This window comes from Paraburkholderia sp. CNPSo 3272, from assembly GCF_024206495.1.
Classification (GTDB): domain Bacteria; phylum Pseudomonadota; class Gammaproteobacteria; order Burkholderiales; family Burkholderiaceae; genus Paraburkholderia.
The window spans coordinates 56,436-170,763 of sequence record NZ_JAMBPQ010000015.1 but is presented as its reverse complement, the minus strand read 5'-3'; the positions used below and the strand labels follow the sequence as shown (position 1 = coordinate 170,763).

Sequence of the window (114,328 nt, the reverse complement as noted above, 5' to 3'; positions counted from 1 at the left end):
ACGAACAAGGGGGAAACGGAAGAAGATTGGATTTGGTTCACCACAGCACCCATACTTGCAGAAATACGAGCTCGAGGCTCAGTCAACTGTCCGGGTTCGGAGCGGTAAGTGGAAGCGGCGCCACCAGCTTTCTTTCGGGCTGCGAGCCCTTGAAGGACAAACGGGCTACCGCTTCCTGCGAAAGGAAAGGATCAGTTTCCAGACGCAGTAAGCAATATACAAGTAGGCAAAGAAAGCCGCTCAAACCGCCAGCGCCTGCCACAGTTCACATCTCGCCGTACATGGTGAATGGCTCCGGAGCGTCTGGCATCTCGCACCTTCAAGGGTTGTGACAAGGCGCTCATCCTTCCGGCGGCGCTCCGCGCGCCGTGGGGCATAACCGAAAACCCTTTGGTGCGCGCGCATTCTCGCGAAGCCTGATAATGCCCCCGCGGTTTCCCATGCAGACCCGACCGCAGCGCGCGTAGCGAGCAGCGGGATGAATGACTGCCTTGTCACTCAGTTGGGTGGTGCGAGGCGACAGACGCTCCGGAGCCATTCACCATTAACGGCGAGATATGAACTGTGGCAGGCGCTGGCGGTTTGAGCCGCTTTCTTTTGCCTACTTTTCTTTGCGGCTGCAAAGAAAAGTAGGTGCCGCCCCGCACAGGGGCAACGCATGCATACCGACGCGAAAACAGGAAAAGGCCAAAGCAGCCAAAAGCCAAGCTCAAGCGACAACCCGCTTCCTAAGCCGACCAGCAGCATGAAGCGCAGGCTTCTCGAATAGCTGATAGAACACCCAGGCAACGGGAATCACGGCCAGCGTAAACCCAAACGAAGGCCATATCGAAGTCTGCAGCGCGGAGCGGAACAGCAGCGATCCGAGCAACACAAAAAGCGGCAAGTGAATGAGATAGAGCGAGTAGCTGAAGTCACCAATCCTGGAGAACAGCGACTGCAGAAAGCCAGGGGAAGCAGGCGCAGGCCGCGCAAGCGCCTTGACGAGATAGCAGGCGAAAGCGCAGGCCCAAAGCTGAAACGCCCCAAACTGCCCGAAGTGAAACGCCACGCAACCGGCGACGGCAAAGAGCGCCGCAGCAGGATAGGCGAACCGAAAGCCAGAAGACCCGCGCAAACGCACTTCGGCGATCCAGGCGCCAAGCATCCACGAGAACCAGTACGAAGTGAAAACGATGACGTCATGCTGCTCCAACGTCAACGCGGAAACGACATTGATGAGGGCCACGGCAGCGAGCACGACGTTCAACCCAAACCGGCGGCGCGCAGCAAAGAGCAGTGGGTACAGCAGATAGAACTGCACTTCGAGCGAAAGGGTCCAGAGCGCGCCGTTCGAGCCATACGTTTTACCGGCCACGCCTTGCAGCGAGAACAGGTTCACGAAGAAATCGCGCGCCCCGATCTCGTTGATCTTGTGGCTTACCGGAAGCAGCGAGAGGCTGACCGAATCCACTGCGAGGGTGAGCAGCAACGCGGCGAGCAGCACGGGATAGATGCGCACGAAACGCCGCAGCCAGAACTGCCGCGCGTCGAGCCGGAAGTCAGGGTTCGAAAAGAGCCGCGCCGCGCCGCTGCGGTGAATGCAATAGCCGCTGATGACAAAAAAAATCGGCACGCCCGCCGATCCCCACGCAATGGGGAACGTGAGCCACGCGGCAAGCGTGCCGGGGCTCGCGAGGCTGGCGTGCAGCTGATGAAACGCGCCCATGCCGATCCAGGTGACCTGGCGGCAATGGAAATAGGCCACCAGCAAGGCCGCAAAGCCACGCAGGGCTTCGATCAGATGCTCGCCGGCAAGCTCGCGGGCCGCGGTCACCGGCCGCGCTGCAGGGGCAGCGGCGGCGGGCAGGGCGGATGCAGGCCGCATCGCGGTTTGGAGTACGGGATCGCTCATCGGTGTCAGCCGGTCCTTGGGGGAGAGTACCCGGCGATCTTAGGGGCGCGCGCGCGAGGGAAGTAAGCAAAAGATTTTCAAAATGTATTCGCGCGGAAATGAGAAATGGAGAAATAAATGGATTGAAAAACAAAGCGGTTTATTTATCGAATTTGGAATGCTAGTTTGAGCGTGATCGACTATGGTCGCTGGAGAATCCGATGAACCTGCACTTGCTGGCCGGCGTGGCCGTGCTGTTGATACTCGTGGGGGTGTCCGCGTATCGCGAGGCATTGCGCAATGAGCCCATCCGGCGCGCACGCACGCGCTCCGGAGCATTGCCGCCCGTCGACGAAGCGGAGTAGACTGCGCCCGAACAAGACGCGTCACTGACACCGGACCCGAGCAGGAAATTCATGCCGATCTGTCTGGAATTATCCGGTATGAATGGCAATAATTTCCGTTGTTATGCTGGAATCGCGTAATCGAATTTATTGGCCTTTTTTTATTCCGTGAAAGGCGCTACACAATCTTGTTCAATACAAGAATCTGCCACGGCAGAACCTCGGGGAAGTCGGCTTGCCTCGCTGCGAGACCGAGACTCAAACGAACGATCTGGGAATGGACATCATGCTGAAAGTAACCAAAGCGGTATTTCCTGTTGCAGGCCTTGGGACGCGCTTCTTGCCCGCCACCAAGGCGAGCCCCAAGGAAATGCTGCCGATCGTCGACAAGCCGCTCATCCAGTACGCGGTGGAAGAGGCGATCGCTGCGGGGATTACCGAAATGATCTTCGTGACCGGCCGCAGCAAGCGCGCGATCGAAGACCATTTCGACAAGTCTTACGAGATCGAATGCGAACTCGAAGCCCGCAACAAGCAAAAGCTGCTCGACGTCGTTCGCAGCATCAAGCCTGCCAATGTGGACTGCTTCTACGTGCGCCAGGCCGAGGCGCTCGGTCTGGGCCACGCCGTGCTGTGCGCGGAAAAGCTCGTGGGCGGCTCACCGTTCGCCGTGATTCTCGCGGACGACCTGCTCTACAGCCCCACGCCCGTCATGAAGCAGCTCGTGAACACGTTCAACCACTATCACAGCTCGGTGGTCGGCGTCGAATCGATCGCGCGTGAAAACAGCGCGTCGTACGGCATCGTCGACGGCCGCGAGTGGGAAGAGGATGTGTTCAAGCTCTCGGGCATCGTCGAGAAGCCGGCGCCGGAAGTCGCCCCGTCAAATCTCGGCGTGGTCGGCCGCTATGTGCTGATGCCCACGATCTTCGAACATCTGCGCGCGCTGAAGCCGGGCGCAGGCGGCGAACTTCAGCTCACCGACGCCTTGCAGTCGCTGCTCACCGAAGAACAGGTTCTCGCGTACCGCTATATGGGTACGCGTTTCGACTGCGGCAGCAAGCTCGGCTACCTCAAGGCGACGGTGGAGTTCGCGCTGCGCCATCCGGAGGTCAAGGACGAGTTCGAAGCGTATCTGCAAGCGCATCTCCCGGCGGCGCTGCCCGCGGCGGCATAAAACTCCATAGCGGCACAACCACGCTACGGGGTACTTCAAGCGCGCGGGCCCGACGCCCGCGCGCGTTTCGCCCATCATTGCATCACCTCCCCTACACTCTCCGCGACCTTGCCTTCCCGCGTCGCCGTGACAACTTTGCAATCGTCACCGGTGTATAACGGTTCCGGTGGGCATGCCGAATGCGCACAGCGCGTCGTTTGCGTTCGTGCTGCGTGGCGGCCCGCTCGTGCGGCGGCCATGCTGCGTGAATATCCCAACGATTTTGTACGGCATTCCGAGCCGGTTTGACGCGCGGAACTCCCGTCATTCAACGCGTGTCCCAAGGCCAGAATCCAGGCACGCGCTTCAAGGAGGAGCAACCGGCCATGACCAGGCACCTTCCCGTGGCAGGCAGTGAACATCCCGCGCCCGCCGGCGCGCAGGGCATCGGCGCTTGCGATCCGGCGGAGCGCTTCAGGATCGTGCTGATCCTGCGGCGTCAGGCGTCGGCAGAATTTCATGAGCTGGTGGACCGGCTCGCCGCCAACGATCCCGCCGCGCAGCCGGTTTCGCGCGAGGAATACGAGCGGCGCTTTGGCGCCAGTGCTGCCGACATCGAGCGTGTCGAGCAGTTCGCGAGCGCGCATGGGCTCACCGTGGATCAGGCCGATGGCTCGGCGCGCCGCGTCGTGCTCTCGGGCACGGTGCAGCAGTACAACGCGGCCTTCGGTATCGATCTGCAGCGTTTCGAGCATCAGGTCGGCAAAACCACTCATCACTTTCACCAGCCGAGCGGCCCACTGCATTTGCCCGAAGACATGCATGAGGTCGTCACCGCCGTGGTGGGCCTCGACAATCGCGCGAAGGCGCAGCCGCACTTTCGCATAGTGCCGACGAGTCTTGCCAACGCGCCGGCAGACGCGCCGGGCGCACCGGGCGCCTCTATCCGCCCGCCAATCCGCGCCGCGCGCGCGGTGACCAGATCTTTCACGCCGCTGCAGCTCGCGGAGCTTTACAGCTTTCCCGCCGGCGACGGCAGCGGCCAGTGCATCGCTCTCATCGAAATGGGCGGCGGCTACGACACGGCGGACCTCAGCGCGTATTTCAGCGAGTTGGGCGTGAGCGCGCCGCGCGTGGAAGACGTCTCCGTCGATCAGGCGACAAACGCGCCGACCGGCGACCCCAACGGCCCCGACGCCGAGGTCACGCTAGACGTGGAGATCGCCGGTGCGCTGGCGCCCGGGGCGCTCATCGCCGTCTATTTCGCGCCGAACAGCGAGGCGGGCTTCGTCGATGCGGTGAGCGCCGCGCTGCACGACAGCCAGCGTAAGCCTTCAGTCATCTCGATCAGCTGGGGCGCGCCGGAGTCGGCGTGGTCGCAGCAAACGCTCGGCGCGCTGAACGATGCGCTGCAAACGGCAGTCGCGCTCGGCGTGACCGTGTGCGCCGCTTCGGGCGACAGCGGCTCGTCGGACGGCGTGAGCGACGGCGCCGATCACGTCGACTTTCCGGCGTCGAGCCCTTATGCACTCGGCTGCGGCGGCACGCACATCGCGGCGTCGAACGGCCGCATCTCGCAGGAAACCGTGTGGAGCGAAGGCGAGAACGGCGCGACCGGCGGCGGCGTAAGCGCGACGTTCGCGCTGCCGGACTGGCAAAAAGGCCTACGCGTCGTGCGTGGCAGCGGCGGGGCGGGCGCGCTGGTGCGGCGCGGCGTGCCCGACGTCGCGGCCGACGCCGATCCCGCCACGGGCTACGAAGTGCGTGTGGCGGGCGCGGATACGGTGGTAGGCGGCACGAGCGCCGTCGCGCCGCTGTGGGCGGCGCTGATCGCGCGTATCAACGCGGCGCGCGGCACGCCCGTGGGCTTCGCGAACGCGAAGCTCTACGCGCAGCCCGGCGCCTTCAACGACGTGACGAGCGGCAGCAATGGCGACTTCTCCGCGGCGCCGGGCTGGGACGCCTGCACGGGCCTCGGCACGCCGGTGGGCAGCAAGGTGGCAACCGCGCTCGGCTCGGCGTAGGATGAGCGCGGCGCACCAACGCGACGCGAGCTGAGCGCGAGAATCAAGCGGCGGGCGCGATGCGGGTTGCATGCGAGGTTGCATTCGAAGTTGCATTCACTGTCTCAAACGCAAACACACAGAAAGTGGAGACGACATGAACGACGAAGCGCAGTCCACCAAGGGCAACGGCGGCGCTCAAGGGGACAACCCCGCGAGCGGCAACGGCAAGCATCGCTCCCAGCCCGATCAGCCTTGCTTCGACCCCACCGCTTACGGCAACGGTCCCGACGACTTCGTCACCGACATGACAGAGAACGCCGCGATCACGCATCACGCCATCCAGATCGGCAAGGAAGTCATCGCCTATACGGCCACGGCGGGTCACCTCGTGACCGTCGATCCGAGCAGTTCGCAGCCCGACGCCAAGATCTTCTACGTGGCGTTCACGAAGGACGGCGTGCAGGCGCAGGACCGTCCCGTCACGTTCTTCTACAACGGCGGACCGGGCTCGTCTTCCGTGTTCGTGCTGCTCGGCTCGTTCGCGCCCAAGCGCATCAAGACCTCGATGCCGGGCTTCACGCCGCCCGCGCCCTATACGCTCGAAGACAATCCGGACAGCCTGCTCGACAAGAGCGACCTCATCTTCATCAATCCGGTGGGCACGGGCTATTCGGCCGCGATCGCGCCGCATCACAACCGCGACTTCTGGGGCGTGGATCAAGATGCGGATTCGCTCAAGCAGTTCATCAAGCGCTACCTCACGGCGAACGATCGCTGGAATTCGCCGAAGTTTCTCTATGGCGAGTCGTATGGCACGGCGCGCAGTTGCGTGCTGGCCTATCGGCTGCACGAGGACGGCGTGGATCTGAACGGCATCACGCTGCAGTCGTCGATTCTCGATTACACGCAAAGCGGGAATCCGGTGGGCGCGCTGCCCACGGCGGCCGCCGACGCGTGGTACCACAAGCGCCTCGGCGTGACGCCCGCGCCGAAGGACTTGCAGGCGTTCGCCGCGCAGGTCGCGCAATTCGCGCGCACCGATTATCTGCAGGCGCTCTCGAAGTTTCCCGATCCGAACGACAAGAGCATTCCTGCCACGCTCAAGACCTTGTCGCAATACACGGGCATCGACACGCAAACGCTGGAGTCCTGGAATCTCGACATCGCCTCGTACGACAGCCATGGCAATTCGCTTTTTCTGATCTCCCTCCTGAAGGACAAGGGCGTGGCGCTCGGCTCGTACGACGGCCGCGTGACCGCCATCGACACGGGCATTGCCGGCAACATCGACCCCAACTCGGGCGGCAACGATCCCACCATGACGGCGGTGAGCGGCGTCTATACGGCGATGTGGAACAGTTACCTGAACGAGCAGCTCAAGTTCCGCACGAACTCGTCGTTCACAGACCTGAACGACCAGGCGTTCAAGAACTGGAACTTCGGCCATATCGACCCGACGGGTGCGCAAAAAGGCGTGGACGCGCAGGGCAATATCGTGCTTTACACGGCCGGCGATCTCGCGGCGGTGATGGCGCTGAATCCGGATTTGCGCGTGCTGTCGGCGAACGGCTACTACGACTTGGTCACGCCGTTCTACCAGACCGTGATCGACCTGCAGAAGATGCCGCTGCTCGACCAGAAGGTGCGCGATAACCTGAGCGCGCGTTTCTATCCCTCTGGGCACATGGTGTATCTCGACGCCGGCTCACGCACGGCGCTCAAGGCCGATGTCGCGAAGCTCTATCAAGTCGCCGTGACGGACCGTCCCGCGGTGGCGCGCATCCGCGCGCTCCAGCGCATGAGCACGATGAGCACCATGCATCATTGACCTTTTCGCTGGCGTCGGCGCACGCGCTGGACGCGCGTTCACGCGGTTATGGCGTGCGCCCCTGCGCCATGGCTTCGAGACACGCGCGCGCGTCGCCCTGCACGAGGCGCGCCGCGCACGCGATCATCAGGTTCTTCGCCAGGCCGAAATCCTCCACCAGATAGCCGCGCTCGCACACGCGCCCCTGCGCGTCGGGCATGGAAGGCACGCGTTCGATGAGCGTGCCTTCGTCGGATGAGTAGGCCCAGATTTCCTTGCCTAGCGCGGCCGCATAGCCGATCTCGAAGGCGGTGCCGGAGTCGGGTTCGCCGGGTCCGCGAAAGTCGTTGACGTTTGCCATCACGATATCGGCGGCGCGGATCGATTCGACATTCGCGCGATAAATCCACGCGGCCTGGCGCGGGCCGTCGAGGTCCGCGGGCGCTTGCGCGTCGAGCGGATAGACGCCCTCGAAGCCGAATTCCGCACACGCGGCGACAAGGCGTGCGCCGTGCTCGAGCGCGTCGCGCCGGAAGACGTCGAAGCCGGCGAGATACACGCGCGAGCGGCGGGGCAGCGGGGTCGAATTCATGGCGCGCGGTCCTCCAGTGCAAGGGGTTCGTCGAGACCCGGTTCGACGATTCTAGCGCCTGGTCCGGGGCCGGCGACGTTCCGCGCGTCTTCCTGTTGCTTACAAACGATTGACAACATTTGTTGCCTTTCGCTACGATTTCTTCATGCACCGGCGTGGCGATTGCGCTGCATGAGCGATGAAAAGCGGCGGCCATGTTCGCTGCTTTATTTCATGATCGGCTTAACATCTCGGGAAGCGTCTGGTCTTTCCCGCATGTTGCGCGATGATCGATTGTGGCGACAAATAGTATGCTTCGACCGCGCGAAACAGCTCCGGGAGACGAAGCGTGACGACAAGGACCGACCCATGAACCGACTGAAGCTGCTGTCGCTGGCTTGCGGGGCCATCGCGCCGTGTCTCTGTCTGCTGCAGCCGGCGGCCGCCCAGGTCGCGCAGCCTACGCTCGAGAAGATCCGCTCGGCGAATATCATCGCCATTGGTTATCGCGAGACCTCGGTGCCGTTCTCGTACGTGATCGGCGACCACCAGGTGATCGGCTTTTCGCAGGACATCTGCGACAAGGTGATCGACGCAGTCAAGCTCAGGACGAACCGACCGAACCTGCAGGTGCGTTTCATTCCCGTCACTTCGCAAAACCGCATTCCGCTCGTACAGAACGGCACCGTGGACCTCGAGTGCGGCGTCACGACGAACCTGAAGGAACGCCAGGCCCAGGTGAGCTTCTCCAATACGTTCTTCGTCGCAACCACGCGCCTGCTCACGCGCAAGGACTCGGGCATTCACGATTTCGCCGATCTCGCGGGCAAGACGGTGCTCACGAACCAGGGCACGACGTCCGAGCGCATCTTGCGGCGCATGAACGTCGACAAGCAGATGAACATGCGTATCATCAGCGCGCGCGATTATGCCGAGGGGCGCGCCACGCTCGTGTCGGGCCGCGCAGTGGCCTACATGATGGACGACGTGCTGCTCGCCGGCACGCGCTCGCTCACGGCGAAGGCCTCCGAATGGGTGATCGTGGGCACGCCGCAGTCGTCGGAGGCCTATGCCTTAATGATGCGAAACGGCGACCCCGACTTCCGGCAACTCGTGAACGACACGATGGCGGCGCTCATGAAGAGCGGCGAAATCAATGCGATGTACGCGAAGTGGTTCGAGAAACCGGTGCCGCCCAAGGGCGTGAATTTCGAGTTTCCGATGAGCGAACATCTGCGCGCGCTCTATGCCGCGCCGAACGACCGCGCCTTCGACTGATTGCCTTGTGCAAGCGCGAACCATGAGATGATCTCGTTCCTGACGCGGCGGACGGCGCGGGCGGCCCATAGGCGCGAGGCTTCCAGCGCGCGTATGAGTCGCGGCGCGCCGATGCGCGCGATAAATGAATTAACGGGTAGAAAGCGGAAAAGCGGGAACTGACATGCAAGAAGACGGCAGCACTGTGGTGATCGTTGGGGCAGGGCACGCGGGCGGCAACGCCGCGGCGCTGCTGCGGCAATACGGGTTTGGCGGCCGCGTCGTGCTGGTCGGAGAAGAACCGGTGCCGCCTTATCACCGGCCGCCGCTCAGCAAGGCCTATTTGAAGGGCGAGGCCGACGTCGAGCGCCTGTGGCTCAAACCACGCGCGTTCTACGACGAGCAGCGCATCGAGCTGAAGCTCGGCGCGAGCGCGCAGTCGCTCGACCGCGCGAGCCGCACGCTCACGCTCGCCGACGGCAGCCAGCTTCGATACGACAAGCTGATTTTCGCCACCGGCTCGACGCCGCGCGCGTTGACGGTGCCGGGCCACGATCTCGCGGGCGTGGTCGCGCTGCGCTCGCTCGCCGACGCCGACGTGCTGCGCGAGCGCGTAAAGCCGGGCGAAAAGCTCGTGGTGATCGGCGCCGGTTATATCGGCCTCGAAGCAGCGGCGGCGGCGCGCCAGCTCGGCCACGAGGTCACGGTGCTCGAAGCCGCGCCGCACGTTCTGGGCCGCGTGACGGGCGAGACCGTTTCCACGTTCTACGCGAGCGAGCATCGCGCGCAAGGCGTGGAACTGCGGCTGAACGTGAAGATCGAGGCGCTCGTGGGCGAGGGCGGCAAGCTCGCCGGCGTGAAGCTGGCGGACGGCGAGATCGTCCCCGCCACACTCGCGCTGGTCGGCATCGGCATCTTGCCGAACGAGGCGCTCGCGAAAGCGGCGGGCATCGCGTGCGCCAACGGCATTCAGGTGGACGACGACGCGCGCACGAGCGACCCGGACGTCTTCGCGATCGGCGATTGCGCGCACCGGCCGCTTGCGCACTATGGCCGCGCGGGGCGCCTGGAAAGCGTGCACAACGCGGTGGAGCAGGCGAAGCTCGCGGCCGCCGCGATCGTCGGCAAGCCGCGCCCTGCCTGCGACGCGCCCTGGTTCTGGTCCGATCAGTACGACCTCAAGCTGCAGACGGTGGGCCTGCTCGAAGGCTATGACGAGGCCATCGTGCGCGGCGACCCGGCAGCGCGGCGCTTCGCGGTGTACTACCTGAAGGATCGCGTGCTGCTCGCGGTCGACGCCGTCAATTCGATGCCCGATTTCCTGTGCGGCAAGAAGCTCGTGGGCAAGGGCGTGAAGCTCGACCTCGATGCGCTGCGCGATCCGGCCACGGACATGGGCAAATTCGCCACGGCGGCGCTCGCCTGAGCGGCGAGCCTGGCGATGAAGTCAGGGGACGGTGACCTTCCCGTTACTTTCGCCGACCGGAAGACGCTGCGCGCCCGATCGACCCGCCGCGCAGCCCTCTCACCCTATACCTTCCCGCGTCAATCCCGCTCCCGCCGCCCGAGGGCGGCCCCCAGTCCCGTGCTTTGACCCGCGCTTTGACCCGTATTGTCACGAGTCTCGGCTAGAATGCGAGCGCGGCGCCGCCCATGAGGCGGCTCAATTCGATCAACAAGCCGCGCCAACCGGTGTTCACGCCCGTCCGAACGCCGCCACTCGAGGAGAGTGACGCAATGGAACAACGCTCCCGCTTTGGGGCGAGCCTGCTGCCGTACCTGCTCGTCGGCCCGCAGCTTGCGGTGACCGTGATCTTTTTCCTGTGGCCGGCCGGGGTGGCGCTCCTGCAGTCCACCCAGGCCCAGGACGCCTTCGGCACGTCGTCGGTCTTCGTCGGCTTCGCCAACTTCACGCGGCTCCTGCACGATCCGCTCTATCTGGCCTCGGTGCAGACGACGCTCGTGTTTACGGCGCTCGTCACGTTCGGCGGCCTCGCCATTTCGCTGCTGCTGGCAGCCATGGCGCACCATGTGACGCGCGGCAAGCGCTTTTATCAAACGTTTTTGATCTGGCCGTATGCGGTCGCGCCCGTCATTGCCGCCGTGTTGTGGGGCTTTCTGTTCAACCCGAGCATCGGCCTCGTGACTTTCGCGCTCGCACGCTTCGGCGTGACGTGGAACCATGCGCTCAACCCCGGCCAGGCCATGGCGCTCGTTGTGATCGCATCGGTCTGGCAGCAGATCAGCTATAACTTCCTGTTCTTCTACGCGGGCCTGCAGTCGATCCCGCAATCGCTTTTCGAGGCGGCCGCCATCGACGGCGCGGGCCCCGTGCGGCGCTTCTTCGGCATTGCGTTCCCGCTGCTTTCGCCGACGAGCTTCTTTCTGCTCGTGGTGAACGTGGTCTACGCGCTCTTCGACACCTTCCCCGTGATCGATGCGGCTACGGGCGGCGGCCCTGGCCAGGCGACGCGCACGCTCGTCTACAAGATCTTCGACGAAGGCTTTCGGGGCCTCGACATCGGCAGTTCGGGCGCGCAGTCAGTCGTGCTGATGGTGATCGTGACGGCGCTCACGATCTTCCAGTTCCGCTTTATCGAACGACGGGTGCAGTACTGATGGTCGAGAACCGCAAATACTTCAACCTGTTCTGCCACGTCATGCTGCTGCTCGGCGTGGCGGTGGTGGCCTTTCCCGTGTACGTGGCGTTCTGCGCCGCCACGATGAACGAGAAAGAAGTCTTCTCGGTGCCGCTCTCGCTCGTGCCAAGTACCCATCTGTTCGCGAACATGGCCACCGTATGGAACGTGGGCACGGGCAGCGCGGCGAGCCCGTTCGGCGTGATGCTCATGAACAGCGTCATCACGGCGCTCGTGATTTCGGTGGGCAAGATCGCCATATCGATCATCTCGGCCTATGCGATCGTGTTTTTCCGGTTTCCGTTCCGGCGTCTCGCGTTCTGGCTGATCTTCGTGACGCTCATGCTGCCCGTGGAAGTGCGCATTTTCCCCACGGTGCAAGTCGCGGCCACGCTGCGCCTCACGAACACTTACGCGGGCCTCACGCTGCCGCTCATCGCTTCGGCCACGGCCACGTTTCTGTTCCGCCAGTTCTTCCTCACGCTGCCGAACGAGCTGATCGAGGCCGCGCGTATCGACGGCGCGGGGCCGCTGCGTTTCTTCTGGGACGTCGTCCTGCCGCTTTCCAAAACGAACATCGCGTCGCTGTTCGTCATTACGTTCATTTACGGCTGGAACCAGTATCTGTGGCCGATTCTCATGTCGAGCACGGCTTCGATGACGACCGCCGTGGTGGGCATCAAGAGCATGATTTCGAGCGGCGACGCGGCGACACAATGGCATCTCGTGATGTGCGCGACGATGATCGCCATGCTGCCGCCGCTCGTGGTGGTGCTGGCCATGCAGCGCTGGTTCGTGCGCGGCCTCGTGGACGTGGAGAAATGAGCATGGATGCAATTCGGGGGACGGCATGGCGGCATTGAGCATACGGGGCGTCACGAAGTCGTACGACGGCGAGCAACAGGTGTTGCACGGCATCGACGTGCAGGTGGCGGACGGCGAATTCATGGTGCTCGTCGGCCCGTCGGGCTGCGGGAAGTCCACGCTGCTGCGCATGGTCGCGGGGCTGGAAACGATCACGTCGGGCGAGATCGCCATCGGCGAGAAGGTGGTCAATCGCGTGGAGCCCAAGGATCGCGACATCGCCATGGTGTTCCAGAACTACGCGCTCTATCCGCACATGACGGTCGCGCGCAACATGGGCTACAGCCTCAAGCTGCAGGGGCTCGACCGCGCGACGATCGACTCGCGCGTGGCGGCGGCCGCCGAAATCCTCGAACTGGGCAAGCTGCTGGAGCGCAAGCCGCGCGAGCTTTCGGGCGGCCAGCGTCAGCGTGTGGCGATGGGCCGCGCGATCGTGCGCGAGCCTTCGGTGTTTCTGTTCGACGAACCGCTCTCGAACCTCGACGCGAAGCTGCGCGTGCAGATGCGCCTTGAAATCCAGCGTCTGCATGCGCGTTTGCGTACGACGAGCCTGTACGTCACGCACGACCAGATCGAGGCGATGACGCTCGCGCAGCGCGTGATGGTGCTCAACGGCGGGCGCGCGGAGCAGATCGGCACGCCGAGCGAAGTGTACGACCGGCCCGCTTCGATGTTCGTGGCGAGCTTCATCGGCTCGCCGGCCATGAACCTGCTGCGCGGGCGCGTGAGCGACGACGGCCGGCGCTTCGAAATCGCGGGCAACGGGCCGCATCTGCCGCTTGGCGATGCGCCGGCCTGGCTGCCCAAGGGCGCGGATTGCGTGCTGGGCGTGCGCCCCGAGCATATGCACGCGCGCGGCGCCAACGAGCCCGTCACGCTCGAAGTCGAGACCTGTGAGCTGCTCGGCGCGGACAACCTCGCGCACGGCCGCTGGGGCAGCGCGGATGTGGTGGTGCGCCTGCCGCACGAAACGCGGCCCACGCCCGGCGAGCGGCTGGCGGTGCACCTGCCGCCGGCGCGCCTGCATTTCTTCGATCCGGCTACAGGCAAGCGTTTGGGCTAGGCCGCGCCTGCCGGCGCCAATACCGCGGACTGCGCGCGAAAGCGGCGCTCGCCGCGGTCCCGATTGTCGTAAACTGTCGCATTGCGCGGGCGCAATGCCGCCTGCGCCATTCGTATCGGCAAATACCGGGAATACCGGCGAGTACCGGTATATACGGGCACCAAACACGAACAGGCGACATGGCCGCAATTCCTTTTCTCCGCTTCCTCGCCCCATCTGCACAACGCGCGCGTAACCTGTGTCAGGCGCGCCGGAGCCTCGCTTGAGCGCGCGCGAACTGCCCACCGGGCTGATGCTCGTTCACGGCAATCAGCCCGAGCGCATGCGCGACCTGATCGTGAGCTGGATCGGCCAGAATCCGATCGCGCCGCTCGAAAAGGAAATGTTCCTCGTGCAGAGCAACGGCATCGCGCAGTGGCTCAAGCTCGCGTTTGCCGCCGATCCCGAGGAGGGCGGCTGCGGCATCGCGGCGGCGTTCGAAATGTCGCTGCCGTCGCGTTTCCTCTGGCAGGTGTATCGCGCCGTGCTCGGCAACGACGCGGTGCCCGCGGTCTCGCCGTTCGACAAGTCGCGCCTCGTCTGGCGTCTCATGCGCATGCTGCCGGCGCTGCTCGATGAGCCCGGCTATCAGCCGCTCAAGCGCTTCATGGCCAACGACGAGGACCAGCGCAAGTGCTTCCAGCTCGCGCAGCGCGTGGCGGATCTGCTCGACCAGTACCAGGTCTACCGCGCGGACTGGCTCGCTGCGTGGGCCGCGAACGAGGACGTCCTGATCGATGCGCGCAACGCGCGTACGCCGTTGCCCGAGGAGGCGCGCTGGCAGGCGGCGCTCTGGCGCGCGCTGCTCGCGGACGTTGGCGCGCAGGCGCAAGACGGAATCGGCTTGCGCGACACGGGGCGCGCCGCCGTGCACGAAGCGTTCATGGCGCGCGCGCAGTCATGGCAGGAGGGCGACGCCCGGCCGAAGGGCTTGCCGCGCCGTCTCGTGGTGTTCGGCATTTCGAGCCTCGCGCGCCAGTCGGTGGAAGTCCTCGCGGCGCTCGCGCGCTGGAGCCAGGTGCTGATGTGCGTGCATAACCCGTGCATGCACTACTGGGCCGACATCGTCGCCGACCAGGACCTGCTGCGCGCACGCCACGCGCGCCAGCGCCGCCGCGCGGGCGCGCCGGAGCAGCTCGACGAGGCGCAGCTGCATCTGCATTCGCAGCCGTTGCTCGCGGCCTGGGGCAAGCAGGGGCGTGACTTCATCGGCCTGCTCGACGAATACGACAGCGACGAAGCGCGCGAGACGTACACGCCGCATTTCACGCGTATTGGCCAGCGTATCGATCTGTTCGATGGCGAAGACGCGCTCACGCTGCTCTCGCAGTTGCAGGACGACATTCGGGATCTGCGGCCTCTCGGCGAAACGCGCGAGCACTGGGAACCGGTGGATGTGCAGGAGGACGAATCGATTCGCTTTCACATCGCGCATAGCGCGCAGCGCGAAGTGGAGATCCTGCACGACCGCCTGCTCGCCGCGTTTGCGGCGGACCCCACATTGCGTCCGCGCGACGTGATCGTAATGGTGCCCGACATCGAGGTCTACGCGCCGCATATCCAGGCCGTGTTCGGCCTGCTCGACGGCAATGACCCGCGCAGTATTCCGTTCAGCGTGGCCGACCGCGCGCAGCGCGCGTTCGATCCGCTCATCGGCGCGCTGGAAATGCTGCTTGCGCTGCCGTACTCGCGCGTGACGGTGAGCGACGTGCTCGACCTGCTCGAAGTGCCGGCCGTGCGCGCGCGCTTCGGCATCGACGCCGAAGACGTGCCCACGCTGCGCAACTGGATCGACGGCGCGAATATCCGCTGGGGACTGCATGCGGGCCAGCGCGCGAGCCTCGGGCTCCCCCAGGCCGACGAACTCAGCGCACCCAACAGCTGGGCGTTCGGTCTGCGGCGCATGCTGCTGGGCTACGCCGCGGGCGAACGTGCGGGCGCATGGCGCGGCATCGAGCCGTACAGCGAAATCGGCGGACTCGACGCCGCGTTGCTGGGCCCGCTCACGCGCCTCGTGGACGCGCTCGACCACGCGTGGCGCACGCTGCGCGAACCGGCCACGGTGGAAGTGTGGTGCGAGCGTCTGCGCGCGTTGAAGGCGGCGTTTTTCGCGGCGCAGGACGAAGACGCCTACACGCTCGACCGCCTCGACGGCGCGCTCGAAACGTGGCGCGAGGCCTGCGATGAAGCCGCGCTCACGCAGACTTTGCCGCTCGCCATCGTCGCGGAGAACTGGCTCGCGGCGCTCGAGGGCGGCGGCCTCTCACAGCGCTTTTTCGCGGGCGCGGTGACCTTCGCCACGCTCATGCCGATGCGGGCCATCCCGTTCCGGCGCGTGTGCCTGCTCGGCATGAACGACGGCGACTATCCGCGCAGCCGCACGCCGCTCGACTTCGACCTCATGCGTCGCGACTATCGCCCCGGCGACCGCTCGCGCCGCGAAGACGACCGCTACCTGTTCCTCGAAGCGTTGCTCTCCGCGCGCGACCATCTGCATGTGTCGTGGATCGGGCGCAGCGTGACCGACAACACGCCGCGCCCGCCTTCGGTGCTGGTCGGACAGTTGCGTGACCATCTCAAGGCCGGCTGGCGGCTCGAAGGCGACGAAGGCAACGATGGCGAAGCGCTGCTCCACGCGTTGACCATCGAGCATCGCCTGCAGCCGTTCAGCCCGGACTATTTCCCGCCGCGGCCGCAAGAGGCGGCGCTGTACACCTATGCGCACGAGTGGAGCAAGCCCGCACAGGTGCGGCCCGCGGCTGAAGCGAACGCCGAAGTCCTCGCGCCGACTGAACGCGACGAGCCGCTGTCGATCCGCGAACTCGGCGAATTCCTGCGCGAGCCGGTTCGCAGCTTCTTCCGGCAGCGTCTGCGCGTGGCCTTCGAAAGCGGGGACGCAGCGAGCGAAAATCACGAGCCCTTCGAGGTGGATGCGTTGCAGGCGTGGCAGCTCCAGGGCGAGCTGATCCGAGCGCAGGTCCTCGCGATGGAACGCGGCGAAGACGATCTCGAACCGGCCGCGCTCGCGCGCCTCGAGCGCATGCATCGCAGCGGCGACCTTGCGACCGGGGGCTTTGGCGAGGTGATCGGCGAAGAACTGCTCGCGCCCATGCCCGAGCTGTTCGCCGAATATCGCAAGGCGCTCGCGCGCTGGCCCGAGCCGCTCGAGCATCAATACGAAATTCGTCTCGATGCGACGCCGGAAGGCCGCATCGTTGCGCTCGACGACTGGCTCGACGATTTACGCGCGGGCCCGGACGGCGCACTCGGCCGCGTGATTCTGGAGCCGGGCACGCTCGTGAAGGACCACCGCTATCGGAGCGATCGACTCGTGCCTTATTGGGTCGCGCATGTGGCCGCGCAGATCGCGGCCGGGCCGGTGACCACGGTGATCGTGAGCAAGGTGGGTGTTGCGGAGCTCGCGCCGCTCGACGCGCAGGTTGCGCGCGACTATCTGCTCGCGCTGCTTGCCGCATGGGACGACGGTGCGCGCCGGCCCTTGCCGCTCGCGGTGAAGACAGCGTTCGCATGGCTGCGCAAGTTGCCTGATCCATTCGACGGCACGCGCGCGATGGTGCCCGCCGAGGCGTGGGAAGCTGCACGCGCGGCCTACGAGGGCAATGACCGCACGCCTGGCGAGCGCGAGACGAACGCTTATCTGCGCCGCGCCTTCACCGATTTCGACGCGCTCGTCGCCCACGACGATTTCATTACGCTCGCCATGACGCTGCTGCTGCCGGTAAGCCGCGCGCCGCTCGCGTCGTCGCGTGCGAAGCGGGCCTCGAGCGAGGCAGGAGGGACGGTATGAATCCGCTCGGGAACATGAACGCCCAAGTCCTGGAGCCACTGCGCTTCCCGCTTTACGGCAGCCGCCTGATCGAAGCGAGCGCAGGCACCGGCAAGACCTTCACGATCGCCATGCTGTACGTGCGCCTCGTGCTGGGGCACGGCGCGCTCAACGCAGCAAGCGGCGAAGCGGATTTCGATGACGAGGCGCGCACGTCAGGCCGTGCGCTCACGCCGCCCGAAATTCTCGTCGTGACCTTCACCGACGCGGCCACGAAGGAGCTGCGCGAGCGCATTCGCGCGCGCCTCATCGAAGCCGCTGAATGCTTCCGCGTCGAGCCTGACGACGTGCCCGAGCGTGAGCCGGGTGAAGACCTGTTGCACGATCTGCGCGAGGACTACTCGCCGGAGCAGTGGCCGGCATGCGCGCGCCGCCTTCAACTGGCAGCCGAATGGATGGACGAGGCCGCGGTCTCGACGATCCACGGCTGGTGCAACCGCATGCTGAGCGAACACGCGTTCGACAGCGACAGCCTCTTTTCGCAGACGCTCGAAACCGACCAGACGGAACTGCGCGCCGAAGTCGTGCGCGACTACTGGCGCACCTTCATGGCGCCCCTCGACGCGGTGAGCGCCGCCGAAGTGAGGGCGTGGTTCGCGAGTCCCGACGAATTGCACGACGCGATACGCGGGCTGCTCGCGCACGCCGATCTCTTGCCCGATGCATGCAACCCCGGCGCGGCGCTCGCAGACGCCCGCCAGCGCGCGCGCGACGAACTCGAAACGCTGAAGGCGCCGTGGCGCGTCTGGATCGACGAGGTCGAGGCGTTGCTCAACGCGGCGCGCGCCGCGAAGCAGTTCGACGCCAGAAAGCTCAATTCGAAGCACAGCGAAACATGGATCGGCAAGCTGCGCGACTGGGCCAACGATCCCGAATCCGCGCATCCCGGTTTCGACGACAAGGCGGCCGTGTGGACGCGCCTCACGCCCGCGGGCCTGGCCGACATCTGGGTGAAGGGCGAGCCGCCCGGGCATGCGGCCTTCGTGGCGATGCAAAGCTTGCGCGAGTCGCTCGCCGCGCCGCCCGAGGCGAAACAGGATCTGCTGTGCCACGCGGCGCGCTGGGTGGCGAAGCGCTTCGAGGAAGAAGAGGCGCGCCGCTCGCAAATGGGCTTCGACGATCTGCTCACGCGGCTGCGCGCGGCGCTGCAGCGCGAGAACGGCCCACGTCTCGCGGAAATCATCCGCAGGCAGTATCCGGTCGCGCTGATCGACGAATTTCAGGACACCGACCCGGTTCAGTACCAGATCTTCGACGCGGTCTATCGCATCGCCGAACACGACGCCGAAACGGCAATCGTGTTGATCGGCGATCCGAAGCAGGCGATCTACGCGTTTCGCGGCGCGGACATCTTCACCTATCTGCGCGCGCGCCGTGCCTGCGAAGGGCGGCTCTATACGCTCAAGAAGAATTTCCGCTCCACGCGCGCGATGGTCGAGGCGGTGAACCGCTGCTTCGAGGCGGCGGAATTGCGGCCCGAGGGCAGCGGCGCGTTTTTGTTTCGCAGCCCTGATGGACGCGAAAATGCGTTGCCGTTCGTGGCCGCCGATGCGCATGGACGGCCCGAGAAGCTGGTTGCAGCCGGTGCGGCGCTGCCCGCGCTCAACGTCTGGTGGATGCCGCCTGCCGCGGATGGCAAGCCGCTCAGCAAGGGCGCGTATCTCGCGGGCATGGCCGGCAGCTGCGCGACCGAGATGGTGCGTCTGCTCAATCTCGGCCAGGAGCAGGCAGCGGGTTTCTCGGGCGAGCGCGGCATGCGGCCGTTGCAGCCCGCGGACATGGCGGTGCTCGTCAACAACCGCAGCGAGGCGCAGGCGATACGCGAAGCGCTGGCCGCGCGCGGCGTGCGCAGCGTCTATCTGTCGGATCGCGACTCGGTGTACCAGACGCCGCAGGCCGAAGAACTGCGCTTCTGGCTCGCGGCCTGTGCCGAGCCCGACGACGGCCGCCTCGTGCGCACGGCGCTCGCCACGCCCACGCTCGGGCTCGCATGGGCAGAACTCGACCGGCTCGGCCACGACGAGATCGCGTGGGAGTCGCGCGTGCTGCAGTTCCGCGAGTACCGCGAATGCTGGCGCAGGAAGGGCGTGCTGCCGATGCTGCGCCGCTTGTTCAACGACTTTCACGTGCCGCAGCGCCTGCTTGGCGAACCCGCTGGTGCCGGGCTCAATGGCGAGCGCGCGCTCACCAACCTGCTGCACCTCGCCGAACTATTGCAACAGGCGAGCACGCAGCTCGATGGCGAGCACGCGCTGATCCGCTATCTCGACGAGCAGCGCGAAGACGAAAGCGCGGGCGGCGGAGGCGACGCGCGCCAGTTGCGTCTGGAAAGCGATGCCGGACTCGTGCAGGTGGTCACGATCCACAAGTCGAAGGGCCTCGAATATCCGCTCGTGTTTTTGCCGTTCGCGTGCGCGCACCGCGCCGTCAAGCCCGACGACGTGCCGTTCAAGTGGCACGACGACGAAGGCGAGTTGCGCGTCACGCTCGAGGCCGATGCGCGCGTGCTGCGCCAGGCCGATCGCGAGCGCCTCGGCGAAGACCTGCGCAAGCTCTACGTCGCACTGACGCGCGCGCGTTACGCCACGTGGATCGGCTATGGACCCGTGCAGGGCGTCGAGGCGAGCGCGTTCGGATATCTGCTCGGTGGCGGCGCGGCCATTCCCGTTGAGGAAACCGAAGCATGGCTCGGCGCATTGCGCGGCTCGTGCACGGACATCGCCGTCGCGCCCGCTCCGGAAGCGCGCCGCGACGTGCTCGCGCTGCGCGACACCGGCGCCGTGCGCGGCGAGGCGCGCACGCTCGCGCATCGCGAGCGCGAACGCTGGTGGATCGCGAGCTATTCGAGCCTGAAGACGCTCGAAACGTCGATCGGTTCGGGCGTGCCTGTCGAAGCGGACGACGCGCGCGGCGCGCCCGACACGCGCAGCGAGGACGTGTTCCTGGAACTGCTCGAGGCGAGCGTGCCGCCTGAAGACGACGAAGCATTCGCAAGCGCCGGCCAGACGCTCGTCGCACCCGCGCTTGCGCCGATGCACGGGTTCGAGCGCGGCGCCGATGCGGGCACGTTCCTGCACGAACTGATGGAATGGGCCGCCAACGAAGGCTTCGCCGAAATCGCGCAGGACGAAGGGCGCGTGCGCGACATGGTCGCGCGGCGCTGCAGCGTTCGCGGCTGGTCGCACTGGATCGAGACGCTCACGGCGTGGATGCTGGAGCTCGTGCGCACGCCGCTGCGACTGCCGGACATCGACGGCGAGAGCGTGGCGCCCGTGGCGCTCGCGGCGTTCGAACCCGGCGCGTATATGGCCGAACTGGAGTTCTGGGTCACGGCGCATGCCGTCGATACGCTCGCAATCGACGCGCTTGTGACCGAATTCACGCTGGACGGCGAGGCGCGCCCCGCGCTCGACGCCGCCACGCTCAACGGCATGCTCAAGGGCTTCATGGATCTCGTGTTCGAACACGAAGGCCGCTATTACGTGGCCGACTACAAGTCGAACTGGCTGGGCCCCGACGATGCGTCCTACACGCCTGCGAAAATGCGCGCGCAGATCCTGCATTCGCGATACGAACTGCAATACGTGCTCTATCTGTTCGCGCTGCATCGGCTGCTCAAGTCGCGCCTGCCCGATTACGACTACGACCGCCACGTGGGCGGCGCCGTGTATCTGTTCCTGCGCGGCGGCCGCGCCCCGGGGCAGGGGCTGCATTGCGAGCGGCCGCCGCGCGAGCTGATCGAACGACTCGACGCGCTCTTCGCGCGTCGCAACACGCTGGAGGATGTGGCATGACGAGGCGCCGCACGAAAGGGCAGGACGGCCTCACCGGCGATCTGTTCGAGAATCTGGAGATGCCGGACGCCGCGCCGGAACCGCCCGGGCAAATGCTCGGCGTGCTCGACAATTGGGTCGAGCGCGGCTGGCTCCGTACGCTCGATGCCGCCTTCGCACGCTTTTTGTGGACGGAAGCGCCGCACAGTCCGCCGTTGTTGCTGCTCGCGGCCGCGCTCGCGAGCCATCAGCTTGGGCGCGGTCATGTGTGCCTCGACCTGAAGGCCACGCTGGAAGACCCGGCGTTCGCGCTGTCCCTGCCGCCCGACGGGCCACAGATGCTGGCCGCGGTGCCGGCGCAGCCGCCTGCCGAAGTGCTCGCGGGCGTCACACTCGCGCAGTGGCGCGCGGCGCTCGCGGTGCCCGATCTCGTGAGTGAGGAGACGGCGGTTGCCGATGTCGCGAAAGGCAATGCGCCGCTCGTGCTTGCGGGCACACGGCTTTATTTGCGGCGCTACTGGCAATACGAGCAGGACGTGCGCGAGGGCATCGAGCGCCGACTCACACGCGCTGCACAGCTCGAAGCCGCGTTGCCGCTCGACATCGCCCGCGCGGCGCTCGACGCGCTGTTCGCTCCGCGTAACGGCGAGGCACGCGCCGCTCACGCTGCGCGCGCCGCCGACTGGCAGAAGCTCGCCTGCGCGCTCGCCGCGCGCAGCGCGTTCAGCATCGTCACGGGCGGTCCGGGCACGGGCAAGACGACGACGGTGGTGAGATTGTTGGCACTCCTGCAGACACTCGCGCTCGGCCGTGCAGGGCAGGGAGCGCATGCCGCGCGGCCCTTGCGCATCCGGCTTGCCGCGCCCACCGGCAAGGCCGCGGCGCGTTTGAACGAATCGATCGCGGGAGCGGTGGAGCGGCTGCCGTTCGATGCGCTGCAGGCGCACGTCGACGCGGCAGCGCTGCGCAACGCGATTCCGACCGTCGTGACGACGCTGCATCGCGTGCTAGGCACGCGGCCCGGCAGCCGCCGCTTCAGGCACGACGCCGCGAATCCGCTGCCCGTGGATGTGCTCGTGATCGACGAGGCCTCGATGGTCGACCTCGAGATGATGGCCGCCGTGCTCGACGCGCTGCCGTCCTCCGCGCGGCTCATCCTGCTGGGCGACAAGGACCAGCTCGCTTCGGTCGAAGCCGGGGCGGTGCTGGGCGAATTGTGCGACCGCGCGCGCGAGGGGCACTACACCCCGGCGTCGCGCGCTTGGCTCGAAGCGGCCACGGGCGAGCGCATCGACGCGGCCATGCTCGACGCGCACGGCCTGCCGCTCGACCAGGCCATCGCAATGCTGCGCGAGAGCCATCGTTTCGCATCGGAGAGCGGCATCGGCGCGCTGGCCGAACTCGTCAATCTGGGCGATGCAGTGGGAGTCGCGAAGATCTGGTCGCGCGGCTACGAGGATCTCGCGCGCCTCGTGTGTCCCGCCGACGATGACGGGCCGTTGCGTTCGCTGATCGTCGATGGCCGCGTGTGCGAGCAACGCGCCGCGCACGCGCAGCGCCAGGGCTACCGCCACTACCTCGAAACGATGCGCACGACCCGGCCCGGGCCCGGCGCGACGCCCGAGGCGCTCTCCGGCTGGGCCGCTGGCGTGCTTAAGGCGCATGGCGCGTTTCAGTTGCTGTGCGCGCTGCGGCGCGGTCCGTGGGGCGTCGAAGGCCTGAACCGGCGCGTCGCGCGTCTGCTGCACGAAGAAGGGCTCATCGACCCGCACGGCGACTGGTACGCGGGCCGGCCTGTGCTCGTCATGCACAACGACTACGAGCTTGGGCTGATGAACGGCGATATCGGCATCGCGCTGGAACTGCCCGTTGCCGCGGGCGAGCCACCCGTGCTGCGCGTGGCGTTCCCGGCCGGCGACGGCTCGGGCGGCGTGAAGTGGGTCTCGCCGAGCCGGCTGCAGGGCGTGGAGACGGTGTTCGCGCTCACCGTCCACAAATCGCAGGGCTCGGAGTTCACCCACGCGGCGCTCGTGCTGCCCGATACGTACAGCCCCATTCTCACGCGCGAACTCGTCTACACCGGCGTTACGCGTGCGCGTTCGTTTCTCACGCTCGCGGTGCCCGAGGGGCGCACCGTGCTCGATCGCGCGGTGCTCGCCAAGGTGCAGCGCGCAAGCGGCCTCATGGCGGGACTCTCGCGCGACGCTCAGACTGCGTGAACCTGCGCGAGCGGCCGGCACATAGGCCGAGGGCCGCTTTGCGCGGCCCTCGACAAGTGCTGCATGCGGCTCGAGGCTTAGACGATGGTGAGCGTCACGTCGATGTTGCCGCGCGTGGCGTTCGAGTAGGGACACACGATATGTGCCTTGTCGACGAGCGCCTGGGCGGCCGCGCGATCCATGCCGGGCAGCGAAATCTTCAGTTCGACTTCAATGCCGAAGCCGTTCGGAATCTGGCCGATGCCGACATTGCCGGTGATCGAGAGATCGGCGGGCAGGGAAATCTTGTCGCGCGCCGAGACGAACTTCATCGCGCCGATGAAACATGCGCTGTAGCCCGCGGCGAAAAGCTGCTCGGGGTTCGTGCCGTCGCCGCCCGCGCCGCCGAGTTCGCGCGGCGTGGTGAGCTTGAGGTCCAGGTTGCTGGCGGGAATGACGGCGCGGCCATCGCGGCCGCCGGTGACGTTGGCTTCGGCGCGGTAGAGGACTTTTTCGATCGACATGACAGGCTCCTTTGAGCAAAGACGGTTCGTTGAAAGTACGGCGGAGTACGACATTCAATTTAGTGGTGCGAGGCGACAACCCTGTGCACCGGGGTCCAGCAGAAGAGCAACGCTTGCGAATTTCCGGTCGTCAATTCCCACATTCTATCTATTGAAAGATAGATTTCCGGCCGTCAAAACACGTTCATGATGCTCCTCCTTCTAGCTATCTATCAGAAGATAGAATTCACGGCCCAACAAAAGGGCGATAAGCCGCCCCTGTTACAGGCAAGAGGAACTTACTAAGCCACGCGCCACATGGCTTCGACATCTTCGAGGCGCGACTTCGTATGGAACAGCCGGCTCGCGAGGACGCTGCCCTGCAAGGCCGCGAACAACGTACGCGCCGAGCTTTCCGGCTTGCCCCTGACGACCAGCGTGCCTTCTTTCGCGCCTTGAGCCAGCACCTCGGTCAGCCAGCTTTCGTTGGCGCGGAAGAACGCCTGCACGGCATGGCGCACGGTTTCCGGCAGCGACTCGATGTCGGCGGCGAGCATGCCGCACAGACAGATCTGGTTGCCGTCGCCCAGCGTCTTGCCGAAGAGCCGCGTGTACGTAGCGAGCTTTTCGCGCGCCGGCAGCGCCGCGTCGATCGACTGCAATCCCGCCATCACTTCGCCGCTGTACTGGCTCACTGCTTCGAGCACCAGGTCGTCTTTCGACGGGAAGTAATAGTGGATGCTCGACGTTTTCACGCCCACCAGTTCTGACAGGTCGCGGTAGCTGAACCCGTTGTACCCGCGCAGCATCATGAGGGTGATGGCGTGGTCGAGAACCTGTTCCCGTACTGTCAGCTTCGTATTCATGGGCTCCAATTTATCTACTGGAAGATAGATTGTCAAGCGCGTCACGAAATAAATTGCGGTGCGCCGGACGCGATGTTCGGGCCGCGTCCGGCGGGGCGACCTCAGATCCCGCGATGCCCGGCGCTGAAAATAAGGCGCAGCCCCAGCGCCCCGATCGCGCCGGCCGCAATGCGGTCGATCCAGCTCTTGGCACGCAGATAGAGATCGCGCGGACGCTGGCTCGAAAAGCATAGCGCGACGACCGTGTACCAGCCGGTTTCGATCCCGAAAACGAGCGGCGGCAGCGCGAAGTAGCACCACAGCGGCGGGTTATGCGGCAGCAGCGCGACGAAGATGCCGCCGTAGGCAATGGCCGTTTTCGGGTTGCTCAACTGGGTGGTCAGGCCGCTCCAGTATGACTTGCCGGGGCGCTCGCCCGGTATGGACGTCCTGCTCATCGTGACGGGCGAGCCCGCGCCGCGCCAGATGCGCGAAGCGATGTAGAGCAGATAGGCGCCGCCTGCGATCTTGAGCGCGGCGTACAGCCAGGCCACGGTGGCGAGCAGGGTGTAGAGCCCGGCGAGTGCAATGCCCGCGAAGCAGATCGCACCGGTGCCCATGCCTAGCGCGGTGGCGACGCCGTCGCGGCGCGAGAGGCCGATCGAGTTGCGCGCGACGAGCACGAAGCTCGGGCCGGGGCTCATGGCCCCGAGCAGGACAGCGAGGAGAATGCTCGCAACGGCGGCGAGAGGAGACATGCTGGCGGCTCCATGCGGGGGGATTTCGGACACTAACATGCGCGCTCAGGCGCCGCGAGGGTTCCCCACGGGCGCCTCGTAATCGTGCCAGCCGCCGCAAGAGTGCTTGGTTATCTTGAGCGATTGTGCGTTTCGCGCTCGCCATTCCAGTGGCGCAGCAGCACGCGCGTCTGTTCCGCGATGCTCTCTTTCAGAAAATCGGCCTTTGCTCTGTCGATGTCGTCCCAGCCGAGCATCGAGAGCGTGGAGCGGCGCGCGATGAAGAAAAGCAGAAACTGCCCGTACAGGCTGAACATGCGCACTACGGTGAGCGGATCGTGGGCCGGCATGCCGGTAATGCGTTCGAGCAGTTCCACGTTGATCGTGTTCAGCGGCGAGCGCACGCGCTCGCGCAGGATTTCCGAGCCGATCTCCGGTTCGCCGCCGCCCTGTTCGCGCGCGAAGAACAGACGCTGATCCGGCCCGTGCTGCTTGACAAAGGAACGGTCGGCCACGGCCGACTGGATGTCGATGAAGGCGTCGATCAGCGTTTCGGTGTCCGCGTTGCGCTCGAGTGCAACGCGCGCGCGCTGCACAGCCGGCTCGAACGACTGCCACGATTCGTCGGCGATCGACTCCGCGCAGGCGCGGTAGAGGCCTTCCTTGTTTTCGAAGTAATACTGCAGCGCCGGCGCATTCACGCCCGCGCGCGCCGCGATGTCACGTGTGGACGCGCCGTCGAAGCCGTGCTGGCCGAACAGGATGATGGCCGCCTCGATGATCTTGCGACGTGTCTCGTCGCCACGCGCATAGCCTCCTTCGGGCGAACGTCGCAGTTTCTTGCCTTCGCTCATGCATTTCCTTTCGTATCCCTGCGAAATATAACACTTGACACAGTTTTTCCAGGTGGAATAATTTTGCCGACTGGAATAAATTGAGATTCAACAACATGTCTACGACTGCAGGCGCGCCCGGACGCGACGTGCCGGACGCCGCCGCTGCACCTGCGCGCAGCGGCGCGAAACGAACCCTTCTGATCCTGCTGGGACTCGCGGCGCTGATCGCCGCAGCGGTGTGGCTGGGCCACTGGTGGATCGTCGGGCGCTTCATCGAATCCACCGACGACGCCTATTTGCAGGCCGACAGCGTGACGATCGCCCCGAAGGTGAGCGGTTATGTGACGGACGTCTACGTGGCCGACAACCAGGCCGTGAAGGCGGGCGATCCGCTCGTGAAGCTCGACGCGCGCCAGTATCAGGTGGCGCTCGACCAGGCGCAGGCCACCGTCGATGCGCGCACGGCGGACATCGAGCATGCGCAGGCACAGATCGAGCAGCAGCGCGCGAACGTCGCGCAGGCACAGGCGCAGCAGGAAGTCGCCCAGGTGAGCCTGCGCCACGCGAACGACGAAGTGGCGCGCTATGCGCCGCTCGCGGCCACAGGTGCGGAAACGACCGAACGGCTTGCCGAACTCAAGAGCGAACGCGATAAGGCGCAAGCCACGCTCGCGGCCGACGCAGCCGCCGTCACGTCCGCACGCTCGCAGATCTCGGCGCTGAACGCGCAGCTCTCGCAGGCGCGCGCGCAGCTCGAGGCGGCGCGTGCGAACGCCGCGCAATCGCAGCTCGACCTCGACAACACCGTGGTGAAGAGCGCGCTCGCGGGCCGGGTGGGCGACCGCACCGTGCGCGTGGGCCAGTACGTTCAGCCAGGTACGCGCATGCTGACCGTCGTGCCGGTGCAGCGCACCTACCTCACGGCGAACTTCAAGGAAACGCAGATCGGCCGCATGCGCGCAGGCCAGCCCGTGGAGCTGCATGTCGACGCGCTACCGGGCCACACGCTGCACGGCGTGGTGGACAGTTTCTCGCCGGGTACGGGCGCGCAGTTCGCACTTTTGCCGCCCGAGAACGCCACCGGCAACTTCACGAAGATCGTGCAGCGAGTGCCGGTGCGCATCCGCCTCGATACCGGGCCCGAAACGCGCAGCGTGCTGCTGCCGGGCATGTCGGTAACCGTCGATGTCGACACGCGCTCCGCGCGTGAGGACGACCGCCGTATCGACCAGGAGAACCACCGTGGCTAAAACGGCTCGCGCAGCGGTGCCCCATCCGCATGGCGAGCGCGCGAGCGCGGCCGACTGGATCGCCGTCGCGGCCGGTGGGCTGGGCGCATTGATGGCCACGCTCGACATTTCCATCACCAACTCGGCGCTGCCGCAGATCCAGGGGCAGATTGGCGCGACGGGCACCGAGGGCACGTGGATCTCCACGGGCTATCTGATGTCCGAGATCGTGATGATTCCGCTCGCCGCATGGCTCACGCGGGTGTTCGGACTGCGAAATTTCCTGCTCGCGAACTCGGCGCTCTTCATCGCCTTTTCGATGATGTGCGGCTGGTCGAACACGCTCGGCATGATGATCGCCGGGCGCATCGGTCAGGGCTTCACGGGCGGCGCGATGATCCCTACCGGCCAGACCATCATCCGCACGCGCCTGCCGCTTTCGCAGTTGCCGGTGGGCATGACGGTGTTCGGTCTGATCGTGCTGCTCGGACCGCTGCTCGGGCCCGTGGTGGGCGGCTGGCTCGCGGAGAATATCAGCTGGAACTGGTGCTTCTTCATCAATTTGCCGGTGTGCCTCGCGCTCATCACGCTGCTTCTCGTCGGGCTCGAACCGGACCGGCCGCACTGGGAAGCCTTTCTCAAGGCGGACTGGCTCGGCATTGCCGGGCTGGCAATGGGCCTGAGTTCGCTGACCGTCGTGCTCGAAGAGGGCCAGCGCGAACGCTGGTTCGAATCGAGCTTCATCGTCACGCTCACATGGGTCTCGCTCGCGGGCATGGCGCTCATCGCGCTTTCGCAGTTCACGGCGAAAAAGCCCATTCTGCGTCTGTCGCTCATGCGCAATCCGCGCTATGCGAGCGTCATCATCATCGTGTTTGCGGTGGGTGCCGGGCTTTATGGCATTTCGTACCTGCTGCCGCAGTTTCTGAGCCTTGTTGCCGGCTACAACGCGCAGCAGTCCGGCGCGATCATGCTGCTTTCGGGGCTGCCCGCTTTCCTCATGATGCCGATTCTGCCGCGCTTGCTGGGCAAGGTGGACTTTCGCATCCTGGTGGTGTCCGGGTTGCTGCTCTTCACGCTGAGCTGCATGCTCGACATTTCGCTCACCGCGCAGAGCGTCGGTCACGATTTCGTCTGGTCGCAGCTCGTGCGCGGCGTGGCGCAAATGCTCGCGATGATGCCGCTGAACCAGGCTTCGATGGCGGCGGTGTCGCGCGAAGATTCCGGCGACGCGGCCGGGCTCTACAACATGGCGCGCAATCTGGGCGGCTCGGTGGGGCTTGCGATCATCGGCACGCTCATCGACCGGCGCGAGGCGTTCCATACGGCCGTGCTGCGCGAATCGCTCAGCGCCAATTCGGTCATCGGCCAGGAGCGCGTGGCCGCGAGCGCGGCCAGCTGGTTCACGCAGACGGGCGACATGGCGCACTCGCAATTGCAGGCGCTCGGCCAGATCGCGGCGCAGATCACGCAGCAATCGATGGTCATCACGTACTCCGAAACATTCTGGGTGCTCGGCATCGCGCTGGCGACGTGCGTGCCGCTCGCGCTCCTGCTCAAGAAGCCGCAGCCTGGCGCACAAGCGCCGTCTGGCGGCCACTGAAGATTATCACTGACTCATGACGGCAACCCGTTCCTCCCGTTATTCCCGAATCTCCTACGCCGCGCTGAGCGCGTTCGCCGCTGCCTGCGCGCTCGCCGCCTGCACCGTCGGCCCCGACTATCGCGGGGCACCGGCCGTCGCGCCGGAAGCGGCGAACGCCGCTTCGTTCCTGCGCACGCCCGCGCAAGGCGTGACGCCCGCGCGTGCACCGAGCCAATGGTGGCTTGCGCTGAACGACCCGCAACTGAACACACTGATCGAAGCAGCGCTCGCCCACAATCCCGATGTGCGCGCGGCGCAGGCGCGTTTGCGCGCTTCGCGCGCGCAACTGCAGCAGCAACGCGCCGCCGAACTGCCGAAGGTCGGCGCGAGCGCGGCGGCGATCCGCATGCGCCAGCCGGACCTGAGCGCCTTGACGTCGTCGAGCAGCAGCTCGGGTCAGGGTGGCTCTTCGGGCGGTGGCCCGATCACGTTCTATACGGCGGGCTTCGATGCCTCGTGGGAAATCGACCTGTTCGGCGGCACGCGCCGCGCCGTGGAAGCGGCGAGCGATGAGGCCGATGCCGTGGACGCCGACCTTGCGGACACCCAGGTATCGCTCGCGGCCGAAGTCGCGCAGGCCTATATCGATCTGCGCGACGAGCAGCAGCGGCTCGCCATCGCGCAACGCACGGCGCAACTGCAGCAGGAGATGCTCACGCTCACCGAACAGCGTCGCGCGGGCGGCACGGCGGCCGAGGTGGACGTGCAGCGGCTCACCACCCAGGTGGAAAACACGCGCTCGACGATTACGCCGCTCGCGGCGCAAGTGGAAATATCGCTGGATCAACTGGCGGTGCTCACCGGCCAGGCGCCAGGCGCGCTGGACGCGGAACTGGCAACGGCGCAGCCGCTGCCCACGATGCCCGCAAGCGTGCCTGTGAGCGATCCCACGACGATGCTCGCGCAGCGCCCCGATATTCGCGCGGCGGAGCGGCGCCTCGCCTCGAGCAACGCGCAGATCGGCGAGCACGTGGCGGACTTCCTGCCCAAACTCACGCTGTTCGGCGACCTCGGCTTTTCGGCGGCGGAGCCGGGGCACCTGTTCCGCAAGAGCAATTTCAGCTGGGTAGGGGCGCCGTATCTACAGTGGAACGTGTTCGACTTCGGGCGCACGCTCGGCGCGGTGCACGGTGCGCAAGCCTCGCGTGACGAAGCCGAAGCGCATTACGAAAAGGCGGTGCTAGCGGCGCTGCAGGACGCCAACGCGTCGCTTTCGCGCTATGGCTATCAGCGCGAGCATCTGGTGACCTTGCAGAAGGTGCAGGTTTCCGCCGAGCGCTCCGCGACGCTCATGCGCCAGCGCTACCGCGCGGGGGCGTCGAGCCTCGTCGATCTGCTCGACACGCAGCGCACGGAATTCGCCGCGCAGCAGAACGTGGTGTCGGGCCAGGCCGATTTGCTCAAGGACTTCGTGTCGCTGCAGAAGAGCCTGGGTCTCGGCTGGCAGACCACCGCGACGGCCACGCCGGAGACGGCCGCTACGCCGGGCTAGCCGGATTCGGCAGGCGCGTGCTCGTGTGCGGCCGGCTCGCGATAGCCGAGCCGCGCCGAGATCGCCGCGCCCGCGCGCTTGAGCAGGGCGACGTAGTGGGCTTTCGTGTCCGCGCCGCAGCGCATGGTCGGAAACGAGATCGAGAGGCCGGCGATCACATGCCCGAAACGGTCGAATACCGGCACCGCCAGGCACTGCAAACCATCTTCCTGCTCTTCGTTGTCTTCGCCGTAGCCTTGCTCGCGTACATGCGGAAGGATGTTCAGCACCGCGTCGGCGGAAGTGAGCGTTTTCTGCGTCGACTTCCTGAATTCCACGTGCGAAAGCGTTTCCTGAGCGTCGGCGGCCGGCATGAACGCGAGCAGCACCTTGCCGATCGCGGTGCTGTGCAGCGGATTGCGCCGCCCGATGCGCGACTGCATGCGCAGGCCGTAATCGCAGTCGATCTTGTGGATGTAGATGATCGCGTCTTCGTCGAACGCGCCGAGATGAACCGCTTCACGCGTGGCTTGCGCAATGCGCCGCATCTCGATGTCGGCCTCGCGCACGAGGTCGACGCTTTCGAGCGCCTTCGCGCCAAGTTCGAACAGCCGGATCGTCAGACGATAACGGTCGGTTTCGACTTCCTGCGCGACGTAGCCCAGGGCCTTCAGCGTTTGCAGCACGCGGTGCACGGTGGTTTTGGAAAGCGCGAGGCGCTGCGAAAGCTCGCTGATGCCGATCGGCCCGTTTTCGCCCAGCGCGCCGAGGATCGCAAACACGCGGTCGATCGACGAGACCGATTCGCCTTTCTCCGTGCCGCCGTCCGTCTCGTTCATAGCGTGCTCCTGTGCGCTGCGCCGCCCCCCAGCCGAATTTGCCGTTTTTTCCACGCTCGCTGCCATTGTCGCCGGTCCATGTGAATCTCTGACGCGAGCATACCGCGTCCCCTGCGCGCCGCGTGGGCTAGCGCGCAAGCCAGCCGCCGTCCACGGCGAGCGTATGGCCGTGAACGTAATTCGCTGCCGACGAGGCGAGAAACACTACGAGGCCTGCGAGATCGTCCGGTTCGCCCCAGCGCGCAGCGGGAAATGCACCCCTTCGCGTGTTCGCTGTTGCGGCTTTGTCTGACTTCCATGCCGTGTCTCCTCCGGATGGGCGTTGCACCGCCTCTCGTGGACTATAGAGCAGTTCGCCTTTTCGGAACGTCGGTCCGCAAATGTTGCGACGCCATAGCATGTTTGCCAAGCGGTCTGCCCAAATAGTGAATCAAGCGGGTAAACATTGATGATTTTCGCCGCAGAAATCGGAACGGCGTTCCTTTCACGCTGCTATCCTGTTTCGGGAAGGGGAGCACCGCGAGAAAAAAGCCGGGACGCGCCAACGTGCCGATCCGGCAACCGGATGCAAAGTCCACGGAGGAGGCATGAAGCTGAAGAAGGCCATAGACCGCATACCAGGCGGCCTGATGCTGGTGCCGCTGCTGCTCGGCGCCTGTGTTCATACGTTCGCGCCGGGCGCGGGCAAATACTTTGGTTCGTTCACCAATGGATTGATCACCGGCACCGTCCCGATTCTCGCGGTGTGGTTCTTCTGCATGGGGGCGACTATCGACCTGCGTGCGACCGGCACCGTGCTGCGCAAGTCCGGCACGCTGCTCGTCACGAAGATGATCGTGGCCTGGGTGGCCACGCTGGTCGCCGCTCACTTCATCCCCGTTGACGGCGTGAAAACCGGACTCTTCGCCGGGCTCTCGGTGCTCGCTATCACGACGTCGATGGACATGACCAACGGCGGTCTCTACGCAGCCGTGATGCAGCAATACGGCACGAAGGAAGAGGCAGGCGCGTTCGTGCTGATGTCGGTCGAGTCGGGGCCGCTCGTCAGCATGATCATTCTCGGCGCGACCGGCGTGGCCTTTTTCGAGCCGCGGCTTTTCGTGGGCGCCGTGCTGCCGTTTCTGATCGGGTTTGCGTTGGGCAATCTCGATAGCGATCTGCGCGAACTGTTCGGCCGCTGCGTGCATCCGCTCATCCCGTTCTTTGGCTTTGCGCTTGGCAACGGCATCGATCTCAACGTGATCGTCACGAGCGGCATTTCGGGTGTGGTGCTCGGGCTCGGCGTGATCGTCGTGACCGGCATTCCGCTGATTCTTGCCGATCGCCTGATTGCGGGCGGCAACGGTGCGGCGGGGCTCGCGGCTTCGTCAACGGCGGGTGCGGCGGTGGCGAATCCGGCCATCATCGGCGAGATGATTCCGCGTTTCAAGCCGCTCGTGCCGGCGGCAACTGCGATGGTCGCCACCGCTTGCCTCGTGACCGCGATCCTTGTGCCGATGCTCACGGCGCTATGGGTGCGCCGCCGCAGCGCGCGCGAGGCGCTGCTCCAGGAACTCATGCAACCGCCCGTGCCGCCAGTGGCCGGGCGCGATGCGCACGTCTGATTCACAGGCGAGGTTCCCGCGCTATGCACGCGCAGGAACCTTGCGTCAGCCGCGTGCCTCCCCGCGCGCCATGCTGGCGAGCACGCCGTCACGGCGAATGAGCGCGTGAAAGAGCGCGGCGCCCAGATGCAACAGCACGGTCGCGTAGAGCGCCATGGCAAGCCAGGTATGCGCGGCACGCAGCCATGCGTAAAGCGTGACGTTGGGCGGCAAGATCGGCGGCAGGTGCACGCCGCCGAACATCACGATGGGATAGCCGCCCGCGGATAGCATCGACCAGCCGATCAGCGGCATGGCGATCATCAACGCATAGAGCACGAGATGCGAGGCGTGCGCGCCAAAGCGCTGCCAGATGGGCAGATCGGCGGGCAAGGGCGGCGCGCCGCGCGTGAGCCGCACGGCCAGGCGAAGCAGCACGAGCGCGAGCAGCGCGATACCCAGCGGCCGGTGGAGCGCGATCAGGGTGTCATGCAACCGCGAGACGGTCGAGACCATCCCCACGCCGACAAACAGCATGGTGACGATCAGGACTGCCATCGACCAGTGCAGCAGGCGCTGGAGCGCGCTGAAGTGTTGGCCCGGTTGTTTCATGGCTGCGCGCCTCCATGCGTTTGCGCGAGGTTGGCTTCCTCGCGTGTGCGTCGATTGAACGAAACGGCATACGCTGCCGAACGGGCGGCGAGCAAGGGGTCGTCCGAAGGCTTCAGGCCGTTGGGCAGGATGGTCGGATCGTAGTTCACGTCGCGGCACATGCCGTTGGCTTGCGGCTCGGCGCGCTGCAAGACCAGCGTGCCGGCGTCGATCTGCTGGCGGTCCGCGGGCCATGACAGCGTGGCGTCGTTCGTGGGGTCGCCCGGTGCGGCGACCGCGAGCACCAAATGCCAGCGTAGCGGTCCTCCGGCGAAACGCGTGGAGAAGTCGTCGGCGAGGAGGTTCGGATTGGCCTTTTCTGCCGCGGTTTGCGGTGCATAAGCCACTTCGGGCACGGTCTGCCAGCGCACGGCGTGCTGGTTGCCCGCGGCATCGGTCGCGATGAACGCGTTGACGCTGTAGAACGCCGTATTCGCGAAACTGGAGGAGGGCGGGTGCGCCTTGAGCCACTGGCGGAACGGCAGCGTTTCCGGGTTCGCCTGGAAGAAGGCGTCGAGCTTCGCGGGATCGGGCTTGCCCGTCGCCGGGTCCGGCTTCGAGGCGACTAGCTGGCTATAGAACTGCTTCGGGGTGCGAACGACGAAGATGGGCACGGAATTCATGCCGGTGCGCCACTGCTCGCCGTCCTGCAGCTGGAACAGCAACGCCATGCTGCGCACGGGCGTGCTCGCGTCCGGCGCGCCGGGGTTGCTGCCGGGAATGGCGAAGCGTCCGATCACGGGTGTGCGTCCTGGCGCGAACACCGCTGCTCGCGAGACCTGCGCGCCGTTGCCGTTGCTTTCGAACCAGCCTTCCACGCAAAGCCCCTTGGCGTGGTTGCGCCGATAGCCCGTGTGGATGCCGTAGTTCGACTCGAACGTATTGATGATATGTGGCGCGGTGATGCGCTTCGGCGTGAGCCAGCCGGCCGTCCATGCAAATGCCGCGCCAGCGCAACCCACCACCACCGCAATGGCCGCGAGCCGGCACGGCACGCAGATCGTGGCGCGGCTCACGGGCGGGCTCCTATGCGCGCGCGCGGCAATGCATGCGAAAGCGAAATGTGTACGAGTGTATGCATGATGGATCCGGTCGATGGCCCGAGGGTCGCTACTGGCGTCAACAACACGGCACTGCGTTTTATTCCATGCGCGAAGCGAATTCGTGCAACCATGCCAAGGCGGTCGTGCTTACAGTGCTGAAAGCGTTGAGCGGGCCAGGTGGGCGAAGGAGACAGCGATGCTGACTGGCGGCTGTTTATGCGGCAAGGTCCGCTATCAGATTTCGGCTGCGCCGGTTGGCAGTACCGTATGCCATTGCGTGGATTGCCGGCGCGCAACCGGCGCGCCGTTCGTCGGCTGGCTCAGCGTGCCGTGGAGCGCGTTTCGTCTCGTTGCGGGCGCAACGAAAGCGCATGAATCGAGTCCGGGTGTCGAGCGCGCGTTCTGCGCCGATTGCGGCACGCCGCTCACGTACCGGCACGCGGCGTTCGCGGGCGAGATCGACATCGCGACAGGCACGCTCGATCGTCCCGACGACGCGCCGCCCGACAATCACAGCTGGACCTCGCAAAAGCTGGCGTGGGTGCAACTCACGGACGGCTTGCCGCAATATCCGCGTGCGCTTCCCGGACCCTAAGCCGGGAAAGCGCGCGTTTTCAGCGTGCAGCGATCAACGATGCTCGGTCACGAACTTCGTGACGAGATAGGCTTCCATCGCTTCGCTGCCGCCTTCCGAGCCGTAACCCGAATCCTTCACGCCGCCGAACGGCGTTTCCGGCAGGGCGAGGCCGTGATGGTTGATCGACAGCATGCCGGTTTCCACGTCGTCGGAGAGAGCGGCCGAGGTCGCGCTCGAACGCGTGTAGGCGTACGCGGCGAGACCGTACGGCAGACGGTTCGCTTCGACGATCGCGTCCTTGTAGCTCGAAAAACGCGAGATCGGCGCGATCGGGCCGAACGGCTCTTCGTTCATGATGCGCGCGGAGAGCGGCACGTCGGTGAGCACGGTCGGCGCGAAGAAGTAGCCTTCGCGGCCCACGCGTTCGCCGCCCGTCAGCACCTTCGCGCCCTGTTCGCGCGCGTCGGCCACGAGACGTTCCATGGCGGCGAGGCGGCGGTCGTTCGCGAGCGGGCCCATCTGCACGCCGTCTTCGAGACCGTTCCCCACCTTGATCGCGCGCGTCGTCGCGACGAAGTGCTCGACGAACTCGTCGTACGCGGCGTCTTCCACCATGAAGCGCGTGGGCGAGATGCACACCTGGCCCGCGTTGCGGAACTTCGCGCTCGCGAGCAGCTTGGCGGCGCGCGGCACGTCGGCGTCGGCGAACACGATGGCGGGGGCGTGGCCCCCCAGTTCCATCGTGGCGCGCTTCATATGCTCGCCGGCCTTCGAGGCGAGCAGCTTGCCCACCGGCGTCGAGCCCGTGAACGAGATCTTGCGGATCGCCGGATGCGCGATCAGGTACGACGATACTTCCGCGGGCACGCCGAACACGAGGTTCAGCACGCCTGCGGGCAGGCCCGCGTCGGCGAATACCTTCACGAGTTCGGCGCAGCTGGCCGGCGTTTCTTCCGGTCCCTTGAGCACGACGGTACAGCCCGAGGCGAGCGCGGCCGACACCTTGCGAACGGCCTGATTGAGCGGGAAGTTCCAGGGCGTGAACGCGGCGACCGGGCCCACCGGCTCGCGCGTGACGATCTGGCGAACGGCGTCAGAGCGCGAGGGAATTACGCGGCCATAGGTGCGGCGGCCTTCTTCGGCGAACCAGTCGATCGTATCGCCGCCCGCGAGCGTTTCGAGCTTCGCTTCGCCAAACGGCTTGCCCTGTTCGCGCGTCATGATCGCGGCGATGTCGTCTGCGCGGTCGCGCAGCAGTTGCGCGGCGCGGCGCATGAGCTTGCTGCGCTCGAGCGGCGAGACCTTGCGCCATTCGCGGAAGGCGCGCTCGGCCGCGGTGGCCGCATCCGAAAGATCCTGCTCGCTCGCGAGGCTCAGGCGGCCGATTTCCGCTTCGGTCGCGGGGTCGATCACGGCAATCGTCTTCGCACCGGCGCGCCATGCGCCGTCGATGTAGATCTGGGTGTCGGGATAGGGCTTCACGCTGGAACTCATGATGGGACGGTCCTTGTCAACGGTTCGACGACAGGCTCTCGCCGCGCGCACGGCAATGCGCGCAGGCGGGCGCCGGAAAATGCGGAGCGCTCATTGTGCCACTGGATCGCCGAGGCTGCAGGGCGTGCAAAAGGCCCAGGCGGCGTTGGCCCTTTTTAACCCACGTTCCTAGACGCTGCGCACAGGCAAAAAAAACGGCGCCCGAAGGCGCCGCATCCAGGGAAACAGAAAAGAAATCGTCAGACCGTGGCTTGCGTCGGGCTCAGCCCAGCTTTGTGACCGGTGCAACGGCCGCGGGGTCGCTGATGCTCGGCCGGCCGTTCTCGATGTGTCCGGCGAAGCGCCACGCGAACGTGGCGTCGTCGCGGCTCGTGACCGTGAGGTCGTACCAGTGATGGCTCGAGGCGAGGACCCAGACTTCGTCGATCTGCGCGCCGGCCGGCACGACCACGTTGCGCTCGTGTGCGCCATAGGCGTTGTCGCTCACGTTCAGGTGCGCGACGCTGCTGCCCGCGTTCGAGAACCTGAGGAAGAGGTTGCCGTTGGCCACGTCGTAGTGCGCCGTCACGGCGGGCGCCGGTGCGCGGCCCGACTTGCCCGGACCCGATTGCGCGGCCGTGCCCGCAAAGCGGCGCAGGAAGCCGTTCGGGCCATGTACTTCGAACGCATAGACGCCGTTCGTCGCGGCGAGGCCCCACGTGTCGTCGAGCGACTTGCCCGCCTCGACCGTATAGCGCCACGGACCGTCGCTGCGGTTCGTGCCGTACACGTAGAAATGCGCGCCCTGGCGGCCCTTGTTCGCGAACGTGATCGACAGCGTGTTGTTCTGCGCTTCGGCTTTCCCGTTCACATGAAGCTCGTAGGGCAGCGCACGCGCGTAGCGCACGCCGGGCTCCTGCGCATCGATCGGCAGCGGCGTGGCCGGCACCGTGGGCGCCGAGTTGGCCGAGCACTGGTTGTCGGCGAGCGCCATGTAGTTGCTCGTGTCGGGCAGCGTGGGCATGGTGGCGTCGGGTGTGCGGAAGTCGAAGCACGTGGTGAGGTCGCCGCACACCGCGCGGCGCCACGCCGTGATGTTGGGCTCCTGGACGCCGAAACGCGCCTCGATGAAGCGGATCACCGACGTGTGGTCGAACACCTGCGAGCAGACGAAGCCGCCCTTGGTCCACGGCGAGACGACCGTCATCGGCACGCGCGGTCCGAGGCCGTAGGGCAGGCCGTCGGCGGTGTACTTGCCGCCGCGCAGCGGATTGACCACGTTGTGGATCTCGCCGTCGACGCTCACCGTCGACTTGCCCTGGGTGGACGTCGTGGGCGGCTGCGGCGGCACGATATGGTCGAAGAAGCCGTCGTTCTCGTCATACATGATGAAGAGCACGGTCTTGCTCCACACGTCGGGGTTCGAAGTCAGGGCTTCGATGATCTGCGAGGTGTATTCCGCGCCATAGGCCGGCGTGTACTTCGGGTGCTCCGAGAACGCCGCCGGCGGCAGCAGCCACGAGACTTGCGGCAAATTGTTCTGGAGTACGTCGTTTTTCAGATCGGCGATGGTGCGCGCCGTTTGCGCGCGCTGGTAGAGCGCCGAGCCGGGCTGCGCGTTGATGAAGTTCGCGAAGTTCTGCAGGATGTTGGTGCCGTAGTTGCCGTTCAGCGGGTCGCTGCCGTTCGTGCCCTGCTGGTAGATCTGCCAGGAGATGCCGGCGGCCTGCAGGCGCTCCGGGTAGGTCGTCCACGAAAGCAGTTGATACGTGGGCGGCACGTCGCCGTCCACGAAGTCGTTGTTGTCGAGCAGCGGGCCGCCCATCGTGCCGGTCGGATCGACCATGCCGGTCATCAGATACGAGCGGTTCGGGTGCGTCGGGCCAGGCAGCGAGCAGAAGTAGTTGTCGCACACCGTGAAGGCGTCGGCCAGCGCGTAGTGGAACGGAATGTCCGCGCGCAGGTAATAGCCCATCGTCATGTCGGTCTTGTACTGCGGCCACTGGTTGTACAGACCGTTGTTGATCGCGTACTGCGTCGGGTACCACGAGTGGTCGAGGTCGCCCACGCATTGCGCGCTCGTCTTGAACGTATCGAGGTGGAACGGCAGCACGGGCTTCGTGGCGTCTTCCTTCGAAGGCTGATACCACACCGGCAGGCCGCCCGGCAGCGCAATGGGCAGGCGGTCGTTATAGCCGCGCACGCCGCGCATATGGCCGAAGTAGTGGTCGAACGAACGGTTCTCCTGCATGAACACGACGATGTGCTCGACATCGCGGATCGTGCCCGTGCGCGAATTGGCCGGAATGGCCAGCGCATTGCGGATCGATTCGGGAAGAACGGTCATCGCTGCGGCGGCGGCGCCCGATTGCGCGACGGTCTGCAGGAAACGGCGACGGCTGTTTGACGTCATTGTTGCTCACCTTTCTGCTTGGGGTTGGAGTGTCGTGCCCGACGGCGTACTCGCGCGAGGGCACGCAGGTGCAATGCTTCAATGGCTGGATGTTGCGGGACTGCTGGAATCGTTGCCGTTGCTGGCCTGGGTCTGCACGCTGTCTCCAGGCGCGTAGCTCAGGACCGGCGTGACTTGGTCGCTGTCGGCGGCGAGGCTGGCCTGTGCGCCTTGCACGGGGTCACTCGCGGTGTTCGCGGCGGTTGCCGCGTTCGCGCCATAAGCGGGTATGGCGCTCGGGTTCGTCGAGGTGCTTGTCGACGTGTTCGTCGTGGCGTTCGCCGACGTGTTCGTGTCGGGTGTCGGCAACGGCGTTATGCGCGCGCTATTCGCCAATGGCGATTGCGATTGCGTTGCGGCGCTCTGGTTTTCCGTTGTATCCGGCGTCGATGAAGCTGCCGACGAGCCGTAGCCCGGGCCGCATGCATCGAGCATGATGGTTGCGAGTACAACGATCGACGCGGTCGACAGGGTCGTCGACACGCGGTTGGGAAGGCGTATTCTCATGGGCGCATCCGTTCTGTGGGGATGGGTCGCGCACAGTTTCGCCGTCGATGAAGAAAGAATTGTGAAACGCACGAAAACGTTTGCAGGCGATGAATTTCCTTTGCAAACGTGGTGCACGAAAAGCATTCGCTGCCGGTTGTGAGCTAACGAAATGCTTTCATTTCGCGGAGCCGTTTTCGTGAGCCGGACGCAGCACGTCGGTCGCGCGATGCGGCATCTCGACTTGATCGATCAGGAACACTTCGCCGCGCGAGTGCTCCGTGCGCAGCGGCAGGATCGCCTGGTAGGCGCTCGAGCGATACCACGCGCGCGCGATCTCGCGGCTCGCGAATTCGATCATGATGAGGTCGCCGGAAAACTTGCCCTCGAGCCGCTCCACGCGGCCTCCGTGGATGACGAAGCGGCCGCCGTAAGGGGCGAGCGTGGTGTCGATTTTCTCCAGATATTCGACGATGGCGGGGCAAGGCTCGACGTCGCGCAGATGGGCAATGGCGTAGGCGGTCATGGGGGGTCTCGTGCGTGTGAAAGGGTGGGTCCACGCTTGCGAGAATAGGGCGCGCCGGGCAGGGAATCGATTACCTGGGAGGTAAAGGCGCGGGAGCGGCGGGCGTAGGCTGAAGGCGTGCGGCGGGGTAAAATACCCGTCATCCGCACTCCGGATCGAGACGTATTCGTTTTCCGCCATCGTCGCCATGAACCCGTCACCCGAGAATAAACCCGCGCGCAAGCAGCCGCCCAAGTGGCTGTTGAACACCCTCACGGCGCTCGTTGGCGTGCTCACGCTCGCGCTGGGTATCGGCTGGATCGTCTACAAGTGGGTCGTCGATCTGGAGATTCCGTACTTCGCCATTCCGCTCGTGATGTGCGTGCCGGTGATCGCCGCCGTGGCGTTCCGCAACATCTGGGATTGAGGCGCGCGAGCGCCTTTCTCGTCCCCCGATACCCCACGAATTCTCAAACGCCGAAGCGCTCCGCGCACGCCGCGCGCACGCGCTCCACTACGGCGCTCCACGCTTCATCCATGCGCTGGCGGAACAGGCGCATCGTGCCTGGATACCACGGCGAATCTTCGCGCTCGTGCATCCAGCGCCAGTCGAGGTCGTGCTGCGGCAGCAGCACCCAGCACGGCTTGCCGAGCGACGCCGCCAGATGCGCCGTCGACGTATCCACGCAGATCACGAGATCGAGCAGCGCGATGATCGCCGCGGTATCGACGAAATCGCGCACCTCGGTGCCGAGGTGCAGCAGCGGCAGGCTCGCTGGCGGATTCAGCGCTTCATCTTCTCCCTCGCCTTTTTGCAGGCTCACGAACTGCACGCCCCGCAGGTTCCAGAGCGGCGCGAGCGCGGCAAGCGAGGGCAGCGAGCGGTGCGCGTCGTTGAAATGCTTCGGGTTGCCCTTCCAGACGATGCCAATGCGCGGCCCCGGCGCGAGCGTGGCGAGGCGCGCGCGCCAGTGCTCGACGAGCGCGGGCTCGGGCGTATGAACGAGCGGCGCGGGGATCGTCTCTAGCGTCGTGCCCAGGCGGTGGGGCACGCTGATCGGGCTCACCCAGTAGTCGAACTGGCCGGCTGCCGCCGCGCCGGCTTCATGGCCGAGCACGGCGTCGATGCCGTCCACGCCGCGAAAGAGCCGCTGCAGCGGCGGCTGGCAGGCGAACGCGACGTGCGCCGCGCCCTGCGTCTTGAGCACGCGCGCATAGCGGCCGAATTGCAGCATGTCGCCGAGGCCGTCCTCCTGCCATAGCAGCAGCGCTTTGCCGGCGAGCGGCTCGCCCTGCCATGCGGGACATTGCAGCAGACGCTGCGTCGCGTGATGCACGAAGCCGGGCATGGTGTAGCGGCACTCGTAGCGCGCGAAGCCTTCTTCGAAACGGCCCATGCTGATCAGCAGCGTGGCCAGGCGGAATTTCGCATCGCCGTATTCCGGGTTCGCGTCGAGCGCTCGGCGGTAGCCGGCCTCGGCTTCGTCGAGCCGGCCGTATTCCTTGTGCAGGCTCGCGATATTGAAGTGCGCCTCGGCGAAGTCGGGCCGCACGGCGATGGCTTCGTGGAGCACCTCGAGCGCTTCGGCGCGGCGCCTGAGCGCCATCAGCACACAGGCGAGATTGTTATAAGCCTCGACGCGGCCCGGCATGCGGCGCAGCGTCTCGCGATACGCCGCCTCGGCCTCGGCCAGCCGCTCGAGCGTATGCAGCGCCACGCCGAGGTTGTAATGCGCTTCGGCGTGGTTCGGCGCGAGTGCGAGCGTCTGGCGAAAAGCCACCTCCGCCTCGGGCACGCGCTTGAGGTCGGTGAGCACGCAACCGAGGTTGTTCAGCGCATCGATGAAGTTGGGGCGAATCTGCAGCGCGAGGCGCACCGCGAGTTCCGCTTCGGTGAGCTTGCCAGATGCCTTCAGCAGCGTGGCGAGATTGTTGAGCGCCTCCGGATACTGCGGGTGGATCAGCAGCGCCTGGCGAAAGGCCTCGGCGGCTTCGTCGCCGCGCGCTTGATCCCGCAGCAGTGTACCCAGCGCGTTGTACGCCTTCGCATGGCGCTCATTCGCGGCGATGGCGCCGCGAAACGCGCTTTCGGCTTCTGCGTGGCGGCCTTGGCCCTGCAGCAGGAGGCCAAGGTTGTAGTGGGCGTCGGCGTGATCTGGCCGGTCCGCGAGCACGGCGCGAAAGGCGGCTTGCGCTTCGGCGTGGCGCCCCTGGCGCTGCAGGACGACGCCCAGGTTGCTGCGCGCGTCGGCGTCGGCGGGCGTGAGGGTCAGCAGCCGTTCATAGAGCGCCTGGGCCGGATTGAGGACGCCAAGCGCCGCAAAGAGTGCGGCGAGGCCGCTGTACGCCTGCGCGAAGTCGGGCTTTGCCGCGAGGCAGCGCTGCCACAACGCCTGGGCGCGTGCCGCGTCGCCCGTGCCCATGGCGCCCAGGGCCGCGAGATTGAGCGCCGGTGCCAGCGCGGCCTCGTCCGTGGCCCCCGGTTGGCCGCCGACATGCGGTTCGAGCAACGCAAGCGCGTCGGCAAAGCGGTGCGCTTCGCAGTGCGCATTGGCTTCGCGCAGGATGTCGTCGAGGGCGGGCGCGAGGGGCGTCGAAATGGTCACAGTGAAAATCGTAAGGGACGGGGCGCGGCGCGTGGGCGACACGGACAATGCGGCAGTGTCGAGATTACGACAGCTCGTGCTCAGTCAACGGCGCGAATTGAGCGCATCCGGTGCGCTTATTCGGGCGATGAGCGCATCTGGCCCGCAAAACCTTGCAGATGGCTTGCAAAATGGGGCGAGCGCCGTGGATAGGCGCGTAAGCGTTTTAAGCGCTTGCGCGCGCAGAAACGGGTAGATCGTCACCATGAGCCGATCTACCCGATCGATTCGAATTCCGAACGATTCGTCATCGCGCGCGCCGAACGAGGCCGTGCGCGATGAAACGCATCAGGGCACCAGTATTTGCCGCCCGACTACCTTGCCCTGCACGAGCGCTTCGAACGCCTCGTTGATTTCCGTGAGCGGTCGCGTGGAGACGGGCGAGGGCTGCATCTTGCCTTCGCGCATCAGCGTCACGAGTTCGCGCAGTTCGGGCAGCGTGCCCACGTAGCTGCCCTCGATCTTCAGCGGCCGCATCGGGATGATCGGCAGCGAGAGCGTGAGGTCGCCGCCCATCAGCCCGACGATCACCACGTGGCCGCCGCGCGCGCAGGCGTCGAGCGCGAGCTTGACGGTGGGCGTCGCGCCCACGAGGTCGAGCACCGCGCGTGCGCCGCCGCCCGTTGCCGTGATGATCTGCTGCACGGCGTCGTCCGCGCGCGCATCGATGGCCGCGAGCGCGCCCGCCGCAAGCGCGGCTTCGCGCTTGGCTGGGTCCACGTCCACGACGATCGCGCCTCGTGCGCCCATCGCCTTGAGCACTTCGAGCGCCATCATGCCGAGGCCGCCCGCGCCGATCACGACCACGGGGCCTTCGTGAATGCGCGCGCCGAACTTCTTCACGGCCGAATACGTCGTCACGCCGGCGCAGGCGAGCGGCGCGGCCTTGACGGGATCGAGGCCGGCGAGTTCCACGAGATAGCGCGGATGCGGCACGATCACGTAATCCGCAAAGCCGCCGTCGCGCAGCACGCCGAGCGACTGCGGCTTCGCGCAGATATTTTCTTCGCCGCGCTCGCAGGCCGCGCATTCGCCGCAGCCGATCCACGGATGCACGACTGCCGCCGTACCCGCCGCGAGCGCCTGAGGCGCGCCTTGTGCATCGGGGCCGAGCGCCACGACCTCGCCGCAGATTTCATGGCTCGGCGTGAGCGGCAGCTTGATGCCGCGGTCGGCGAGCGAGAGTTTCTTGCCGCCGCCCAGGTCGTAATAGCCCTCCCAGATGTGCAGATCGGAGTGGCACAGGCCAGCGGCCTTTACGCGCAGCAAGACCTCGGTGCCCTTGGGCTCTGGCACGTCGCGCTCGACCAGCTCGAGCGGCTTGCCATGATGGGTAACGCAGTAACAGCGCATTTGCATCGATGTCTCCGTGAGTGTTGTGTACGGCGGCCATGCCCGGCCCGACGATTGCGGCGTCTTTGCATCATAGCCGATGCGATTTAAATTCGTCCGGTCGTTCTATTTTGTGCTGCCATGCGCTTGGTTTGTCAACGGGCAGACATGCGCTTTAGGCGCAGATCGTTGCATAGCTAACTATATTGAGTTATCCTGTGCGCATGTTCGATCATTGCCTTTACTTCAACACCACGGCGCTCGCGCGGCGCCTCGAGCGCGAATGGGCGCAAGCCTTCGAGCGTTTCGAGCTAACGCCGCCGCAGGGGTTCATGTTGCGCGCGGTGCTGGAGCGTCCGGGATCGCCGCAGCGCGAACTGGCCGATCTCCTCTCCATCGCGCGGCCCACGGCCACGCGCGTGCTCGACGGCCTGGAGGCGCGCGGCTACGTGGCGCGCCAGCGCACGGAGGGCGACGGCCGCGAAGTGGCGATCGTGCCCACGGCGCAGGCCGTGGCGATTCGCGAGGCGCTCAATGCGGCGAGCGCGACGGTCGCGAGCCGCCTGAAGCGCACGCTCGGCGGCGAGGCGTTCGCGGATACCGTGTCGCGCCTGCGCACGGCGCGCGCAACGTTGGGGTGATGCTGGGCTAATGGTGGGGTGGGCTGAAATCGCGCGGCACGCGTCATGCGTAGCCCCGCTTCAGAAGGGAATTAAAGAGTAGGGAGTGGCATCATGCGGCGCATCGGCGCTTTCTGTCTTTCAACCTGGCTTGCGGCCGCGGTTCTTTTTTTCGGGCGCCATTCGGTGCCGTTGATCGCACTCAGCGGTGTGATCGTGTTCGCCGGCCTCGACCTTTTTCGTCCTGATTCGGCCGACCAGTAACGCAGTGCTGCGAGCGCCGCGCGTAGCACGCTGCGCTCGCGGTCATTCACGTTACATCTCTTCGGCCCACGACATGTTTTCGCGCGCGAGCAGCGCCGACGATGCCGCCGGCCCGAACGTGCCTGCCGTATAAGTGCGCGGGCGGTCGTTCAGTTCCTTCCAGCCGTCGAGAATCGGCTCGACCCACGTCCATGCGGCTTCCAGTTCGTCGCGGCGCATGAAGTGCGTGAGGCGGCCGCGAATCACGTCGATCAGCAAACGCTCGTAGGCTTCCGCGCGGCGCTCGGGAATGGCCTGCTGCAGGTCGAGGTTCAGGCTCACGGGCAGCATGTTCATGCCGCTGCCCGGCTCCTTCGCGAGCATCTGCAGCTGAATCGACTCTTCCGGCTGAAGCTGGATCACGAGACGGTTGCCGTAATTGCGCGGGCCGCTCGGGAAGATCGAGAACGGCAGGTCCGCGAATTCGATCACGATTTCCGACTGGCGCTTCTGCATGCGCTTGCCCGTGCGCAGGAAGAACGGCACGTTGGCCCAGCGCCAGTTGTTGATGTGGGCGCGCAGCGCGACGAACGTTTCCGCCTTGCTGTCGGGCGGCACGTTGTCTTCCTGCAGATAACCCTTCACCGGCTGCCCGTCTACGGCGCCCGCCGCGTACTGGCCGCGCACGGTGTCGCGTGCGATATCGGCGAGCGACATGGGGCGCAGCGAACGCAGCACCTTGAGCTTTTCGTCGCGCACGGCGTCCGGGTCGAGCGAGACGGGCGGCTCCATCGCCACGATGCACAGCAGTTGCAGCAGGTGGTTCTGCACCATGTCGCGCAGCGCGCCGGTGTGGTCGTAGAAGCCCGCGCGGCTGCCCACGCCCACCGTTTCCGCCACCGTGATTTGCACGCTGCGAATATACGGCGCCTGCCACAGCGGCCCGAAGATCGGGTTGCCGAAGCGCAGCACCATCAGGTTCTGCACCGTTTCCTTGCCCAGATAGTGGTCGATCCGGTAGATCTGCGATTCGGAGAAATGCCGGCCCACCGACTCGTTGATCTGCTTGGCCGAGGCGAGATCGTGGCCGAGCGGCTTTTCGAGCACCACGCGCGAGCTGCCGTCGATCAAACCGCCCGCCGTGAGGTTGTCGCAAATCGTCGTGAACAGTTCCGGCGAAGTCGAGAGATAGAACACGCGCAGGGCATGCTCGCGCGACGCCGCCTTCAGGTTCGCATAGTTGCCGGGATCGTTCACGTCGATGATCACGTACTGGAACAGGTTCAGATAGCGGTCCCACGCTTGCGCATCGAACGCTTTAGCGTCGATGAACGGACGCGACTGCTCTTCCATGAACTTGCGATAGTCGTCGATCGTCCAGTTCTTGCGGCCCACGGCGATGATGCGCGTTTCCGGCGGCAGGTTGCCGTGCAGGTGCGCCATGTAGAGCGCGGGCAGCAGTTTGCGCGCGGCCAGGTCGCCTCCGCCGCCGAAAATGATCATGTCGACGGGCTGTTCGGGCAAGGCTTGGGCAGGCTGATTCGTCATGGCAGGTCGGAGGTGACGCGCGCTCGGGCAACGTTGTTGAGCACGACCGCTAGCGCGCGGTTGCAAAACCCGCACCGATCGCAGAAGCGCGGCGCGGCGAAACGCTAATGGTGCATGGTTTCGCGCGAGTTTGCACGCATGGCGCGAACGACGCGTCGCGCGGGACGTTTATGGCCGATAAACCGACCGGCCGTTCATATATCCATCGCGTGGCTGCGAGCCAATCCTTACCCGAGCCCCGGCACGGCCACGCCGAAGGTCGTGAGCACCAGCACGACGTTCAGCGAGAGCACCGCGGCCGCGCCCGCCACGGCTGCCGCAGCCGTGAGCGCGCGGTTGCGATGGGACCCCATCACGTCGCCGCGACACGTGAACCACACGAGCGCGGCCATCGGGAACGGCAGGGCGAGGCTCAGCACGACCTGGCTCATGACGAGCGCGTCGGTGGCGTTCACGCCCAGCGCCACCACGACGAAACTCGGTACCATCGTCACCGCGCGGCGCAGCCACAGCGGAATGCGAAAGTTCACGAAGCCTTGCATGATCATCTGCCCCGCGAGCGTGCCGACCACCGAACTCGAAATGCCCGAGGCGATCAGCGAGACGAGGAAGATGCTGGCGGCCGCCGCGCCCAGCAGCGGCGCGAGCGTCCGGTAGGCGGTCTCGATTTCGGCGACATCCGCGTAGCCCTGGTGGAACGCACCGGAAGCCATCACCACCATCGCCATGTTGATGAGCCCGGCCACCGAAAGCGCGACCACCACCTCGACGTTAGAAAACTTCACGAGGCGCTTGCGCTCCGCGTCGTTGCGTGCGACCACACGCGCCTGGGTGAGCCCCGAATGCAAAAAGAGCGCGTGCGGCATGACCGTTGCGCCGATGATGCCTACCGCGATCGTCACGGCTTGCGCGTCGGGCAGGCGCGGTGTGGCGAGGTGGCGCAGCAGGCTCTGCCACTCGATCGGCGTAATGAAAAGCTCTAGAACGTAGCAGATGCCGATCACGCCCACGAGCGCGCCGATGAGCAGTTCGAGCGGCCGGAAGCCCGCGCGTTCGAGAAACAGCAACGCATAGGTCACGACGGCCGCCACCGCCATGCCCGCGAGCAGCGGCAGATGAAAGAGCAGCGCAAGGCCGATGGCGCCGCCGAGGAATTCGGCGAGATCCGTGGCCATGGCCGCGATCTCGCTTACGCCCCACATGAGCCATACGAGCGGCGCGGGCAGGCTGTCGCGGCACAGTTCGGCGAGATTGCGCCCCGTGGCGATGCCGAGCTTCGCGGAAAGCCCCTGAAACAGCATGGCGATGACGTTGGCGAGCAGCACGACCCAGAGCAGTGCGTAGCCGTAGCGCGCACCGGCCTGGATGTTGGTCGCGATATTGCCGGGGTCGATATAGGCCACCGAGACGACCACGGCCGGCCCCGCAAGCGGCAGCAGAAGGGCGACGCCGCGGCGCCGTCCTTCGAGCGCTTCGCGCGCCGCGGCGGCCGTGTTGCGGGTGAGGCCGTCGGGGGCACGCTGCGCCTCTTCATCGCGCGTGCGATGATCCATGCAACTTCTCCCGTAATCCGCGGTCTGTAGGCGCAGTCCATCGCCCTATGGTACGTATCGAGGATTTGCGTATACGTTGAAAGTGCGTCATCGGAATCGGTCCCTCACGCGTTAAGCAGGCAATCCGCGCGCCTGCCTTGGCACTATCTCAGCACAAACCTGCGCGGCGCGCCTTCGCTGCTCTCTTTCCCTTACGAAATGCCTGAATTCACGATCTTTTCGTTTACACCGGTCCGTATGAAAAAAACGGTCGCGACTGCGCTGCTGATGAGCGGCCTCGCATGGGGCGCGCTCGCCCACGCCGACGACAGGGTCATCGTGCTCGACTCGGGCGAGGCGAAGCTCTCGCTCATCGACCAGGCAAGCCGCACCGTGGTCGGCACCGAGCCCACGGGCAAGGAACCGCACCACCTGATGATCACGCCCGACGGCAAGTCGCTCATCGTCGCCGATTCCGTGTCGAACGACCTGCTGTTCCTCGACCCGCATACGGGGCAGGTGCAGAGCCGCCTGGAAGGGATCGAAGATCCGTATCAGCTCGGCTTTTCGCCCGACCATAAATGGTTCGTGACAGCGGGCCTGCGACTCGACCGTGTGGACGTCTATCACTACGACGGCAAGAACCTCACGATCGCCAAGCGCATTCCGCTCGGAAAAACGCCGAGCCACATCACGTTCGCCTCCGACAACAAAACGGCGTTCGTCACGCTGCAGGACACGGGCGAAGTCGCCGCCATCGACCTGCCGACGCAAACCGTGCTCTGGAAGCTGCCAGTGGGCAAGACGCCCGCGGGCCTGTGGATGACGCCGGGCGACAAATACCTGCTCGTGGGCATGACGGGCGAGGACAACGTGGCCGTGGTGGACTGGCACAACCGCACGGTCGTGAAAAAGATCCAGACCGGCCGCGGCGCGCATAACTTCCGCAATCTGGACGATGGCAAACATATTGCCGTGTCGAATCGCGTGGAGAGCACAATCAGCATCCTCGATTACACGACGCTCACGAAGGTCGCCGACATCACGGGCCTGCGCCCCGGTCCCGACGACATGGAACTTTCGGCGGACAAGCGTTACCTTTGGGTGACGTTCCGTTTCGCGAAGCACGTGGGCATCATCGACCTGAACACGCGCAAGCTGATCGACACGATCGCGGTGGGCCGCTCGCCGCACGGCATCTACTTCGCGAACAGCGCGCCGGTGTATGCGCCGAACCCGGACTGATTGAGGAGTCTCGATGCTCGATACGCTGATTTCGCAGGCCGACAACCTCGTTTCGTGGCTGCAGACGCTCGTCTACGTAGACGTGGTGCAGCCGATCTTCTACAAGGTCGGGCTGATGGGCTACGACGAGGACACCTACGACGCGCTCTACTGGGTGATCGTCGGCGCGCTTCAGATCTGCGCCTCGTATGCGCTGCTGCGCCCGCTCGAAGCACTGCGGCCCGCGGAAGACTGGAGCGATCGCCGCGCGCTGCGCGCCGACGTCTGGTACACGTGGATCGCAAAACTCGGCATTCTGAACATCGCGTTCTTCTTTCTGCTCACGCCATTGTTCAATCACTGGCAGAGCCTGATGGCGATCTACAGCGTGCCGAACATCGACGTGGACAGCCTCTGGCCCGGCGTGACCGACAAGCCGATCGTGTCGTTCCTGATCTATCTCATCGTGCTCGACTTCGCGGGCTACTGGTATCACCGCTGGCAGCATCGCTTCGGTGTGTGGTGGGAACTGCACGCCGTGCATCACAGCCAGCAGCAGATGTCGCTGTGGTGCGACGATCGCAACCATTTCCTCGACGACATCGTTCAGGCCGCGTTCTTTGCGGGCCTGTCGCTCTTCATCGGCGTGCAGCCCTCCCAGTATGTTGTGCTCGTCGCGGTGGGCAACTTCATGCAGAGCGTGCAGCACGTCAACGCACGGCTGCCGTTCGGCTGGCTGCTCGAGCGCATCGTCGTGAGCCCGGCGTTTCATCGCCGCCATCATGCGATCGGCTATGGCCACGAGGGCACGCGCTACGGCTGCAACTTCGGCGTGCTGTTTCCGTGGTGGGACGTGATGTTCCGCACGGCGTCGTGGAACAAGGAGCACGAGCCCACCGGCATTCGCGACCAGTTGCCCGCGCCGCACGGCCGCGGTGCGAACTATGGCGAAGGCCTGCTCGCTCAGCAGTGGTACGCGCTCGTGCGCATCGCGCGGCGCCTTGCGGGCAAGGGGTATCCGCTGGGGGACGCGGCGCGCTGAGCTTCGCGGCGTTCGTTGTGGTTCCTCGTGCGAGGCGGTCTTCGGGCCGCCTCGTTTCGTTTCAGGGTGACGTTTAGCATGCTGGTTCGGGATACCGGCATCGCCGGATGCGATAATCGCGCATTCATCCCCCACACATGCATGATGCGCGCGTCAAAAGCGCAGTTGGAGAATATCTTGAGCCGTATCGATAATCCGCAGCACGATCAGGAAGTCGGCGTGGCCGACGCCACCCAGGACACGACCCGCATCGACGACACGCGCATCGGCGCCGTGCGCCCGCTCATCTCGCCCGCGCTGCTGCTCGACGAGCTGCCGGTGCCGCAGGAGACGCAAACGCTGGTCGAAACGAGCCGCAGCAGGATCGCCGAGGTCCTCGCGCAGCGCGACGACCGGCTCGTGGTGGTGGTGGGCCCGTGCTCGATCCACGACCACGACCAGGCGATCGAATACGCGAAGCTGCTTAAGGCGAAGGCCGATACGCTCGAGGACGACCTGCTGATCGTCATGCGCGTGTACTTCGAGAAGCCGCGCACCACGGTGGGCTGGAAGGGCTATATCAACGATCCGCGGCTGGACGGCAGCTTCCGCATCAACGAGGGCCTGCGCGCGGCGCGCCAGCTACTGCTCGATATCAACGCGCTCGGCCTGCCCACGGCCACGGAATTCCTCGATCTGCTGAGTCCGCAGTTTATTGCCGACCTCGTGGCGTGGGGCGCGATCGGCGCGCGCACGACCGAAAGCCAGAGCCACCGGCAGCTCGCCTCGGGCCTCTCATGCCCGATCGGCTTCAAGAACGGCACCGACGGCGGCGTGCAGGTGGCTGCCGACGCCATCGTCGCGGCGCGCGCGAGCCACGCATTCATGGGCATGACGAAGATGGGCATGGCCGCGATTTTCGAAACGCGCGGCAACGACGACTGCCACGTAATCCTGCGCGGCGGCAAGAGCGGGCCGAATTACGATGCGGCTTCCGTGGCGGCGTGCTGCGCGGCGCTCGCGAAGGCGGGGTTGCGCGAGCAGGTCATGATCGACTGCTCGCACGCGAACTCGAACAAGGCGCATCAGCGCCAGATCGACGTGGCGCGCGATATCGGCGAGCAGTTGGCGGGCGGCGACAAGCGCATTGTCGGCGTGATGATCGAGAGCCATCTGGAAGAGGGGCGCCAGGACCAGAAGCCGGGCGTGCCGCTCAAGCGCGGCGTGTCGATTACCGATGCGTGCATCAGCTGGGCGCAGACGGCGCCGGTGCTGGATGGGCTGGCGCAGGCGGTGCGGGAGCGGCGCAAGGCGGCCTGAGGGCGCTAACGCCCCTTGCGCGAGCCTTTCTTCGCAGACGTTGTCCGCGGCGCCTCCTTGACCGGCGCCGCCACTCCCACACTCGCATTCAGCTGCTCGAGCCACGAAAGCGCATCGGCATAGGCGAGAAATTGCTGCAGATAGCCCGGCGACACCTCGCGCATGAGCGAGAGGGCGCGATGCACGAGGCTGCTCGAATTGAGCGGCCCCGCGTTTCTGGGCACCTGGTCCAGCGACTGCCGCAACTGTTTTTCGGAGCGCACGCGCAGCCACGTTTGCCGGAAGTATTCGACCAGTTCCGGGTCCGGCTCGTGCCGCACGCGCGTCGCCGGTTGAGCGGGTTCCGCACGCGAGAGTGAATCGACGAGGCGGCCCAGCTCGCTTCTCGCCGTATCGTCGCCGAGCCCCTGCGTGATTTTCGATGCCTCGCGCGCGAGGTCATCGGCAAAGGCGTCGAGCAGTTTTGCGAGGCGCGCGTCGATGAGCCGGCGCGCTTCGCCCGCGTGTGCGGCGGCGCGGCGTTCCAGCGCCTCGATGAAGTGAAAGCGCACCGGGTCGAGCTGGTCCGCGCCGCGGGCGCGCCAGGCGTCGAGCAGAGCGCGGGCGTCGGGCGTGGCTGCTTGCGAGAGCCGCGTGCCCGCATCATTGAGCATGCTTGCCCTCGCCGACGGTCGGCCGCGGCACCGGCGCGATCTCCACGCGGCGGTTCTTCGCGCGGCCAGCCTCGTCCGTGTTGGCGCTCACCGGCTGCTCGGAGCCGAACGCCGCCGCGAACACCGACGACGCGGGAACGCCCGCGTCGATGAACGAGCGCGTGACCGTCAGCGCGCGTTCGGCCGAAAGCTCCCAGTTGTCGGCGAAGCGGCGGTTGCCTGCGTGCACCTGCTGGTCGTCGGCAAATCCGCTGACCATCAGGATTTCGTCGCGGCTCTTCAGGTACGCGGTGAGCGGCCCGGCGAGGCTCTTGAGCAGATCGCGGCCTTGCGGCGTCAACTGATCCGAATTCAGCGCGAACAGCACGCTGCCGCTAATGCCGATGCGTCCATTCACGAGCGTCACGCGCCCCGCCGCGAGCGGGCCCGCAAGTGCCTCTTCGAGCGTCTTGCGGCGCTCGGTTTCGGCCTTGCGCTGCTTCACCTCGTTGGCGAGCCGGCTGGACAGTTCGAGCTGCATGCCGACGACACCCACGAGGATCAACAGGAACGCGCCCAGCAGCACCGACATCAGGTCGGCGAACGCGGGCCAGACCGGCGCAGCAGGGGCCGCGCCGCCGTCGATTTCGTCGTTCATGCCGCGTCCGCTCCGGCTGCGGCGCGCTGGCTCGCGAGCTGCTGCAGGTTCTCGACGATCTGCTTCTGCGACAGCATGCTCAGGTCGATGACCTCACGCGCCTGCGCCACGTAGTAGGCGAGCTGGTCGTCGCTGCGCGCGAGCGACTTGTCGAGCGCGGCTTCGATGCGCTCCAGGTGCGCCACGAGCTTGTCGTTCGATTCGCCGAACACGCTTACGGCCGCGCCGAACGCGTCGCCGAGGCTCGCCACTTCCACGGCGCTGCCGCTCACCTGCGCGGCGATCGCGCCGAGCTTGCCGCTGCCGGCTTCGACGTTGGCGCTGAACTGCCCGCCCACGCGCTCGAGAAGATCCGAGGACGTGGAGACGAGCGCGTCGATCGCCGAGCGCTGCTCGGTGGAGGCGCGGTTCACGGCGTCGAGCAGCGTTTCGAGCGTGGCGAGCAGGCGGTTGCGTTCGTCGAGCATCGCGGTATCGCGGACCATGCTGTCCGACAGTTTCTGGCGTAGCTCGGCGATGACTTCGGCCGCGGCCTGCGGCGCGACCGACGCGGCCTGCACGAGGCTGCCGATTTCGGCAATCGTGCTGGCGTTGTGGGCCTGCGATTGCGTAGTGATGTCGCTGGCGGCCTGGGCGAGCGTTGCGCAGATTTCCTGCTGGCGCTGCGCGGTGGCCGCGCTCGTGGCTTCCCATTCCTCGCGCAAGGCCGCCGACATCGTGGCAAGCGACGCGGTCCATGCTTCGAGGCGCTGCTCGTCGCGCGAGGAGATTTCCGCGTGCAGGTTCGCGGCGGCCTTCGGTGCGTCGGCGGCGGCATCGACGAGGCGTTCGATCTCGGCAATCGTCTTGCTCGCCTGCTGCTGCGAGTGCGTAGCAATGTCGTTCGCGGTCTGTGCGAGCGTCGCGCAGATTTCCTGCTGGCGTTGCGCGGTGGCCGCGCTGGTTTCTTCCCACTCTTTACCCAGTCCGGCGGCCATCGTCGCGAGCGATGCGGTCCACGTTTCGATGCGCTGATCGTCGCGCGCGGAAATTTCCGCGTGCAGGTTTGCTGCTGCCTTCGGCGCTTCCGAGGCGGCATCGACCAAACGATCGATTTCGGCGATCGTCTTGCTGGCGTGCTGCTGCGCTTGCGCGGCGATGTCGTTCGCGGTTTGCGCGAGCGTCGCGCAGATTTCCTGCTGACGCTGCGCCGAAACCGCGCTGGTCGCTTCCCACTCCGTGCGCAAGGTGGCGGCCATCGCCGCGAGCGCTTCGGCCCAGCTCGCGAGCCGCGCTTCGTCGCGCGCGCCGAGCTTCGTCTGCAGGTCCGCATGGGATGCATCGACCGCGCGCAGCAGCGACGCCGAGTGCTGCTCGAACGCCGCCGCTGCCGTGGCGAGCGCCTGCTGGTTGCCTGCGGCGAGCTTTTCGCCGACGCGTTCTTGCTGTTCGAGCGCTGCCTGCCACGCCTGTGACATCGTTCCCGATGCACTTTCGAAGCGCGTCGACACGCCATCGAGCAGGCCCGAGGCGCGTTGCTCGAAGCTTGCGTTGAAGCGCTCCAGCGCGCCGCCCAGGTCGGCGGCAAGCGCCTCGTTGGTCTGGCGGTGCTGCGCGAGCGCGCGGTTCCAGATGTCGGCGACGTTCGCCGTCGACGCCTCGAAGCCGCGCGAGAGCCCTTCGAGCTGTTGCTGCACCGCCTGCGTGAGCGCGCCCTGCATCGACGTCGATTCGCGCGCGAGGCCCGCCATGGTCGCTTCGACGACGGGCTGCAGCGCCGCGCCCGCGGCGCGCGCGCTTTCGGCGGCGCTCGACTTGAGCGACTGGCCCACGGACGCCGCGAGGCGGCTCCAGGCGGCTTCGGCGTTTGCGGCAAAGGCCTGTTGGGTCGCGATCTGCTGTTCGTGCTGCGCGGCGCCCTGGCGTTCGATCAGCGTCATCAGCGCGCCGAGCTTGTCGACCAGCGCGGGCATGGCGTCGGCCTGGCGCTGCAGCAGCTTGAACGAGGCTTCGCGCTGATGGGCCGGCGAGAAGGCGCGCAGCGTCGTCGCGATCTTCGCGTCGAGCTGTTGCGCGGCTTCGATGCGCTCACGGCGGCAAAGCGCGGAGAGCAGGCCGAGCATGGCGGAGGTGGCCACACCGGCGATCGAGGTGCCGAACGCGAAGCCGAGGCCGTTCACAGGCGCGGCGAGCGAGGCGCGGATGGCGTCGAGGTCGGTGGCGCTTTCGAGCGCCGCGCCCGTGCCCTTGAGCGTGACGACCATGCCGAGCAGCGTGCCGAGCATGCCGAGCAGCACGAGCAGGCCCGTGAGGTAGGGCGCGAGCGCCGGGCCCGGCAGGGCCACGCGCTCGCCTTCGATGCGCGCGCGCACCGTGTTGCGCAGGCCCGGATGCAGCGTGTCGAGCCAGCCCGCGAGGCGCGCGGGCGGCGTGTTCAGTTGCGCGATGGCCTGGGCGAGCGTGGTCGTGGCCTGGTGGAAGCGATAAAGCTCCCAGGCGCCCCTGACATAGCACGCGCCGATCAGCAGCGTGACGGCGCTCGCAAGCGGGTTCGTGACCGCGTAGCCGGCGCCGATCCAGCACACGGCGGCGAGACCCGCGACGAAGACAACAGGTTCAATGCGAAAACGGGACATAGCGCGGGACATAGCGTTTGGGTTAGCTGGTGCGAAGGGCGGCAAGCAGCCCCTCCACCGGTTGAAACCGAATCTCAAGTTCGGCGAGCAACACGCTCTGCATATCTTTGCGAAAGCCGGCGAGCCAGGCGTGAGGCGCGCCGCTTTCTCCAACGGACTGCGCCGCGGCCGCTGCGCGCTGCCGCTCGAAATGCGCGCCCAGCAGCGCGGGCACGCCGCCGAGCAGGCTGCGCTCGCGCGCGCCGAGCGCTTGCTCCATCACGGCGTCCACCGTCGCGAGGCGCGCGAGCGCAGGCGCACGGGCGGCCAGCGCGGCGCGCAGACGGGCGCGCAATGTGGCGATGTCAGTCTCCATCGCCTGCTGCAGGGCGACGTAGCGCTGGCGGAAATCGGCGAAATCGGGTTCCACATCGGCTGGTTGGCTGGCGGCCTGCGTGCGCCGTCCGTCGCGCCGCGCAGGGCCGCCTTCGCCCGCAATGGCCTTTGTCAGCGCGGCGCGCACGCGCTCGCTCTGGCTTTGTTCGACACTGGCGCCCACGCGCGTGGCTGGCTCGCCGTCCGGCGTCTGGACGCTCAACGCCGTTGATAGGGCGATGGCGTCCGTCCACCCGAGCCACTGGCTCAGTTGGTCCGAGATCGATTGCCGGGATTCGGGCACTTCGGCGTCGCCGAAGCGGGCAAGTAAGCGAACGAGCGTCGGGCCGCTCAACGCGAGGCGTTGCGGGGCTAGCACTTTTTTACCTGGGCAAAAAACCCGCTAGTTTACACGCACGCGAGGAGGCGGCAGGCATCGGCCGTCTGCCAGGCGCGCGAACGACGGCGCAGCGGCCCGTGAAAGCGGGGCGCCCGCGGGCGCGAGGCCGCGCCGCACGGGGGATTCACGCGCCTGGGCCGTTCAGGCCTTGGCGCTCTCGGCCAGGATCTGCTGGATCGCCTGCTCGATGGTTTCGACGGGCTGGCCGCCACTGACCAGATACTGCTGGTTGAAGATGATCGCCGGCACGGACTGGACACCGGCCGCCTGGTATTCGTGCTCTTCGGCGCGCACTTCGTCGGCATACTGGCCGCTTTCCAGGACGGCACGCGCCTGATCCGCGTCGAGCCCCACGGACTGCGCCGCCGCGACGAGCACCGCGTGGTCGCTCGTGTCTTGGCCCTCGCCGTGATACGCGCGCAGCAGCGCGAGCTTGAGCGGCAGCTGCTTGCCCTCGATGCCGGCCCAGTGCAGCAGACGATGCGCGTCGAAGGTGTTGTAGATGCGCTCGCGCGGCCCGAACGTGAAGCCGACGCTCGCGCCGCGCTCGCCGATCATGGCCTGCGTCTCGGCGATCTGCTCGGACGTACGGCCGTACTTCTTGCCCAGATACTCGAGCACGGATTCGCCGCCCGCGCCCATCTGCGGATTCAGCTCGAACGGGTGTACGACGATCTGCGCGTCGACGGTGTCGCGCAGCCGTTCGAGCGCGAGGTTCAGCGACGAGAGGCCGATTGCGCACCAGGGGCACGCGATGTCGGAGACGAAATCGATTCTGAGCGGTTGTTTCATGGCTTTCCTGATCCGGTTGAGCGCGGGGTCACTGAGGCGCGGTGCAGCGCGGGCGCGCAAGCGGCGTGCGCAGCCGGCGCGGGTGATTCGTCAGTTCATTCGTCCATCATGCGGGCCTTGACCTTCTTGCCCTTGACCTTGCCTGCGTTGAGCTTGCGCAGCGCGTCGCGCGCGATGCTGCGCTCCACGGCCACGTAGGTCGAAAAATCCGTCACGTTGATCTTGCCGATCTGCGAGCCGCTGAAGCCGGCTTCGCCGGTGAGCGCGCCCAGCACGTCGCCGGGGCGGATCTTTTCCTTGCGGCCGCCAAGGATCTGCAGCGTTTCCATCGGCGGCAACAGCGGCTCGTTGCTGGCGGGCTTCAGTTCCGCGAGCGGGCTCCACTCGACTTCGCGCTTGAGCGCCTGCTCGATGCCGCCCACGCGACCCATCTCGTCCATGCTTGCGAGGCTGAGCGCCCAGCCGTCCTGGTCGGCGCGGCCCGTGCGGCCGATGCGGTGCACGTATACCTCCGGGTCGGGCGTGACGTCCACGTTGATCACGGCTTCGAGCTGCGCGATGTCGAGGCCGCGCGCGGCCACGTCGGTCGCCACGAGCACCGAGCAGCTGCGATTGGCGAACTGGATCAGCACCTGGTCGCGCTCGCGCTGGTCGAGCTCGCCGTGCAGCGCGAGCGCGTGAAAGCCCTGCGCGCGCAGCACGTCGAGCAGGTCGCGGCATTGCTGCTTGGTGTTGCAGAACGCGAGCGTGCTGACGGGGCGATAGTGGTTGAGCAGCATGCCCACGGCGTGCAGGCGCTCGTCTTCCGTGACTTCATAGAAGCGCTGGCGGATCTTGCTGTCGTCGTGGTGCTCTTCGAGCTTGACTTCCTTCGGGTTGCGAAGGAATTGCTGGCTCAGCTTCGTAATGCCTTCGGGATAGGTCGCCGAAAAGAGCAGCGTCTGGCGCTCCTTGGGGCACTGGCGCGCCACGGTGGCGATGTCGTCGAAGAAGCCCATGTCGAGCATGCGGTCGGCTTCGTCGAGCACGAGCGTATTGAGCGCGCCGAGCGCGAGGTTGCCGCGCTCCAGATGATCCATGATGCGGCCCGGCGTGCCCACGACGATATGCGCGCCGTGTTCGAGGCTCGCCGCCTGCGGGCGCATGGGCGTGCCGCCGCACAGCGTCAGCACCTTGATGTTCTCTTCGGCGCGCGCGAGGCGGCGGATTTCCTGCGTGACCTGGTCGGCCAGCTCGCGCGTGGGGCAGAGGATCATGGCCTGCACGTCCTGACGGCGCGGGTCGAGGCGCGAGAGCAGCGCGAGCGAGAAGGCCGCCGTCTTGCCGCTGCCGGTCTTGGCCTGGGCGATCAGGTCGTGGCCCGCGAAAGCGATGGGCAGGCTCGCGGCCTGGATCGGCGTCATGTCGACGTAGCCGAGGCGTGTGAGGTTGGCGAGCGTAGCGGGCGCGAGCGGCAGCTCGCTGAAGGGCTGGGCGTGCGTAGGAGTGGCTTTGTTTGTCATGACGGGGTCTCGCGCCGGACGGGTGAGGGCGACGCGGCCGTTCGGTAGAAGTGGCGTCGATGCGGGTGGTGCGCTCGCTGTGCGCGCGCATTCCGGGATTTTAACGGATGCGCGCGCCCGCGCCCGCGCGCGTGCCGCGCGAGGGACGCCGACGAGCGCCGCAAAGGACGCCGAAAATCATCGGTTTGATAATCGCGATTTCGCGCAATAATAATCGCTGTATATAGCAATAATGCACGCGCGCGATAAGACTATGATCGTGCTCATAAAGTTTCATCGGCAGCGAAGATTTTAATCTCGCGAAGTTGCCTGCAATTAATCCACTTTTCACAATAATCGAATTTCCGCGCTGAAGCGGGCGTCGCGTCCTTGCCACACGGCCTATCCCGGCCGATCTGCGCATTACTCCGTATTTCCCATTCGCCACAATGACTTACGGATTATTATTCCGATATTTCCAGATTTAGCAAATAACTGTTACAGCGTTTGCCAAGACGATTTAAAGCCTTTGACACGTAGACTTCGCCCGGGATTGCCGGTGTGGCTCCAATACCCGGAGCCGCGTCAGCGCGGTCTGAATGTCATAAGGAAAGTCATGAAGAATACTTTGATTATCGCGGGCGTCCTCGGCGCATTCGCAGCCTCCGCTCACGCACAAAGCAGCGTTACTCTCTACGGCGCACTGGATGCGGGTATCGTCTACGCGAACAATGCAGGCGGCCACGCCGCATGGAACCAGGGTAGCGGCACCGTCGGCGACACGTACTTCGGCCTGAAGGGCAGCGAAGACCTGGGCGGCGGTCTGCATGCGATCTTCACGTTGGAAAACGGCTTCAACCTGAACAACGGCAAGGACACCGAGAGCGGCACGATGTTCAACCGCCAGGCGTTCGTCGGTTTGCAGAGCGACCGCTTCGGTACGCTGACGCTCGGCCGCCAGTATGACTCGATGGTCGACTACCTGGCACCGCTCTCGGCAACCGGCAGCGGCTACGGCAACAACCTCGCGGCTCACCCGTTCGACAACGACAACCTCGACCACTCGTTCTCGATCAAGAACTCGGTCAAGTACCAGAGCGTCAACTACCAGGGCTTCAAGTTCGGCGGCCTGTATGGCTTCAGCAACGACGCCGGCCAGTTCGCGAACAACCGCGCATGGAGCGCAGGCGCGTCGTACGGCAACGGCCCGCTGAACTTCTCGGCTGCCTACCTGCAGATCAACAACACGCGCACCGGTAACACGAACGGCGCGAGTTCGGCATCGAACGGCAACAACTTCAACCTGTCGGCTCAAACGCAACGCACGTTCGGCGCAGGCGCGAACTACAACTACGGCCCGGCAACGGTTGGCTTCGTGTGGACGCACACGCAGTACCAGAACCTGATCGCGGGCGGTCAGGGCGGCACGACGTTCTCGATCCCCACGGGCACGAACCTGCACCTCGACAACTTCGAGTTGAACGGCGCCTATGCACTCACGCCGGCTCTCGCCCTGAACGCGTCGTACACGTTCACGGACGGCAAGGTCACGGGTTCGAACGGTTCGGGCGATCCGAAGTGGCACACCGTTTCGCTGACGGCTGACTACTCGCTGTCGAAGCGCACCGACGTCTACGCCGGCGCCGTGTATCAGCACGCTTCGGGCGAACTCGGCGACGCCGGCGCGAACGTTGCGATGATCAACACGCTGTCGCCGTCGACCTCGCAGAACCAGGTCGCCGCAACGGTGGGTCTGCGTCACCGCTTCTAAGCATCGTTGGCTCGCTCCCTCGCGGAGCGACGCAGCGCGGGCACCCGATCGGCCGGTCGGGTCCCGCGCTGCACGCGGGCAAGCTACCCAAGGCCCGCGGTTTCATCCGCTTTCTACCTGAAGCACGACCGGTTCGCGGTGCGTGACGCGCTCATGAGGCGCGCCACGGCTGCGAACCGGTTTTCTTTTGTGGCTCAGGATTTCGCAGCCGCAGCCGCCGGTGCTGCGCTCACAGTTGCGGCGACGTCATTCGACACGTCTTCCGACGCCCCACGCACCCGCGAAACCCACAACACCGCCACGCACGTGAGCGCTGCGGCGATCCAGCCGTTCTGCCCGAAGCCGATGATCGCGCCGTGCGCGCCATTCGTGAGCCACTGGCCGCCCAGCCACGCGCCGATGCCGGTGCCGAGCGCCTGCACCGCGCTGTTGGCGCTCAGGAAGGCGCCGCGCCGCGCGGGCTCGGGAATCGTCGTGAGCAATGCCTGCATCGGCACCATGCGGCCCGACATCGAGATCATGAACAGGGCGAAGAACGCCACGAGCGCGAGGAAAGGCAGCGTGGGCAGATGCGTGACGAACAGCACAGGCACGAGCGAAACGAGCGCCATCACGCGGAACACGCGGCGCTTGCCGTAGCGGTCCGCGAGACGGCCCACCGCGCGCGAGGTCACGAACGTCGCCGCGCCGCCCGCCATATAGAGCCATGAAAGCTGCTGCGGCGCGATGCTGTGATTGCCGACGAGCATCGGCGCGATGAACGGGATCACGAGCATATGGCCGGCCATCATCGTGAAGGTGAGCGCAAAGGCCTTCAGGTGGCGCGGCAGTGTGAGCAGTCGCCAGAGGTTCGGCAGCACTTGCGCGAGCGGCGTGCGCTGGCCGAGGTGCTCGGTGAGCGAGGGCACGACGCGCGAGCCCACGAGCCAGATCGCAACCGAGAGCACGACGAGCAGCATGAACGGCGCGCTCCAGCCGTAATGCGCGCCGAGCAGCACGCCGGCCGGCACGCCCGCGATCGCGGCGATGGAGAATGCCGTCATGATGATGCCCGTGGCCGCGCCGCGCCGCGCGGCGGGAATCACGTCGCTCACGATCGCCATCACGATCGAGCCGAGCACGCCGCCGGTGAGCCCTGCGAACGCACGCGCGGCGAGCAGCAGATGAAAGTTCGTGGCGAGCGCGCAGGCGAGATTCGAGAGCGCGAACAGCGCGTAAGTCATTTGCAGCAGACGGCGGCGATCGAAACGATCGATATACGTCGCAGCAAGGAGTCCTGATAGACCCGAACAGAGCGAATACGCGGAAACAGCCGTCGCGAACGCGGCGGGCGTGATCGCGAACGCGTGCATGATCTGCGGGCCTAGCGGCATCATCACCATGAAATCCATGATGACAGTGAACTGCGTGAGCGCCAGCAGCCAGAGCAGGGTGCGTTCGCGCAGCGGTGTCAGAGAAGTGGTCATGTATGGGCTTGGAGCCTGAAGGTAAAAAGGCGTGACTGTTGCCGCGCCAGCGCGATCGATCAGTCGTCGATCGTTTCGTGGGCCCCCTGCGCGCCGCGGCGCCAGTAGGCGCAAGCGCGAATGCGCTTCTTGTCGACGCCGCGCGCGTTGCACAGATGCGCGCGCACCGCGCGGATCGCCGAGGCTTCGCCTGCAGCCCACACGTAGCCCTCGCCCGGCGGCAGCCACACTTGGGACACGCCGTCCACGAGCGGATGCTCCGACTCGCTTTCGTCGCGGTAGCACCACGTGGCGTAAAGATCGGCTTCGGTGGGCAGTTCGATGCGGGCCGCGCGGTTCGCCACTTCGACGACCACGGCCACGCGCGCGCCGGCCGGTAACTCCGTGAGGCGCCGCTGAATAGCGGGCAGCGCCGTTTCGTCGCCGATCAGCAGATGCCAGTCGAAGCCCGTGGGAATCACCATGGAGCCGCGCGGGCCGCCTACGCCGAGATACTGGCCGGGCTGCGCCTGAGCCGCCCATGCCGTCGCCGGACCGGCTTCGTGCAGCGCGAATTCCAGATCGAGCTCGTTGGTTTGCGTATCGAAGCGGCGCGGTGTGTAGTCGCGCGCCGCGGGGCGCTCGACGCCTTCGGGAAACGCGATGCCGTCAGGGCCGAGGGTTGGCAGTACCGGCTTTTCCTCGCCGGCGGAGGGAAAGAACACCTTGATGTGATCGTCGAACGACGCCGAGACGAAGTCGCTCAGATCGCCCGTGAGCGTGACGCGCACGAGCGCGGGTGAGAGCGCCGTGACGCGCGCCACACGCAACAGTCGGAATTTCAGCGGGTGACGTACACGGACGACTTCGAGGTGGGACGGGTTCTGCATGTATGGCTCCGATGATGTTGGGGTGGCGCGGCGTGGGCCGCCGCGTGGCGCGTGGAAGCGGGCTGTCAAACGTCGCTGTTGTCGCCGCCGGTTTCGATTTCCTGTGTGGCGCGCGCAAGGATCGCGGCGATGCGGCGCTGTTCCTCCGGCGCGGCGTCGGTGCGGCTCAGCAGTGCGCGCTTGAGCGCGCGGCGCGCCTCGATCAGCTCGCGCACCCAGGCGCTGCCTTCGGCGGGATCCTCGCCGGCCATGGCGCGGCGCATGACTTCCATCTTGCGGCCGAAGTGCGTGAGCTTCGCGAGGATCAGGTCCGCACGTTCGCGGTTGGCCTCGAGGTACACGCGGCCTTCGGGCGAAAGCTCGTAGCGCTTGCGGTTGCCTTCGAGCGTCACGCTCACATAGCCCAGCTCTTCCAGGTACGTGAGCGCCGGATAGACCATGCCGGGGCTCGGGCTGTAGAAGCCGTTCGAACGCGCGTCGAGCGCCTTGATGAGTTCGTAGCCGTGGCTCGGGCGCTCGGCGAGCAGCACGAGCAGCATGAGTTGCAGGTCTTCGGACGTGAACTTGCGACCACGGCCAAAACCGTCGCCGTCGCCGAAGCCACCGAAGCCGCGGCCGAAACCTTCGCCGAAGCGCTCGCCAAAGTCCCCTGGACCTTCGCCGCCGCGATGGCGGCCCATTGCGTGGCGCAGCGCGTGAAGCGCCTGCATGGCCGGGTGGCGGCCGCCGAAGAAGTCGCGCGGATCGCGCGGGGAGTGGCCGTGACGGCCGGTTTGACCAAAGTGCGGATGGTGGCGGCGCATAGGGCCTCCTGTCTGATGAGTATCTTAAAACATGTCTTAAGATATATATCGTAAGAGCGGTTGTCAAAGAAAATATTTGGGGTGTGAGCACGCGGTCGGGTCTTGGCTCGGGCGCTTGCCTCCAGCGCAACGCCCGTTACTGCTGCGTATTACCTGGTGTCCTACCGGCGACTTCGATTCGCCGAAGAGGCGACAGACCTCGAATTGCTAGTCACCCTTCCCTGGGCGCGTCACAGCGGATCGTTGTGGCATTGGCTTTTTCCACCGTCAGGTTGATCGAGCGTGCGCTGCCCGGGCGCGTGCGGTGGCGCACGCCTGCGGGGATGGTCAGCAACTGCCCCGCGCGCAACTCCGTTGTCCCATCTTCAAAATCAATGATCAGCACACCTTCGATTCCGATGAACGTCTCATCGGAGTCGGGATGAAAATGCCACAAGAACGGCACCTCCATCACGCTGACGTGAATGTCGTGATCGTTAACCGTTGTGACTACCTCATTGCGATAACCGTCGCGTAGGGCGGTCGTCATGGCCAGAAAGTCGGTAGGTTCAATCATGCGTTCGCTCCTGCCATTGGGCTGATAAACAGGGCGCGCATCGATTGTTCCTGTAACCGTTCAGGTACCTTGGTGGCCAAGCGCATAATCGGAAGCTAAGTCACCACAGGAGGCCGGAATGGTCGATGCTGTGAATCTTCCAGGTGTCTGGGCGCCGTTCGGTGCGTTTTCGATGGCGGTTATCCAGGGCGACGGCCAGGTGGTCCATTTGAAGGGGCAGGTATCGCTCGACCGGGAAGGGCGAGTCGTTGGACCCAACGACATGCGATTACAAGTGCGCAAAGTCCTCGAGAATATTCGCAACGTGCTGGCGGCGATGGGAGGACAAATGACTGATGTGATTTCCCTCGTTCACTACGCGACGGATATCGAGGCATTCATGGCCGCTGGGGACATTCGAAGTGAATTCTTCGCTGCACCTTATCCGGTTACGACTACCGTTCAGGTCGAGCGTTTGTACCGCCCGGAATTGACCGTTGAGATCACTGCAATTGCAGAAATCCCGCGCTCCCGATTTCGCCGTCCGGGGCCGGCAACCGACGCTCACCATGGGTCATCATGACACTATCGACCGCGGAAACCGCAATGTGGCGGCTCGTGCAACGCTATACAGGGCGAGTCGGATACCGGCGGGGCGCAAAGGCAGAAGGACTCTTGGAGAGCCCTCCGGTCATCGACTGTTCCGGATGGACTGGGCTGCTGCTTACAGAAGCCATGTGTGCGGAAAATGATGCGTCTGGCCATATCGTGTTTAGTGATCCTGATATTCGAGCCATGCAAGCGTGGTCGGATCGCATCATTCAGGAAATCGCAGTTCGGACGGGATATATCCTTGCGGGATCCGAAATCAATGCATGCAGCCTTCCGCGCTGCGCCACCATCGGGTTGAAGATGGGAGCGCCAGGTTGGGCGGCAAACCATCCACGGGTTCGCGGTGTCACTCACATCGTTCAGATCGTTCGTCGTCCGGAAGACGATGTGCCGTTCGTTTCGGAATCGTTCGGCGACCCTGTGCGGCCAGGAATCAGCCTGATGTCGCTTGCCGATTGGCTCGTGCGATCGCAACCGCTTGTCCAGGCCGAAGCGTTGTGGGCCGTCGATGCTTTCCGCCTGGCGTCGGCAAATTAAGCGCGTTCACTGAAGGTCGGAACGTGCCGGTAACCGCCCCGTCTCGACACTTCGTGCGCTTTAAGCGGCACGCGTGGAATAAATTTCCCACTCAGGTGTTTTATTCACGTCGAGACATGTGAAGTGGCATCGCGCTCGAGAATTGTTTCTCAATTGCCGTCTCCGATTAATGGTTACTTCAATGGGTGAGCAAAATGCCGAATGTGAGGAAGCAATATACGATAGAAGAGGTCATGGGAGCGATTCACCGCAGTAACGGTCACAGCCTGGCGCATGGGCCTGGCAATCCCCGCCCTGCGGCATCAGGACAAGCTGGCGGGCGTCAGGCGTATAACGCTACCGGAAGGAGAATGGGCCATGAATATATGCACCGAGGGCACATCGAGGTGGGAAATCGTCTGCCCGGCCCGAGGACTTTGCTCGAAACAAATATGCTGGCGAAGAGTCGCTCCGAGAATCGGTATATGTCCGCCCGGCTCGCCCAGCATCTGCTGAACAGCACGCAGGGACAAGCGGCACTCGGTGATCTGGACAATAATGTTGGAGGTCCGCAGCAGTGGATCAGGGGCATTCCGGTGACTGATCCCACAATTTACGGATTCGACCAGAACGACGACACGCTAAAGCAGGTTACTACCGGCGCGATCAATATTCGCAAAATCAACGATCAGTTATTTATAGCCTCTGTCTATCCAGATAGTTTTTCCGACGTGCCGGATTACGAGTTGAATACCTTCTTCGGCTGATTTTACGACCGGCTGTCGCGATGGCGACCCCATCGATCGTCAATCATCACGCCATCGGCGTAACCGACCTCAGCGGCGATCGCCTCGATATCCCGGTGAGTTGTCTTAATCAGTCCGAGGGAACCAGCATTCCCGATTCGTTGGGACCTACGTCCGGATAGCGCTGGCATCGGCACCTGCGGTGTTGAATCAATTGTCGTCGCTTCTGGACGGGAGATGCTCGTGAGGTTCGGGCTCTGCCGCGTCGGCATCGAGGAGGTCGTCTGGGGCCGGATTTTTCAGGCCCTTCGGATCGGGCTGGCCAGTCGCGCTGATGGAAGTTTGCGCGGGGTCGAGGGAGGTGCCGGTCGGCTCACTGGATGGATTCGACGTCATGATGTACTCCTGCGCTGAGGAATGCAGCTTCCCATCATGATAGTCGGCTTTGTCGCCTTTCGCCGATGACCCGTCCACCCGATACTCCCTCGAAATACCGCCACACTTGTTACTCCCAACCTCCGATTCCCCGTAGCAAACTACTCACGTCAATCGACGAGCGACGCGTGGAGCACGCAAAACGCGCCGCAGGAATTTGCCCTAATTCAGGAGGTCGCAAAAGCCATGAGTCCATCAGCCGAAAACGGAAGGAAAGGCGGACAGCCCGCCATGGCCACTCCACCGGTTGTCTCATCGCAGGCGTGGGAAGCAGCGCGCCAGCAGTTGCTGGTGAATGAAAAGGCGCTGACCCGGGCTCGAGACGCCCTCGCCGCCGAGCGACGCCGAATGCCCTGGATGGCGGTGGAGAAGGCATACGCATTCGAGGGGCCCGCTGGCCAGCTCAGTCTGCTGGATCTGTTCGACGGCCGGCGTCAGCTGATCGTCTACCGTGCTTTCTTCGAACCGGGCGTGTTCGGCTGGCCCGACCATGCCTGCCGGGGCTGCTCGATGGTGGCCGATCAGGTCGCTCACGTCGCTCATCTGAACGCCCGCGACACCACGCTCGTCTTCGTCTCGCGTGCGCCTCAGGCCGACATCGCGCGACTGAAGGCGCGCATGGGCTGGGAGATGCCGTGGTTCACCATTACGGACAGCTTCGACGCCGACTTCGGTGTCGACGAGTGGCACGGCACGAACGTGTTCTACCGAGACGGCGAGCGCGTATTGCGTACCTACTTCATCAACAATCGCGGCGACGAACAGATGGGGGGCACCTGGGACTACCTCGACATTACGCCGCTGGGTCGCCAGGAGCTCTGGGAGGACTCGCCCGAGGGCTATCCGCAGACTCCAACCTACAAGTGGTGGAACTGGCACGACAGCTACACCGCAGACGCGCCGCCCGACAAGAAGTGGGTCGAAGTGTCGGATGCAGGCGAGGCTGCGTTCCGCAAGCAGCACAAGGAAGGAACGCCTTGAGCGAAACGTGTTCGGCCGGGCGTATGCCTCAAGCGGCAAGCGCTGCATCGACCGCGGCCAGGTATTGCTCGAAGCCTGCCTGCTGCAGCACGGTTCGCACGCGCGCGAGCTCGCCTCGCGCGGCTTCGTCCGCGGGGGCCTGAAGGACGCGCGCGAGTGCGCGTCCGCGCGCCGCGAACAGCTCGGCCCAGGGCAGGGGTTCGCGCTGCGTGTAGTCCTCCAGTGCGCTCGCATGGCGCAGCGCGCCGGCCGGATCGCGGGCCGCCAGCATCGCTTCGATCGCGTCGCGGTAGAACCAGAGATGGTTGTGGCCGACCGCGCCGAGGCGCAGCAGGTCCGCGCCTTCTGCCAGCAGGCGCGTGCGCTCGTCATGCTCGTCGACCGCGCAGGCGAGGGCGCTCAGATTCTTCGGCGCGGAGAACTGCGTGCCCACCTCGCGCGAGATCGCAAGCGCCTCGCGCAGCGCTTCGACCGCTTCGCCGCGGCGTCCATCGGCGAGCCAGACACGTCCCTGCATTTCCAGGTTCTGCGCTTCGAACCGGCGCGCGCCCAATTGCAGGATCACGCGCCTTTCCTGCTCCAGATGCACCTGCGTCGCCCGCATATCGCCTAGCTCGTAGCAGGCGAACACACCGAGCGTCTCGCCCAGCAATTGCGCGCGCGGCTGCCCGATCAGCGCCGCGGCGCGCACGGCGGCCGCGGCGTCTTCGCGCGCCTGCCGCGGCTCGTTCAGATAAATGCGGCTGAAGCCCTGCATCGAAAGATTGGCGACTTCGATCCGGCCGCACCCGTGCTCGCGGCTCAACGCCACGCAATCGCTGAAATGGCGGAACGCGGTCCGCATCCGGCCTTGTGCGTAGGCGGCATCGGCCAGGCCGCCGAGCGCCCGGGCCTCGGCCTCCGGCAGGCCGAGGCGCCGCGCATACTCGAGCCCGCGTTCGTGCTCGGCGCTGCAGGCATCGATCCTGCCGAGCGGAAAATAGATGTTGCCGCGCAGATAGTGAAGGCTCGCGAGCTCGGCCACCCGGTCGTCGCGTTCCGCGATCCGCTGCGCGGACTCGAGCAGACCCAGCGCTTCGTCGAGTCCTTCGCTCACCCGCAGGCCTTCCGCGAGCCCGAGCTGGCAGCGGCACAGACTGGCGTCGTCGGGTGCCGCCGCGAGCGCCGCGCGCCAGGTCGCGATCGAGCCCGCGATGTCGCCAAGGTCGCGCTGGAGTTCGCCCTTGCAGCAGCTCAGGGTGTGGCGGTCCGTTTCCGTCCGCGCGATCTCGAGGCCCCGCTCGGCGAGGCGCAGCGCGGCCTCGAGCAGGTGGGCCGTGCGCTGAGCGAGCGCGGCTGCCAGGTAGGCCTGCGGCGCGCGTTCGTCCTCGGCGCGGTCGAGATGCTGGGCGTGCAGCGTGGGGTCGCCGTGCGCGAACCAGTCGGCCGCGCCGCGGTGCAGCTCGCGCCGGCGCGCGCGCAGCAGTGTCGAATAGGCGCTCTCCTGGATCAGCGCATGGGCGAACAGGAACTCCTCGCCCTCCGGCAGCACGAGCGCATTGGCAAGCAGGCCGTCGCAGACGTAGCCGGGGTCGTCGATGAGCCGCCGCAGCAACGCAATGCCGAAACGCTGTCCGATCACGGCAGCCGCCTGGAAGGCCAGGCGGTCGCGCGGCGCGAGCCGGTCCATCCGCGCGAGCACGAGGCTGCGGATCGAGCCTGGCACGGCGTTGCCGCTGCCTTCCTCGGCGTTGCGCAAGAGCTGCTCGAGGAACAGCGGGTTGCCGCCCGCGCGCTCGATGCAGGCGAGCGCGACCCGCTGCGTCGCGTCGATGAAGTTCCCAGCGAGGCTCAGCGCTTCGTCCTGGCGCAAGGGCCCGAGGTCGATCGTCGCGAACGGGGTGTTGCGGCAGCGCGCGCGCCACGCCGCATCGATCGGGTCGCCTTCCACGCGCGAGGTCGTCACGAGCAGGCCCGGGCCGTTCGCGATGCCCGAGGCGAAGGCCGAGAGATAGTCGAGCACTTCGGGCTCGGCCCAATGCAGGTCTTCTACGATGATCAGCGTGGCGGCCCGCCTGCAGGCGTCGCCGGTCAGTTTCGCGGCGAGCGCCTGCTTGCCGCGCTTGCGCGCGCCGTGGTCCATGGCGTCGTACACGGTTCGCCATTCGTCCGCGAGCGGCAGGTCGAGAAGGTCGTGGAGAAACGCGTGCTGCCCGGCCTCGAGGCTGCCGTCGGCGGCGAGCTGCGAGGCGGCGGCGCGCCGCGCGTCGCTCGATGCGCCGGCCGGCAGGCCGAGCAGGCTGCCTGCGATCGTGTGCACGGGATCCTGCCCCTTGCCTACGCCGAAATCGAGCACGAGGCCCCGATGGATCTCGAAGCCCTGCGACTGCGCATAGCGGCGCATCTCGTCGACGAGACGCGTCTTGCCGATGCCCGCTTCGCCGCGCACATGGACGATGTGACCGGCCCGCCTCGCGACGCACGCGCGGACGATCCCATGAAACTGCTCGAGCTCGGCCTCGCGTCCGACGAAAACACTCTGACCCGTCTTCGCCGATTCGCTCGCCGGGTCGCTCGAAATCGCGCGCAGCCGCCATGCGCGCACCGGCGTGTCGATGCCCTTGAAGCGCTGCTCGCCGAGCGCGTCGCAGACGGCGGCGGCGCCGAGCGCGCGCGCCACGTCATCGGATAGCCAGGTCTCGCCGGCCGCCGCCGCAACCTGGAGCCGCGCGGCCAGATTTACCGGACTGCCGGTCACGGTGTAGTCGCGCGCGTCGACGCAGCCGAGCGCGCCGGCGACGACCTCGCCGCCCGCGATGCCGATATGGGCCTGCAGCGTCCGCGCCGCCTGTGCGCTCAGTTGCGTCAGCGCCTCATGGATGTCGAGCGCCGCGCGCGCCGCGCGCAGCGTGTCTGTCTCGTGCGCGCGCGGCGCGCCGAACAGCGCCATCACCGCATCGCCGATATGCCTGTCGGTCGTGCCGCCCCAGGCGAGCACGATGCCGTCGACGAGCGCCGTGAAGCGGCCAATCAGCGCGCGCACCTCCTCGGGATCGAGCGTGCGCGAGAGCGCGGTGAAGCCGCAGAGATCGGCAAAGAGGACGGTGACCTGCCGGCGTTCGTCTGCGGGGATCTCCAGCGCGTTGGCTGCGACCGGCGTTTGCGCCCCGGGCACAGCCGCGGCCGGCGGGTTCGGCGCAGCGGCGGCGAGGATCCGTTTGCGGTGACCGAGCGACTGCACGCCGAGCTCGCGCAGATCCGCGTCGGTCAGCTGCGCGAGCAGCGAGGGGTCGATATCGTTTGCCGCGAACGCTTGCGCGTACTGCTCGAGTCCCAGGGCGCGCAGCCATTGCTCAATTTCCATGTTCGCCGCCTGGATGCGATGCCGGTTGCCTGATGCGAACCGCCCCGAGCCCGTCGGGATGGTGCCGGTGAATTTCCAGTGTAGGCGCGCGCCAAGGGCCGCGTACGGCGTTTGACAGGCTTTCCGGCGCGGACGGATACTGGATCGCTCCCCATCGCGCCTCGCGCATTGCACCGGGAATTCACGTGAAGCCGGGCAAGACCGTTACCGCTGCCGACGTCCCGCCGCGCTCGCGCATCGCGGCGCTGCCCGGCGATCTGGCGGCCGGCGCGGTATCGGCGCTCGTCATGCTGTGCTACGCGATGAGCCTCGGCACGATGATCTTCAGCGCCGATTTGGCCCGCTACGCCATGCTCGGCGTGCCCACGGCGCTCGTCAGCTGCGTCGTCACGGCGCTCGTGATCGCCTTGACGAGTTCGATGCGCCTGAACATCGGCGGCCCGGACAGCAACGCGGCGGCGTTTCTCGCCGGCGTGGCGGCAGGCGTCGCGAGCAGCGTGCGTGCGGACGGCGGTTCCCCGCAAACGCTGCTGCTCACCGTGCTGATCGCCATCGCGCTTTGCTCGCTCGTGACCGGCGTCGTGCTCTACGCAATCGGGTCGTCGAAGCGCAGCCGCTCGCTGCAGTTTCTGCCTTACCCGGTCCTCGGCGGTTTCCTCGCCGGCACGGGCTATCTGCTCCTCGCCGGCGCGTTTCGCGTCATGACGGGCGAGTCGCTGCAATGGCACACGCTCGCGTTGCTGACGCATCTTCACTGGCTCGCCTGGCTGCCTGCGCTCGTCGTCGGCGTGCTGGCCACGATCCTGATGCGCAGCTGGAAACACGTTGCGGCGCTGCCGCTCACGCTCGCCTTCGGCATTGTGCTCTTCTACGTTCTGCTGCGCGCCGCGGGCCTGTCGATCGACGACGCGCGCGCCATGGGCCTGCTGCTGCCGCGCGCGGCGCTGCGGCTCACCGGGCTACCGGAGCTGCACCTGCGCGCCCAGCTCGGCCAAGGTGGCATCGACTGGACGGCGATCGCCGCACATCTTCCCGAGAGCCTCGTGGTCACGTCGGTTTCGGCCGTCACGATCCTGATGAATTCGACGGCAATTGGCGCGGCGACAGGCGAGGAAGTCGATCTCAATCGCGAGATGCGGGCCGCGGGCCTCGCCAATCTCGCGAGCGGGCTATTGGGCGGCATGGTTGGTTATCAGTCGTTCAATCGCTCGATGCTCAACGCGCGCGTGGGCGCAACGAGCCGGATGGCGGGCGTGTTCGCCTCGCTCGCGTGCCTCGTCGTGCTGGCTGCGTCGCCCGGTCTCGTCGCGCTCTTTCCCGTGCCGGTGCTTGTGGGACTCCAGCTTTTCATGGGGCTGCGTCTCATCGTGCAGTGGGTGGTCGGCGCCTGGGCGAAGCTCGCCTGGTACGAGTACCTGCTCGTGCCCGTCATTCTCGGCACGATCGCCGCCTGGGGTGTGCTCGTCGGCGTGGGCGCAGGCGTGATTGCCGCGTGCGTGATGTTCACGCTGCTCTACGGCCGCGTGAGCTGCATTCGCATGGAGTTCGACCTTCGCACCCGGACCTCGAATGTCGAGCGCAACATCGAGGAGGCCGAAGCGTTGCGCGGGCTCGGCGCCCAGGTGTGCGGCATGTGCCTGCAAGGGTTTCTCTTTTTCGGCACCGCCAATTCGATCCTTCAGCGCATCCGCGAGCGCCTCGCCGCGCGCGATCGGGTGCGCGTTCGATTCGTCGTACTTGATTTCGGGTCGACCCAGGGCATCGACGCGTCGGTGTCGATCAGCTTCGTCAAGTTGCGGCAGCTCTGCGCGACGATGGATGCGGACCTGATCTTGACCGCGCTGCCGTCGCGCTCGCGCGATCTACTGACGAAAACCGGCACGCTCAATCTGCGCATTCGCGAATTCGAGACGCTCGATGCGGGCCTGGAGTGGGTGGAGGACCAAGTGCTCGCATCGCGCGCGCTCGCGCCGAAGCCCGGTGACGACCTGCACGCGCTGCTCGCTGCGCATTTCACGGCCAGCGCGCTGAACACGCTCTCCACGCGGCTCGAAGTGCAGGATCTGCAAGCGGGCCAGGCGCTGTTTCATCGCGGGGACCCGGGCGACGCGCTGTACCTCATCGAGCGCGGGCGGCTCGCCGTTTCGCTGCCGCTCGGCAACGGGCGGTCGGTGCGGGTGCGCGTTTGCCTGCCGGGCACGGTCATCGGGGAAATGGCCGTATACACGCAGCAGCCGCGCAGCGCGGACCTGGTCGCCGAAGTGCCGACGCGCGTGCGCAGGCTGTCGCTGGGGGCGCTCGTTGCGCTCGAGCAGGACGACCCCGCAGCCGCCCAGCAGTTTCATCGCTTTCTGGTGAAGGTCATTGCGTCGCGCCTTGCCTTGGCCACCGAGGCCCTGCGGGCGGCCTACTGAGCGGTGCAGGGGACCAGCGTCAGAGCGAATTTTGTGGCGCGTCCTGCAGACCTCCCGCAGCAACGCGTTCCGTGGCACCTTCATGCGCATGATCGTCAAGCGATATCCGCGACGTTTCCGGCAGGGACATCCCGCCAACCAGGGCCAGCAGCGAGACCGCGATCAGGTAGTAAGCGGGGGAGATGCTGTTACCCGTCGACTCTATCAGCCAGGTGGCGACGAGCGGTGCCGTACCGCCAAAGATCGTATAGGCGAGGTTGTAGGTGATCGCCGAAGCGGTATAACGGGTGCGGGTCGGAAAGATTTCGGAGAGCAGTGCCGCCGTGACCACGCCCGACAAGACCGCGCCGAGCGCAAGCATGCATGCACCAGCGATCGCGGTATAGAAGGAGAGCGCAGTCACGGACACGAAGGCACCGAGGCGCACGATCGCGCCTGCCTGGGTCTTGAGCGTTTCGCGCAATGGGGCGTGCGCCAGCTCGTAATCGTGTTCGACTGCGGCAAACGATGGCGTTTCGCCAAGGCGCGTGCGCAGATACAGTCCGACCAGACCGATAGGCGCAGCGGCGATGAACGGGATTCTCCAGCCCCAATGGCTCATCGCCTCTGGCGACAGCACGGCGTCCAGTCCGGATGCCACCACGGCGGCGCTCGCGAACGAGAGGAACGTGGAGACCGGAAGAAAGCTGCCGTAGCGCGCGCGCTGGTGCTTCGGCGCATGTTCCATCAGATACGCGCAGGCTCCTGCGTATTCTCCGCCGGCGGAAAATCCTTGCACGCAGCGGACGATCGCGAGCAGCAAGGGGGCGAGCATGCCGACCGATGCATAGGTCGGCAGGAAGCCGATGACCGTTGTTGCGCCTGCCATGATCAAGATGGTCAGGGCGAGCGTTTTCTTGCGGCCCACCGGTCTCCCACCACGCCGAAGAAGACGCCGCCGAGCGGCCTGAATGCAAAGGCGACGGCGAACACCGCGAAGGTCTTCATCAACGCAATCGCCGGGTCGCCATTCGGAAAGAACTGGCGAGTCAGCAGGGTTGCCAGAAATCCGTACACGGCAAAGTCGAACCATGGGAGGCGAGCGGTTTAACGCTGAATTCGCACGGTGATGATTCGCACAGTTAATGCGACCAGAAATGTCGCTCCTGGAACGAAGCGGACATGGTGACGCGCTGAAAGCGACATCAGACCGGTGCTGTCGCGGGAGGGCAAGACAAACTCGTTTTTCGAATGGTTTTCCGGCGCCGGGCCATTCAGATTTGATTCACCAACCGGTCTCGCAGTTGCCGCCGCAGCACTTTTCCGACCGGCGTTTTCGGCAGATCGTTCACGAATACCACCTGCCTCGGCACCTTGTAGGCGGTGAGGCTCGTCCGCGCGAACTCGACCACGTCCGACTCGGTCAGCGCCGGTTCCTTCTTCACCACGAAGGCGACGGGCGTTTCGCCGGATTGTGAATCGGCCACACCGACGACCGCGACCTCCAGAATGCCGGGATGCCGGAAGAGCACGCCCTCCACCTCGTTTGGATAGACGTTGAAACCGGAGACCAGAATCATGTCCCGCTTGCGGTCGACAATTCTGATGACGCCGCGCTCGTCCATGGTCCCGATGTCCCCGGTCGCGAAGAATCCATCGGCGCCGATCGCATGCGCCGTTTCCTCCGGCCGGTTGAAGTAGCCTTGCATGACGACCGGCCCCGCAACGAAGATTTCGCCCGGCATACCGGCGCATACTGCCGCGCCGCGTTCGTCGCGGATTTCAATGCGCATGGAAGGCAGCGGCACGCCAATGGTGCCTTCGAAGGCCGTCTGCGTGACGGGGTTGGCCGTCACCGCGCCGGCGGCTTCCGAAAGACCATAGGCCTCCACCACCGGCGTGCCGGTGAGTTTCTGCCATCGTTCGGCAACGGCGGGCTGGGTCGCGGTGCCGCCTCCGAAGGTGCTGCGCAACGCGGAGAAGTCGAGCGCGCCAAAGGCCTCGTTGTTCATCAGCGCGGTAAACAGCGTGTTGAGGCCGCCAAACACGGTTGGCCGGTGCGTGGCGAAGTCCTTTACGAGGGAGGGAATATCGCGTGGATTCATCACCAGAACACAGCGGGTGCCCAGATGAAACGAGACCAGGCATTGGCACACGAGGGCCGCCACGTGGTAGAGCGGCAGCGCGACGAGCGTGACTTCGCCGCTCGCCCGGAACACCGGTTTGACCCACGCGGCAAATATCAGCACGTCCGCGACTACGTTGCCATGCGTCAGCACGGCCCCTTTGGGTTCGCCGGTCGTGCCGCCGGTGTATTGCAGGAATGCCCGTGTCTCGCGGTTAAGCGCCGTCCTCGTGAAGTCGGCGGCCGGGCGCGCGGTCATGGCGGTCCTGAAGGCGATCGCACCGGCAATCGTCCAGTCCGGGACGAGCTTTTTCTTCTTTCGTACGACGTAGTCGACAAGGATGGATTTCGGGAAGCTCTGCATCTCCGCCACGCGCGCGACGATCACGTGCTCGATGGCGACCTGGCCGAGCGCCCGCTCGAGGGTGGCGGCGGAAACCTCCATGACCACGATCGCCCGTGCACCGGAATCCTTGATGAGATTCGCCAGTTCCGGCGCGGTATAGAGCGGGTTGACGTTGACCACGGTGAGCCCGGCCCGCAGTGCCGCAAACATGGCGATGGGCTGTTGCAGGGCGTTCGGCAACATCAGCGCGATGCGCTCGCCGGGTTTCAGCCGAAGGTCTTTCTGGAAATAGGCGGCGAGGCGCGCGGAGTACTCGTCCAGTTCGCGATAGGTGAGATTCACGCCGAACTGATGAAAGGCGATCCTGTCGCCGAAGCGCGCGACGGCCCGTTCCAGCAGCGCTGCCATCGAGGGGTAGTCGTCGAGGTCGATGTCCGCCGCGACGCCAGCGGGATATTGCGAAAGCCAGGGCAAGTTCGACATGTCGTCCTCCGCGGCGGGACTGCTTCGGCGTTCGCTGCTTCTAATTTTGGACTCCTAGCGTATTCTCGCTGCGGGTTCACAAGTGTGCTGTGGCGCACGTACGCGCACGATCGGGCGCGCATTTTCTCGCGAGGCACGGCGGCTATTCGACGGGAGCCGGCTGAACGTTGATTTCCAGCGGTTCGCCGGGCATTTGCGACGCGGGCGCGACGTCTTCTTCCGGCGTCGGTTGGGCGGTCTGAACGGCGGGCGGCGGGACGCCCTTGCCAACAACGGGCGCGTCGGCAACCGGCGCGGGCGCTCTGGGCTGCGCGCTATGGGCACTCGTCATGCCCGTGCCGACGTTCGAGCCCGTGCTGTTCGCGCTCTTGAGGAGACCGTGCGAATCGAACAGGAACACGGCCGCGGACGAGTGTGTGTCGGCGCCGGCGACCAGCGAACCGATGAACGGGATATAGCTTTCCGGGTGCGGACGCGATGTCACGTAGGTGTAGACGAGCAGCGTCGAGCCGTCGTCCAGCGCGGTCTCGACTGACGCCGGGCCGAGCGCGACGATCACGTCCTGCAGCGTCGTCACGCCGTGCCTGAAGTTCGCCATCTGTTCGGGCCTGACCTCGACGCCGGCCGTCACGCAGCCGGCGAGTAGTGCGCCGCACAGCAGCCCAGTGACCACTTCGCGCTTCATGTCGCCTCGCCCCCTGATATGGATTCTAGGACGAAGGAGGCTGGCGGGTCGAAGTAAAGCGAGAGGCGCCACCGTTCAGACCACGCCGGGCCGATTGCTACGCGAAGCTCGAGCGCAAGACCGGCGACTTCGCGACCGCGGCGGCGGCCGTCACGTCGCGTCTTGGCGCGATAACGTCGAGCAAGCGCGCATTGCTCTGACGAATGTCGGCGTCACGATGATTCGCGCCGTGGACGCCGAGCAGGCCCTCGTCGGCAAGCCGTTCGACGCACGCGCGATCCACGAAGCGGCGCGGCTCGCGATGGCGGCGTGCAATCCGGTGGACCGCCATTGCCGCCGTGCGAGGCTACGTGAACCCCGTGTTCGGGATGAGCGTCGAGATCGCGGCGTGGAGGGCCGCACGGCACACGTCGATCCTTGCTACCCCGGCTGACGCTCAAAACGACCGGTGTGGTTGAAGCCTGGCGGCGCTGCATTCACAATGGTCGCCAGGCGTTTTCCCACCGCGTGAGACGAGGTCGACTCCATGATGAACGGGCTGCAAGAGAAGTTCGCGTACGTCAACGGCATCCGCATGCACTACGTCGAAAAAGGCACGGGCCCGCTCGTGCTGCTCTGCCACGGCTGGCCGGAGTCCTGGTACGTCTGGCGCTGGCAGATCGATGCGCTGGCGGCCGCGGGCTATCGCGCGGTTGCGCCGGACCAGCGCGGGTACGGGCTCACCGAGGCCCCGGAAGCCATCGAGGCTTACGATATTCTGAACCTGGTCGGTGATCTCGTCGGCCTCGTCAAGGCGCTCGGCGAAGAGCGGGCGATTCTGATCGGGCATGACTGGGGCGCCGCCGTCGCCGCTTACGCTGCGCTGCTGCGCCCCGACCTGTTTCCCGTTCTCGGCCTGCTGAGCGTGCCTTACATGCCTCGACGTCCGGTGCGTCCGTCGGTGCGCTTTGCGCAGATTACGCAGGAATGTCACTTCTATCAGGACTATTTCCAGTTGCCGGGACGCGTCGAGCGTGAACTGGAAGAGGATCTCCGCCGCTCGATGCTTGGCATTCTCTACACGGCGTCGGGAGACCCGGTGGTAAAAGGGCAGCCGGCCAATTTCGCGATCTTTCCCAAATCGACTCGATTCGTGGACAACCTCACGTTGCCCGACGAGCTTCCGCCGTGGTTGACCGAGACGGATCTGCAATATTTCGTCGCTCAGTTCGAGCGGAGCGGGTTTCGGGGGCCAATCAACTGGTATCGGAATATCGATCGGAACTGGGCGCTGACCAGCTTCCTCGACGGCGCCCGGATCATGCAGCCGACGCTTTTTCTCGCCGGAGAACTGGATGGCGTCGTGAAGATGGCAGCGAAGGATTACGACGCGCTTGAGAGCAATGTTCCCAACCTCTGGAAGAAGCATCTCATTGCGAAGGCGGGTCACTGGGTGCAGCAAGAGCGTCCCGACGAGGTGAACGCGTTCATGCTCAACTTCCTCGCCGGATCGGTTCACGCGCTGGCCGGCGGCGCAGTCGAAAGCCAGCCGAAAGCACCGGCTGGCAAGTTCCAGTAAGTTGAAGCGGAACAGCCTGGCGCGTCAGTGTGTGGCAACGCTGACGGCGACGATTTCGTAACCGGGGTCGGCGTGCTCGGACGCCGCCTTTTCGGCTTCCTCGTATGAGACGAAGGACTTGGCCCCGCTAATCTCCGGCGCCATGCCGATATCGCCGTCCTCTGCGCAGCAGAGGTACTGCTGGCCAGTCTTCACCACGTAGACCGTCGTCATGATTCCCTCCATGGTTCGCGGGGGAACTTCCAGTCTAGCAGGTCGGAACCGTGCCCGAGGGCGGGGCGATTGCCTTTACGCTATCGGCTGGAACCTTCGATTCTATTCGCTTCACGACGGACGGCAACCCTTCCGTTGTTTCAATCCCAACGCTGGCCTTCGTCGCCGGCAGAATTGTTCTGGATGTGCAACGATAGGCGTGCAACTCGCAGCTGTCTGTAGAGCTGGACAATCCAACGGGGAGGGTAGATGAGAGAGAACGCCGAGACGCTATTCGTCGCTTCCGAAGACATTGCAACCGCGTTGAACCTGCTGGAGAGCATCGAGGTCGAGGTCGGATTCGACAGCGACGATCCGGAGAGTATCGAGCAGGCGATTCTCGCCGTCGAGGAGGCGATCGATACTCGCCTGAAGGGCCACCGCGGCGACGCACGGGTCGAATCAGCAATCCTTCGCGTCAAGTTCGACTTCCGCTGCGCAATCCTCGAACAGGCCGCGTCCGATGATGAGGCCGGCAGCGTCCAAACCCTGCATTGAGACTTCGCGGAATCCGGCGCCTGCTTGATTCCAACGGATGAATGGCGCCGCGCCCGGCGCGCCGCCATTCATCCGGCAACGGACTTTACATGTTGTTACCCGCGCGCAGCGGACGTCCGGGTGGGCTTTGCTTATACTGCCGCGCAATTGCCACTCCTCCTCATGCTTGTCGTGCCCGCAGCGGCGACAACGCGAACCCACCGTGACGTACATGCTCTCTACCAGGTCCGCACTCACCGCCGCGCTTGTCGCGGCAGCAAGTCTTTCGTTGTCTGCATGCGTTGCGCCGGGCTACTCGCCGTACGGCGCGCAGCAAGGCAACCAGGGCCAATATGCAACACCGGCGGCGCCGGCGTATAGCCAGCCCGCCTACGCACAACCGGGCACCGTGCGGCAACCCGTCTACGCACCGCCGCCTGCGCCGCAACAGCCGTACGATACGCAAAGCAACGGTCAGTACGGTGCTCAGTACAATCCGCAATACGGCAACCAATATGGCACGCAGTACGGCACGATCTCGAGCATCCGGCCGTTGAGCAACGCCACGGGCGCTTCGGGCATCGCCGGAACCGTGGTTGGCGCGCTGGTTGGCGGCGTGCTCGGCAACCAGGTGGGCGGTGGCCGCGGCCGCGACGCCGCGACCGTCATCGGCGCGCTCGGCGGAGCCTACGCTGGCAACCAGATCGGCCAGCAGATGGGCCAGCCCGCAGGATTCCAGATCGACGTGCAACTGAGCGACGGCTCCACGCGCGCGTTCAATGTGCCGACGTCCGGCGACCTGCGTCCGGGCGACCGCGTGCAGGTCAATGGCAACCAGCTGGCGCGCTACTGATTCCGGCGGCTGTCGCATACCAGAAGGGGTCCTGAATATCTTGTTGGCATCGATCGGGAAAGCTGGCGCTTGTCCGAGGTTCACACAAGCTGGCACCTCTGTCAGGTCCCAGGATCAGGCGAGGCTGCTCGAAAGGACGGCGAGCGTTTTCCACCTCGCCGCCTGGGCGATGACACCGCAGCACTCAGCAGCGGGCGAACGCAGCAGGAGCGCGAAAAAGCCTGCGCCGCAACGCCCGTGCGCTGCGCGGGCTACTACGCGGACTTCTGCGCGGGCTACTGCGCGGTCTGCTGACGCTGATATTCGTTGTGCTTCATTTGCATGTAGTCGGCGCGGCTGACCTCGTGCAGTTGCCGCGGATACCGCTCCGTCGCGTCGAACCACTCAGCGAGGCGTTTGTCGAGGCGGGCGGCGGGCGGGCTGGAAAGCGCATCGAGATACGCTTCGATGGCGAGGTAATAGCGCATCGTGTTGCGTTCGACCAGACCGCGCACGCCGCCGATGTATCGCGTTTCGTTCGTCGACGGATCGCGGGTGGTGGAAAAGCCGACTTTGTCGCTGCCTATCGTCGCCAGATAGGCTTTCATGGCAAGCCTTCCCGCCGTGCCGTAACCGTAGGCGTAAGTCAGGTGAATAAAGGTGCGATCGTCACCCACCGGTATGGCCTCCAGCACGATCCGGTAGTCTCTCGTGCTCAGCGGACCCGTGGCGGCGGAAAGCTCCACGCGAAAATAGCCAGGGCTGCTCACTGCCTGGTTCCAGGTGAATTGCACGCGGTACGATGAGGAAAGCGATTCCTCGGTTTTCTTGCCGATATTCACCGCGAGAATCGTACCGCTCGCGCTGGTCGAGGCATGGCAGTACTTGATGTTCAAGTGCAGGATCAGCACGTCGCACCAGTTGGCGGGCCCTTGAGTCGGGTGGTTGAGCGTGTCGTTGACCGTCGCGAAAGGGAAGTTGACCACGCCATAAATATCGCCTTTGAGTGCCGATGGCAACTCCTGGGATTCAAGGTACAGCGGGCGCTGAAACTGGTTTTGCGCAAGTAGCTGCGTGAGACTCTGATACTTTTCGCGCAGGCTCGTCGCCCTCGCGTCCGCTTGCGCGAATGCGCCCTGGCCCAGCACACAGAGCGCCGCGGTCATCATGGCCATCCACCACAAGCGCGTGCGCCGGATGCCCGATGTGAATCTGGCAAGCAACCTCATGGCCTTCCTCCCGCGTTGACTCCGTGTGAACTCCATCGATGCGACTACCCATTTGGGTGGTGCGCGCCGCCTGTCGTTCTGTCATTGTGAACCCATGAATTAGGAACCGACGAATTGGGAACCCACGAATTGTGAACCGACATTGGCAGGAGACTTGCAATGGAAACAACATCTTCGAGCGCAAATCCTTTAATGGTTCTCTCGGACGCTCTGGCCGACATTGTCGCGCGAGTCGGGCAGAGCGTCGTGGCAATCCATGGCCGGCATCGCATGCCGTCGAGCGGCGTAATCTGGCGCCATGGCGTCGTCGTGACGGCTGCCCACACGATCCGGCGTGAGGAAGGGATCGAAATCAGCTTGACCGACGGTCGTGCGGTCGCCGCGGTCCTCGCAGGCCAGGATCCGGGCACCGATCTCGCCGTGCTGAAACTGGACGGGGTGGACGTGGGCCCCGTCGAGTCCGGTGATGCGGGCTCACTGAAGCCGGGTCATCTGGCGCTCGCCGTTGCGCGTACCGACGAACTCGGCGTCAGCGCCGATTTTGGCGTGATCGGCGGAACAGGCGGCGCCTGGCGCACGTGGCGCGGCGGCCAGCTCGACGCATTCGTGCGGCTGGACGGCGGTCTGCGCCCGGGGTTCTCGGGCGCGGCCCTCGCTGATATGCGCGGTCAGGTCGTGGGCATCTGCACGGCGGGACTGATGCGCGGCGCCGGCATGGTGATTCCCGCGATGACGGTCGAGCGCGTCACCGATGAACTGATGGCCAAGGGGCGCGTCTCGCGGGGCTATCTCGGCGTCGGCACACAGCAGGTCAGCCTGCCGAACGCGTGGATGGACAAAATGAACCTGTCGTTCAATAGCGGATTGCTGATCAGCTCGCTTGCGCCGGGCGGTCCTGCGGAACAGGCAGGCGTGCTCATAGGCGATGTGCTGATCGAACTGGACGGCAAACCCTGCCGCGACATGGGCGACCTGCATGCCGCGCTGGGCTCGACGGGCATCGGGCAGCCGTTGTCAGTCACATTGATCCGGGGCGGCGAGCGCCACGCGTGCGCGGTCACCGTGGGCGAGCGGCCCCAGCGGAATGCATGCAGGTGAGGTCCGGGACGCGGCGATATGTCGGACGGAACGATGGAACCCACGGGGCCGGTGCGAGTCGCGGTAATCGCGGCATCTTCGCAGGTGCGCGCAGGCCTGCAGACGGTCGTCGAGGCGGAGCCGGCACTCGCGTTCCTGGGTAGCGCCGCCGACGCCGAAGCGCTCGCCGCTTACCTGGCCGGTTCGGTGCCGGATGTCGTCGTGGCCGACATCGAGCCTCAGGCGAGCGACGCGTTCAAGACACTGTTCGAACCTGGCCGCGCGCCACCCGCGCTGGTCCTGTTGCTCGACGACCCGGATGGCGACGCGTTCGTCGACGAACTGCCCGCCGAGGCGACAGCAATCCTGTCGCGCGACGTGACGCCCGCCGAAATCGTCGCGGCCATCGAAGCGGCCGCCGCCGGCCTGTGCGTGCTGTCGCCCGATATCCTCGCAAGGCTGCTGGCCGGGCGAAAACCGCTGCGCCAGTCGGCATCCGGCGGACCGTTCGAAGCCTTGTCGAACCGGGAGATAGAAGTGCTGGCGATGCTCGCCGACGGCCTCGGCAACAAGGAAATCGCCCGGCAACTCGATATCTCGGACAACACGGTGAAATCCCATCTCTCGTCCATCTTCGGCAAACTCGGCGCGACCAATCGCACCGAAGCGGTGATGCTCGGTATGCGGCACGGATACCTCATGGTGTAGGCAGACCACGGCCGCTCGCGCGATAAAAGCGGCGCGGAAAACGCTCTCAAGAATCCTTCAGGCTTGCCGATAACACTCGGATAGGGCGTTATTCGGCAGCGGCGCTGCCCCCGACTTGCGGCGAGAGAGATTCCATGCAGATTCAACCCATTACCGGGACTACGACTACGACCACTGCCTACGGCAGCGGCGGTCAGACCTCGACGGGCGGCGCAGGCAATGGCGCGTCCTCTGGCGCGCAATCGTCGAATTCGAACGGCGACAGCACGACGGGTTCCTCGACGAGCGCGTCCAGCAGCAGCACCACGTCGACTTCGACTTCGACGCAAAGCACCTCGGCAACCTCGAAGTCGGGCGGCGGCGGTGGCGGCGCGGTATCCTCCAGCAGTTCGTCATCGAGCGAACTCGACGAATTGAATGCGCTCATCGCGTCGCTTCAGGCGCAGCTAGCGCAGGTGTCGTCGCAGACCTCGGGCGCCGCGGCGCAAGGGTCGAACTCGGGCGAGATCAGCCAGATCAAGGCGCAGATCCAGAGTGCGCAAAGCGCGTTGAGCTCGCCGTCGCAATCGGACGCGAGCCAGGTCAGCCAGATCGCGTCGCAACTGGCGAGCGTGCAGAGTTCACTGGCGCAGTTGATGGTCGCGAGTGGCAAGACCACGGGGCTGGTCTCGGCGACGGCGTGAGCGGAGCGGGGCGGCCTGGTTCGGTCTGCCCGTCAGTGGTCGAGCGCAACGGCGGCCCTGCTTGCTACTATCGTCGGCGCCGATAACGGAGCCGACTGTGACCAATCCAACTCTCCACCTCTACGCCGACGCCCAGTACGCCAGTCCCTATGCGATGTCCGTCTTCGTCGCCCTGCACGAGAAGGCGCTCGCTTTCGAGCTTTCGACCGTCGATCTCGCAAGAAGCGAAAACCAGCAGCCGGAATTCGCGGCGATGTCGCTCACGCGGCGCGTGCCGACCCTGATCCACGACGGCTTCGCGCTCTCGGAGTCATCGGCGATCACTGAGTATCTGGACGAAACCTTCCCCGGCGTGGCGCTCTATCCCGCGGATCGCCAACAGCGCGCCCGCGCGCGCCAGGTTCAGGCGTGGCTGCGCAGCGATCTCATGTCGATCCGCCAGGAACGCTCGACCGAGGTCGTGTTTTACGGCCCGACCGCGGCGCCACTTTCCAGCGCAGCGCAACTCGCGGCTGAGAAGCTCTTCGCGATGGCCGAAGCGCTGCTCGCGCAAGGCGAAAGGCATCTCTTCGGCGAGTGGTCCATCGCCGACGTGGATCTGGCGTTGATGCTGAACCGTCTGGTGCTGAACGGTGATCCGGTGCCGCATCGGCTGGCGCAATACGCTCTGGCTCAGTGGCAGAGGCCTTCCGTGCAGCGCTGGCTCACGCTCGAGCGGCCGCCGCTCTGAGGCTGCGCCGTCGCGCAGGGCTTGCGGATGCTGACCGGATGGCGTTCACCCAGGCCTCAGAAAATCGAGCGCCCGATGCGCGTCGTCAACCACTCCAGCGCTAGCGAGCCGACCAGCGAATTGCCCGTCGCGTCGAGTCCCGGCGACCACACGCACACGGCGAACTCGCCGGGCAGCACCGCGATGATCCCGCCGCCCACACCGCTCTTCGCAGGTAAGCCCACGCGGTAGACGAAGTCGCCGGCCGCGTCGTAGGTGCCGCAGGTCAGCATCAGCGCAGAAAGGCGCTTGGCCGAACTCGCATCGAGCACGGGTTCGCCGCTCGCGGGCGAGACGCCGCCGTTGGCCAGAAAGAGCGCCGCTCGCGCCAGTTCCACGCAGCTCATCGAGATCGCGCACTGGCGGCAATACGCGTCGATCACGGTATCGGCGGGCATCTCCAGGTTGCCGAAGCTCGCGATGAAATGCGCCATCGCGCGGTTGCGCTCGGCGTGCGCGAGTTCCGACTGCGCGACGCGCAGGTCGTAGCCGATGCCGGGCTCGCCCGCAAGCCGCCGCATGAAATCGACGAGCGCGGTTTCGGCCTGCACGAAGCGGCGGCACAGCACGTCGGTCACGACGAGCGCGCCCGCGTTGATGAACGGGTTGCGCGGCTTGCCCGCCTCGAATTCGAGCTGCACGAGCGAGTTGAATGCCGTGCCCGAAGGCTCGCGGCCTACGCGCTGCCAGAGCGCGTCGCCGAGCAGCTGGAACGCGAGCGTGCAGGCGAACAGCTTCGAAATGCTCTGGATGGAAAAGCGCACATTGGCGTCGCCGGTGCGATACACCTGGCCGTCCACCGTGACGATGGCCATGCCGAAGTGATCGGCGCGCACTGTGGCGAGTTCGGGAATGTAGTCGGCGACGCGGCCCGTGCCGATATACGGCTGCAGGTCGCGATGGATGGCGTCGAGGATGAGCGTGTAGTCGAACGTGTGATTCATGGGAGAAAGCCGGGCAGTCGCGGCGGAGCGCCCGCCGCGGTGACCGCGATTGTAGCGGCTCGCGCTTACCGCCCCGGCTTCATTGCGCGCCCCGACTCGACCTCGCGGGTCAATGCGCCCCTGCTGCGCCGCCGCCTGCGCCGCCCTTCGTCGACTTCGTGATCCAGATGAGCGGAATGATCACGAGAAAGATGATCGCCGAGATATAGAAGATGTCGTTCAGTCCCATCATGGCGGCCTGCGTGGTGAGCTGGAAGTCGAACAGCGCGCGTGCGGAGGGCTCGCTCAAATTCAGCACCTTCTGCGTCTGGTCCATCGCCTGCACGAAGATCGGGTTGTTGACCGAGGCCTGCTCCGTGAGCCGCGCGTGATGCAGGATCGTGCGGTTGTTCCATGCGTTGGTCGCGATCGAGGTGCCCACTGCCCCACAGAACACGCGCACGAAGTTCGAGAGGCCCGCCGCCGCGGGCACGCGGCTCGGCGGCTGTCCCGCGAGGATGATCGCCGTGAGCGGCACGAAGAAGAGCGCCATGGGGATGCCTTGCAGCAGTGTGGGCAGCACGAGATGGAAGGTGTCGATTTCGATCACGTACTGCGAACGCATGTAGAACACCCCCGCGAACATCACGAACGCGATCGTCGCGATGATGCGCGCGTCGGAGCGCGGCAACAGGCGCCCCACCACCGGAGACAGAATAACCGCGAACACGCCGAGCGGCGCGGTCACGAGGCCCGCGTCCACGGAGCGATAGTTGAGGTACTCCTGCATCCATTGCGGCAGCAGCACCAGATTGCCGAAGAACACCGCGTACGCCACCGAAATCGCGATCGTGCCGCCGAGGAAGTTACGTTGTCCGAACAAACGCAAATCGACGATCGGGTGCTCCTCGGTCAGCTCCCACACGAGGAAAAACGCAAAACTGACGAGCGCGAGGACGCCGAGCGTCACGATCACCGGCGAGTTGAACCAGTCGAGGTCCTTGCCCTTGTCGAGCATGATCTGCAGCGAGGCAACCCAGGCGATGAGCAGACCGAGGCCCACGACGTCGATAGGCGGCTTGCGCGTGGGCGACTCGCGGTTGCGATAGATCGTCCACGTGACGAAGCCCGCGAAGAGGCCCACCGGAATGTTGATGTAAAAGATCCACGACCAGTTGTAGCTGTCGGTGATCCAGCCGCCGAGCGCCGGTCCCGCGATCGGGCCGACGGTCGTGGTCATCGCCCAGAAGGCGAGCGCGGTGGACGATTTGTCTTTCGGCCAGGATCCGAGCAGGATGGCCTGCGAGAGCGGAATCAGCGGGCCGGCCACGGCGCCTTGCAGCACGCGCGCGACCAGCAGGAACGGCAGGGTCGGTGCGATGCCGCACAGCCACGAAGCCAGCACGAACGAGAGGATCGAGGTGACGAACAGGCGCACCTGGCCGAAGCGCTGCGTGAGCCAGCCGGTGAGCGGAATGGACACGGCGTTGGCCGCCGCGAACACGGTGATGACCCACGTGCCTTCGTCGACGGAAACGCCCATGTCGCCGGAGATGGTCGGAATGGCGACGTTGGCGATCGACGTGTCGAGCACGTTCATGAAGGTCGCGAGCGAGACCGCGATGGTGCCGAGGACCAGACGGCCTCCCTGGAGCGGCGGCGGCGGCGCAGGCGGCGCCGATGATGCGGCGGGCTGGTTCAAGCAGGTTCTCCGCGTATTCGGTTTGCGGCACAGGATACCTGTAATCGTCTTTTGTCATCGCCAGCCGAGGAGCATCCCCATGCGGTGCAGGGTCATGGGGCTTGCGATTGGCTTTCGCGCGCGATCGGGCTGCCGTTGCGGCGTTCTGTAACGCGGGGAAACGGAGTCTTTCGTACACGCGTTGCGCGGCGAGCGTATCCTTGCGCCTGCCGCGCGCCGCGCAAAATGCGTGCGCTGGACACACAATACGATCATCAGTACAGGGGAGGTCCGACCATGAGCTGGGAAGCATTCGAAGGGGGCTGGCGTCTGGCGCCGGCCGATGGCGCCGCGCACGCGCTCGTCGTGCTGCTGCACGGGGTAGGCAGCAACGCACAGGACCTCACGCCGCTCGCCGACGTGTGGCGCGATGCGCTGCCGGGCGTCGCGTTCACGTCGCTCGACGGCAGCGAGCCGTTCGACGGCGGCTATGGCGGACGCCAGTGGTTCAGCCTGCGCGACATCAGCGAAAGCAATCGCGAGGCGCGCGTCGTTGCCGCCTCACAGGTGTTCGAGCGGCGGCTCGACGCCGAACTCGCCCACTGGGGCCTCGGCCACGACGCGCTCGCGCTCGTGGGTTTCTCGCAAGGCTCGATCATGTCGCTCTTCCACGTGGCCACCCAGGCGGCGGGGGCGGCGGCCGTGGTCGCCTATGCGGGCCGGCTCGTCGTGCCCGTAATCGCGAAAAGCCGCACGGTGCTCACGCTGGTGCACGGCGAGGACGACGAAGTGATTCCGGCCAGCGAACTGGAGCGCGCCGCCGCCGCATTCAGCGACGCGGGCTTCGCGGTCACCGCTTTCGCGCTGCCGGGCGTCGGCCACACGATTACGCCGCAGGGCGTCATGCTCGGGCGCGATGCCCTGGTGCGCGCGCTCGCGCGCAGCTAGATCGCCGGATAGATCCCATCGCGGGCGGGGACGACGCCGGTCCCCGTTAATCAGTATGCATCGGGCTGCTTCGGCGGGCTAAATCGGTACAAATGGCAGTCGCATAAGCCCGAAGTGTCGTATTTCGGCCATATTTTCCGGCTACCCTATGCAGTTGTTTTTGGACCGGCTAAAGTTCGCGCCGGTCGCGGCCGTTAATACGGGGAGTCGCCGCGACCTTATGGGCCGCGTAGGCCCGTTCCGCCCGGCGCGCGGCTAGTTCGCGCTGCCTGGACGAGGCCGCCATCGGGAATGCCATCCGGCGGCGCTTCGTCTGCGGGGTCGCCAAAAAGAACCGAACTTCAGACCAATATGGCCCGAGCCAAGCCGCAATCCATTTTTTCCAAAAGGCTGTTCCGCCAGGACGTGGCGCTCGATCTCGGTACGGCCAACACGCTCATCTACACCGCCGACAAAGGCATCGTGCTGAACCAGCCCTCCGTGGTCTGCTTCGAACGGCGCGCGGGGGCGAGCGAGACGACGGTCGCCGCGGTGGGCCGCGAGGCGAAGGATCTGCTTGGCCGCGCGCCGGCCAATATGGAGACGGTGCGGCCGCTCTCGCACGGCGTGATCGCCAATTTTTCCGCTGCCGAACACATGATGCGCCGCTTCGTGGCGATGGCGCAGCCGCGCCGTCTGCTCGGCCGCCGTGCGGCATTCACGGTGTGCGTGCCGGCGGGCGCGACGCGCGTCGAGCGCCGCGCGATTCGCGAGGCGGCCTTCGCGGCGGGCGCTGCGAGCGTGAATCTGATCGGCGAGTCGCTGGCTTCGGCCCTCGGCGCGGGCTTGCCGGTGCACGCGGCAACCGGCTCGATGGTCGTCGATATCGGCGGCGGCACGACGGAAGTGGGCATCGTCGCGCTGGGCGGCGTGGCGTGCAGCGGTTCGGTGCGCGTGGGCGGCGACCAGTTCGACCGCGCCATCGTCGATCATGTACGCACGCTTTATGGCGTCGTGCTGGGCGACCAGACCGCCGAACACGTGAAAAAGACGATTGGCTGCGCGCTCTACGGAGAACCCCTCGAACGCATCCGCGCGACCGGCCGCAGCATGGAAGACGGTCTGCCGCGCACGGTCGAGATCACGAGCCACGACGTGGTCGACGCGCTGGCCGCGCCGTTGCGCGTGGTGATCAACACGGTGCGGCAGGTGCTCGAGACGGCGCCCCCCGAACTCGTCACCGACATCGCCGATAGCGGCATCGTGCTCACGGGCGGCGGCTCGCTGCTCGGCAGGCTCGACCAGTGCCTCGCCGCCGAGCTTGGCGTGACCGTGCGCGTGGCCGACGAGCCGCTCACCTGCGCGGTGCGCGGCGCGGGCGCGGCGGCCTCGCTCATGAGCGAGCACGCTTTCGAAATGGTCGAATAACGGCGCAAGCCGGCGCATGGGGCAAGGCCGCTTCGCGAGGGCGCCGGCTTCACGGCTCTTCGCGCGGCGGGCGTGGGACAATACGCCACTTTGCCGGCGTGCGCCGCGATGGACTGCCAGTAGGCCGTAGTCCATTGCAATGCGCCGCTGTCCCGTTGTTTCCACATCGTCCAGCCGTGAATCCAGCCGCTTTTCCAGCCCCCGGCACGTTCATCGAACTGCCCGGTGGCCTGCCCATGCCCTATGTCGAACGGGGCGCTGGCGAACTTCTTCTCTTCGTGCACGGCTCGCTTTGCGATTACCGCTACTGGCAGCCGCAGCTGGCCGGTCTCGCGCAGCAATATCGCTGTGTATCGGTGAGTCTCACGCACTACTGGCCTGCCGCGGAGGCTGCGCGCGGCCTGCCGTTCAGCTGGCGGCAGCATGCGGATGAGCTTGCGGCGTTCGTCGAAGCCTTGGGCGCGGGCCCGGCGCACGTGACCGGGCATTCGCGCGGCGGCCTCGTGTCATTCCAGTTCGCGCGGCGCCATCCGCAACACGTGCGCACGCTCACGCTCGCCGATCCGGGCGGCCCAGTCCAGCAGCCGGGCCAGACGCTCGCCACGCTGCCAGAGAACGTCAATGCGCTGCGCGCCCGCGCCGTGGCGCTAATCGAGTCGGGCCAGGTGGACGCAGGGCTGGAACTGTTCGTCGATTCGGTGAGCCGGCCCGGCTTCTGGGCGAAGAGCACGCACGGGTTTCGCCGCATGGCCACCGACAACGCGCACACGCTTGGGCCGCAGTTTCAGGATCCGCTGCCTGCGTACTCGCGCGAGCAAGCCGCCGACGTGCAATGCCCCGTGCTGCTGATCGACGGCGAGCAGAGTCCTGAAGTGTTTCATCGGGCCGTGGCTGCGCTCGATGCCTGGCTGCCCGATGCGCGCCGCGCGAGTGTGGCGGGCGCATCGCATGGGATGAATCTGGCGCGGCCCGCGGCGTTCAACGAGCTGATTGACCGATTCGTGAGCGGCCACGGGCGCTGACGCACGCTGATTCACGCCGATGCAAAAAGGGCGGCCATGCAATGCGGCCGCCCATTTCGTTGCTGCGAAAAATATCGCAGTCCGAATGACTCTCGCTCAGTTGCGGCCGTGCGCGTGGGCGTCGAGCTTGTGCTCGGCCGCCTCGCCCACGAGGCCCGCGTAGTAGAGGTGCACGCCGATCGCGAGCGAATCGTTGCGGATTTCATGGAAGGCCTTCCATGCCTTCGCCGGATCCTTGAACACGAGATAGTGCGCTTCCTGCGACACGAGGCGGGCGACCTGGTGCAGGCCGTGGCCGTTGAGCGCGTCCACGAGGTGGTCGAGGCTGCGGTGCGTGCGCGCGTCGGTGCGCGGATACAGCATGTGCAGCACGGCTACGCGTTCGCTGGCGAGCGCGGCCGACAGTGCGACCACGATGTCCTGGTGATTGAGTGCCGTGACAACGGCGCCCTCTGCTTGTTCGTCTTCTGCGAACAGGGTGTCGACCGAGATGTTCATCTGTTGCTTCCTTACGTTTTGCTTTAAGCGCGTGCGGCGGTGAGAAAAGTCCGCCTGTGACAGCAGGCTGGTTTACAGAATGCAAGTAATGGAAAACCCTTGCATGTCAAGCAGTATCGCAAAGATGAGGTGCGACATGTTGCGCTGCAAGAGCAAAATATTGTTGCAAGAATCGGCGTTAAGGAAGCCGCAAGCTGGGCAGTGTTGCGGGCATGAAGAGGGATTGTTGCTGGCTGCGCTATCAATCGGTGCTGCACTGCGCCGTAGAATGCGGCAAGCGGTCGCAGCGATGCCGGCCTTTCCGGCGGCTGCGTCCTGTTGCGCGAGGTTTTGCGCGAAGTATTGCGATGTGACAGCAATTCAAGGACAGAAAATGATCGACTCGAAGACACACGCCACGCTCACGATCCCCGGCCACGCTGAAGGCGTGCAGTTGCCGGTCTACAAGGGCACCCAGGGCCCGGACGTGATCGACATCCGCAAGCTGTACGGCCAGACCGGCATGTTCACCTATGACCCGGGCTTCATGTCGACGGCGTCGTGCAACTCGGCGATCACGTACATCGACGGCGACAAGGGTCAGCTGCTTTACCGCGGCTACCCGATCGACAACCTCGCGCAAAACGCCGACTTCCTCGAAAGCTGCTATCTCCTGCTCAAGGGCGAGCTGCCCACCCAGCAGCAGAAGGACGAATTCGTGGCCTCGGTGACGAACCACACGATGGTTCACGAGCAGATGCACTTCTTTTTCCGGGGGTTCCGCCGTGACGCACATCCGATGGCGATTCTGGTGGCGGCGGTCGGCGCGCTGTCCGCGTTCTATCACGACTCGCTCGACATCAACAACGCGAAGCACCGCGAGGTGTCGGCGATCCGCATGATCGCGAAGCTGCCGACGCTCGTCGCCATGGCGTACAAGTACTCGATCGGCCAGCCGTTCGTGTATCCGCAGAACGACCTCTCGTACAGCGCGAACTTCATGCGCATGATGTTCTCTGCGCCGAGCGAGGAGTACAAGGTCAACGACGTGCTCGTGCGCGCGCTCGACCGTATCCTCATCCTGCACGCCGATCACGAGCAGAACGCTTCGACCTCGACGGTGCGTCTGGCCGGTTCGTCGGGCGCGAATCCGTTCGCATGTATCGCGGCCGGCATCGCTTGCCTGTGGGGCCCGGCGCACGGCGGCGCGAACGAAGCCGCGCTGAACATGCTCGAAGAAATCGGCTCGGTCGATAACATCCCGAAGTTCATCGAGCAGGTGAAGGACAAGAACTCGGGCGTGAAGCTGATGGGCTTCGGCCACCGCGTGTACAAGAACTATGACCCGCGTGCGAAGCTCATGCGCGAAACGTGCTACGAAGTGCTCAACGAACTCGGTCTGCACGACGATCCGCTCTTCAAGCTCGCCATGCAGCTCGAAAAGATCGCGCTGGAAGACGAATACTTCGTGTCGCGCAAGCTCTACCCGAACGTCGACTTCTATTCGGGCATCGTGCAGCGCGCGCTGGGCATCCCGACCTCGATGTTCACGTGCATCTTCGCGATGGCGCGCACGGTTGGCTGGATTGCGCAGTGGAACGAAATGATCGCCGACCCCGAGCAGAAGATCGGCCGTCCGCGTCAGCTGTTCATCGGCGAAACGCCGCGCGAGGCGTTGCCGATCTCGCAACGCTGATCCTCACGGCGCGCGCCGCTTCCGGCGCGCGAGCGCACCGCCTTACACGGGCGCCCGCACGTACATCGTGCCGGCGCCCGCAATTTTTTCCGCGCACGTTCCTTGCTCCGCACTGCGATTTGCCACTCATTTCGCGCGTATCTTTCGCCCGTTCTTCGCGCATTCGCCCAACGCGTGCGCGGAAGCCACTACAATCAACCGCAAGCGAACCGTACCGTAACCCTTTGCATGGGACCCAGGAGGCACGCAATGCAGGATCCTGAAACACTCGGCGGCGTCACGCGCTCAAGCGGCGTGGATCATCCCGACCAGGACACGCGGGAAACCGACAGCGCGTTCATCGCGCCCGAAACGCCAGAGGTTGCAAGCGCCGACCAGCATGTGCTGAAGTCGGGCGGCACCTTCATCGTCAACGATCCGCTCGGCGACATCACCGGCATCGACGACGGCCTGTTCGTCAACGACACGCGCGTGCTCTCGTCGCTGCGCCTCACTTTCGGCGGACGCGTGCCCTCGCTGCTCTCGGGCAGCGTCAGCAGCGACAACGCCGTGTTCACGGCCCACCTGACCAATCGTCCGCTGCCGCCGCTCGGCGGAACTACCACGCCCGAAGGCGTGATTCACGTGCAGCGCGAGCGCGTGCTCTCCGGCACGATGATGACCGAGGCCATCGAACTCACGAACTACGGCACCGAAGACGCCGTGGTGCCGCTTTCCATCTCGTTCGCAAGCGACTTCCGCGACATGTTCGAGGTGCGCGGCCTGAAGCGCGAAAAACGCGGCACGCTCATGCCGCCGCGTGTCGAAGACGGCGAAGTCCGGCTCGAATACATCGGCCTCGACAAGGTCGCGCGGCGCGTGCGTATCGAGTTCTCGCCCACCCCGAACAAACTCCTCGCCGATCGCGCCGACTTCACCGTCGATCTGCCCGCGCAGGCCTGCGTCTCGATCTATCTCTCGGTGGCGATCGAAGTCGAGGCCATGCCCGGCGCCGCGCCCGGCACGCAGAGCGCGGGCATCTTCCAGCCGCCCCATTGCCTCTCGGACTCGCAGGAGCAGCGCGTGGGCCGCGGCGCCCAGCGCGCTGCGTTGGTCGACTCGCATATCGTGATGCGCGAACGCCGCCGCGCGGCGGCGCATTTGCGGTCGAGCAACCCGCTCTTCAATGCGTGGATCAACCGCTCGATCGCCGACCTCGGTCTTTTGACTACCGACCTGCCGACCGGCCCGTATCCGTACGCGGGCATTCCGTGGTTTTCCACGCCGTTCGGCCGCGACGCGGTCATCACGTCGCTGCAGACGCTGTGGCTAACGCCGGCGCTCGCGCGCGGCGTGCTGCGTTTTCTCGCGGAACATCAGGCACGCGAGGATTCGGCGTTCCGCGACGCGGCGGTCGGCAAGATCATGCACGAAATGCGCAAGAGCGAGATGGCCGCCACGGGCGAAGTGCCGTTCGCGCTCTACTACGGCGGGGTGGACACCACGCCGCTCTTCGTCGTGCTGGCGGGCGCTTATGTCGACCGCACGGGCGACGTCTCGCTGATCGAGGAGTTGTGGCCGGCGCTGGAACGCGCGGCGGCCTGGGTCGCAGGTGTATGCGACCGCAACAAACTCGGTCTGCTCGACTACCGGCGCGAATCGGAAGGCGGGCTCGCCAACCAGGGCTGGAAGGACAGTCACGACTCCGTCTTCCATGCCGACGGCCGTTTCCCCGACGGTCCGATCGCGCTCGTCGAAGTGCAGGCGTACGCGAGCGCGGCGTTCGAAACGATGTCGCGTTTCGCCATGCATCGCGGCCAGGTGGAAGACGCGGCGCGCTACGGCGCGCGCGCCGCGAATATTCGCCGCTGCGTGGAAGATAAGTTCTGGATGCCGGAGTCGGAGTTCTACGGCATTGCGCTCGATGGCCACGGCGATCTTTGCCGCGTGCTCGCGTCGAACGCGGGACATCTGCTCGCCTTCGGGCTGCCCGAGGAGGAGCGCGGCCGCGCCGTGGCGGAAGCGCTCGAATCGGCGCTGTTCCACACGGGCTGGGGCGTGCGTACGCTCGCGGCGGGCCAGGCGCGTTTCAACCCCATGGCGTACCACAACGGCTCCGTCTGGCCGCACGACAACGCGTTGTGCGCACGCGGTCTCGCGCGCTATGGCCACAAGGCGGCAGCGGTGCGCCTCCTGCAGGCGCTGTTCGAGGCTGCGGTCACGTTCGACATGCGTCTGCCCGAACTGTTCTGCGGGTTCCCGCGCCGGCGCGGCGAGCCGCCTACCGCATATCCGGTGGCCTGCCTGCCGCAAGCCTGGGCCGCGGGTTCGCCGTTCATGATGCTCGAAGCGTGTCTTGGCATGACGATCGACGCGGCGCGCAACGAGGTGCGCGTCGAGCAGCCCATGCTGCCCGAAGGCATCGACTGGCTAGAAGTGGGCGATCTGCGCGTGGGCAAGCATACGGTGACGCTCATGTTCCGCCGCGTGGACGGCAAGGTCGTGGCATCGGCCGATCGCAGCGACGTGAAGGTCGTGGCGTTGCTGTGACTCTGGGCGCGGGCTTGCAAAGCCCGCGCGCCGATTTTTCGCTGATTACGAAGCGACGCGCACCAGCGTGAACTGCGGCGCGACGTAGCCCGTCTCGACGCCCATCGTATTGACGATGCGCGGGGCGTCGAATTTGCTTAGTTGTGCCAGCTGTTCCGTCGTGCCGATGCCCAGTTGCCTGAGCACTTCCACGACGGTGGCATGGAGCGCGGTCAGATCACCGTCCTCGATCTTCACGGCGATACCCAATGCCGGGCCGCCCGTATGCGTTGCGGTGGCCGCGCTTGCGCGCACGCCAATCGCATAACTGCCCGCCGCGCCCAGCTTGCCGACGAGCGCACCTTCGAACGCGCTCATGAGCGCCGTGCAGAAGCGGCCTTCGCCCGCCACGAGTTCCGGATACGACGTCATCGCGCGATAGATGTGGGCGAGCGCCTGCGAGCGCGTGTCGGCCGCGGCCGAGCCTGGCAACGCCGCGTGGTCCTGCGCATCGGCGAGCTTCACGAACAGGCGGGCGAGCCGGTCGAGCGGGAAGGCCGGCGTGGGCAGATTGCAGCCGTCGATGCCCCACTCGACGCTCGTCACGGGAAGGTCGCAAACCTCGGCCACGACCCGCTTCACATGTTGCTGCAAGGGGTGCGAAGGCAGATGGTAGTCGGCCAGCGCCGCGCCGATGGCGCGGGCGCCGGCCAGCATGCCCGCGTGCTTGCCCGAGCAATTGCTGCACACGGCACCCGGCGTGAAGTCGCGCTTGATCCACGCCTTGTAGACGGCGTCCGAGATCGGCACATGGCCGCCGCAGCGCAGGTCCGATTCCGAAGCGGACACTTTGGCTAGCATCGCGCGCGTCCGCTCGATATGGCGGTCCTCGCTGCTATGCGAGGCGCACATGAGTGCGAGATCGGCGTCGTCGAAGTGAAAGCGCTCGAGCGCGCCGGTTTCGGCCACGGCGAGCGCCTGCGCTGGCTTGGCCGCCGAGCGCACGAGCGTCATGCGATGCGGGTCGCCGAACGCGTAGAGCAGGCGGCCTTGGGCGTCGACCACGGCGATGTGGGCGATATGCGTGGTTTCGATGACACCGCCGCGCAGGACCTTCACGGCGGGTTGGGGAGCGCTCGTCGTCATGGTGCGTTTGCCTTGGCTCTCGGATGGGATCGCGCTGCGCGATCGATGTGCGATTCTAATCCGCGCGTGCGTGTCAGCGCATTTGCCGGGCAACGCGGCACGCCGCGAGATCCCACGCGCCGCTGCCGACCGTTTTCAGCAGCATCGGACTGCCATCATGCGCCGCGCCGTTTGCCACAGCGGAGCCAATCGAGCGCACGTTCGCCCAGTCGATGCCGGCCTGCAGCAGGTCGCCGGCTTCTTCGCGCGCGGCCGCGAGATCGTCGACGAACACGCGGCTCGCGCGCACCGTGTCCTCGGCGATTTCGGCCGCGTCCGGCGTGAAGGCGCCCACGCCGATCACGAGCCGGTCGTTTCGCGCCGCGTCGTCGTACACGGGCGTCTTGCTCGTCGTCGCGGCGATGACTACGTCGACTGCTTCCGGTACCGCGCCATGCGCGGGCGTCACGTTCACGCCGGACTGCGCGAAGTGGGCGCGGAACGCTTGTTCGGACGCTTCCGTCCGGCCTTTCACATAGAGCGTCGCCGCCGGGTGAAGCACGCCGATCGCCTCGGCATGAAAACGCGCCTGCTGTCCGGTGCCGATGACCAGAAACGCGCGCGGCGCGCCGGGATGAAAGAGGCGCACGCCCAGCATGGAGAGCGCCGCGGTGCGCCGCCCGGTCACGGTCGGGCCGTCGAGGATGAACTCCGGCTGCCCAGTCGCGCCGTTGCACACCGTCACCGCGCCGAAGATGGTCGGCATGCCGAGCGTCGCGTTGGCCGGGCACACGCTCACGAGCTTGTGGATGGCGATGTCGTCGGCGCTGGCGGGCATCGAGAGCATGACGCCGTTGCCCTTGAGCGGCACGCCCGTGCGCACGGGCGCGTGAATGCGGCCCGCGTCGTGGTCCTGCGCGGCCGTGGCGAGGGCGTCGAGCAGCACGCCGAAGTCGAGCAGGCGTGCCGTGGCGGTTGCGTCGTAAATCGCGATGGGCTCCATCGAATCTTCTCTCCTGTTGAATGCGTCGGTGTAGCGGCGTGAGTTCCGGCCGCCGGCCTCAAAAGCGCTCGATGCGAAACGGCGCGAGATCGACGGCGGGCGTCTCGCGCGTCATCAATTGTGCGACGAGTTCGCCGCTGAGCGGCCCGAGCGTGAGGCCCAGATGCTGATGGCCGGTCGCGACGAACACGTTCCGTGCGCCGCGCATCTCGCCGATCATCGGCAGATAGTCGGGCAGCGTGGGGCGCTCGCCGTACCAGCGGCTTGCGACCTGCGCCGCGCGTGCGCCGGGAAAGAGCGTCTGGAACTGCGCGGCGAGCATGTCGGCGCGGCGCCAGTCGGGTGCGCCGCGCGCGCCGAGCTCGACGGTGCCGGCAAGCCGGATGCCTTGCGCCATCGGGTTACAGGTGAAGCCGCGCTCGACGAAGCTCACGGGCACGCGCAGCGTGTCCTGCGAGGGCGCGCCGAGCTGGACGTGATAGCCGCGCTCGTTGGTCAGCGCAATCCTGGCGCCCAGCTGCTGTGCGAGTTCGGCGCTGCGCGAGCCCGCCGCGATCAGCACCTTGGCGGCTGGGTGCATCGCGCCGCTCAGCGTCACGCCGATACGGCCATCGGGCAGGACGCGCAATGCATCGACGGCAGCGCTCGTGAATCTCGCGCCCGCTGCGAGCGCGGCCTCGAAAATGCGCTCGACGACCTGCTGCGGGTTCGTGACCGAAGCCATGCCGGGAAAGTAGCGCGCATGGCTGATATGCGGCGTGAGCGACGGCAAATAATCGCGCCGCACCTGCGCGGCCGTGAGAGTTTCGTAGCGCACGCCGTGCCGGTCGAGCAGGTCGAGTTGCGCGCGTTCGGTTGCGTGCGCAACGGGTTGTTCGAACACGTAGAGCGAGCCGATGTCGCGGAAGAGGTCGTCGGCAACGTGCTGATCGAGCAGTCGACGCCAGGCTTGCCCCGCGCCGGTCACGAGACTCGCGAGCGCGAGCGTGTTGCGCCGAAAGCGGGGGCGCTGCGCCTGCGCGGCGAACTCCAGCAGCCACGGCGCCATGCGCGGCAGGCTGCGTTTGTGCAGGCGCAGCGGGCTGTCGCGGCGCAGCAGCATGCGAGGCAGGCCGGCCATCGTCTCGGGGCTCGCGAGCGGCGCGACATGATCGACCGCGATCAGGCCCGCGTTGCCGAAGGAGCAGCCCGAACCGGGCGGCGCGCTGTCGACGATACGCACGCGCATGCCGCGCTGCGCCAGCTTGAGCGCGGCGCAGACCCCGATGATGCCCGCACCGATGACGACGACGTCTTCCATGTCAGTCTCGCGACGAAGAAGTGATTTCGTTCGATGCTAACCGAACTATTTCCTATAGGAAACTTTTTTCTGATCGTATATCGCGCGTCCTCGCCCCGCCGATCAGCGTTGCCCTTGCGAGGCGTTGTAGGCGAGCGCCTGCTCGAGCAGCCACGCGCGGAACATCTCCAGCGGCTTGCCGTGGCTGAGTTCGGTCGGATAGACGAAGTAGTAGCCGCCATCGGCAATAGCAGGCGCTTCGAACGGGACGACGACGCCGAACCGCTCTAGCTGGCCTTCGACGAAGAACTTCGGCACCAGCGCGACGCCGAGACCGGCGGCAGCAGCGGCGATCAGCATAGTGTGCAGTTCGTAGCGCACGCCGTGCATGGTGGCGTTGTCTTCCACGCCGAGGTCGGAGAACCAGCGCGTCCAAGCGTCGGGGCGGGTGGTGGAGTGCAGCAGCGGGTAGGCGAGCAGTTCGTGCGCCTTCTTGACGGGGCGTGCGAGCAGCGACGGCGAACAGACGGGCACCACTTCCTCGCCGAACAGAAAGTCGGACGACGTACCGGGCCAGGTCGGCTTGCCGTAGTGGATCGCGGCTTCGAAATGCGATTCCTCAAACGAGAACGTCTCGGTGCGCACGCCCATGTTTACGCGCACCTCGGGCGTGCGGTCGTGGAAGTCCTTGAGGCGCGGAATCAGCCACTCGGACGCGAAAGTCGGCAGCACGGCGAGTTCCAGATAACCGCCGCCGCTGCCGTGCGCAATGATGGAGAGCGTGTCGCGATCGAGGTTTTCGAGCGCACGGCGCACCTGAGTGCTATAGAGCCGGCCCGCGCGCGTGAGCACGACCCGCTGTTTGGCGCGAACGAAGAGGCGCACGCCGAGATTCGATTCGAGCGTGGCGATCTGGCGCGAAACCGCGCTTTCGGTGAGGAACAACTCCTTGGCGGCGTGGGTGAAGCTCTCGTGCCGCGCCGCGGCCTCGAAGGCCGTCAGAGCGCCGATGTTCGGGATCTTGAACTTGCGCATGGTGATTCCATAAACTCATCAAGTGACAATTTAATCTCGCTTTACGCTGGGCGCAATCGTTTGAATAATGCGTTTTACGTATTGTTGGCCGAATCCTAGGGCCAGAGGCACGTTTGATGGTCGCTGCGAGGCGGTCGTTTCCTGTGAGATTGGTGATGCGCAATTCGAACGTAGAACGCTTGTTGTCCGCGCTGCTTGGCCGCGAGAAAACCGAAACCCTCTTTGCAACGCTGAATTTTCCGTCGATGCTCGGCGACTGGGAAAGCGGCACCGTCACGCGCGCCGAACTCGCCCAGGCGATGAACATGGCGCTGTTCGAAGACCTGCTGGAGCGCTCGCCCAACGGCCGCACGTACACGAACGATACGGTGGCGCAGGGCGGCGCGGTGGACTTCGACCATGGCGCGCTGCGCACGGTGCGCTGGGCGCAGAACGGCGCGCTGCCGCCCGGCGAAGCGGCGTTCACGCGCATTCTGCGTCCGCTCGGTTTCCGCCTGAATGGCCGCTATCCGCTGGACAAGCTCGGCATGACGGGGCGCGCCTACGCCCACGAAGACGCGCCCGACGAGATCGCGCAGTTCTTCGTGAGCGAACTGCACCCCGAGCGCTTTTCGGCGGCGTTCCAGCAGGCCGTGACGAACGTGGTGGGCGCGTCGAAAGATCCGCTCACACCGCTGGCCGTTGCGCAACTCTCCGAACTCGAACGCGATGGTTCGCTGCCGCTCGACGCGGCGCTGCAACTGCTGCCCGTGATCGTCGGCGCGTTCGCGCGACAGCACGACGTGCCGTCTGTTTCGGACTACGAGACATTGCTGCAGGAATCGGCGGAAATGGCGTGGATCGCGACGGAAGGCAACGCCTTCAATCACGCGACCGACCGCGTGGAAGACGTATTCAGGCTCTCGGACGACGAGAAGGCCAAGGGGCGCCCGATGAAGCCCAGCGTCGAAACCTCGCGCTCGGGCCGTGTGTTTCAGACGGCGTACCGCGCCGACACCGTCAAGCGCGAGTTCCGCGCGGCGGACGGCCAACGCGTGATGCGCGAGGTGCCGGGCTCGTTCTACGAGTTCATCACGCGCAAGCGCACGTTCGATCAGGTCACGCGGCGCTGGCAGACCGATTTGCGCTTCGATGCGGGTAATGCCACCGGCATCTTCAAGATGACCGCGAACGCCGCGTGAGCGCGAAGGATCACACGCCCGGCGCGCCGTCCTGCGTGTCCGGGTGCGGTTCGTTGATGAGCCAGAGGACTTCCGCGTCCTCTTCGCTCGTGGAGACGGCCGCATGCCCCGTGCGGCTGTCGAAGTAGAGGCTGTCGCCGGCTTCGAGATGCGTCGGTGCGTAAAGCTCGGAGTAGAGGCAAACCGAGCCGCTCAAGATGAAGAGAAATTCTTCGCCTTCATGCCGGCCCCATTCCGTGAACTCGTCGAGCGAGTGCGCCGTCACCCGAATGCGAAACGGGTACATCGCCTTGTGGGCGAGCTCCGTGGCCAGCAACTCCATCTGATAGCAGCCAGCCGAATGCTGCTGCCCCCCGCCCTTGCGGGTGAGTGCGCGGCGTCCGCTCGCGCGCGGCCTGGGCGCCGAACCGAACAGTTCGCCGAGGTCGATCTTCAGGCCGTGAACGATCTTCTGCAGCACGTCGAACGTCGGCGACATGACGCCGTTTTCCACCTTCGAGAGCGTGGAGCGCGACACGCCGCACACTCGGCTGGCGGCCTCGAGCGTGTAATCGTGCTTCAGCCGGGCCGCCTTGACGCGCTTGCCCAGCTCCGCCGAAGCGTTCTCGGCGGGCTTGAGGGACGGGGTTTCCATTCGGGAACTCGGGTGCTCGCTGATGGTTCGCGGGTGTTCGCTGATGATTCGTATCGTACTCTATGTTTCCGATCATAAGAGTTGCGTATCGCGCGACGTGTGCTGCGTCCTACCACGATTAATTTGCATGGCTAAGTAAATCGATCGCCCGGAAGTTGATGATTTCTGACGCAAACCCAGTCGGCGCAAGGCATGGTGCGCGCGCAACCCGTTCTCGCAAGACACCCACACGCAAGCGGCCATATCGGCGTCATCGGGTATTTCCCAATGCCTGAGAGGCCGCGTCACGCGTTGCCGTATTCCCCGCGTGGACGGGGTTGATGAGAAAAGCGCATTACGTGGTGATTAGATTTCGTTTGATGCCGCCGGAACGGCTGCCGACAATCCGCTTACGTCCCGCCGCTCAGCATCGCGGGATGAATCCAGTGCGCCGAAGGTCCGCGCGACCATTCGGACGCATCACGTGCCGGCTCCAGATACCGAAGGAATATCGCATGTCTCCTCGTTTCCTCGCTTCTCGTCGTGGCTGCGCGATCGCAGCGTCGTTGATGTTGGTTGCCGGCGCGGTGAGCGCGCAGGAAATGGTCGTGAAGATTGGCGTGGCCAGCCCGCTTACGGGTGGCGGGGCAGCGTATGGCAAGGACATCGAGAACGGCGTGCGTCTGGCCGTGGACGAAGCCAACGCCGCGCATCCGACCATCGGGGGCAAGCCGGTCAGGTTCGTGATCGACTCGCAAGATGACCAGAGCGATCCGCGCATTGGCGTGCAAGTCGCGCAGCAACTCGTGGACGACAACGTGGCCGTCGTGATCGGCCACTTCAATTCGGGCACGACGCTGCCGGCCTCGAAGATCTACGCGAAGGCGGGCATTCCGATGATCACGCCGGCTGCCACCAATCCGGCCATCACCCAAAGCGGCGCGCCGACCATCTACCGCGTGATCGCCACCGACTCGCAGAACGCAGGCAACGCGGGCAACTATGCGGCGACGGTGACAAAGGCGAAGCGCATTGCCATCATCGACGACCGCACGGCCTTCGGCCAGGGCGAAGCCGACGAGTTCGAGAAGGCCGTGAAGGCGAACGGCGGCACGATCGTCGCGCGCGAGTTCACGAACGACAAGGCGGTGGATTTCAGCGCCCAGCTCACGAGCATCAAGCGCACGAATCCGGATCTCGTGTTCTTCGGCGGCCTCGACGCGCAGGCCGCCATGATCGTCAAGCGCATGCGCCAGCTTGGCCTGAAGGCGCAATTCCTCGCGGGCGGCGGCGTCATGGACGCGAACTTCATCAAGCTCGCCGGCGATTCCGCCGATGGCGCTTCGGTGTGGGAATATGGCCAGCCGCTCGGCACGCTGCCCAAGGGTAAGGGCTTCGAGGCAAAGTTCAAGCAGAAGTACGGCATCGACATGCTCGCCTACGCGCCGTTCGCCTACGACGCGGCGTGGGTCGCGATCACGGCGATGGAGAAGGCCGGCTCGGCGACGCCGGCGCAGTACAACGCCGCGCTGAAGGCCACGAACTACGACGGCATTACGGGCAAGATCGCCTTCAATGCCCAGGGCGACCTGAAGAGCCCGAGTTCGACGCTGTATCAGGTCAAAAACGTGGCGTGGGTGCCGGTCACGACGCGAACCGCAGACTGAGATCACTCGCCTCTGCTACCTTGAAGGGCGCCGGCATTGCCGGCGCCCAATGCATTGTTTCCAATAGGAAATCGAGGGTCCGCCCTCAGGGCGGCCTCATGCCATTTCAATGGCGGAAAGCCGGGCGGGAGCGATACACGCGGCATGGCGAAAATCCCGAAGATTTTCGTGTTGTCGGCGCAAAATTGCGCGTGTATAGTTTCCTAAAGTAGCAATGTTTCGTATCGGAAATTTTTAAGGGATTCTACCTATGAAAGCCTCCTCCATCCTCTCGGATCTCGGCATTTCCCAGCTTGCGGAAACGGGCGACATCGCCGTGCATTCGCCAATCAACGGCGAACTGATCGGCCGTGTCGCGAGCCAGTCGGCAGCGGACGTCGACGCCGTGCTCGCGAAGGCGCAGGAGGCGTTCAAGAGCTGGCGCAATGTGCCCGCGCCGCGCCGCGGCGAACTCGTGCGCCTGCTGGGCAACAAGCTGCGCGAACAGAAGCGCGCGCTCGGCAGCCTCGTCTCGCTGGAAACCGGCAAGATCTTCCAGGAAGGCCTCGGCGAAGTGCAGGAAATGATCGACATCTGCGACTTCGCGGTCGGCCTCTCGCGTCAGCTTTACGGTCTGACCATTGCTTCGGAGCGTCCCGGCCACCGAATGGCCGAATCATGGCATCCGATGGGCGTGTGTACCGTGATTTCCGCGTTCAATTTCCCGGTTGCCGTGTGGTCGTGGAACGCCGCGCTCGCGCTCGTGTGCGGCAACGCCGTGGTCTGGAAGCCTTCGGAAAAGACGCCGCTCACCGCGGTTGCCGTCAACAAGATCATGCAGGACGTGTTGAAGGAATTCGGCGATGCGCCCGAAGGCCTCACGAGCCTCGTGGTCGGCGGCCGTGAAGTGGGGGCGAAGCTCGTGGCGGATCCGCGCTCGAACATCGTCAGCGCAACGGGCAGCACCGAAATGGGCCGTACCGTCGGCGTCGAGGTCGCGCGCCGCTTCGGCCGCTCGCTGCTCGAACTGGGCGGCAACAACGCGGGCATCGTCTCCGCTACCGCCGATCTCGAACTCGCGCTGCGCGGCATCCTGTTCTCGGCGGTCGGCACAGCCGGCCAGCGCTGCACGTCGCTGCGCCGCCTGTTCGTGCAAGAGAGCGTGTACGACAAGGCAGTCGAGCGCCTGAAAGCGCTCTACGGCAAGGTGGTGATCGGCAATCCGCTGGAGCAGGGCACGCTGATGGGTCCGCTCATCGACGAGCAGTCGTTCGCCCGCATGCAGTCGGCACTCGAGCAGGCGAAGCGCGAAGGCGGCAAGGTGTTCGGCGGCGAGCGTCACACGGTGGCGGGCAACGAGAAGGGCTTCTACGTTCGCCCGGCTATTGTCGAGATGCCGTCGCAAACGGAAGTTGTCCTGAAGGAAACCTTTGCGCCGATTCTTTACGTCCTCAAGTACAGCGACTTCGGCGACGCCATCGATGCGAACAACGCCGCCCATCATGGCCTTTCGTCGTGCGTGTTCACGACGGACCTGCGCGAGAGCGAGCGCTTCACGTCGGCCGCGGGCAGCGATTGCGGCATTGCGAACGTGAATATCGGCCCGAGCGGCGCGGAGATCGGCGGCGCGTTCGGCGGTGAGAAGGAAACGGGCGGCGGGCGCGAATCGGGATCCGACTCGTGGAAGGCTTACATGCGCCGTGCGACCAACACGGTCAACTATTCGTCGGCGCTGCCGCTCGCACAGGGCATCGATTTCAACGTCGAATAAGCGCGTTCGAGGTACGCGACCGGGTGCATCGTGGCGCCCGGTCGATGGATCGATTCGCGCAAACCCCATCCATGCGCGCCGCTTTATCCGCAATCTGGAGCAAGTCGTGAGTTCTCAAGTCGTTATCGTTGGCGGCGGGGTAATCGGTAGTTCTATTGCTTACTTTCTGCGCGCAGCCGACCCAACGGTTTCCGTGACCGTGTTCGAGCGGGACCCGAGTTATGCGCGCTCGTCGTCGGCGCTTTCGGCCGCGTCGATTCGGCAGCAGTTTTCCACGCCGTTGTCGATCCAGATGTCGCTGTTCGGCATCGAGTTTCTGCGCGGCATTGGCGAGCGGCTCGAAGTGAACGGCAGCCGCCCGTCGATCGATCTGCACGAGGGCGGTTATCTCTTCCTAGCCACCGAAGCCGGCGATGCGACGCTGCGCGAGAATCACGCGCTGCAAACGCGTCTTGGCGCGGATATCGAACTCATGTCGCGCGAGGCGTTGCACGCGAAGTTTCCGTGGCTCAACGTCGAGGATCTCACAAGCGGTGCGTATGGCCGCAGCGGCGAGGGCTGGTTCGACGGCTACGGCCTCGTGCAGGCATTGCGTAAGAAGGCGCAGTCGCTCGGCGCGCGCTATGTGCCGGCCGATGTGACCGGCGTCGTGCGCAGTGGCCGTAAGGTCACGCACGTGATCGCGAGCGACGGCGAACGCCATGCCTGCGACACGCTCGTGAACGCAGCCGGCGCGTGGGCGCGCAAGCTCGCGGAAATGATGGACATCGACATTCCGGTCTATGCGCGCCGCCGCAGCATTTTCAACGTGTCGTCGCCGGCGCGGCTCGCCGCGTGCCCGTTGCTAATCGATCCGTCCGGCGTGTATTTCCGCCCCGAGGGCAACACGTACATCACCGGAACGTCGCCGAGCGCGGAGAACGACCCGAACGATCTGCCGCTCGACGAAGTCGATCACGCCATCTTCGACGATGTGATCTGGCCGACGCTTGCGCACCGCGTGCCGGGATTCGAGGCGCTGCGGGTGGAGAACTGCTGGTCCGGCTATTACGAGTACAACGTGCTCGACCAGAACGCCATCATTGGTTATCACCCGGCCATCGACAATTGCGTGTTCGCCAATGGTTTTAGCGGGCACGGGCTGCAGCAGGGGCCGGCAACCGGGCGCGGCGTGAGCGAGCTGATCCTCAACGGCCGGTATACGACGCTCGACCTGTCTTCGCTCGACTGGTCGCGCGTACTGGAAAACCGGCCGATCGTCGAAAAGAACGTCGTGTGACGGCGAATCGTCAGGTTACGCAAAAAAGGCCCGTGATTTCAGCGGGCTTTTTCATTGCGCGTGGCTTGATGAGCAAACCGCATGACGTGGTGATTAGATTTCGTTTGATACGCCCGTGAGGGCTGACCACAATCGAAGCTTGTCCGCTGCCGCGCTTAACCGCCATCGACTCCATGTCCGCCATGTACGAATTCACCGCGCCCTTTCAGCATCCCGCCGGTTCGCCCATTCGCGAGCTTTTCAAGTACCTGGGAGAACCAGGCATGATTTCGTTCGCTGGCGGCTATCCAGCCAGCGACCTGTTCGATGCCGGTGGACTGCAGGCGGCAGCGGCCCTCGCATGGCAGGCTTCCACGCGCTGCCTGCAATATGGCCCGACCGACGGTTTGCCCGAATTGAAGACGCAACTGCTCGCGCTGATGGCGCGCCGCGGTGTGACCTGCGCTCCTGAGGAGATGCTCGTCACCACGGGGTCACAACAAGGCCTCGACCTCTTGTTGCGCGTGCTGCTCAATCCGGGCGACACGGCCTTGACCGAGCAGCCCGCCTATCCGGCCACGCTGCAGGCGCTCCGGCTCCAGCAGGCGCATGTCGTGACGATACCGGTAGACGGCGACGGTCTCGACGTGGATGAACTCGCCGCGCGGCTTGCTTCGGGCGCGATCGTCCGGCCCAAGTTGCTGTACACGGTGCCGACCTTCGCGAATCCCACCGGCGCCACACTCACGCGCGAGCGGCGCCTTGCGCTCTTGCGCCTCGCCGTTCAGTACCGCTTCGTGATCGTCGAGGACGATCCGTACGGCGATCTGCGTTTCGCGGGCAACGCGGTGCCGTCGATGCTGGCGCTGGCAAGCGAGGTGTCGGGCGCGCGCGATTGGGTCGTGCACTTCTCGAGTCTTTCGAAAGTTGTCGCGCCCGGCTTGCGCGTAGGCTGGACCGTCGCCCCCGCCGAAATCGCCCGGCGCTGCGTGATCGCCAAGCAGACCGTCGACCTGTGCAGTGCGCCGTGGACCCAGGCAATCGCCGCGCACTACCTGGCGGCGGGCTCGCTCGAACGGCACCTTCCGCTCATCACGCGAGCGTATCAGGGCAAATGCGAAGCGCTTTGCGACGGCTTGCGCGCACAATTCGGCGACGCAATCGCGTTTCATCAGCCCGAAGGCGGCATGTTCGTGTGGGCGCGCATTCCAGGTGTGGCGATCGATGCGCTGTTGCCGAACGCGATTGCCAACAAGGTGATATTCGTTCCCGGCCAGGCGTTTTTCGCCGACGAGCCGGACCCCGCGTCGCTGCGCCTTTCGTTTGCCGCGCCGAACGTCAATGAGATTCGCGAAGGCGTGGCGCGTTTGCAGCGGGCCGCGCATGCCGTGCGCACGGCGGACGTAACGTCGGCTCCTGTTTGACTTTCGTGCGATTCATATGCCGCGCCTTCCCGTTGCGCAACCGCCTGCGCAAGCTCGACGAAGCGCTCAGGTCGAACGCCGATACTCCGTCGGCGTGAGCCGGTAAAGCGGCCGAGCGCGGCGTCGCCATCTTGGCCGCCTTCACGATCGCGCCGCAACGCCCGGGCGTGGCCTATGTGCCGCTAAGCGGTGCGCCTGCGCTCGACCGGACTGTCTCGTGGGCCGAGCCGCTTACCTCGACATGCGTTAACATGCGCCAGAACATGACGGAATCGATGCGGCGTCGAAGCGGGGCCTGGGTAATGGGATCGCCGCCATGCACTTCCGAAAGGAGTTACCGTGGAATTGACCGACTTCGACACACTGACTTTTGACTGCTACGGCACGTTGATCGACTGGGAGAGCGGCATCTTCGCTGGTCTCAGGCCCCTGATCGAAAGGGCCAGGGTGCCGCTGTCGAGGGACGAGGTTCTGGAGGCCCATGCGCGACACGAGTCGTCGCAGCAGAAGTACACGCCGGCCAAACGATACCAGGAACTGCTACCCATCGTCTACAAGCGGCTGGCCGAGGATTGGGGACTGTCGTTCACGCACGATGAGTGCATGGCATACGGGCTGTCGGTACGCAACTGGCCGGCCTTCGAGGACACCGTAGCCGCGCTGCAGTACCTGAAGCGGCACTACAAGCTGGTCATATTGTCGAACGTCGACAACGAGACGTTCAGCTACAGCAACGCAAGGTTGCAGGTAGCGTTCGACGCAATATTCACGGCGGAAGATATCGGCTCGTACAAGCCGTCGTCGCGAAACTTCGAATACATGCTCGAGAAGTTGGGCGAGCGTGGCATCAGGAAGGAAACGATCCTTCACACTGCCGAAAGTCTTTTCCACGACCACAAGCCTGCCAGTGAGTTCGGTCTGGCGTCTTGCTGGATCTACCGCCGTCATTCGCAGTCGGGCTTTGGTGCGGCCATGAATCCCGGATGGCAGCCGAGCGTCGACTTCCGCTTCAACAGCATGGCGGACTTTGCGAAGGCGCATCAGGAAGCCGCGGCGAAAAAGTGAGGTGCTACTGATGCCCACGCCCGCCGGACAAGAATCGCTGAGAGCACGCCTCGCGCGGGCGCGCCGGCTACTGGCACTTGCGCAAACGGGTTTGCACTACGCGACGAGCCCGTTCGACACGGAAAGGTACGCGGAAATCGCCAGCATCGCGCATCAGCAACTCGCGGAATTGGCGTCGATGCAAACCAGTGATGTCGCCGCGTTCTTTGCTTTCGAAACGGGATACGCGAATCCCAAACTCGACGTCAGATGCGCCGTCTTCAATCCGTCCGGTCAAATCCTTCTCGTGCGGGAGGCCGTGGATGGTTTGTGGTCCTTGCCCGGCGGCTGGGCCGACGTGGGCGTCTCCCCAGCCGAGAACGCGGCAAAAGAGGCGCGTGAAGAAAGCGGCTACACCGTGGACATCGTTCGGCTGCTGGCCGTGTGGGACATGCTCAAACACGGGCATCCGCCTTCCGTGTTTCACATCTGGAAGTTGGTTTTCCTTGGGGAAATCGTGCGCGCGGGGGAAATAGCCGGAGCCGAAACCGACGCCGCACAGTTCTTCGATATCGATGATCTCCCAGCCTTGTCGGAAGGCCGGATTCTGCCGGAACAAATTCGACGACTGGACGCACTGCGCAATAACGGTGACGTCGAATTCGACTGACGTTCCTTTTTGACGCCGGGGTGGCAACTAAAGGGATGCTTCAGGCGGCGCCGGAGTGTTCCGCTCTGACCGTTGCCAGGCGGCTGCCGGCAAAGGGGTCCTGGCGCCAGTCCACGGGTGGGGTTTTCACCGACTCCTGTTCAGCCGTCTTGCCGACTGCAAAATGCTCGAGCGACTGCCCCGCGCTCGTCGCCTGTACCACCCACCGCGGGGCGTCGCCTTTCCCGTCCCACGTGTGGCCAGCCGCATCCCGGTATCGGGCGGCGCGCATTTGCGCGGCGTCTGCCGCAATTGACGCGGCGATATCTTCGGGTTCAATACCATATTCGGCCATCCGACGCCGCAGATAGGCCACGATGCTTTCGCGTTTTCGTTCGTCCATTTCTAGTTGTGCTTCGCTCTGAATGCAACTCTTGAGCAGAATATAGCGCAAGTCGCGTGCCGCCAGGATATCACAGCTTGAATAGGCGTCCCTGGCGGCGGTTGCGAAAGACCCGGCGCGATCAGGTGTTGAGCTTCTGGGCGCGCTCGGCTTAATGTTCTGCGGCCCGTTCTTCCGCATGCTTTTTGGCAACGTGATGTCCCACGATGCAGCCGCCAACGGCGCCAGCCACGGCGTGGTGGCCCGCATAATGTCCGGCTACACCACCCACGACAGCGCCTTTGAGGCAGCCGGCGGCATGTGCGCTACCGCCTGCCGCCAGTCCTAACGTGGCCGCCGCGGCAAGCATCCTGATTCGATTATTGACGTTCATGATAAACACTTGTGTGGAATATGTGTTCTGGAACCGGCTCAGTAGCCCCAGCGGCCATTGTCGTGCCACTCGCGCTCACGCCATTGGTGTTCGCGGCGCTCGTGTTCGCGCCATTCGTGTTCCCGCCACTGACGCGCGCGCCAGTCGTCGTCGCCGCGCCAGGCCACCGCGACCGGCGGAGGCGCATAGGCAGCAGGCGGCGGAGCAACGTACACCGGCTGAGCCGGGGCGTAGGCGGCGCCAGGCAGCGCGACGCCCACGGCCAGATCGACGTGCGCGAACGCCGCGCTCGAAGCAGCCAGTGCGGCCGCGCCCAGTACCACGCCGAGAATCGTCCTTTTCATTTCACTACTCCTCCGCACTTGTCGTGCGTTTCTGGTAAGCACGGTTCGGAGTGTAGGCGGCGGGCGCGGACACAGGTGCAACGGCCGTGCGAGTTTCGTAACGGCGCGTTATTTCGAGTGTTCCGCTAAGAAGAGCGCGGACGCCTGATTCACAGCGGTCCGCGCTAGCGGCTACCACGAGGGGGAGGAGACTAGCGGACAAGGAACCCATAAGTCAGCGGGTCGCGCTCGTCCACGATCCAGGTCGCGAAGCCACACACGAACGCATTGCCTTCGACTTCCGGAATCACGGCCTTGAAGTCGCCGACGGTCGTTTCGCTGAGCACGCGTCCCTTGAAAATCGTGCCGATGATGGACTCGTTCACAAGGGTCTCGTTTTTGCCGAGTTCGCCGCGCAGGTACAACTGCGCCACGCGTCCCCCCGTGCCGGAGCCGGTCGGCGAGCGGTCCACTTCGCGGTCCGCGAACACGCAGCAGTTGGCTTGCGTCGAGCCTTCGTGCCGCGGTGCGTTGGTGATGATGGTCCCGTAAATATGGTTGATTTCGGGAATCTCCGGATGCTCGACAGGGTAGGCCTTGTTCGCGGCTTGCTTCACCTGCGCGCCGAAGCGGATGAGTTCTTCGACCGCGGACTCGCGCACGGCGAGGCCATGCGGCTGACCATCGGTATAGAAATAAAACGCACCGCCGAAAGCGATGTCGCCTCTCACCGTACCAAAGGACGGCGTTTCGACAGTCACGTCCCGCTTCCAGATGAACGACGGGACGTTCACGAATCGCACGTTGCCGGCGTGTTCGCCATCCCACTGAACGAAGGCTTCGATGAAGCCACAGGGAGCGTCGATGCCGACACGCGTTTCCGGCACCCGGCGCTGCACCCAGCCGAGTTCGACCGCTGCGGTGGACAGCGCGATCACGCCGTGTCCGCAGTGGTCGCTATAGCCCTCGTTGTGGAGGAAGATGATGCCGAAGTCGGCGCTCGGGCTCACAGGTTCGGTCAGATAGCCGCCGTACATATCGGCGTGACCGCGCGGCTCGAACATCAACGCGGTGCGGATTTCATCGGCGTTTTCCTTGAGCCATGCACGACGCTTCACGATCGTATCGCCGGGCAGGCGAGGCAAGCCGCTGGTGACGATACGGAAGGCTTCGCCGCCGGTATGAACTTCGACGGTCGTGATGGTGCGAGTAGTCTTCATGATGTTTTTGCGTTATTGGCTCACTGGCCGTACGGAACCGGCAGGCCGTCCTTGATGAGGTAGACGGTCGTCGGCGCGCCCACGAGGTCGCCGGTTTGCATCGAAAGCGCAGGTGCCCGCGACGCCAAACGTCGACGCGTAGCGCAGGGCGTCGCGAGCGACCCGGCAACCGCTATTCCCATGCTGCATAGCCTACGCTATTGAAGAGAAAGGGTTTCGTCGCGTGGAATTCTCCGGCGAGGGCTCTGCGCAGACGCCGATGCGGCGGCGTTCTATGTCGAGCAGCATATTCATCGCGTGCAAAGGGATATCACGCCGCAGTAAGTGACTTTGTGATCAACCAGACCGCCGAACTCACGAATGGCTGGTCCGATTCCGTGACGGTGGGAAGCGCGGCCGTGCGTGTTTGCTTCTCTCCGGAAACGAAAACCAGACGTACCCAGATCGACACTATCGTCGAAGCGATAGGAAAGGCGCAGCATTCCGTGCTGTTCTGCCTCTTCATGCCGACAGACGAACCGCTTCGCGACGCCTGCTTTGCCGCAGGCGACAAGGGGCTCATGATGTTCGGCCTCGTCAACAACATTAGCGAAAAGTCCGCTGAGAACGCGCAAGAGGCGCAAAAAGCGGGAGAAGCGGTGCGTACGACAGCACTGGCAAACCTCGCGCTCTATCATCGAAGCAAGGAAAACCGCGACGTCATCGACGCATCGTATTTTTCCCCGGCAACCGTGCCCGAAGGATTCGAACCCGAACTGCGGCTCTTTCCTGGCGAAGTCGCGCCCAGCTACGCTCCGGTGATCGTCCACCACAAGTTCATTGTCATCGACGCCGAAGGAGGCAACCCGATTGTCTACACGGGCTCGGCCAACATGAGCAACAACTCCGAGCATTTCAACGACGAGAATCTGCTCGAAATAAAAGACACGCGAATTGCCGCCATTTACCTCGCTGAATTCATGCGGTTATACGAGCACTATCGTGCTCGCGCCGTTGGCATCGAGGAGCAGCAGCATCGAACCGTGCAGCGGCTGTTGCTGCAGCCTGACCGCAAGTGGGCCGACAAGTATTACAAGGCGAATAGTCCGGAGGAAAAGGCGCGGGTTGCGTTGGCTTCGGACTCGGCCAGTTGATGCAGATACCGCGCACGCTTCGCACGCCGCGGGCGTTGCGCGTTGCCGACTAAAAATCCAGCGTGAATTGAGGCGACTCGTTGCCGGAAGCCTCTCCGGCGTGTTGGAGGTTGCCGGCCTTGACTCCCAGCAGCCTGATGGACGTAACAAGTTCGACTCTTTTCAGGCACTCAGTCGCCGCGCGCCGCAACGCTTTCGCGTCATCAATAGGCTCAGAAAGCGTGACGTCACGCGTGACTGTCTTGAAGTCATTGAAGCGCAGCTTGATGCCGATCTTCCTGGCCAGATAGCCTTTTCGCTGGAGATCGAGCGCCACCTGTTCGCACAGGCGGGTAAACGCTGCACCGAGTTCCTGTCGATGCCGCACGGCGTGTAGATCGCGCTCGAATGTGGTTTCGCGACTCATCGAGACGGGCTCGCTATATGTCACCACAGGCCTGTCATCCAGTCCGTGAGAGACTCTGCGAAGCCACGCCCCGTAGCTTCGTCCAAAATGCTCGATGAGCCAGCGCTCGTCGCGCGCAGCGATCTCACCGATGGTCGTTATGCCAAAAGACGCAAGCCTGGCGGCCGCCTTGGGGCCGACACCGTTGATCTTGTTCGCGGCCATTGGCCAAATCCTCGATTGCACGTCCTCCAGCGTCAGGATTGTGATGCCGTCCGGCTTTTGCATATCGGAGCACAGCTTCGCAAGCAGCTTGTTTGGCGCGATGCCGACGGAGCATGTGAGATTGGTGGCTTCGAAGACGGCGGACTTCAATTTGCGCGCGATGGCCTCTGAATTGCCATTCGTGAGTGAAACATCTGCGTACACCTCGTCGATTCCAACGTCTTCCATGCTCGAACTGATTGACCGGACGGCGTCCTTGAACAGTCGCGAGTACGTTCGGTAGAGGTCGAAGTTCACCGGAAGCAGAATCGCATCTGGCGCTAACCGGGCGGCCTTCATGGCAGGCATCCCGGAATGAACGCCGAGCGCGCGAGCCTCGTAGGTGGCGGTCGTCAGGACACCTCGGCCCACATAGTCACGCAGCCGCGAGAACTCGCGCGTGCCGTCCGGCTTCGTTCGGGGCGCATCCGAGCGACGCCCGGCGACCACCATGGCTTCGCCTCGTAGTTCGGGATACTGCGAAAGTTCACACGACGCAAAGAATGCGTCCATGTCGATGTGGGCTATACGCCGCTCATCTGGCATGCCTTGGTACTCAAAAATAGCGTTCGATGACTCCGCGCGACCGATACGCTACTCATAAGCGGTATGCCGAGAAGGGTAGCCGCATGGTTTTGCAGATTTTCTGGAACTGTACATTTATACAGTAACTTTGTCAGAATGCTGAATCTGATTCGGAGATATTTTTTGAGCCAGGGGCGGTTCGCAAACGTCTCGGTACGCGGCTCCCGATGTAGCTGAACGCGGAAAAAAAGCCCGCCGATGTGGCGGGCTGTTCCGACGAGGCCGATGAGACAGCCTCTCATGGCGTCAGTCCTGGCGTGGGTGATAACGCCGGTAGACGCTCCAGATCGCCACGGCGGCGATCACGATAACGGCTGTGAGAATAAGCATGTTCAGTCCTCCGGTTGCTTGCCTGTTTCGTAATGCTTCAATGCTACGGAGCATGCGTGCGCGCGAGGAGTGGCGCGACGTCGCGAATGGAGTACCTGGTCGAATTCCGGGCCCACGCAATCCCGGCTCCAGACGTCATGAGGGGCGAGGGTTCGCGAGCAGGCCCCGAATTGCATGGCATCGGCCCTCAGTTTACTTT

General features: G+C 65.4%; 98 protein-coding genes and 2 pseudogenes. 50 read left to right on the top strand and 50 right to left on the bottom strand.

Features of this window, described 5'->3' with window-relative positions:
• Positions 1-709: 709 nt before the first annotated feature.
• Entirely contained in the window at positions 710-1,894 is a 1,185-nt protein-coding gene (locus M3I53_RS20010) for an acyltransferase (protein WP_254317608.1), read from the bottom strand.
• A 200-nt stretch (positions 1,895-2,094) separates the two neighbouring features.
• On the opposite strand from M3I53_RS20010, the gene M3I53_RS20005 reads away from it, so the two are divergent.
• The 4 genes and pseudogenes from M3I53_RS20005 to M3I53_RS19990 all read left to right on the top strand — a co-directional run.
• Entirely contained in the window at positions 2,095-2,238 is a 144-nt protein-coding gene (locus tag M3I53_RS20005; protein ID WP_165979327.1) for a hypothetical protein, read from the top strand.
• A gap of 265 nt (positions 2,239-2,503) precedes the next feature.
• Positions 2,504-3,394, top strand: coding sequence for a UTP--glucose-1-phosphate uridylyltransferase GalU (galU, locus tag M3I53_RS20000; RefSeq protein ID WP_254317607.1), 891 nt, complete (start codon positions 2,504-2,506; stop codon positions 3,392-3,394).
• A 365-nt stretch (positions 3,395-3,759) separates the two neighbouring features.
• Positions 3,760-5,397, top strand: a complete 1,638-nt coding sequence (locus M3I53_RS19995) for a protease pro-enzyme activation domain-containing protein (RefSeq protein WP_254317606.1) — start codon at positions 3,760-3,762, stop codon at positions 5,395-5,397.
• A 226-nt stretch (positions 5,398-5,623) separates the two neighbouring features.
• Positions 5,624-7,207, top strand: a pseudogene (locus M3I53_RS19990) (S10 family peptidase); the annotation flags it as partial.
• A 46-nt stretch (positions 7,208-7,253) separates the two neighbouring features.
• On the opposite strand, the gene M3I53_RS19985 reads toward M3I53_RS19990, so the two are convergent.
• A complete protein-coding gene (locus M3I53_RS19985) occupies positions 7,254-7,778 on the bottom strand; it encodes a nucleoside 2-deoxyribosyltransferase (RefSeq protein WP_254317605.1) in 525 nt (174 codons plus the stop codon).
• A gap of 348 nt (positions 7,779-8,126) precedes the next feature.
• On the opposite strand from M3I53_RS19985, the gene M3I53_RS19980 reads away from it, so the two are divergent.
• The 8 genes from M3I53_RS19980 to recD all read left to right on the top strand — a co-directional run bounded on the left by M3I53_RS19980 (position 8,127) and on the right by recD (position 23,458).
• Complete coding sequence (locus M3I53_RS19980) at positions 8,127-9,035, top strand: transporter substrate-binding domain-containing protein (protein WP_254317604.1); 909 nt, start codon at positions 8,127-8,129, stop codon at positions 9,033-9,035.
• A gap of 163 nt (positions 9,036-9,198) precedes the next feature.
• Positions 9,199-10,440 carry an NAD(P)/FAD-dependent oxidoreductase gene (locus tag M3I53_RS19975; RefSeq protein WP_254317603.1) on the top strand — a complete coding sequence of 414 codons (1,242 nt, stop codon included), beginning with the start codon at positions 9,199-9,201 and terminating at the stop codon, positions 10,438-10,440.
• Between the two features lie 311 nt (positions 10,441-10,751).
• Positions 10,752-11,633: a sn-glycerol-3-phosphate ABC transporter permease UgpA gene (gene ugpA, locus M3I53_RS19970; protein ID WP_254317602.1), complete on the top strand. Its 882-nt coding sequence runs from the start codon at positions 10,752-10,754 to the stop codon at positions 11,631-11,633.
• Positions 11,633-12,478, top strand: a complete 846-nt coding sequence (gene ugpE, locus M3I53_RS19965; RefSeq protein WP_254317601.1) for a sn-glycerol-3-phosphate ABC transporter permease UgpE — start codon at positions 11,633-11,635, stop codon at positions 12,476-12,478. The genes ugpA and ugpE overlap by 1 nt, the downstream gene beginning before the upstream one ends.
• Before the next feature lie 25 nt (positions 12,479-12,503).
• On the top strand, positions 12,504-13,580 hold the full coding sequence (locus tag M3I53_RS19960) for a sn-glycerol-3-phosphate import ATP-binding protein UgpC (RefSeq protein WP_254317600.1): 1,077 nt from the start codon (positions 12,504-12,506) through the stop codon (positions 13,578-13,580).
• Between the two features lie 262 nt (positions 13,581-13,842).
• The gene (recC, locus tag M3I53_RS19955; protein ID WP_254317599.1) at positions 13,843-17,427 is read left to right on the top strand and encodes an exodeoxyribonuclease V subunit gamma; all 3,585 of its coding nucleotides are present in this window, start codon (positions 13,843-13,845) and stop codon (positions 17,425-17,427) included.
• Positions 17,424-21,260, top strand: a complete 3,837-nt coding sequence (gene recB, locus M3I53_RS19950) for an exodeoxyribonuclease V subunit beta (RefSeq protein WP_254317598.1) — start codon at positions 17,424-17,426, stop codon at positions 21,258-21,260. The genes recC and recB overlap by 4 nt, the downstream gene beginning before the upstream one ends.
• Positions 21,257-23,458, top strand: a complete 2,202-nt coding sequence (recD, locus tag M3I53_RS19945; protein WP_254317597.1) for an exodeoxyribonuclease V subunit alpha — start codon at positions 21,257-21,259, stop codon at positions 23,456-23,458. The genes recB and recD overlap by 4 nt, the downstream gene beginning before the upstream one ends.
• Positions 23,459-23,535: 77 nt before the next feature.
• Here recD and M3I53_RS19940 read toward each other — a convergent pair whose 3' ends face one another.
• The 4 genes from M3I53_RS19940 to M3I53_RS19925 form a co-directional block, all read right to left on the bottom strand.
• Positions 23,536-23,961: an organic hydroperoxide resistance protein gene (locus tag M3I53_RS19940; RefSeq protein WP_254317596.1), complete on the bottom strand. Its 426-nt coding sequence runs from the start codon at positions 23,959-23,961 to the stop codon at positions 23,536-23,538.
• A 281-nt stretch (positions 23,962-24,242) separates the two neighbouring features.
• Positions 24,243-24,806: a TetR/AcrR family transcriptional regulator gene (locus M3I53_RS19935; protein ID WP_254317595.1), complete on the bottom strand. Its 564-nt coding sequence runs from the start codon at positions 24,804-24,806 to the stop codon at positions 24,243-24,245.
• Between the two features lie 101 nt (positions 24,807-24,907).
• A complete protein-coding gene (locus tag M3I53_RS19930; protein ID WP_254317594.1) occupies positions 24,908-25,543 on the bottom strand; it encodes a LysE family translocator in 636 nt (211 codons plus the stop codon).
• Positions 25,544-25,653: 110 nt separating this feature from the next.
• Positions 25,654-26,376, bottom strand: a complete 723-nt coding sequence (locus M3I53_RS19925) for a CerR family C-terminal domain-containing protein (protein WP_254317593.1) — start codon at positions 26,374-26,376, stop codon at positions 25,654-25,656.
• 95 nt (positions 26,377-26,471) lie between these two features.
• Between M3I53_RS19925 and M3I53_RS19920 the strand changes: the two genes are divergently transcribed.
• The 3 genes from M3I53_RS19920 to M3I53_RS19910 are packed head-to-tail and all read left to right on the top strand — an operon-like array spanning position 26,472 to position 30,724.
• Positions 26,472-27,608 carry an HlyD family secretion protein gene (locus M3I53_RS19920; RefSeq protein WP_254317592.1) on the top strand — a complete coding sequence of 379 codons (1,137 nt, stop codon included), beginning with the start codon at positions 26,472-26,474 and terminating at the stop codon, positions 27,606-27,608.
• Entirely contained in the window at positions 27,544-29,190 is a 1,647-nt protein-coding gene (locus tag M3I53_RS19915) for an MDR family MFS transporter (protein ID WP_375542558.1), read from the top strand. Before M3I53_RS19920 ends, M3I53_RS19915 begins: the two co-directional genes overlap by 65 nt.
• Positions 29,191-29,206: 16 nt before the next feature.
• Positions 29,207-30,724 carry an efflux transporter outer membrane subunit gene (locus M3I53_RS19910; protein ID WP_254317590.1) on the top strand — a complete coding sequence of 506 codons (1,518 nt, stop codon included), beginning with the start codon at positions 29,207-29,209 and terminating at the stop codon, positions 30,722-30,724.
• On the opposite strand, the gene kdgR is transcribed toward M3I53_RS19910, so the two are convergent.
• Positions 30,721-31,542: a DNA-binding transcriptional regulator KdgR gene (gene kdgR, locus M3I53_RS19905; RefSeq protein WP_254317589.1), complete on the bottom strand. Its 822-nt coding sequence runs from the start codon at positions 31,540-31,542 to the stop codon at positions 30,721-30,723. The two genes, M3I53_RS19910 and kdgR, sit on opposite strands and share 4 nt — an antisense overlap.
• A gap of 127 nt (positions 31,543-31,669) precedes the next feature.
• Positions 31,670-31,942, bottom strand: coding sequence for an SDR family oxidoreductase (locus M3I53_RS38230; RefSeq protein WP_302057753.1), 273 nt, complete (start codon positions 31,940-31,942; stop codon positions 31,670-31,672).
• Between the two features lie 187 nt (positions 31,943-32,129).
• On the opposite strand from M3I53_RS38230, the gene kdgT reads away from it, so the two are divergent.
• Positions 32,130-33,146 (top strand): 2-keto-3-deoxygluconate transporter, encoded by a 1,017-nt coding sequence (gene kdgT / locus M3I53_RS19895; RefSeq protein WP_254317588.1) that lies wholly within the window; start codon positions 32,130-32,132, stop codon positions 33,144-33,146.
• A 45-nt stretch (positions 33,147-33,191) separates the two neighbouring features.
• Here the strand turns inward: kdgT and M3I53_RS19890 are convergent, their stop codons facing one another.
• Both M3I53_RS19890 and M3I53_RS19885 read right to left on the bottom strand, forming a co-directional pair.
• Positions 33,192-33,737 carry a cytochrome b gene (locus M3I53_RS19890; protein WP_254317587.1) on the bottom strand — a complete coding sequence of 182 codons (546 nt, stop codon included), beginning with the start codon at positions 33,735-33,737 and terminating at the stop codon, positions 33,192-33,194.
• Positions 33,734-34,792 (bottom strand): catalase family peroxidase, encoded by a 1,059-nt coding sequence (locus M3I53_RS19885; protein WP_254317586.1) that lies wholly within the window; start codon positions 34,790-34,792, stop codon positions 33,734-33,736. Before M3I53_RS19885 ends, M3I53_RS19890 begins: the two co-directional genes overlap by 4 nt.
• A gap of 223 nt (positions 34,793-35,015) precedes the next feature.
• Between M3I53_RS19885 and M3I53_RS19880 the strand changes: the two genes are divergently transcribed.
• Positions 35,016-35,414, top strand: coding sequence for a GFA family protein (locus M3I53_RS19880; protein ID WP_254317585.1), 399 nt, complete (start codon positions 35,016-35,018; stop codon positions 35,412-35,414).
• Positions 35,415-35,447: 33 nt separating this feature from the next.
• On the opposite strand, the gene M3I53_RS19875 is transcribed toward M3I53_RS19880, so the two are convergent.
• The 4 genes from M3I53_RS19875 to M3I53_RS19860 all read right to left on the bottom strand — a co-directional run bounded on the left by M3I53_RS19875 (position 35,448) and on the right by M3I53_RS19860 (position 40,333).
• A complete protein-coding gene (locus M3I53_RS19875) occupies positions 35,448-36,890 on the bottom strand; it encodes an NAD-dependent succinate-semialdehyde dehydrogenase (RefSeq protein ID WP_254317584.1) in 1,443 nt (480 codons plus the stop codon).
• Positions 36,891-37,152: 262 nt separating this feature from the next.
• Entirely contained in the window at positions 37,153-39,282 is a 2,130-nt protein-coding gene (locus M3I53_RS19870; RefSeq protein WP_254317583.1) for a phosphocholine-specific phospholipase C, read from the bottom strand.
• Between the two features lie 78 nt (positions 39,283-39,360).
• Complete coding sequence (locus M3I53_RS19865; RefSeq protein ID WP_254317582.1) at positions 39,361-39,828, bottom strand: hypothetical protein; 468 nt, start codon at positions 39,826-39,828, stop codon at positions 39,361-39,363.
• A gap of 157 nt (positions 39,829-39,985) precedes the next feature.
• The gene (locus M3I53_RS19860; RefSeq protein WP_254317581.1) at positions 39,986-40,333 is read right to left on the bottom strand and encodes a DUF1330 domain-containing protein; all 348 of its coding nucleotides are present in this window, start codon (positions 40,331-40,333) and stop codon (positions 39,986-39,988) included.
• Positions 40,334-40,520: 187 nt separating this feature from the next.
• Between M3I53_RS19860 and M3I53_RS19855 the strand changes: the two genes are divergently transcribed.
• Positions 40,521-40,739 carry a hypothetical protein gene (locus M3I53_RS19855; protein WP_254317580.1) on the top strand — a complete coding sequence of 73 codons (219 nt, stop codon included), beginning with the start codon at positions 40,521-40,523 and terminating at the stop codon, positions 40,737-40,739.
• A 43-nt stretch (positions 40,740-40,782) separates the two neighbouring features.
• On the opposite strand, the gene M3I53_RS19850 is transcribed toward M3I53_RS19855, so the two are convergent.
• Both M3I53_RS19850 and M3I53_RS19845 read right to left on the bottom strand, forming a co-directional pair.
• Positions 40,783-42,918 carry a tetratricopeptide repeat protein gene (locus tag M3I53_RS19850; protein WP_254317579.1) on the bottom strand — a complete coding sequence of 712 codons (2,136 nt, stop codon included), beginning with the start codon at positions 42,916-42,918 and terminating at the stop codon, positions 40,783-40,785.
• A gap of 327 nt (positions 42,919-43,245) precedes the next feature.
• Complete coding sequence (locus tag M3I53_RS19845; RefSeq protein ID WP_254317619.1) at positions 43,246-44,310, bottom strand: alcohol dehydrogenase; 1,065 nt, start codon at positions 44,308-44,310, stop codon at positions 43,246-43,248.
• Positions 44,311-44,513: 203 nt separating this feature from the next.
• On the opposite strand from M3I53_RS19845, the gene M3I53_RS19840 reads away from it, so the two are divergent.
• Together M3I53_RS19840 and M3I53_RS19835 are read left to right on the top strand one after the other, a co-directional pair.
• Positions 44,514-44,930: a MarR family winged helix-turn-helix transcriptional regulator gene (locus tag M3I53_RS19840; RefSeq protein ID WP_254317578.1), complete on the top strand. Its 417-nt coding sequence runs from the start codon at positions 44,514-44,516 to the stop codon at positions 44,928-44,930.
• Positions 44,931-45,023: 93 nt separating this feature from the next.
• Complete coding sequence (locus M3I53_RS19835) at positions 45,024-45,173, top strand: hypothetical protein (protein ID WP_254317577.1); 150 nt, start codon at positions 45,024-45,026, stop codon at positions 45,171-45,173.
• A gap of 51 nt (positions 45,174-45,224) precedes the next feature.
• On the opposite strand, the gene zwf is transcribed toward M3I53_RS19835, so the two are convergent.
• Together zwf and M3I53_RS19825 are read right to left on the bottom strand one after the other, a co-directional pair.
• Positions 45,225-46,700: a glucose-6-phosphate dehydrogenase gene (zwf, locus tag M3I53_RS19830; RefSeq protein ID WP_254317576.1), complete on the bottom strand. Its 1,476-nt coding sequence runs from the start codon at positions 46,698-46,700 to the stop codon at positions 45,225-45,227.
• A 227-nt stretch (positions 46,701-46,927) separates the two neighbouring features.
• Positions 46,928-48,253, bottom strand: a complete 1,326-nt coding sequence (locus M3I53_RS19825; RefSeq protein ID WP_254317575.1) for an Nramp family divalent metal transporter — start codon at positions 48,251-48,253, stop codon at positions 46,928-46,930.
• A 237-nt stretch (positions 48,254-48,490) separates the two neighbouring features.
• Between M3I53_RS19825 and M3I53_RS19820 the strand changes: the two genes are divergently transcribed.
• The 3 genes from M3I53_RS19820 (at position 48,491) to M3I53_RS19810 (ending at position 51,797) form a co-directional block, all read left to right on the top strand.
• Positions 48,491-49,477, top strand: a complete 987-nt coding sequence (locus M3I53_RS19820; RefSeq protein ID WP_375542557.1) for a beta-propeller fold lactonase family protein — start codon at positions 48,491-48,493, stop codon at positions 49,475-49,477.
• A gap of 13 nt (positions 49,478-49,490) precedes the next feature.
• Positions 49,491-50,498, top strand: a complete 1,008-nt coding sequence (locus tag M3I53_RS19815; RefSeq protein ID WP_254317574.1) for a sterol desaturase family protein — start codon at positions 49,491-49,493, stop codon at positions 50,496-50,498.
• A gap of 177 nt (positions 50,499-50,675) precedes the next feature.
• A complete protein-coding gene (locus tag M3I53_RS19810; protein ID WP_254317573.1) occupies positions 50,676-51,797 on the top strand; it encodes a 3-deoxy-7-phosphoheptulonate synthase in 1,122 nt (373 codons plus the stop codon).
• Between the two features lie 5 nt (positions 51,798-51,802).
• Here M3I53_RS19810 and M3I53_RS19805 read toward each other — a convergent pair whose 3' ends face one another.
• From M3I53_RS19805 to M3I53_RS19775, 7 genes are all read right to left on the bottom strand, one after another.
• Entirely contained in the window at positions 51,803-52,450 is a 648-nt protein-coding gene (locus tag M3I53_RS19805) for a DUF2894 domain-containing protein (protein ID WP_254317572.1), read from the bottom strand.
• Positions 52,440-53,087 (bottom strand): OmpA family protein, encoded by a 648-nt coding sequence (locus M3I53_RS19800; protein WP_254317571.1) that lies wholly within the window; start codon positions 53,085-53,087, stop codon positions 52,440-52,442. The genes M3I53_RS19805 and M3I53_RS19800 overlap by 11 nt, the downstream gene beginning before the upstream one ends.
• Positions 53,084-55,702 (bottom strand): DUF802 domain-containing protein, encoded by a 2,619-nt coding sequence (locus M3I53_RS19795; RefSeq protein ID WP_254317570.1) that lies wholly within the window; start codon positions 55,700-55,702, stop codon positions 53,084-53,086. The genes M3I53_RS19800 and M3I53_RS19795 overlap by 4 nt, the downstream gene beginning before the upstream one ends.
• Positions 55,703-55,724: 22 nt before the next feature.
• The gene (locus tag M3I53_RS19790) at positions 55,725-56,435 is read right to left on the bottom strand and encodes a DUF3348 domain-containing protein (protein ID WP_254317569.1); all 711 of its coding nucleotides are present in this window, start codon (positions 56,433-56,435) and stop codon (positions 55,725-55,727) included.
• 162 nt (positions 56,436-56,597) lie between these two features.
• Complete coding sequence (locus tag M3I53_RS19785; RefSeq protein ID WP_254317568.1) at positions 56,598-57,248, bottom strand: DsbA family oxidoreductase; 651 nt, start codon at positions 57,246-57,248, stop codon at positions 56,598-56,600.
• A gap of 95 nt (positions 57,249-57,343) precedes the next feature.
• Positions 57,344-58,750: an ATP-dependent RNA helicase DbpA gene (gene dbpA / locus M3I53_RS19780; RefSeq protein WP_254317567.1), complete on the bottom strand. Its 1,407-nt coding sequence runs from the start codon at positions 58,748-58,750 to the stop codon at positions 57,344-57,346.
• 100 nt (positions 58,751-58,850) lie between these two features.
• Entirely contained in the window at positions 58,851-59,126 is a 276-nt protein-coding gene (locus M3I53_RS19775) for a hypothetical protein (protein WP_254317566.1), read from the bottom strand.
• A gap of 219 nt (positions 59,127-59,345) precedes the next feature.
• On the opposite strand from M3I53_RS19775, the gene M3I53_RS19770 reads away from it, so the two are divergent.
• Positions 59,346-60,500: a porin gene (locus M3I53_RS19770; protein ID WP_069266003.1), complete on the top strand. Its 1,155-nt coding sequence runs from the start codon at positions 59,346-59,348 to the stop codon at positions 60,498-60,500.
• 194 nt (positions 60,501-60,694) lie between these two features.
• Here M3I53_RS19770 and M3I53_RS19765 read toward each other — a convergent pair whose 3' ends face one another.
• The 4 genes from M3I53_RS19765 to M3I53_RS19750 form a co-directional block, all read right to left on the bottom strand.
• A complete protein-coding gene (locus tag M3I53_RS19765; RefSeq protein WP_254317565.1) occupies positions 60,695-61,966 on the bottom strand; it encodes an MFS transporter in 1,272 nt (423 codons plus the stop codon).
• Positions 61,967-62,025: 59 nt separating this feature from the next.
• Positions 62,026-62,835 carry a siderophore-interacting protein gene (locus tag M3I53_RS19760; protein ID WP_254317564.1) on the bottom strand — a complete coding sequence of 270 codons (810 nt, stop codon included), beginning with the start codon at positions 62,833-62,835 and terminating at the stop codon, positions 62,026-62,028.
• Between the two features lie 65 nt (positions 62,836-62,900).
• Positions 62,901-63,638 carry a helix-turn-helix transcriptional regulator gene (locus tag M3I53_RS19755; RefSeq protein ID WP_375542556.1) on the bottom strand — a complete coding sequence of 246 codons (738 nt, stop codon included), beginning with the start codon at positions 63,636-63,638 and terminating at the stop codon, positions 62,901-62,903.
• 211 nt (positions 63,639-63,849) lie between these two features.
• Complete coding sequence (locus tag M3I53_RS19750; RefSeq protein WP_254317563.1) at positions 63,850-64,194, bottom strand: cupin domain-containing protein; 345 nt, start codon at positions 64,192-64,194, stop codon at positions 63,850-63,852.
• A gap of 118 nt (positions 64,195-64,312) precedes the next feature.
• Here M3I53_RS19750 and M3I53_RS19745 point away from each other — a divergent pair, with 118 nt between their 5' ends.
• The 3 genes from M3I53_RS19745 to M3I53_RS19735 all read left to right on the top strand — a co-directional run bounded on the left by M3I53_RS19745 (position 64,313) and on the right by M3I53_RS19735 (position 66,068).
• Positions 64,313-64,756, top strand: coding sequence for a RidA family protein (locus tag M3I53_RS19745; protein WP_254317562.1), 444 nt, complete (start codon positions 64,313-64,315; stop codon positions 64,754-64,756).
• Positions 64,753-65,322: a hypothetical protein gene (locus M3I53_RS19740; protein ID WP_254317561.1), complete on the top strand. Its 570-nt coding sequence runs from the start codon at positions 64,753-64,755 to the stop codon at positions 65,320-65,322. The genes M3I53_RS19745 and M3I53_RS19740 overlap by 4 nt, the downstream gene beginning before the upstream one ends.
• A gap of 233 nt (positions 65,323-65,555) precedes the next feature.
• Positions 65,556-66,068, top strand: a complete 513-nt coding sequence (locus M3I53_RS19735) for a hypothetical protein (RefSeq protein ID WP_254317560.1) — start codon at positions 65,556-65,558, stop codon at positions 66,066-66,068.
• Positions 66,069-66,257: 189 nt separating this feature from the next.
• Here M3I53_RS19735 and M3I53_RS19730 read toward each other — a convergent pair whose 3' ends face one another.
• Complete coding sequence (locus tag M3I53_RS19730) at positions 66,258-66,443, bottom strand: hypothetical protein (protein WP_254317559.1); 186 nt, start codon at positions 66,441-66,443, stop codon at positions 66,258-66,260.
• Positions 66,444-66,713: 270 nt separating this feature from the next.
• Here M3I53_RS19730 and M3I53_RS19725 point away from each other — a divergent pair, with 270 nt between their 5' ends.
• Entirely contained in the window at positions 66,714-67,463 is a 750-nt protein-coding gene (locus M3I53_RS19725; RefSeq protein ID WP_375542555.1) for a DUF899 domain-containing protein, read from the top strand.
• A gap of 28 nt (positions 67,464-67,491) precedes the next feature.
• Here the strand turns inward: M3I53_RS19725 and M3I53_RS19720 are convergent, their stop codons facing one another.
• Positions 67,492-70,806: an adenylate/guanylate cyclase domain-containing protein gene (locus M3I53_RS19720; protein WP_254317557.1), complete on the bottom strand. Its 3,315-nt coding sequence runs from the start codon at positions 70,804-70,806 to the stop codon at positions 67,492-67,494.
• Between the two features lie 185 nt (positions 70,807-70,991).
• On the opposite strand from M3I53_RS19720, the gene M3I53_RS19715 reads away from it, so the two are divergent.
• Positions 70,992-73,220 (top strand): SLC26A/SulP transporter family protein, encoded by a 2,229-nt coding sequence (locus M3I53_RS19715; protein WP_254317556.1) that lies wholly within the window; start codon positions 70,992-70,994, stop codon positions 73,218-73,220.
• Between the two features lie 19 nt (positions 73,221-73,239).
• On the opposite strand, the gene M3I53_RS19710 is transcribed toward M3I53_RS19715, so the two are convergent.
• The 3 genes from M3I53_RS19710 to M3I53_RS19700 all read right to left on the bottom strand — a co-directional run bounded on the left by M3I53_RS19710 (position 73,240) and on the right by M3I53_RS19700 (position 76,838).
• The gene (locus M3I53_RS19710; RefSeq protein WP_254317555.1) at positions 73,240-74,292 is read right to left on the bottom strand and encodes an MFS transporter; all 1,053 of its coding nucleotides are present in this window, start codon (positions 74,290-74,292) and stop codon (positions 73,240-73,242) included.
• A 181-nt stretch (positions 74,293-74,473) separates the two neighbouring features.
• Complete coding sequence (locus tag M3I53_RS19705; RefSeq protein WP_254317554.1) at positions 74,474-76,153, bottom strand: AMP-binding protein; 1,680 nt, start codon at positions 76,151-76,153, stop codon at positions 74,474-74,476.
• Between the two features lie 142 nt (positions 76,154-76,295).
• Complete coding sequence (locus tag M3I53_RS19700; RefSeq protein WP_254317553.1) at positions 76,296-76,838, bottom strand: hypothetical protein; 543 nt, start codon at positions 76,836-76,838, stop codon at positions 76,296-76,298.
• Here M3I53_RS19700 and M3I53_RS38460 point away from each other — a divergent pair.
• Positions 76,837-77,271 (top strand): hypothetical protein, encoded by a 435-nt coding sequence (locus M3I53_RS38460; RefSeq protein WP_309249537.1) that lies wholly within the window; start codon positions 76,837-76,839, stop codon positions 77,269-77,271. The genes M3I53_RS19700 and M3I53_RS38460 overlap by 2 nt on opposite strands.
• A gap of 93 nt (positions 77,272-77,364) precedes the next feature.
• Positions 77,365-78,396 carry an alpha/beta fold hydrolase gene (locus tag M3I53_RS19690; RefSeq protein ID WP_254317551.1) on the top strand — a complete coding sequence of 344 codons (1,032 nt, stop codon included), beginning with the start codon at positions 77,365-77,367 and terminating at the stop codon, positions 78,394-78,396.
• Between the two features lie 24 nt (positions 78,397-78,420).
• Here M3I53_RS19690 and M3I53_RS19685 read toward each other — a convergent pair whose 3' ends face one another.
• Positions 78,421-78,609 carry a hypothetical protein gene (locus M3I53_RS19685; RefSeq protein ID WP_254317550.1) on the bottom strand — a complete coding sequence of 63 codons (189 nt, stop codon included), beginning with the start codon at positions 78,607-78,609 and terminating at the stop codon, positions 78,421-78,423.
• 249 nt (positions 78,610-78,858) lie between these two features.
• Here M3I53_RS19685 and M3I53_RS19680 point away from each other — a divergent pair, with 249 nt between their 5' ends.
• Together M3I53_RS19680 and M3I53_RS19675 are read left to right on the top strand one after the other, a co-directional pair.
• Positions 78,859-79,146 (top strand): hypothetical protein, encoded by a 288-nt coding sequence (locus M3I53_RS19680; protein WP_254317549.1) that lies wholly within the window; start codon positions 78,859-78,861, stop codon positions 79,144-79,146.
• 202 nt (positions 79,147-79,348) lie between these two features.
• Positions 79,349-79,978, top strand: coding sequence for a glycine zipper 2TM domain-containing protein (locus tag M3I53_RS19675; protein ID WP_254317548.1), 630 nt, complete (start codon positions 79,349-79,351; stop codon positions 79,976-79,978).
• A gap of 275 nt (positions 79,979-80,253) precedes the next feature.
• On the opposite strand, the gene M3I53_RS19670 is transcribed toward M3I53_RS19675, so the two are convergent.
• Positions 80,254-81,186: a hypothetical protein gene (locus tag M3I53_RS19670; protein WP_254317547.1), complete on the bottom strand. Its 933-nt coding sequence runs from the start codon at positions 81,184-81,186 to the stop codon at positions 80,254-80,256.
• 192 nt (positions 81,187-81,378) lie between these two features.
• On the opposite strand from M3I53_RS19670, the gene M3I53_RS19665 reads away from it, so the two are divergent.
• Together M3I53_RS19665 and M3I53_RS19660 are read left to right on the top strand one after the other, a co-directional pair.
• A complete protein-coding gene (locus tag M3I53_RS19665; RefSeq protein ID WP_309249536.1) occupies positions 81,379-82,284 on the top strand; it encodes a S1C family serine protease in 906 nt (301 codons plus the stop codon).
• A gap of 18 nt (positions 82,285-82,302) precedes the next feature.
• A complete protein-coding gene (locus M3I53_RS19660) occupies positions 82,303-82,971 on the top strand; it encodes a response regulator transcription factor (RefSeq protein ID WP_309249535.1) in 669 nt (222 codons plus the stop codon).
• Between the two features lie 193 nt (positions 82,972-83,164).
• On the opposite strand, the gene M3I53_RS19655 is transcribed toward M3I53_RS19660, so the two are convergent.
• The gene (locus M3I53_RS19655) at positions 83,165-83,398 is read right to left on the bottom strand and encodes a hypothetical protein (RefSeq protein WP_254317544.1); all 234 of its coding nucleotides are present in this window, start codon (positions 83,396-83,398) and stop codon (positions 83,165-83,167) included.
• Between M3I53_RS19655 and M3I53_RS19650 the strand changes: the two genes are divergently transcribed.
• Together M3I53_RS19650 and yfcF are read left to right on the top strand one after the other, a co-directional pair.
• On the top strand, positions 83,385-83,654 hold the full coding sequence (locus M3I53_RS19650; RefSeq protein ID WP_254317543.1) for a hypothetical protein: 270 nt from the start codon (positions 83,385-83,387) through the stop codon (positions 83,652-83,654). The two genes, M3I53_RS19655 and M3I53_RS19650, sit on opposite strands and share 14 nt — an antisense overlap.
• A 97-nt stretch (positions 83,655-83,751) precedes the next feature.
• The gene (gene yfcF / locus M3I53_RS19645; RefSeq protein ID WP_254317542.1) at positions 83,752-84,384 is read left to right on the top strand and encodes a glutathione transferase; all 633 of its coding nucleotides are present in this window, start codon (positions 83,752-83,754) and stop codon (positions 84,382-84,384) included.
• A 56-nt stretch (positions 84,385-84,440) separates the two neighbouring features.
• Here the strand turns inward: yfcF and M3I53_RS19640 are convergent, their stop codons facing one another.
• Positions 84,441-85,367, bottom strand: coding sequence for a glutaminase (locus tag M3I53_RS19640; protein ID WP_254317541.1), 927 nt, complete (start codon positions 85,365-85,367; stop codon positions 84,441-84,443).
• 109 nt (positions 85,368-85,476) lie between these two features.
• Entirely contained in the window at positions 85,477-87,048 is a 1,572-nt protein-coding gene (locus M3I53_RS19635; protein WP_254317540.1) for a DHA2 family efflux MFS transporter permease subunit, read from the bottom strand.
• Positions 87,049-87,324: 276 nt separating this feature from the next.
• Here M3I53_RS19635 and M3I53_RS19630 point away from each other — a divergent pair, with 276 nt between their 5' ends.
• The 3 genes from M3I53_RS19630 (at position 87,325) to M3I53_RS19620 (ending at position 90,404) form a co-directional block, all read left to right on the top strand.
• Entirely contained in the window at positions 87,325-87,975 is a 651-nt protein-coding gene (locus tag M3I53_RS19630) for an alpha/beta hydrolase (RefSeq protein WP_254317539.1), read from the top strand.
• 351 nt (positions 87,976-88,326) lie between these two features.
• Positions 88,327-89,382 carry a rod shape-determining protein gene (locus M3I53_RS19625; protein WP_254317538.1) on the top strand — a complete coding sequence of 352 codons (1,056 nt, stop codon included), beginning with the start codon at positions 88,327-88,329 and terminating at the stop codon, positions 89,380-89,382.
• A gap of 236 nt (positions 89,383-89,618) precedes the next feature.
• A complete protein-coding gene (locus tag M3I53_RS19620; protein WP_254317616.1) occupies positions 89,619-90,404 on the top strand; it encodes an alpha/beta fold hydrolase in 786 nt (261 codons plus the stop codon).
• Between the two features lie 96 nt (positions 90,405-90,500).
• Here M3I53_RS19620 and M3I53_RS19615 read toward each other — a convergent pair whose 3' ends face one another.
• The gene (locus tag M3I53_RS19615; protein ID WP_254317537.1) at positions 90,501-90,902 is read right to left on the bottom strand and encodes a hypothetical protein; all 402 of its coding nucleotides are present in this window, start codon (positions 90,900-90,902) and stop codon (positions 90,501-90,503) included.
• A gap of 373 nt (positions 90,903-91,275) precedes the next feature.
• On the opposite strand from M3I53_RS19615, the gene gltA reads away from it, so the two are divergent.
• A complete protein-coding gene (gene gltA, locus M3I53_RS19610; RefSeq protein WP_254317536.1) occupies positions 91,276-92,577 on the top strand; it encodes a citrate synthase in 1,302 nt (433 codons plus the stop codon).
• A gap of 249 nt (positions 92,578-92,826) precedes the next feature.
• A complete protein-coding gene (locus M3I53_RS19605) occupies positions 92,827-95,106 on the top strand; it encodes an amylo-alpha-1,6-glucosidase (RefSeq protein ID WP_254317535.1) in 2,280 nt (759 codons plus the stop codon).
• 45 nt (positions 95,107-95,151) lie between these two features.
• On the opposite strand, the gene M3I53_RS19600 is transcribed toward M3I53_RS19605, so the two are convergent.
• The 4 genes from M3I53_RS19600 to M3I53_RS19585 all read right to left on the bottom strand — a co-directional run bounded on the left by M3I53_RS19600 (position 95,152) and on the right by M3I53_RS19585 (position 99,527).
• The gene (locus M3I53_RS19600) at positions 95,152-96,231 is read right to left on the bottom strand and encodes an asparaginase (protein WP_254317534.1); all 1,080 of its coding nucleotides are present in this window, start codon (positions 96,229-96,231) and stop codon (positions 95,152-95,154) included.
• 73 nt (positions 96,232-96,304) lie between these two features.
• A complete protein-coding gene (gene lhpI / locus M3I53_RS19595) occupies positions 96,305-97,213 on the bottom strand; it encodes a bifunctional Delta(1)-pyrroline-2-carboxylate/Delta(1)-piperideine-2-carboxylate reductase (RefSeq protein ID WP_254317533.1) in 909 nt (302 codons plus the stop codon).
• A 58-nt stretch (positions 97,214-97,271) separates the two neighbouring features.
• A complete protein-coding gene (locus M3I53_RS19590; protein WP_254317532.1) occupies positions 97,272-98,513 on the bottom strand; it encodes an FAD-binding oxidoreductase in 1,242 nt (413 codons plus the stop codon).
• Between the two features lie 102 nt (positions 98,514-98,615).
• Positions 98,616-99,527 carry a LysR family transcriptional regulator gene (locus tag M3I53_RS19585; RefSeq protein WP_254317531.1) on the bottom strand — a complete coding sequence of 304 codons (912 nt, stop codon included), beginning with the start codon at positions 99,525-99,527 and terminating at the stop codon, positions 98,616-98,618.
• A gap of 155 nt (positions 99,528-99,682) precedes the next feature.
• On the opposite strand from M3I53_RS19585, the gene M3I53_RS19580 reads away from it, so the two are divergent.
• Positions 99,683-100,708: a DUF1338 domain-containing protein gene (locus tag M3I53_RS19580; RefSeq protein ID WP_254317530.1), complete on the top strand. Its 1,026-nt coding sequence runs from the start codon at positions 99,683-99,685 to the stop codon at positions 100,706-100,708.
• 10 nt (positions 100,709-100,718) lie between these two features.
• On the opposite strand, the gene M3I53_RS19575 is transcribed toward M3I53_RS19580, so the two are convergent.
• Complete coding sequence (locus M3I53_RS19575) at positions 100,719-101,342, bottom strand: helix-turn-helix domain-containing protein (RefSeq protein ID WP_254317529.1); 624 nt, start codon at positions 101,340-101,342, stop codon at positions 100,719-100,721.
• A gap of 494 nt (positions 101,343-101,836) precedes the next feature.
• On the opposite strand from M3I53_RS19575, the gene M3I53_RS19570 reads away from it, so the two are divergent.
• From M3I53_RS19570 to M3I53_RS19545, 6 genes are all read left to right on the top strand, one after another.
• Positions 101,837-102,988, top strand: coding sequence for a branched-chain amino acid ABC transporter substrate-binding protein (locus M3I53_RS19570; RefSeq protein ID WP_254317528.1), 1,152 nt, complete (start codon positions 101,837-101,839; stop codon positions 102,986-102,988).
• A gap of 250 nt (positions 102,989-103,238) precedes the next feature.
• A complete protein-coding gene (locus M3I53_RS19565; protein WP_254317527.1) occupies positions 103,239-104,738 on the top strand; it encodes an aldehyde dehydrogenase family protein in 1,500 nt (499 codons plus the stop codon).
• Between the two features lie 106 nt (positions 104,739-104,844).
• Positions 104,845-106,017, top strand: coding sequence for an FAD-binding oxidoreductase (locus tag M3I53_RS19560; RefSeq protein ID WP_254317526.1), 1,173 nt, complete (start codon positions 104,845-104,847; stop codon positions 106,015-106,017).
• A 182-nt stretch (positions 106,018-106,199) separates the two neighbouring features.
• Entirely contained in the window at positions 106,200-107,420 is a 1,221-nt protein-coding gene (locus tag M3I53_RS19555; RefSeq protein WP_254317525.1) for a PLP-dependent aminotransferase family protein, read from the top strand.
• 339 nt (positions 107,421-107,759) lie between these two features.
• A complete protein-coding gene (locus M3I53_RS19550) occupies positions 107,760-108,485 on the top strand; it encodes a haloacid dehalogenase type II (RefSeq protein WP_254317524.1) in 726 nt (241 codons plus the stop codon).
• Positions 108,486-108,495: 10 nt separating this feature from the next.
• Positions 108,496-109,134 (top strand): NUDIX hydrolase N-terminal domain-containing protein, encoded by a 639-nt coding sequence (locus M3I53_RS19545; RefSeq protein WP_254317523.1) that lies wholly within the window; start codon positions 108,496-108,498, stop codon positions 109,132-109,134.
• 40 nt (positions 109,135-109,174) lie between these two features.
• Here the strand turns inward: M3I53_RS19545 and M3I53_RS38665 are convergent, their stop codons facing one another.
• The 4 genes from M3I53_RS38665 to lhpH all read right to left on the bottom strand — a co-directional run bounded on the left by M3I53_RS38665 (position 109,175) and on the right by lhpH (position 111,432).
• Positions 109,175-109,765 carry an H-NS family nucleoid-associated regulatory protein gene (locus tag M3I53_RS38665; protein WP_375542554.1) on the bottom strand — a complete coding sequence of 197 codons (591 nt, stop codon included), beginning with the start codon at positions 109,763-109,765 and terminating at the stop codon, positions 109,175-109,177.
• Positions 109,668-109,889, bottom strand: a complete 222-nt coding sequence (locus tag M3I53_RS19535) for a hypothetical protein (RefSeq protein ID WP_375542553.1) — start codon at positions 109,887-109,889, stop codon at positions 109,668-109,670. The genes M3I53_RS38665 and M3I53_RS19535 overlap by 98 nt, the downstream gene beginning before the upstream one ends.
• 38 nt (positions 109,890-109,927) lie before the next feature.
• Positions 109,928-110,233, bottom strand: coding sequence for a hypothetical protein (locus M3I53_RS19530; protein ID WP_069261991.1), 306 nt, complete (start codon positions 110,231-110,233; stop codon positions 109,928-109,930).
• 191 nt (positions 110,234-110,424) lie between these two features.
• Positions 110,425-111,432: a trans-3-hydroxy-L-proline dehydratase gene (gene lhpH, locus M3I53_RS19525; protein ID WP_254317522.1), complete on the bottom strand. Its 1,008-nt coding sequence runs from the start codon at positions 111,430-111,432 to the stop codon at positions 110,425-110,427.
• 281 nt (positions 111,433-111,713) lie between these two features.
• Between lhpH and M3I53_RS19520 the strand changes: the two are divergent.
• Positions 111,714-112,565, top strand: a pseudogene (locus tag M3I53_RS19520) (phospholipase D-like domain-containing protein); the annotation flags it as partial.
• 49 nt (positions 112,566-112,614) lie between these two features.
• Here M3I53_RS19520 and dinB read toward each other — a convergent pair.
• Positions 112,615-113,760 carry a DNA polymerase IV gene (gene dinB / locus M3I53_RS19515; RefSeq protein ID WP_254317521.1) on the bottom strand — a complete coding sequence of 382 codons (1,146 nt, stop codon included), beginning with the start codon at positions 113,758-113,760 and terminating at the stop codon, positions 112,615-112,617.
• Between the last annotated feature and the right edge of the window lie 568 nt (positions 113,761-114,328).

Bases quoted from the DNA above. Each gene is read 5' to 3' on its own strand.
- M3I53_RS20010 (WP_254317608.1), bottom strand. From the start codon at position 1,894: ATGAGCGATCCCGTACTCCAAACCGCGATGCGGCCTGCATCCGCCCTG.
- M3I53_RS20005 (WP_165979327.1), top strand. From the start codon at position 2,095: ATGAACCTGCACTTGCTGGCCGGCGTGGCCGTGCTGTTGATACTCGTG.
- galU (WP_254317607.1), top strand. From the start codon at position 2,504: ATGCTGAAAGTAACCAAAGCGGTATTTCCTGTTGCAGGCCTTGGGACG.
- M3I53_RS19995 (WP_254317606.1), top strand. From the start codon at position 3,760: ATGACCAGGCACCTTCCCGTGGCAGGCAGTGAACATCCCGCGCCCGCC.
- M3I53_RS19985 (WP_254317605.1), bottom strand. From the start codon at position 7,778: ATGAATTCGACCCCGCTGCCCCGCCGCTCGCGCGTGTATCTCGCCGGC.
- M3I53_RS19980 (WP_254317604.1), top strand. From the start codon at position 8,127: ATGAACCGACTGAAGCTGCTGTCGCTGGCTTGCGGGGCCATCGCGCCG.
- M3I53_RS19975 (WP_254317603.1), top strand. From the start codon at position 9,199: ATGCAAGAAGACGGCAGCACTGTGGTGATCGTTGGGGCAGGGCACGCG.
- ugpA (WP_254317602.1), top strand. From the start codon at position 10,752: ATGGAACAACGCTCCCGCTTTGGGGCGAGCCTGCTGCCGTACCTGCTC.
- ugpE (WP_254317601.1), top strand. From the start codon at position 11,633: ATGGTCGAGAACCGCAAATACTTCAACCTGTTCTGCCACGTCATGCTG.
- M3I53_RS19960 (WP_254317600.1), top strand. From the start codon at position 12,504: ATGGCGGCATTGAGCATACGGGGCGTCACGAAGTCGTACGACGGCGAG.
- recB (WP_254317598.1), top strand. From the start codon at position 17,424: ATGAATCCGCTCGGGAACATGAACGCCCAAGTCCTGGAGCCACTGCGC.
- recD (WP_254317597.1), top strand. From the start codon at position 21,257: ATGACGAGGCGCCGCACGAAAGGGCAGGACGGCCTCACCGGCGATCTG.
- M3I53_RS19940 (WP_254317596.1), bottom strand. From the start codon at position 23,961: ATGTCGATCGAAAAAGTCCTCTACCGCGCCGAAGCCAACGTCACCGGC.
- M3I53_RS19935 (WP_254317595.1), bottom strand. From the start codon at position 24,806: ATGAATACGAAGCTGACAGTACGGGAACAGGTTCTCGACCACGCCATC.
- M3I53_RS19930 (WP_254317594.1), bottom strand. From the start codon at position 25,543: ATGTCTCCTCTCGCCGCCGTTGCGAGCATTCTCCTCGCTGTCCTGCTC.
- M3I53_RS19925 (WP_254317593.1), bottom strand. From the start codon at position 26,376: ATGAGCGAAGGCAAGAAACTGCGACGTTCGCCCGAAGGAGGCTATGCG.
- M3I53_RS19920 (WP_254317592.1), top strand. From the start codon at position 26,472: ATGTCTACGACTGCAGGCGCGCCCGGACGCGACGTGCCGGACGCCGCC.
- M3I53_RS19915 (WP_375542558.1), top strand. From the start codon at position 27,544: ATGTCGACACGCGCTCCGCGCGTGAGGACGACCGCCGTATCGACCAGG.
- M3I53_RS19910 (WP_254317590.1), top strand. From the start codon at position 29,207: ATGACGGCAACCCGTTCCTCCCGTTATTCCCGAATCTCCTACGCCGCG.
- kdgR (WP_254317589.1), bottom strand. From the start codon at position 31,542: ATGAACGAGACGGACGGCGGCACGGAGAAAGGCGAATCGGTCTCGTCG.
- M3I53_RS38230 (WP_302057753.1), bottom strand. From the start codon at position 31,942: ATGCTATGGCGTCGCAACATTTGCGGACCGACGTTCCGAAAAGGCGAA.
- kdgT (WP_254317588.1), top strand. From the start codon at position 32,130: ATGAAGCTGAAGAAGGCCATAGACCGCATACCAGGCGGCCTGATGCTG.
- M3I53_RS19890 (WP_254317587.1), bottom strand. From the start codon at position 33,737: ATGAAACAACCGGGCCAACACTTCAGCGCGCTCCAGCGCCTGCTGCAC.
- M3I53_RS19880 (WP_254317585.1), top strand. From the start codon at position 35,016: ATGCTGACTGGCGGCTGTTTATGCGGCAAGGTCCGCTATCAGATTTCG.
- M3I53_RS19875 (WP_254317584.1), bottom strand. From the start codon at position 36,890: ATGAGTTCCAGCGTGAAGCCCTATCCCGACACCCAGATCTACATCGAC.
- M3I53_RS19870 (WP_254317583.1), bottom strand. From the start codon at position 39,282: ATGACGTCAAACAGCCGTCGCCGTTTCCTGCAGACCGTCGCGCAATCG.
- M3I53_RS19865 (WP_254317582.1), bottom strand. From the start codon at position 39,828: ATGAGAATACGCCTTCCCAACCGCGTGTCGACGACCCTGTCGACCGCG.
- M3I53_RS19860 (WP_254317581.1), bottom strand. From the start codon at position 40,333: ATGACCGCCTACGCCATTGCCCATCTGCGCGACGTCGAGCCTTGCCCC.
- M3I53_RS19855 (WP_254317580.1), top strand. From the start codon at position 40,521: ATGAACCCGTCACCCGAGAATAAACCCGCGCGCAAGCAGCCGCCCAAG.
- M3I53_RS19845 (WP_254317619.1), bottom strand. From the start codon at position 44,310: ATGCGCTGTTACTGCGTTACCCATCATGGCAAGCCGCTCGAGCTGGTC.
- M3I53_RS19840 (WP_254317578.1), top strand. From the start codon at position 44,514: ATGTTCGATCATTGCCTTTACTTCAACACCACGGCGCTCGCGCGGCGC.
- M3I53_RS19835 (WP_254317577.1), top strand. From the start codon at position 45,024: ATGCGGCGCATCGGCGCTTTCTGTCTTTCAACCTGGCTTGCGGCCGCG.
- zwf (WP_254317576.1), bottom strand. From the start codon at position 46,700: ATGACGAATCAGCCTGCCCAAGCCTTGCCCGAACAGCCCGTCGACATG.
- M3I53_RS19825 (WP_254317575.1), bottom strand. From the start codon at position 48,253: ATGGATCATCGCACGCGCGATGAAGAGGCGCAGCGTGCCCCCGACGGC.
- M3I53_RS19820 (WP_375542557.1), top strand. From the start codon at position 48,491: ATGAAAAAAACGGTCGCGACTGCGCTGCTGATGAGCGGCCTCGCATGG.
- M3I53_RS19815 (WP_254317574.1), top strand. From the start codon at position 49,491: ATGCTCGATACGCTGATTTCGCAGGCCGACAACCTCGTTTCGTGGCTG.
- M3I53_RS19805 (WP_254317572.1), bottom strand. From the start codon at position 52,450: ATGCTCAATGATGCGGGCACGCGGCTCTCGCAAGCAGCCACGCCCGAC.
- M3I53_RS19800 (WP_254317571.1), bottom strand. From the start codon at position 53,087: ATGAACGACGAAATCGACGGCGGCGCGGCCCCTGCTGCGCCGGTCTGG.
- M3I53_RS19795 (WP_254317570.1), bottom strand. From the start codon at position 55,702: ATGTCCCGTTTTCGCATTGAACCTGTTGTCTTCGTCGCGGGTCTCGCC.
- M3I53_RS19785 (WP_254317568.1), bottom strand. From the start codon at position 57,248: ATGAAACAACCGCTCAGAATCGATTTCGTCTCCGACATCGCGTGCCCC.
- dbpA (WP_254317567.1), bottom strand. From the start codon at position 58,750: ATGACAAACAAAGCCACTCCTACGCACGCCCAGCCCTTCAGCGAGCTG.
- M3I53_RS19770 (WP_069266003.1), top strand. From the start codon at position 59,346: ATGAAGAATACTTTGATTATCGCGGGCGTCCTCGGCGCATTCGCAGCC.
- M3I53_RS19765 (WP_254317565.1), bottom strand. From the start codon at position 61,966: ATGACCACTTCTCTGACACCGCTGCGCGAACGCACCCTGCTCTGGCTG.
- M3I53_RS19760 (WP_254317564.1), bottom strand. From the start codon at position 62,835: ATGCAGAACCCGTCCCACCTCGAAGTCGTCCGTGTACGTCACCCGCTG.
- M3I53_RS19755 (WP_375542556.1), bottom strand. From the start codon at position 63,638: ATGCGCCGCCACCATCCGCACTTTGGTCAAACCGGCCGTCACGGCCAC.
- M3I53_RS19750 (WP_254317563.1), bottom strand. From the start codon at position 64,194: ATGATTGAACCTACCGACTTTCTGGCCATGACGACCGCCCTACGCGAC.
- M3I53_RS19745 (WP_254317562.1), top strand. From the start codon at position 64,313: ATGGTCGATGCTGTGAATCTTCCAGGTGTCTGGGCGCCGTTCGGTGCG.
- M3I53_RS19740 (WP_254317561.1), top strand. From the start codon at position 64,753: ATGACACTATCGACCGCGGAAACCGCAATGTGGCGGCTCGTGCAACGC.
- M3I53_RS19735 (WP_254317560.1), top strand. From the start codon at position 65,556: ATGGGAGCGATTCACCGCAGTAACGGTCACAGCCTGGCGCATGGGCCT.
- M3I53_RS19730 (WP_254317559.1), bottom strand. From the start codon at position 66,443: ATGACGTCGAATCCATCCAGTGAGCCGACCGGCACCTCCCTCGACCCC.
- M3I53_RS19725 (WP_375542555.1), top strand. From the start codon at position 66,714: ATGGCCACTCCACCGGTTGTCTCATCGCAGGCGTGGGAAGCAGCGCGC.
- M3I53_RS19720 (WP_254317557.1), bottom strand. From the start codon at position 70,806: ATGGAAATTGAGCAATGGCTGCGCGCCCTGGGACTCGAGCAGTACGCG.
- M3I53_RS19710 (WP_254317555.1), bottom strand. From the start codon at position 74,292: ATGGTTCGACTTTGCCGTGTACGGATTTCTGGCAACCCTGCTGACTCG.
- M3I53_RS19705 (WP_254317554.1), bottom strand. From the start codon at position 76,153: ATGTCGAACTTGCCCTGGCTTTCGCAATATCCCGCTGGCGTCGCGGCG.
- M3I53_RS38460 (WP_309249537.1), top strand. From the start codon at position 76,837: ATGTCGCCTCGCCCCCTGATATGGATTCTAGGACGAAGGAGGCTGGCG.
- M3I53_RS19700 (WP_254317553.1), bottom strand. From the start codon at position 76,838: ATGAAGCGCGAAGTGGTCACTGGGCTGCTGTGCGGCGCACTACTCGCC.
- M3I53_RS19690 (WP_254317551.1), top strand. From the start codon at position 77,365: ATGATGAACGGGCTGCAAGAGAAGTTCGCGTACGTCAACGGCATCCGC.
- M3I53_RS19685 (WP_254317550.1), bottom strand. From the start codon at position 78,609: ATGACGACGGTCTACGTGGTGAAGACTGGCCAGCAGTACCTCTGCTGC.
- M3I53_RS19680 (WP_254317549.1), top strand. From the start codon at position 78,859: ATGAGAGAGAACGCCGAGACGCTATTCGTCGCTTCCGAAGACATTGCA.
- M3I53_RS19670 (WP_254317547.1), bottom strand. From the start codon at position 81,186: ATGAGGTTGCTTGCCAGATTCACATCGGGCATCCGGCGCACGCGCTTG.
- M3I53_RS19665 (WP_309249536.1), top strand. From the start codon at position 81,379: ATGGTTCTCTCGGACGCTCTGGCCGACATTGTCGCGCGAGTCGGGCAG.
- M3I53_RS19660 (WP_309249535.1), top strand. From the start codon at position 82,303: ATGTCGGACGGAACGATGGAACCCACGGGGCCGGTGCGAGTCGCGGTA.
- M3I53_RS19655 (WP_254317544.1), bottom strand. From the start codon at position 83,398: ATGAGCGCATTCAATTCGTCGAGTTCGCTCGATGACGAACTGCTGGAG.
- M3I53_RS19640 (WP_254317541.1), bottom strand. From the start codon at position 85,367: ATGAATCACACGTTCGACTACACGCTCATCCTCGACGCCATCCATCGC.
- M3I53_RS19630 (WP_254317539.1), top strand. From the start codon at position 87,325: ATGAGCTGGGAAGCATTCGAAGGGGGCTGGCGTCTGGCGCCGGCCGAT.
- M3I53_RS19625 (WP_254317538.1), top strand. From the start codon at position 88,327: ATGGCCCGAGCCAAGCCGCAATCCATTTTTTCCAAAAGGCTGTTCCGC.
- M3I53_RS19620 (WP_254317616.1), top strand. From the start codon at position 89,619: ATGCCCTATGTCGAACGGGGCGCTGGCGAACTTCTTCTCTTCGTGCAC.
- M3I53_RS19615 (WP_254317537.1), bottom strand. From the start codon at position 90,902: ATGAACATCTCGGTCGACACCCTGTTCGCAGAAGACGAACAAGCAGAG.
- gltA (WP_254317536.1), top strand. From the start codon at position 91,276: ATGATCGACTCGAAGACACACGCCACGCTCACGATCCCCGGCCACGCT.
- M3I53_RS19605 (WP_254317535.1), top strand. From the start codon at position 92,827: ATGCAGGATCCTGAAACACTCGGCGGCGTCACGCGCTCAAGCGGCGTG.
- M3I53_RS19600 (WP_254317534.1), bottom strand. From the start codon at position 96,231: ATGACGACGAGCGCTCCCCAACCCGCCGTGAAGGTCCTGCGCGGCGGT.
- lhpI (WP_254317533.1), bottom strand. From the start codon at position 97,213: ATGGAGCCCATCGCGATTTACGACGCAACCGCCACGGCACGCCTGCTC.
- M3I53_RS19590 (WP_254317532.1), bottom strand. From the start codon at position 98,513: ATGGAAGACGTCGTCGTCATCGGTGCGGGCATCATCGGGGTCTGCGCC.
- M3I53_RS19585 (WP_254317531.1), bottom strand. From the start codon at position 99,527: ATGCGCAAGTTCAAGATCCCGAACATCGGCGCTCTGACGGCCTTCGAG.
- M3I53_RS19580 (WP_254317530.1), top strand. From the start codon at position 99,683: ATGCGCAATTCGAACGTAGAACGCTTGTTGTCCGCGCTGCTTGGCCGC.
- M3I53_RS19575 (WP_254317529.1), bottom strand. From the start codon at position 101,342: ATGGAAACCCCGTCCCTCAAGCCCGCCGAGAACGCTTCGGCGGAGCTG.
- M3I53_RS19570 (WP_254317528.1), top strand. From the start codon at position 101,837: ATGTCTCCTCGTTTCCTCGCTTCTCGTCGTGGCTGCGCGATCGCAGCG.
- M3I53_RS19565 (WP_254317527.1), top strand. From the start codon at position 103,239: ATGAAAGCCTCCTCCATCCTCTCGGATCTCGGCATTTCCCAGCTTGCG.
- M3I53_RS19555 (WP_254317525.1), top strand. From the start codon at position 106,200: ATGTACGAATTCACCGCGCCCTTTCAGCATCCCGCCGGTTCGCCCATT.
- M3I53_RS19545 (WP_254317523.1), top strand. From the start codon at position 108,496: ATGCCCACGCCCGCCGGACAAGAATCGCTGAGAGCACGCCTCGCGCGG.
- M3I53_RS38665 (WP_375542554.1), bottom strand. From the start codon at position 109,765: ATGCGGGCCACCACGCCGTGGCTGGCGCCGTTGGCGGCTGCATCGTGG.
- M3I53_RS19535 (WP_375542553.1), bottom strand. From the start codon at position 109,889: ATGAACGTCAATAATCGAATCAGGATGCTTGCCGCGGCGGCCACGTTA.
- M3I53_RS19530 (WP_069261991.1), bottom strand. From the start codon at position 110,233: ATGAAAAGGACGATTCTCGGCGTGGTACTGGGCGCGGCCGCACTGGCT.
- lhpH (WP_254317522.1), bottom strand. From the start codon at position 111,432: ATGAAGACTACTCGCACCATCACGACCGTCGAAGTTCATACCGGCGGC.
- dinB (WP_254317521.1), bottom strand. From the start codon at position 113,760: ATGCCAGATGAGCGGCGTATAGCCCACATCGACATGGACGCATTCTTT.